The organism is Ohtaekwangia kribbensis, assembly GCF_042676245.1.
GTDB classification, from domain to species: Bacteria; Bacteroidota; Bacteroidia; order Cytophagales; family Cyclobacteriaceae; genus Ohtaekwangia; species Ohtaekwangia kribbensis.
In genome coordinates this window covers 458031-573373 of record NZ_JBHTKA010000003.1, presented here as the reverse complement: position 1 = coordinate 573373, position 115343 = coordinate 458031, and the positions used below count along the sequence as shown (strand labels likewise).

Below are 115343 nucleotides of genomic sequence, written 5' to 3'. Positions count from 1 at the left end.
AAGTATAATTCTTGCTATACTCGGATTCTCTCAGCAACATACCGAAGGCTGCCACCGATGCTGACCAGCGAAAGTTATCGGATGTTTTAGCAAGTGCTATGTTGTTATCTTTTAAAGGATGTACAATGAGTTTGCTAACGTCTTCATTCGGATTCTTATAGCGCAGCTTGATCGTCATCAATTCATCAGACTTTTTAGCTGCCGGATCGATCTTCGTAGTCTGGTATTTCAACTCATCAATCTTGAAGAACTCACTTTCAACACCTACCGGTATAATTTCATACAACGCAGTGACTGTATGTCCGGAACCCAGTTCGCCCGCATCTTTTTTATCGTTGTTGAAGTCTTCACTCTTCAGCATTCGGTTTTCATACCCGATGAGGCGATATGCTTTTACATGTGCAGGATTAAACTCGATCTGCAGTTTTACATCTTTAGCAATCGTAAAGAGTGTTCCGCCAAATTCATTTACCAATACTTTACGGGCTTCGGTAATGTTGTCTATATAGGCATAGTTACCATTGCCTTTATCGGCCAGTGTTTCCATTTTGGAATCTTTATAGTTACCCATGCCATAGCCTAATACGGTTAAGAAAATTCCTTCCTGGCGTTTCGCTTCGATCAAACGTTCCATGGAAGCGTTGCTCGATTCGCCAATGTTGAAGTCGCCATCAGTAGCGAGTATAACACGGTTGTTGCCATCTTTTTTGAAGTGCTCGCGTGCAGTTGCATAAGCTAAATTTATACCGGCACCACCTGCCGTTGATCCACCTGCCTCCAGACGATCAAGCGCCTCAATTATTTTCTTTTTCTCTGCACCTGATGTTGGTTCGAGGACGAGTCCTGCAGCACCGGCATATACTACTATCGCTACATGATCTTGCGGGCGAAGTTCTTCCACTAACATTTTGAAAGAAGACTTTAACAAGGGAAGTTTATTCGGTTCGTCCATAGAGCCTGATACATCAATGAGAAACACAAGGTTGGAAGCCGGTAATTTTTCGGTGGGAATCTTCTTTCCCTGTAAGCCTATATGTACCAGTTTATGTTTTGCATTCCACGGAGCAGATGAAATTTCCGTTACTACAGCAAAAGGATCGTCACGCTTCGGTTGTTCATAGTCGTAATCAAAATAGTTTACCATCTCTTCAATGCGCACGGCATCTTTCGGAGGACGATTGCCATTGTTAATGAACCTGCGGATGTTGCTATAGGATGCTGCATCAACATCGATAGAAAAAGTTGAAAGTGGATTACGTATAGCATCGTGAAATATATTCTCGTGTATAGCATCGTACTCTTCGGTGTTCCATTTTTCCTGCAGCTCAAGGTCAGCATATCCGATCTGGTCATAGGCAACAGATGGCGCGGCTATTGGTTCGGCTGCTGTTGAATAAGCAAAAGACTTTGCCTCTTGTTTGGTTGCATAATCCATAACAACAATTTCCTCCAGTTCTTTGGCATCATCTTCCAATGCAACGTTCAGGGTACCGGTCGTTCCGATCTTTACTTCTTTGGATTTTAATCCTATAAATGAAAACACCAGCGTGCCACCTTTGGCCGGTACTGTAATTTTATAGACACCGGCATGATCGGTTACGGCTGCCGTAGTAGTTCCTTTCAGTATAACCGTTACTCCGGGTAACGGACTTCCATCTTTGGCGTACGTTACTTTGCCGGTGATGACGCGCGACTCAGGTGATACAAATCCTGTACTGAATATTATCAGCGCAGCAACTATCCAGATATATTTTTTCATAACCCGTATATTTTGTTTTGCCTGTGAGATGCAGTCTGTAAAAAGATTCCATAAGCCAGTTGGAATTTTTTTTCTATTTTTCAAACGAACATGTCTTCTTTCAAAGTCCATAAGTCATTAACCGATGCCGACCTCCTGCTGGAATACAGGCGTTATGGTGAGCTTGCTGTGCTGGGAGAACTATACAACCGCTATATGTCGCTGGTATACGGAGTGTGCCTGAAGTACCTGAAAGACAGAGAAGAAAGTCGCGATGCTGTGATGCAGATATTTGAAAAGCTTGTGGTTACGCTGAAGGAACACGAGGTAGCGCACTTTAAAAGCTGGCTTTACGTTACGACCCGGAATCACTGCCTGATGCAGCTCCGGGCAGGCAAAGGAAAAAAATTCGAAGAAATATCGCCTTCCTTTATGGAAAACGACACCGTTTTTCATCTGGATGATGAGCCTGAAATGGAGACAAATCTTAGTAAATTGGAAAAGTGCATGGATACGCTGGTGGTTGAACAGAAACAGTGTGTGCAGTTGTTTTACTTACAGCAGAAGTGCTATAAAGAAATTGTACAGCTTACGGGCTATGACGATAACAAAGTGAAGAGCTATATACAGAATGGTAAACGCAATTTGAAGATCTGCATGGATCAACATGGCTGATTTGCAAAACGATATTGAACGATACCTGAAAGGTGAACTGACACCGGCCGAGATGCACGCCCTGGAGCGGAAGGCATTGAGCGACCCGTTCCTGGCAGAAGCATTGGAAGGTGCCGGAGGTATACCGAACGATGAACTGGAGGCTGATCTTCACGCGCTTCAGGCATCGCTTAGGGAACGTATACAATCACCGCGGGAAAAGGTTATACCGATGTGGGCATGGCCGATGCGTATGGCTGCGGGACTTGCACTACTGGCTGTATCGGGATTTGTTGTCTATAGTTTGTTGCAAAACAATTCTTCGAATGACCTGGCGGTGAATAAAGAAACCGTTGCTCCTGCTGAGAAGACAACCGAAGAGACGAAACCAGAACAAAATATACCTTCGGAGAATAAAGATATACCGGCGGAGCGACCGAAATCACTTGACCAATCAGCGGCAGGTAAAAGTGAGGAAAAGATACCTGAGAAAGTTACTCTCGGTATACAGGAATATACAGCGAAGTCTCCGGTGATAAAACCACAGCCCGTGGAGGAAGCTGTTATAACGGAACAAGTAGAGCAAATGGCATCGGTACCAGCTGACGAACAAGTATCCGACGAAGCAATAGCTGATAAATTTGATGACAAGGAAATTAGCAAAGCGTTGGAAGAGAGGGAACCGGTAGCTGCTACGTCTATACGAAAACGTGAGGCAAGTTTAGAATTGAAGAAAGAGGATGCCGGTTTCAGATACAGTTCATCACAAGCCGACACAACTGTGCAAGGTAATGCGATAAAGTTAGAGCCGGCTATGAACGGCTATATATCCGGCACGCGTATAATTCGAGGACAGGTACGATCTGCTGAGGAAGGTGTAGGATTACCCGGTGTAAACGTAATGGTAAAAGACAGTAATGTAGGAACCGTAACGGATATGCAGGGAAACTATGAATTGACTACAGAGAATACAAAAGATACCGATCTCGTTTTTTCTTTCATCGGTATGCAGAGTAAAGAGGTTGATGCAAATACTGATAAGGTTGATGTAGAACTGGAGCAGGATGTATCGCAGCTTAGTGAAGTGGTAGTGATGGGATATGGTGCAGAAAACATTACTGAAAAGGAGAGACCTACCATCGAATTTGCTACACCAGAGGGAGGAAGAATAGCCTATAAACAATACCTCGAAAAAAATATTAAATATCCGGAGCTTGCACTTCAGAATGAAATAGAAGGTAAGGTAACGATACAATTTACCGTAGAGCCTTCCGGTAAACTTACCGACTTTAAAGTGCTGAAAGGTATAGGGTATGGATGTGATGAAGAAGTAATACGCCTCATTAAGGCTGGTCCGAAGTGGACAGCGACAAAACGCGATGATGAAGTGGTAAAAGACAAAGTGAAGGTGAGGCTGAGGTTCAGGCTGCCGAAGAAGAAATAGTTCTTCCCAGATATATATCTTAAACTAATAGGCCCGCTGGTGCGGGCTTATTAGTTTTTTATAGTGTTGCTGTTGTTGTTAGGATTTAAGTTCTATGCTGCCGTCAAATTCATGGCAGGCTTCTGCGCAGCGTTCGCAGACTTCTGCACAATGTTGGCAATGTTCATGGCTATGTTTACGGCATTCTTCAGCGCACATGCGACAGGCTTCTTCACATACGCGCAAAAAGCTCGGCAGTATTTCAGAGTCGCGTTCCATAAAGCGGGCCGTCTGCACGCAGATCTCGGCACACTCACGACTCAGTTCTATGCAGCGGGTCATAATGTTTACTTCACGTTCCTGCAACGATGCTGTAGCACAGGTTTCACAGGCAATAACACACTCCAGCAGTTCACGAACCATGGGGTTGTTGGATTCTGGTGAGTGTGGACGATAACTCATTTTCTTGTTGTCTTTCATGGTGAATGTATTTTTAATGGGTAATGTTTTTTGTCTGGGACAGTCGAGAGTGAGTAAAAAACTATTCCATAAAAATGATTTTATAGACTGGCATGGAATTTTGTAACGATGCAGGAAAGAAAGATTTGTCAATATGGAAAAGATAAAAAACGGAGATTCTATTGTGTATAGAAACAGAGAGGGGATCGTATACGGTCGCCCGCGTGAAATCAAATCAAGAGGTCTTATTTATACCATCCGTATAGGCGATGAGTATATAAAAGCACTGCCCAGCGAATTGTCGCTGGCAACAAAGCATGGGTAAAGAATATAAAGTCTTCAGTATACCCTGAGGCAGGTGCTTCGCTAAAATGTCAACGGAAATTATAGGAATTGCTGCCGGTATTTGCACAGCTATATCGTTGTTGCCGCAGCTGATAAAAATTATCCGGGAGAAAGAAGCCCGGAATATATCCTTGTTCTACCTGGTAATTCTGCTGGCCGGGCTTTCGCTCTGGATCTGGTACGGCATTCTTCGCGAAGATTTACCGATTATTGCCACTAACATTACTTCCATTGTACTGAATATTGCCATTATCATTCTGGGCATCCGGTATAAACGCAGGGAGCGTTAACTACATCCGAAGATAGTTGTGTGAAGAGAACAGATCAATCGGAGTGATAACCTGTTCTCTTCATGAACAACTATACCAGCGATGCGCTGAGGCTGATGTCTGTATTCAACAGTTTGGAAATAGGACAGTTCTCCTTGGCATCTTTAGCACTTGCATCGAATTTCTCCTGGGATATACCCGGAACTTTCGCCTTGAGTGTAAGTTCAGACTTTGTGATCACGCCATTGTCGAATGTAATGGTGCAGTCGGTAGAAAGTTCGTCAGCAGTAAACCCTGCCTCTTGCAATACGAAGCTGAGTTTCATGGTAAAACATCCGGCATGTGCGGCTGCGATCAGTTCTTCGGGGTTAGTACCAACGCCTTCGGCAAAGCGGGAGTTGAACGAGTATTGTGTTTTGTTTAACACAGTGCTTTGGGTGGAGAGGTGGCCATTGCCATCTTTACCGGAGCCATTCCAAACGGCAGTTGCTTTTCTTTTCATGAGCATTTATAATTTTAAAGTAAAACGAATATAAAGTCGGTGTAACACGCTGCGATATCCCACTGATTAAATTTAGAAATGAAATCGAACTATACCACACGTTATTTTTATACCGGTATAAAGTTTCTTGTTAAGAAAAAAATTTTTGTGATGGTATAGCATGGCGTGACCTCGTGCTTCCGTTCACTTCTAAACCTGTAGGATCATAAAACAAGGTACGATGCGAAACGTCAGGTTTGATTTTATACCTATGATATATACAACAGATGCCTTCATAAATATATGCGGCTCACATTGGTATGCGAAAATCAATTTGGCTATCTTTCATCGTATAGAGTAGCTGTAAAAAATAAACTTTTGCGAAAAGCGTTTACACGGAATGAAATTTCACAAGATGCAGCTCTTCCAAAAATACTCTGTTTCATTTGGCTGTAATACCACCTTTTGTTCTGAAACGAGAAGGCGAGTGTTGAATTTATCTATCTTTGCAACCGTTTTCGAGTGGTTTTTTAAAACATTCGGGTTTAAACATTCATCAACTGATTTCTAAATTTTAATCTATGGCATACATTGAACCGGCCCCGCTTAAGGATAAAGAGAATCCCTTCGAGGCTATGATGTCGCGCTTTAAAGTGGCTTCTGAAATTCTCGGACTGGAAGAAGAGATCTATAACGTTTTGAAGAATCCAGCCCGACAAGTGATCGTATCACTGCCGGTAACTATGGATGATGGAAGCATCCGTGTATTTGAAGGCTACCGTGTTATACACTCCACTATACTTGGTCCTTCGAAAGGAGGAATTCGTTTCGACCCGCATGTAAACCTCGATGAAGTAAAAGCACTTGCTGCATGGATGACCTGGAAGTGTGCTGTAGTAGATATACCTTATGGCGGTGCTAAAGGCGGTGTAACATGTAACCCGCGTGAAATGTCTGCCGGAGAAATTGAACGATTGATGCGCGCCTATACACAAGCAATGGCGGACGTGTTCGGCCCCGACCGCGATATACCGGCACCGGATATGGGAACAGGACCTCGCGAGATGGCGTGGCTCATGGACCAGTTCTCACGTAACCAGGGAATGACTACCCATGCCGTTGTAACCGGTAAACCACTTGTGATGGGTGGCTCTCTTGGAAGAACCGAAGCAACCGGACGTGGTGTGATGGTATCTGCGATGGCTGCCATGGAAAAACTAAAGATCAATCCGTACAAAGCAACCTGTGCTGTGCAAGGCTTTGGTAACGTGGGCTCATGGGCAGCACGACTGCTGCACGAACGCGGTTTGATTGTACAGGCTGTTAGTGATCTTTCGGGTGCATACTATAATGAAAAAGGTATGGACATCGAGAAGGCTGTAAAGTATAGAGATGCCAACAAAGGATCGCTGGAAGGTTTTGATGGCGCAGAAAAAATAAGCAACGAAGCGTTGCTTACCCTGCCGGTTGATCTGCTGGTACCTGCAGCAACAGAAGATGTGATCACCAGTTCAAATGCAACCAACATAAAAGCAAAACTCATTGTTGAAGGTGCTAATGGGCCTACATCATCCCGAGCTGATAGTATCATCAATGAAAAAGGAATTGTTGTAGTGCCGGATATCCTGGCGAATGCCGGCGGTGTTACCGTGTCTTATTTTGAGTGGGTACAAAACCGCCTGGGCTATAAATGGACAGCCGATCGTGTAAACCGCAGAAGTGACCGGATCATGAAAGATGCTTTCAATAATGTGTATAAAACAGCTCAGGAGTATAAAGTGCCAATGCGTATTGCCGCCTATATGGTAGCGATCGATAAGGTTTCGAAGACATACAAGTTCCGCGGAGGATATTAACAGGCTTACGCGAAAGATTCAGAAATACCGAAGCTGTAATTTCTCGCTTTCGTGAATCGCCATCCCGGAAAATCAGACTAAATTTGCACAGCAAGTCTCATCCACTTGCTGTGCTTTTTTTATTTTAACAGAAACTATACGTATTAAACTATAACGATCATGACCATTCACCGCGAGGGCCGCATATTACTGTTCGTATTACTTCTCATTCTTTTTGCATTGAACTGGGCAGTGTTCTATTTCTTTCCTGCCAGTGCATTGGTGCAAAACAGTGTTATCCTCTCCAGTGTTATCTTCTACCTGTTGATCCTTCAGTTTTTCAGAAATCCGATCTTCGCGATAACAAAGAACGAAAAACAAATCCTTGCACCGGCCGATGGAAAGGTGGTAGTGATTGAGGAAACAGAAGAGACCGAGTATCTGAAAGGAAGAAGAAAGCAGATCTCCATTTTCATGTCACCCGTAAACGTACACGTTAACCGTATGCCGATTGGTGGTATCATCAGCTTTTATCGTTACCATGCCGGTAAATATCTGGTAGCGTGGCACCCCAAGTCAAGCACGGAGAATGAACGAACAACGGTTGTTGTTAAGACGAAGAGCGGAGTTGAAATCCTCTTCCGCCAGATCGCTGGGGCGCTTGCACGCCGGATAAAATGCTATGTACAAGAAGGACAAGCGTTGGAACAAGGTGAGGAATTCGGCTTCATCAAGTTCGGTTCACGTGTAGATATATTTCTACCACTCGATACAAAAGTTACCTGCAAGATCGGTGATATCACCAAAGGCGGCAGAACAGTTATTGCTGAATTAAATTAATCATTCTTAAAAAGTTACATGCTGTTGTATAGCGTCCGAATAGGGTGCTATACATTTAGCTGTTTTTAAACAGGAGCTCCCTGCCGTGCCCGCTGTTTTTACTTTAAATAAGGTACATAAAATATAGTTTAACGCTATAAAATACGCAGCCGCTAACACTCGTTACTATTGTAATAATACGTACTTTTAAAAAACGTAATTTTTTTTTCACCACCACCTGAACTAATACCTGTAAATTTTTCCCTGTTTTTTCATGAAGTCAACCACGTCAATCAAGTTTTCATCTTCTCGTAATGATTTCTTTGCTACACTGAATCAACGCGTAAACGAGTACTTCAAAAGCAACAATATATCACGCTATGCAAATTCAGAAATGAAGGTTAAGACAACCTTTATGTTCGTGATATACCTTGTTCCCTACATCCTGATGATAACCGGTGTTGTTACTAACGTATGGCTTATGTTGCTGCTTTGCCTGATTATGGGCTGTGGTGTTGCCGGTATCGGATTGTCGGTTATGCATGATGCCAACCACGGAGCGTACTCCAATAAGAAATGGGTTAATCAATTGTTAGGGTATTCGTTAAACGTAGTGGGCGGTAATGCTTTTAACTGGAAAGTGCAGCACAACGTGTTACACCATACCTATACGAATGTTCATGACGTAGATGAAGATATCAGCCCCCGTGGTATATTAAGAATGACTCCGCACAGCGACTGGAAAGGTATACATAAGTTTCAGCATATATATGCATGGCTGGTATACGGCCTGATGACATTTGTGTGGGTATTTGTAAAGGACTTTGTTCGTATTGTGCGCTATCAAAAAGATGGTCTTGTAAAAAATCAGAAGGCAGACATCCGCACGGAATGGACTATATTAATCGCTACCAAAGTTATTTACCTGTTCTATATATTGGTTATACCCATGTTTATATTCCCGATCGGTGTAACTGGCTGGCAATGGTTTATCGGCTTCTTTGCCATGCATTATGTAGCAGGTTTTATACTGGCTGTAATTTTTCAGCCGGCTCACGTAAATGAAGAAGCTGAGTATCCGCTGCCTAACGAAGAAGGTAGATTGGAGAACAACTGGGCTATACACCAGTTATATACCACGACAAACTTTGCACAAGGCAATAAAATTCTTTCCTGGTATGTAGGTGGATTGAATTACCAGGTAGAACACCACCTGTTCCCGAATATATGCCATGTGCATTATCGCAGCATTTCCAAAATAGTAAAGCAGACTGCAGAAGAATTTGGACTACCATATAAGGCAGAGCCGACATTCATAGGTGCATTAGCCAGTCATGGAAGACTATTGCGAGAGCTGGGAAGAAAACCTCAGCCTGTAACAGAACTAGCTCCGGCACTATAAAAACCGGAGCCCTACTTTTGCTCCCCACCACCATTTACTGTTTATATCGTTGCTGCTGGTGTGCTCTGAAAAGTAATGCGGTTTGTAGTTGGTAAATATATCGGGGTAATTCTGATACGTTGTGTCTGTGATGTAGACGTTCAGCGTAACACCTGCCGTAACAGACATCTTGCGTGCAAATTGGTAATCAACACCAAGATATAGCTTGTTAATCATGTGTACAGCATCGGTCCAACTTCCTTTTACCACCTGATTAGCCGTAAGGTCTACATTGAGATATAGTGTGTTGGAAAGTCGCGGAGCAGTTCCCAATCCATAGCCAAACGTCCATATAGTTTCAGAATCGTTAAATGTTTCGGGCTTGGCACCTGCGGTAAATATGTTATAGAATTTTCGTACGCCTGTACGGAAAGCTACGTTGGTATAGAAGATCTCGTCAGCAGAAATTTCAATTTTATGATAGCCGCCTCTGCTGGCAAAGGTTAAGAAACCAATCGGTACACCTTTTATACTATCGGATATATTCAGAAATCCGAGTTGAAGTCCGTTTACTTTAGTGGCATAGTTAACAACACCCACTTGCGTTCCCGTTACTTTTCCTCCCGCTAAATTCAGCAGTCCAGAAACCTGGGCACCTTGCACATCGTGCGCAGCAAAATTTACCAGACCGCCAACCTGTGCTCCATTGTTCATAGAGCCTGCAGTAAAATTAAGTAAGCCTGCTACCTGTGTGGTGCTCGCATCATGCGTTGAGAAATTAAAAAGTCCGGCTACGCTCGGACCTTCCTGTTTTCCCATCGTGGCATTACCCAAGCCACCGACTCGTGCGCCCTTCGAATCTCGCAAACCAAAATTCAGTAACCCCGCCAATGCTACGGTGTTGGTAGTATCAACATTGAAGTTGAGAAGACCTGCAATTTGTACACCCTTAGTCTTTCCTAAGTTACCATTCACGAGACCGGCAATCTGCACACCGTTTGTTTCACCAGTCACACCGTTGGCAAGGCCTGCAATTTGTACACCGCGTACATCGCCACCTACTGCGTTAAAGTATCCGCCAATCTCAAGTTTTTCAACTCCCTTCGAGTAACCTCCAAACAGGTTTAGCGAGTAATCATTTATAATGTTTCCGCTCAGCTTATGATTGGTGCCAATAAAGGGAACCACTGAAAACTGAAAATGACGATGCAGAGTATCGTCAATGTTTATCATGTTTATAGCTTGTACCGTAGCGTTCTTCGTTAGGAGCCAGAATCGTTTCAGTTTCTTCCCGACACTATCGGCCAGCACGTTGAACTTCTCTTTATCAATTTTTATAGGCACGTTTAGCAGTCCTTTACCCTCGCCTGTTGTTACTACCGTATCGGCATAGTTTAATTTTTTTACAACGAGACTTACTTCTTCATTCGATGGCCTGGGTATTTCGATCTGGAAAAATCCGTAAGCATCGGTAACAGCTGACGATAGTGAGACAGGATCATATATACTTACGTTTTTTAAACGTTCGCCTGTTGCTTCATCAATAATATACCCGCTTACTTTCCTGGTATCCTTGGAGCTATTCTCCGATTTTGTCAGGATAATATGCTTTCTCCGCTCTTTATACTGAATGTTTCCTTTGAAGATATAGTCTAATACTTCGCGAACCGTTTTGTTGGAAGCTTCATAGGAAATAAGGCGGTTGGCATCCAGTATATTTGAGTTATAGGAGAATGTGAAACCTGCCAGTTCACCAATCTTTTTTAACGCAGTGGCCAATGTCTCCTGCTGGAAGTTCACGCTGATAACACGTTCCAACAAGGGAGTCTTCGGATCTTCAACTGCCTTCGCAGAAGTAAATTGCCAGAGTGTAAGAAAGGCGATCAGTAAAAATGTTCTATTGGTTTTCACAACCCTGACCCTCCAAAACAATTTCTTTTCCTGTTTCTGTTACGGTAAGATTTAAGGTCTCGGCAATTACCTGCGCGATCTCGTGTATATCTTCATTGTTGAATGATACCGTGAGGTGGCAGCTCTGCAGGTTTTTAGAGATAACAATTTTTCTGTCGTAAACACCATTCAATGCTTCTACTACAGAAGCAAGGTCAGCATTGCTAAAGCTGAAGAATTTTGTTTTATAAGACAGTGCATTGTTCTCCGGTTGTTCAATAGAGAATTTCCTGGTGTTCTTGTCGTAAACTCCTTTGCCACCGGCCTTCAGATGTATACCGGAATCATTCTCGGTATAGAATTGCACTTCACCTTCTACTACTACCACCTCTACGGTGTTAGACTCCGGGTAGGCTGTTACATTGAAAGATGTACCTATATCCTGAATGAAAACACCTTCGGCGTCTACCAAAAACTTTTTATCATCCTGGTGATTGATGTTGAAGTATGCCTCGCCTTTCAGTTTTACAACATGGCTTTTCTTCTTCTTGTCGTATGAGTAGGTAAGGTTGGTTTTCTTATTCAGAAAAACACCGCTGCCATCCGGAAGGGTATCGCCTTTTGTTTGCTTGTCGGAAATTACCTGTATCGGTTTTGTCTGTGATGTACTTATACCCCGGTATACAAAGAACCCTATACCAAGTATAATAACTATACTCGCAGCAACGCGCAGGTATAAAAAGCGCTTCGGTGTATGCAGCGGAATCTCGCGAGCTTCTTTCGGTGTATGAAGTTTGGAACGAAGTTTACTCCAGGCAGCATCGGTATCAAACTCCTGCCACTCTTTTATAGCGGAAGCTTTTACGAAAATTGTTCTGAACTGATCTATATACTTCCGATTGGCATCGTTTTGCAACTGCCATGACTCTATAAAGGCGTTCTCTTCCGGAGAGGCTTCTCCGGCCAGGTACTTACCGATCAGTTCGTCAATATCGTTCGTGTTGTATTGCAAGGTCGTTAATTAAGAAATCCGTTCATCAGTACAATCAATAATGGAAGATAATCCTTCAGCTGCTCACGCATAATCTTCAGAGCTTTTCCCATTTGGTTCTCCACCGTTTTTACAGAAAGATCAAGTTGTTCTGCGATCTCTGAATATTTCAATTCTTCGAAGCGGCTCAGCTTGAAGATCAGGCGGCATTGCTGCGGCAGTTTCTCCATGGCTTCATATATTCTCGTTTCCAGCTCAGAAGCCATCACCGTACGCGTAACAGATTCAACGCTCTTTTCTGCTACCGCCAATTCTACAGCCGCATGTTGTTGTTTGATCTTTTCGTGTTTTAACACATTGAGACAAGCATTACGCACCATAGCATAGAGATAAGGCTTTACTGCCGTGCGTATCTCCAGGTTCTCACGCTTCTCCCACACCGAAAGAAAAGTTGATTGTACAATCTCTTCAGCCTCGTCACGATTCTGCACGAAGGTGTACGCGTAATTGCAAAGTGGTTGATAGTAGGTTCTGAATAACATTTCAAAAGCAGTTATATCGCCCGTTTTGAGCAACGCTGGTGTTACTTGCTGTTCCGTAAATTCCACTGCTTTTGCGAATTCGTTTAACAGCGAAATTTACGTTTTTAAGGCTTTGAGGTTATGACAATCAGGAAAAGATTTACCCCTATGCTGATAAAAAAATTTCAGAGCGATTCTCCGATCCAGAAAATAATATCTGATTTAATGGTGATCAGGCCATCTGTTGATGCTGTAACAAGTTCATCTTCAGAGGTTAGTCCGGTGAAGGTAAATTTTTGAGAGGGGTCGTTCGGATGAATTATCAACGATGTACCAGCCGGTACCCATTTTTCGAAAGGATGCGCATGAAGCGACCATTTACGGTCGTGATCCATCAACACAATTTGTATCTGCGGAAAATTTTTAGTGAGGTGCAATGTGTCTTTAACAGAACTTGTCATGATGTTGACGGCTGTATTTTTCGAAGCAATTAAAAAATGAAGTCCGTTCTCCAGCGGATCTTCACCGGGTTGATACGAAAGTATTTTTACCGGGGCCTGTTCCATCAATTTGTCTTGCAAAGTATGGATGGCAGTTGCTTTACCCAGTACAACATCAATCTTGATTCCCCAATGCAAAACTTCATCGAGAGCTGCATCGCATACTACTACCAAAGGCGCCCACTCCAGCAACGGCTCTGCAAGTTCAAACGACAATGCTTCGGCAATCAGCAAGGCGGGTTCCTGACCTTCTTTTACAAAATGATGCGATGACATCTACGAATAATTTAATTCGATCTAAAAATAACAGATAACGATTAACCATACTGGCAACGATTTGCAGATAACGGTTAAATTGCGACATTAATTATTTCAATATGCTATCAGCAACGCAATGTTATAAAATATTCGATCAAAGCATTCAGGATTATCACGTGCACGACCATGTCGATACGCCTGTAAAAAATCCATATCCGGCTGGTAGCTTTGAATTTTTATTATACACTAAGAACTGGATCGATACGGTGCAATGGCATCTGGAAGATATAATTCGCCTTCCGGATATTAATCCGACAGAAGGTATACAGATCAAACGCAGAATTGATAAATCGAATCAGGATCGCACCGATATGGTAGAGAAAGTAGATGACTATTTTCTTGAGCAGTTTAAAAATGTAGTGCCTAAGGCCGGTGCGCGCATTAACTCGGAAACACCTGCGTGGCTGCTGGATCGTATGAGCATTCTGCTGCTGAAGATATACCACATGAAGGAGCAGACTGAACGCAAGGATGCCAGTGCTGAACACATTGCTAAAACGCAGGCGAAGCTTGCTGTGTTGATGGAACAGAAAACCGATATGCAGCTTGCGTTTGATGAACTGATGGAAGACATTGGCAATGGGAACAGAAGATTTAAGGTATACCGCCAGATGAAGATGTATAATGATGCATCGCTCAATCCGATGTTATACGGTCAGAAAAAATAGAGGAAGGTTTGAAGAAGAAGATACTCATACTTCGGTTTTCTGCTATGGGCGATGTAGCCTTGCTCGTGCCGGTGGTGCGATCGCTTACGGCTGCTTATCCGGATGTAGAAGTTACCATAGTAACAAGACCAAAATTCGGTCCGATGTTTTTTGACATGGAACGTGTTTCGGTTTTTCCTGCGGATGTAGACTATACGTACACCGGTATATTAGGCATGCGCGATCTGTTTCGCAAGCTGATGCGCAAGGGCCCGTATGATGTGGTGATGGATATGCACGATCACATCCGCACTAAAATTTTGCGGGCACTGTTTAAACTTTTCGGTTCTAAAGTAGTTGTGTTTGAAAAAGGCAGAACCGAGAAAAAAGCATTTAGTCGCAAGGAAAATAAAATAGCAACGCCACTGCCGCATACAGTAGAGCGCTATAGGCTTGCTCTTGAAAAAGCAGGCTTTCCGTTCAAAATACAACCCCCCCCCTACCTGTCGCTGGGTGAGCCTATACAAAATGCATCCGGGTGGTTTGGCTATAAAAAGTCAATGGACTTAACCAAGTGGATTGGTATTGCTCCATTCGCTATGCATAAGTCCAAAATATGGCCCCTTGAAAATTACCCTGCACTGATCGAGTCTATCTTGCAAAAAACGCCTGCAAAATTCTTTCTGTTTGGCGGAGGCGAGAAGGAGATAAAATACTTTGAATCATTGAAAGAAAAATTTCCGGAGCATTGTGAAGTGATTGCCGGTAAACTAAAACTGCGCCAGGAGATTGCCCTTATGCAACACTTGGACCTGATGTTGTGTGTGGACTCGTCTAACATGCACCTCGCTGCTTTATCGGGTATACCGTTGCTTTCTATTTGGGGAGGCACACATCCGGATGTAGGCTTTGGTCCCTATAATTATTCATACGATACCAATATCATTCAGATAAGTCGTGAAGAACTCAGTTGCAGACCTTGCTCAGTATACGGAAGAGAAAAATGTTTTCGGGGAGATTTTGCCTGCCTGAATCGTATCACTCCGGAAATGGTTTCAGACAGAGTAATGCAGCGATTTCAATAGTATATATCTGCTGTAGTTTCAGCTAAAAAAAGACAGCCCTATATTTCATGAAAACTATTAACACGATCATTTTTGACCTGGGTGGCGTATTGATTGACTGGAACCCACGCTACCTCTATCGGAAAATTTTTAAAACCGAAGAGGAAGTAACGTGGTTCCTGGAGAATATATGTACCAGTGAATGGAACGATGCGCAGGATGCCGGCCGTTCGTTTGAAGAGGCAACGCTGGAGTTGATTGCCAAACATCCGGAGTGGGAATTGCCGATCCGCGCGTGGTACGAACGCTGGCAGGAAACTATACCGGGGCCGCTGCATGAAACGGTGGAGATACTTCAGTACTTCAAGCGTAGCGCATCGCACAGGCTATACGCACTTACCAATTGGTCGGCGCAAACTTTCCCGTGGGCACTTGATAATTTTGAATTTCTTCACTGGTTTGAAGGCATTGTTGTATCAGGCGTAGAGAAAACACGAAAGCCTTTCCCGGAATTCTATAACATTTTGTTTGACCGTTATAGTATTGACCCCGCTTCAGCACTTTTTATTGACGATAACATTAAAAATATAGAAGGTGCAAAAGCGGTGGGACTGACTACGATTCATTTTCAAACACCTGCACAGGTAAAGCAGGAACTACAGCGGTTGCAGTTATTACCTGAAAAACTATAGCTGAATTTTAACCACAGGCTTTACGTTACCTTTGCTATATGCAACCGGCAAAATATACTCATCTTATTAAGCAGGTAGCGGCCGAGCTGGGCTTCAGCTTTTGTGGAATTTCCAAAGCAGAATTTCTGAAAGAGGAAGCGCCTCAACTGGAAGCATGGCTAAAGCGTGGCTACCAGGGAAAGATGAGTTACCTCGAAAATCATTTTGACAAGAGGCTTGACCCTACGTTGCTCGTGCAGGGTGCTAAATCGGTAGTGAGTCTTATTTATAATTACTTTCCTGAAAAAGATCTTGCTGTTGAGGGAAATCTCAAAGTTGCCAAGTATGCGTATGGTGAAGATTATCACTTTGTAGTAAAAGATAAACTCAAAATTTTTCTCGAGCGACTTCAGGCCGAAGCCGGAGAAATAAACGGGCGTGCCTTTGTAGACTCCGCCCCGGTTATGGAAAGAGCATGGGCTAAACGCAGTGGTTTGGGTTGGATCGGTAAAAATAGTTTGCTGCTCAATAAACAGATGGGCAGTTTTTTCTTTCTGGCAGAGCTCATCATTGACCTGAAGCTGGAGTATGACGACCCTGTAAAAGATTACTGCGGCACGTGTACAGCCTGCATGGATGCATGTCCTACCGATGCTATAGCACAGCCTTACGTGGTAGATGGGAGCAGATGTATATCGTACTTCACGATTGAATTGAAAGAAGAAATACCCGCTGATGTGAAGGGTAAATTTGAGAACTGGGTTTTCGGTTGTGATATATGCCAGGATGTTTGTCCGTGGAACAGCTTTTCAAAACCACATCGTGAATCACGATTTGAAGCACACACCGATCTTGAAAAAATGTCGACTCAGGATTGGAAAGAAATAACGGATGAAGTTTTTCAAAAGCTCTTCCGTCATTCAGCTGTAAAGCGCACCAAGCTCGAAGGACTGAAAAGAAATATCCGCTTTATCACAGGGGAATAATTTAGTATAGCCCACTCGTTGTAGCCCAACTTTTACTATAAGACAGATGTATTTTTTCTGCGCGTATCCGCGTGCTCTGCGGGAAAATTTCCAAAAAATAACCCCCGACATTTTTATTATCGGGGGTCAGAGGTTTTTGGTTAATGAGTTTTCAATTTAAGCAACCACAAAGCAACGATTCAGAATTGCTTCGTGTTCTGTCCCAAACCTGGTATAGCACCAACGCTTGAGTTCATTTACTTCATCTGCTATCAATAGTTTGATAGCTTTTCGCAGCTCTTTCTCGAACAGAAGAGCATCGAAACTTACTTTTGTCAGAACAGTTTTTGCGTAATGCAGCATGGCAAAATTTGATAGTTAAAAAAATAGGTTTTCCTAACAAGTGTTAAGGTAGAAAATTAATTTCAAAATCCAAAAGAACAACCGTGTTCTTTTACTAAAGCTACCCAAAAGCGCGGTAAATTAAAGCCGTCACAGCTAAAAAAATACACTTTTTGCCGATTAACGGACCCTATTTAGATGCCATTGGGCTATTCAGTATGTTTGTAACGATTAATCAGGATAATGTTTTTGTATGCGTATAGTTTTCTCGATAAAGTCAGTAATAGCCCTTTTAACAGGTATTCTTTTCACGGCAACAAGCTATGCTCAGTCTGCACAGATCACACTCGGTCCCGATGAAATAGGAGAGAACCAGGCATGGACTATAACGATCACCATACAGAATGATCGGTTGAAGAACTATGATAATTTTCCGGATATAAACGGATTCAGAAAACGCGGAACATCTACCCAGTCGAGTACCAATATTATCAACGGGCAGATCTCTTCGTCACAAAGTGTTATCATGACATACCTGCCCACGCGACAGGGTGTTATTACGGTGCCTTCGTTCACATTGAAAGTAAATGATAAGCCGATTAATGTACCCGGAAAAAAAGTAAAGGTAGGTCCCGCAGTACAGCAGCAACGCGATCCGCTTCGTGATTTCTTCGATCGCCCCGATGATTTTTTCGGACGTAATGAAACTGAATTTGTCGATATAAAGGAAGATGCCTTTCTCGCCCTAACCACCAGTAAAGATGAAGTATATGTAGGAGAAGGATTCAACGCAACTATATCTTTCTTTGTAGCTGCCGATAACCGCGCTCCATTACAATTCTATGAACTCGGTAAACAGATTACGGAGATACTCAAGAAAGTAAAACCTTCAAATTGCTGGGAAGAAAATTTTAACATCGAAAATATAGAAGGAGAGAGTGTAACAATTGGCGGTAAAGATTATACGCAGTATAAAATATACCAGGCTACGCTATATCCGCTCAACACAGAGCCGGTAGTATTTCCCGCTTTCGATATGCAGATGATCAAATATAAAGTCGCGAAAAATCCTTCGTTCTTCGGACAGAATCGTAAAGAAGATTTCAAAACTTTTCGCAGCAAGCCCAAGCGGGTAAGTGTAAAGCCGCTGCCGCCTCATCCGTTAAAAGATGTTGTTGCTGTTGGTGATTATCATCTGAACGAGCGCATGCGAAATGTGGATATTGAAACCGGCAATAGCGCATCGTATGAGTTCAATATATATGGCGAAGGAAATATATCAGCCGTAGAAAAACCGATTGTAAAGCGCGATGGAAATTTTGAGTTCTACGAACCCAACGTGCAGCAGAATATTAACCGGCAGAATAACCGCGTAACGGGTACAAAATCATTCAACTACTTTATGATACCGAAGGAGCCCGGGCAGTATAAATTAGGCGATTACTTTCAGTGGGTATTCTTCAATCCTGCCAAGTCAAAATACGATACGTTAAAATCGAAGCTTACCGTATATGTAACGGGTGAGAGTAAAAAGAATGAAGCGATTCAATCCAATGACCTCGGCAGTTTTTACGATAAGCTCGACAATGCCGATAACAAGCTGCGCCCTGTAGCCAATACGCACTGGCAGCAATGGGTGTTTAACGGGTTCATCGTGTTAATGGTGGGTGCCGCTGTCTTCCTGATTTTTAAGAAGCAATAGCCGACAAAAAGGAACCTGCCTGTAAATTAATTTCACATCTTCTTCTATCTTCGACCCCGCATGAGCAATTCGTACGGAACCCTATTTAAGATTTCAACTTTCGGAGAGTCACACGGCCCCGCTATCGGTGTTATTATCGATGGATGTCCGGCCGGTTTACAAATCGATGAAAGTTATATTCAATCCGAACTCGACCGCAGAAAACCAGGTCAGTCCAAAATAACGACACAGCGTAAAGAAGACGATACGTTTAAAATACTCAGTGGTGTGTTCGAAGGTAAATCGACCGGCACACCCATTGCCATTGTTATCGAGAACCAGGATCAGCGCAGCAAAGACTATAGTCATATAGCGGAAACGTTTCGGCCCTCGCACGCAGACTATACCTACGAGAGTAAATACGGTATACGCGACTATCGTGGAGGTGGAAGAAGCTCAGCGCGCGAAACGGCAGCACGTGTTGCCGCAGGTGCTATAGCGAAATTGTTGCTGAAGCAACATGGTATAGATATCAATGCCTATGTATCTGAAGTTGGCGATATAAAAACTCCGCACTATACCGAGCTCGATCTTAGCAAAACCGAAGAGAACATTGTTCGTTGTCCGGATGCCGTTACTGCTGAAAAGATGATTGCTCTCATTGACCAGGTACGTCTGGATCGCGATACAATCGGGGGCATTGTTACCTGCGTAATTAAAAATACTCCGGTAGGATTAGGAGAGCCTGTATTTGATAAACTCCATGCCGAAATCGGCAAGGCTATGTTGAGCATCAACGCTGTAAAAGGTTTTGAATACGGAAGTGGTTTTGAAGGAACACGACTTCGTGGTTCACAGCACAATGATGAATTCTATAACGAAGGCGGAAAAATAAAAACCCGAACAAATTTCTCCGGAGGTATACAAGGCGGCATTTCCAATGGCGAGGATATTTACTTTAACGTAGCCTTCAAACCGGTTGCTACCATTATGCAAGATCAGCCCAGCGTTGACAAGCATGGTAACGAAACTACGGTGAGTGGAAAAGGCAGACACGATCCTTGTGTTGTTCCGCGTGCTGTGCCGATTGTAGAGGCGATGGCAGCCCTCGTGCTTGCAGATTTTCTGTTACGCGCCAAAACATCCAGACTTTAAGATCCAATAAAGTCATTTGTCACAACGTTCTGTCTTGTTATTCTTTGCATCACGCATAAGGTCTTTGCGGGCAGAGTAGCACATATATGAGAAGAAACGCTGTGTAAGACTCACGAACATTCGGAGCAAAATCTTTTTCAAGTATATTGCGCCAGCGTATGACTGTTAGCCTCTATGGCCAAGGTCTTTTACCCAATTCGTTAAGAACTTAATCTATGGCTGAAATTAAACCTGAGAAGAAGAGCAGACTCACCCTATATATAATCATTGCCCTTTTTATTGGTATTACGTTGGGGTTCATTCTGAACAAAACCTATGTTAGCAAAGAGAATGGATTAATACAGGTTGCCGATTTTGAAATCGAAACGCTCAACAGTGAGATAAAGAAAACTTCCGACAGTGTTACGTATCAGGCTCTGGAAAAAAACAAAAAGATAGTTGTTAAAGAACGTAGTGAAGTATTGGCTGCACGTGATAAAAAGATGGAGCCCTTCTCGCTGCTTGCTGATATTTTCCTGCGACTCATCAAGATGATCGTAGCTCCACTTGTATTGTGTACATTGATTGTAGGTGTTGCCAAGCTTGGTGATATTAATTCCGTAGGGCGCATTGGTGGTAAGACGTTGCTGTGGTTTCTCTGTGCTTCATTGCTTAGTCTTTTACTCGGTCTTGTGCTCGTAAATATTTTTAAGCCGGGTATTGCCATGCACTTGCCTCTTCCGGAGAACAACGAAAGTGTTGTGGCACGCGTAGCCTTCTCGCTGAAGGAGTTCTTATATCACATGTTCCCGAGTTCCATCATTGATGCGATGGCTAAAAATGAAATTCTGCAGATCGTAATTTTTGCAGTGTTCTTTGGCGTTGCAACGGCTGCTATAGGCGAACAAGGTAAAATAGTGATCAAAGCTTTTGATGCTGCTGCACATGTTATACTCAAGGTAACAGGTTATGTAATGAACTTTGCCCCAGTGGCTGTTTTTGGCGCGATGACAGCGGTTGTTGCCAAGCAGGGCTTAGGTATACTAAAAACGTATTCGCTTTTTATAGGCGAGTTTTATATAGGCCTGGCGTTGTTGTGGTTCTTGCTGGGACTTGCAGGTTTTTTAGTTATAGGCAAGCGCGTAATTAATTTGATTAAACGTGTTAAGGAACCAGTGTTGCTCGCGTTCAGTACCTCCAGCAGTGAAGCTGCTTTCCCGAAGACGATGGAAGAGTTGCAGAAATTTGGATGCAAGGATAAAATCGTAAGTTTTGTTCTTCCGTTAGGCTACTCATTTAACCTGGATGGCAGCATGATGTATATGACTTTTGCTTCGTTGTTTATAGCGCAGTCGTATAACATCACACTGGCGCTGGGTACACAACTCAGTATGTTATTGGTGTTGATGGTAACGAGTAAAGGAATTGCCGGAGTGCCGCGTGCATCGCTCGTTGTTATTGCCGGTACATTGGCAACTTTTAATATTCCGGAGGCCGGCCTCGCGTTACTGATCGGTATCGACCCTTTGCTTGATATGGGGCGCAGTGCTACAAACGTAATCGGTAACAGCATTGCTACAGCTGTGGTTAGCCGGTGGGAAAATTCGTTGGAAAAAGAGGATCCTGACCGCGCTATTTAGGTTTTTGTCAACCCTGTGCATGGTGAACTAAAATCACTTAATTTTGTTGGCATATATAAATCAGAAATCCATGCTACAGGCCGCTCCTAAAAATGTCCATATTTACCTGGAATCAAATCCAAACCCCAATTCATTAAAGTTTGTGGTGAATGAAATGCTTGTGCCGGAAGCCATGAGCTTTGATTTTCCGGATGCCGAGAGCACCGGTATTTCACCACTGGCTAAGGAGTTATTTTCGTTCCCGTTTGTTGACCGTGTTTTCTTCGCGAGCAACTTTATTACTGTAACCAAGAAAGAAGATGTAGAGTGGCTCGAAATTCAGAGCACACTGAAGGAGTATATTAAAAAATACCTCGAAGCCGGTAAGTTTATTATCGAAGTAAACGAAGAACAATCCGCATCGGCTGAAGAAGAGACCGAAACGATTAAAAAAATTAAAACCATTCTGGATGAATATATCCGTCCTGCCGTTGAGCAGGATGGTGGTGCTATTACCTATCATTCCTTTAACGATGGTGTCGTGAAAGTAAGACTGCAAGGCTCTTGTAGCGGTTGTCCTTCATCTATGGTAACGCTGAAAGCCGGTATTGAAAATCTTTTCACCCGCATGATGCCCGGTGAAGTAAAAGCTGTGGAGGCGTTGGGGTAGTATATATCTCCTCCAGCTATCAGTTATATATAGTATAAATAAAAAAAGGTCGTCTGTTTGGACGACCTTTTTTATTGGATGCTTATGTTTTAGTTTCTTTCCAGCAACTGGTTTACAAATAACTCAGATGAAGGCATTGGCCAGACATAGTTAGGATCCGTTGGATTAACGGCTGAGATGGTAGCTTTACCTGGAATAGGAATGTTTAATCTCATACAGTCAATCGAACGAAGTCCTTCTCCGAGAAACTCAGCTCTTCTTTCCTTCAGAATCGCAGTAACGAATTCATTAAAATCAGCAAAGTCAGCAGCATCGTAAGCTGTACCTTTCGAACGTGTTCTTACAGCGTTAACAAGCTCCAGTGCGCGGGTGTCAACTGATTCTGTTGATCTGGTGATAGCCTCAGCAAGATTCAACAACACTTCCGAATAGCGCATGATCGGAGAGCTGTCGGTATACGGTGAGGCTGAAGAGAACTTAGTCAGATAATATGTACTATCTGTAATAACACCTGAAGAGTTCTTGATATATACTTTGGTAGTTTGTTTTCTGCGATCGTCAGCAACACTTAATGTAGCTGTGTCACCCAGTATACCTTTACGATTCAGATAGTATTCGCCATTACCGGTGTTGGTTGAAGGAGTTCCGGCAGAAGCAGGTAAGTAGTAATACCCTAACTGGTTCTGAGTACCCGGAGCATCCAGTGTAGTGAAAGGCAATGAGAATATACTCTCAGAGCTTTGATACGGAGTAGCCCATATAGCCGCAAACGTAGATGAAAGCTGGTGCGCTACACCGGTAGAAGCTTTGAAAGGAGCAGCTGCAGAAACAATTTTATCCGCTTCTGTAACTACTTTATCCCAATCTTGCATGGCCAGATATACTCTTGTCTTGAAGGCAATCGCTGTATTTCTGTGTGCACGGTTAGGTGCTATAGAGCCTGTTCTTGTAAGTGGTAATTTTTGTTCCGCAAAATCAAGATCGGCCAGTATCTGCGTATATACTTCTGCCACTGTGCTGCGAGCCAGATTATTGTTTTCAAAATTAGTCTCCGCCTGTAAACGAAGTGGAAGACCAAGGTCTGCACCATTTGAATTTACATAGGGGCGTGCATAAAGCTGAAGCAAGCTATAGTACGTAACGGCTCGCAGGAATCGCGCTTCGGCACGGTATTCATCTGCTGTTGCTGCAAAGGTTGCAGGAAATACAGGAGCAACAAATGTAGCAGCGTTGTCATCCATGCCCTTCAGAAATACATTTATCTGATTGATGGCCTGGTATGCAGCGGTCCATAAATTGTTAACCTCGTTAGTCGATTCCACCAACGTGTGGTTATAGGTTTGTAAACCCGTAACACCGTTTGTTAAGCGGTTGATGAATTCCTCGGCACGTATATCATTATAGATAAGATAGCGTGATCCAAGAAAGTTACCGTCCTTAACGAAATCATATAGTCCGTTTACCTGCTGGTCAATACGAACAGGAGTATCGAATACTGCATCGGAAGGGTAGCTTGTTTCAGGAGCCAGATCGAGCAGGTCAGTCTGGCAAGAGAACATACCACTGAGCAATACAGTAAAGAAGCAAAGTATAGATAGTTTATTCTTTTTCATAGTTGTAAAAAATTATGGTTAGAAACCAATGCTTAATCCTACAGTATATGTTCTGGCTTGTCCAACAGAGTTTCTGTCGATACCAGGAGTAAGGTTGGCATTACCATTTGTAGAGATCTCCGGATCGATACCATCATAACCTGTTAACAGGAATGCATTTTGCACTTGTGCATAGATTCTGGCGTTGGCAATCTTGAGTCTGTCAAGTATAGTCTTGCTGAAAGAGTATCCAAGGGAAATATTACGAACGCGGAGGAAATCACCTTTCTCTACGTTTTCAGAGATCGGGAATGAAGATCCGTTCGATACGTTATCGGTATATACTACACGTGGAATTTTTCCATCAGGATTTTCCGGAGTCCAGCGATCCAGTACATCGGTGTGGTTATTCCAGAAACGCATGTCTCTCAAACCTGCTTTGGTTCCGTTATATATATAGTTTCCGCCTGAGAATTGAATGAAGACTCCCAAGTCGAAATTTTTATACTTGAACGTATTGTCGAAACCTCCGTACCAGGTTGGTATAGTTGGTCCGTATACTACACCATCCACGGCTTGGCTAGGCGCGCTCGTTACAGAACCGTCTGTTACTTTCGTCCAGCGTGAAGAAGATGGCGCTGCATGATTATACTGTACTTGTGTGCCGTCCTTTTTAATGAAGATACGCTGGCCGTTAGCCGGGTTAACACCTGCTGTTGGTACAGCCAGAATACTACCGATCGCTTGGCCTACCTGTGTTACGTTTGCTGTTTCAAGACTTGATGTAGCAGATATAATTCTTGATTCATCCGAGTCAAGTGTCAACACTTCGTTTTTCTGTGTAGTAATATTCGCGTTTACAAACCAGCTGAAGTTACCGTTTTGATAAGCGGTTGCTTTCAGACTAAGTTCTATACCTCTGTTCTGCATCGAACCGATGTTTGCAAGCAGTGAGTTTCTGTCGGCAGCCGTAGGGTTCGGTATACCTTTCGATGGAGATTGAGGAACTTTCAGAATCAAACCATCAACAGCATTGTCGTACCATACAAATTCACCTTGAATTCTGTCCTGGAATAAACCGAAGTTAAATCCTATATCTGTCTTCTTGCTGGTTTCCCATGATAGGTTAAGTGCACCTACCTGTGAGTACGTAATAGTATAGGCAGAGCCATATAGAGCAGAGTTATATAAGTCAAGTGAAGCATAATCATCTATACCCTGGTTGTTACCTACAGAGCCATAGCTTGCTTTGATCTTGAAGAAGTTAACCGTTGAAGATAGTGGTGAATCTTTCCAGAATGATTCTTCTGAAAGGTTATAGCTTATAGAACCTCCGTAGAAGTTACCATACTTCTTACCATCAGCAAAAGCAGAGTATCCGTCTCTGCGGAAGTTGAATGTAGCAAAGTATTTTTTCTTATAGTCGTAGTTCAAACGACCAAAGTAAGAGAGCAGGTAATTTTCACTTTGCAGGTTGTTGGTAGGCGTAATGTTTGCAAAGTTACCCTGGAATGTATCGAAGAAGTTGTCCGAAGATGTTGTGCGGTTGCTACCCCAACGATCGATTTGTGTATACTGTTGTTCGCCACCAACAAGCAATGAGAAGAAGTGTGCATCAGCAAAGTCGAAATCATACTGAGCAGTATTCTGCCAGTTCCAGCGCTTGTTTGTGCGATTGGTGTTGGTAGCAGAACCTTTTGGTGTAAATCCATCACCGTTGAGTGGTGACTGATAACTTTTATCTTCAATGGTAAGGCGATCTATACCATAGGTAGTTCGTAAGTTAAGTCCTTTAACTACTTCCCAGTTAGCATATACACTTCCCTGAATCTGACCGCCGTTGGAAATGAAGTAATCATTATCCAGTACAATAACAGGATTATAAAATCCGGATTGTTCCGTGTTACTCATTTTACCAATGTTACCACCGTCTGTGCTATAGGATCCATCATTCAGATAAGGACCAACGTTTGGTGCAGTCACTAAAGGTAAACGACCAAGACCACCAGTATTAAATGCCTGTCCAGGCAGTGACCCTGTATTAGGTGCTTCATTTATACTGTTGGAGTAATTCATATTTACTCCTACACGGAAATTGTCGAATACTTTATGATCTACATTCAGTCGTGTTACAGTTCTTTCGAAGGTGTTGTTCTTGATCATACCTTCCTGTGAAGTATACCCTACCGACATATAGTATGAAGTGAGGTCGGTTCCTCCGGAGAAATTTATATTATGTGAATGCGATACACCAGTTTGGTAAACTACATCATACCAATCGGTATCAATCGGATTTCCATTGACATCGTTCGTAGGGAAGAATGCAGCTGCCTGATTATTGTTAGCTCTTGCTTCATTCTTTATAGTCATATACTGTTCTGCGTTGAGCAGATCAAACAAGCGAACAGGTTTTGACCAACCAACCCAACCTTCGTAATTGATTTTTGATTTGCCTTTAGTGCCTCGTTTGGTAGTGATCAAAATTACACCGGCACTGGCGCGTGAACCATAGATTGCGCTGGCAGATGCATCTTTCAGAATTTCTATACTCTCAATGTCTCCAGGGTTTAAGTTACCAAGCGGGTTGTTGGCTGCAGAGTTTGTAGAGTTATCACCGGTAAAGGTTGGTATACCATCAATAACAATCAGTGGATAAGAACTCAGGTTGATGGAGTTAACACCACGAATGCGTATAACCGGAGCGTTGTTCAACACACCGTTGGGTGTTGTAATATTTACACCGGCAGCCTTACCCTGCAGTGCCTGATCGAAACTTTGAACGGGTGCAGTTGCAATCTCAGATCCGTTGATAGAAGCGATTGATCCGGAGATCTCCTTTCTGGATTGTGTTCCGTAACCCACTACTACAATTTCACTCAATTGCGTAATGTCCATGGCAAGCGGAACATTGATCACGGTCTGTTCTCCGATTTCAATTTCTTTCGTCTCAAGACCAATAAATGTAAAAACTAAAGTACCTCCGGAGCCCGGAATTTGAATTGAATAATTACCGTCAGCATCGGTGGCAACACCAACCGTAGTGCCTTTTAAAATTACGTTTACACCCGGTAGTGAACTCCCATCTTCAGCAGACGTGACTTTCCCTGTAACCGTTCTTCCCTGCGCCATTAACTGCAATGAAATAGCGCATGAGAAGATCAAGAGTACAATCTTCCTCATAAGTTTTAGTTTAGGTTAATATCCCCCAAAATAAGTTAGATACTTATGAAATAAAATAGCGAGGCTTGAACAATGGGGAAATGCTTCAACGGTTTGCAGGTGCTAAATCAAAATTTTGTTCTGAATTAGTGAAGATCTTGCAGGGACTGACTTGAAAAAGTAAGTTTTTACAACGAAATGATGTTTTAAATTTTTTGGATAAACGGTCTAAACTTTGATGTTAGTTCGCGAATTTTTTAACGAATTCGCCCAAAATGGGCTTTAAAACAATCCACAAATGCTACGGAATGATGTGTATAAATATTTATTGAATTAAAATATAGGGAGCAACATCTATTGGAGAGGATAGAAAACAAAAAAGGCATCTCCATGAGATGCCTTTTGATGTCTTGTCAGGAAGCGATTAAGCTTGTGCGATCGGTTCTACCGATACATAAGATTTATCTTCTCTACCTTTTTTGAAAACCACAACACCGTTTGTAAGTGCAAACAATGTGTGATCTTTTCCGATACCAACGTTTTTACCAGGGTGGTGCTTCGTACCACGCTGACGAACGATGATGTTTCCGGAAATTACTTTCTGACCACCGAAGATCTTAATGCCAAGTCGTTTGCTTTCCGATTCGCGGCCGTTCTTTACTTTACCTTCACCTTTTTTATGTGCCATGGTATTTCTGTGTCGTTAAAGTGTTGATGAATTAACCAATGCTTTCGATTTGCACCTTGGTGAACTGCTGACGGTGACCGTTCTTCACCTGGTAGCCTTTTCTTCTTTTCTTTTTGAAGACAATCACCTTGTTGCCTTTTACGTGTTCAAGTATCTTACCTGATACTTTTAAACCACTTACAGTAGGGGCGCCAATTTGAATATCTCCACCGTTATCAACGAGAAGGATTCTGTCGAAGCTTACAGAAGCTCCTACTTCGCCTTCCATCTTTGGGGCATAGATATATTGGTCTTTAGCCACTTTGAACTGTTTACCTGCAATGTCTACAATCGCGTACATAGCTTTTTAAAATTGGATTGCAAAGGTAAAAAAAGAATCGGGATATCAACCTACGCGGTTCAATAAATTTCCGACTTCGATCGAAATCGATTGGTCGAAAATTTTAAAAAAAAATACTTCGCCAATATTAACTCAAACCATACACGAAAATGACGTTCCTAAGCAGTTATTTTACAGGAACTTATCTGTCCACATTGCATCAACAAGTTATCCACATTTGTAGAAATCAGCTTAGAAATGGCGTTTTGTTTTTTAGAATCGTTCTACTTCTTTTGTACACTTGGTGCTGACCAAAGAACAGGTATTCAATCTGTGTCGTAAGCAAAAAGAATTTATTAGAAATTAAGTAACAGGAGTTAGTAATATACTATCGCCTCATTTAGATATTTTAGTTTAACTCTAAAACCCAAATTATGCCATGAGCCAACAGGAAGAGCCCATACTGAAAGAGAACAAAGATCGCTTTGTACTTTTTCCTATTCGACAACATGATATCTGGAGATTCTATAAACAGGCTGAAGCTAGTTTCTGGACTGCAGAAGAAATAGATCTGAGTCAGGACTTGCGTGATTGGGCTAACTTAAATGATGGCGAAAGACATTTTATAACGCACGTGCTCGCATTCTTTGCTGCGAGTGACGGTATTGTAAATGAAAACCTGGCAGAACACTTTGTATCGGAAGTTCAATATACAGAAGCGAAATTCTTCTATGGCTTCCAGATCGCTATTGAGAACATTCACTCCGAAACATATTCTCTTCTGATCGATACTTATGTAAAAGATCCGAAAGAGAAAGATAAACTTTTTCACGCTGTTGAAACGATGGACTGTGTGAAGAAGAAAGCTGATTGGGCACTGCGTTGGATCGACCAGGGTAATTTCCAGGAAAGATTAATTGCCTTTGCTGCCGTTGAAGGTATATTCTTTTCGGGTTCTTTCTGTTCTATCTTCTGGTTGAAGAAGCGCGGACTAATGCCAGGACTCAGCTTCTCTAATGAGTTGATTTCCCGTGATGAAGGTCTGCACTGTGACTTCGCATGCCATATATATACTCAGCACGTAGTGAACAAACTTCCTGAGCAAACCGTTATCGACATCATTAAAGATGCCGTTGAGATTGAAAAGGAATTTGTTACAGACGCATTGCCGGTAAACCTGATTGGTATGAATGCCGAACAGATGCGTCAGTATATAGAATTTGTTGCCGATCGTTTATTGAATGAACTCGTTGGCAAGAAAATTTACAATGCTACTAATCCATTCGACTTTATGGAGATGATTTCGCTTCGCGGAAAAACCAATTTCTTCGAGAAGCGTGTAGCAGAGTACCAGAAGGCCGGAGTAATGAAGAGCACAGAAAAAGAAAGCACTCCGAAGTTTTCCCTTAACGAGGATTTTTAATTACATTCAAACACTTTTTTAACTTCTCCCATTAAAAACAACCCCTAATTCCGCGATGCTTGTACTAAAACGTGACGGACACAGAGAATCAGTTAAGTTCGACAAAATCACCGCTCGTATAGAGAAACTCTGTTACGGATTGGATCCGAAGTTCGTCAATCCTGTAGAAGTGGCCATGAAGGTGATCAATGGCCTCTATGATGGTGTATCTACACAGGAACTTGATAATCTGGCTGCAGAGATTGCTGCTACCCTGACTACCAAACACCCTGACTTTGCCAAGTTGGCCGCGCGTATAGCCGTGTCCAATTTACACAAGGTAACAAGCAAGTCGTTTTCAAATACCATGAAGCGACTGTATACTTATGTTGACCCGAAGACTGGCCAGAATGCTCCTCTCATTTCAAAAGAAACTTATAAAGTAATTAAAGAGCATGCTGCTGAACTGGATGCTGCGATCATTTACGACCGCGACTTCAGTTACGATTACTTCGGCTTTAAAACACTCGAACGTTCTTACCTCATGAAGGTAGAAGGCAAAACTGTGGAACGTCCGCAGCATATGCTGATGCGTGTAGCAGTAGGTATACATGGCGAAGATATAGCGGCTGCCATCGAGACCTATAACTTACTTTCTGAAAAGTGGTTTACACACGCAACACCTACATTATTCAATGCAGGTACACCGAAGCCTCAATTGTCATCATGCTTCCTTCTCACCATGAAGGATGATAGCATCGATGGTATATATGATACATTGAAACAGTGCGCTAAGATTTCTCAGTCCGCAGGGGGTATAGGGCTGAGCGTTCACAACGTACGGGCTAAAGGTTCTTATATTAAAGGAACAGGTGGAACATCAAACGGTATTGTTCCGATGCTCCGTAATTTCGATATGACCGCCCGCTATGTTGATCAGGGTGGTGGTAAACGCAAGGGAAGTTTTGCTATATACCTGGAACCTTGGCATGCTGATGTTTTTGATTTCCTGGATCTGAAAAAGAACCACGGTAAAGAAGAAATGCGCGCGCGCGATCTGTTCTACGCAATGTGGATTCCGGATCTGTTCATGCAGCGCGTGGAGAACAATGAAATGTGGTCTCTCTTCTGCCCGAACGAAGCTCCTGGTTTAGCTGATGTATGGGGTGAAGATTTTGAACGCCTGTACGAGAAGTATGAAAAAGAAGGCAAGTTCCGTAAGCAGATAAAAGCTCAGGATCTCTGGTTCGAAATTCTTGAATCGCAGATTGAGACCGGAACACCCTATATACTCTATAAAGACGCTGCCAATAAGAAATCAAACCAGAAGAATCTGGGTACTATCAAGTCAAGTAACTTATGTACCGAGATCATCGAGTATACTTCACCCGATGAAGTAGCGGTTTGTAACCTGGCTTCTATAGCATTGCCTAAGTTCGTAACCGAAGATGGTAAGTTCGATCATCAGAAACTTTATGAGATCACGAAAGTTGCTACCCGCAACCTCAATAAAGTAATTGATGTTAATTATTACCCGGTAATAGAAGCGAAGAATTCCAACATGCGCCACCGACCAATCGGTTTGGGCGTACAAGGATTGGCGGATGCATTCATCTTGCTGCGTATGCCATTCGATTCTCCGGAAGCACGTGCATTGAATGCTGATATATTTGAGACTATATACTTTGGTGCAATGGAAGCTTCTATGGAGCTTTCAAAAGTTCAAGGTCCGTACGAAACATTCAAAGGTTCACCGGTATCAAAAGGTATATTCCAGTTTGATATGTGGGGAGTAACACCAACCAGCGGTCGCTGGAACTGGGAACAACTGAAACAGGATGTGAAGAAGCACGGTGTACGCAACTCCTTGTTGGTTGCTCCGATGCCTACAGCCTCTACTTCACAGATCCTCGGTAACAACGAGTGCTTCGAGCCGTACACTTCAAACATCTATACCCGAAGAACATTGTCTGGTGAATTCATCATTGCTAACAAGCACCTGATGAAAGACCTGATGAACCTCGGCTTATGGAGCGAAACGATGAGACAAAAACTTATCGCTGCAAACGGATCGGTTCAAAATATACCTGAGATTCCTCAGAATATTAAAGACATCTATAAGACTGTATGGGAAATTTCGCAGAAGGCTATCATCGATATGTCTGCTGACCGCGGAGCCTATATCTGTCAGTCTCAGAGTCTGAATATACACCTTACCAACCCGAACTTCGGCAAGCTCACTTCAATGCACTTCTACGCATGGAAGAAAGGGCTGAAGACCGGTATGTACTACCTGCGTACAAACGCTGCAGCTGATGCTATCAAATTTACCCTTGATAAGTCTGCGCTTCAGCAGCCTGCAGCAACGGAAGCCACTGCCAATGCAGAACAACATGTAACAGTAGCAGAGCCGGTGGCTGTAATAGTAGGACAAACTTCCGATGCACAGCAAACTACGTTACAGTACGAACAGAAAATGTCTGACATGATGTGTTCGCTGGATAACCCGGATGCATGTGAGGCATGCGGAAGTTAATAAACGTGAACGTTTAAACTCTAAATACAAGAGCCCGGTCAAACTGATCGGGCTCTGTTGTTTTATACCAGGCTAAGAAGTTACCAGTTATATATTCTGATTGTTGTCGCTACTGAAATGAATGTACAGTAGCCCAACCGTTATTTTTCCAGGAATGTAAATTCAATTCTTTTATTTAATGCTTTCCCTTCCGGTGTCTTGTTCGGTGCTACCGGTTTGGATGTGCCGTAACCATGGTAGGTAATTCTGTTTTTTGCAATGCCTTTGCCAATAAGATAGGTTGCAATAGCTTTTGCCTGATTGGCAGTGGAAACCTTTGTCGATGGATTGGTGTGTGCTCCAATATCAATTTTAACATGCGGGTTTGCTTCAAGATACGCAGCAAGCCTGTCGAGTTCAGGGAACGATGCTGCGGCCAGCACGGTTTTGCCGGGTTCAAATACTATATTATTCAGTAATACAGATTGACCGCGTTCTACGGGAACAACGATGAGGTCGTGTGTAATGCGTACTTCATTTGTCTCATTTACTACATCGATCGTTTCATATACCGGGTAATAATCTGGTACAACAGCGCTGAGTGTATACCGGTCTTTTAGCGGGAATCGCAATTCATATTCACTTGTTAATGAATCGACAACGGCAGCAACCGATGAAACGCCCTCGACCTTTACATCAGCCCTTGTGCCAGTAGCCAGTACGTTGCCTGTCTTTTTATCAATAATTCTTCCGGTAACAATAGCCATCTTTTCAGCATCGGCTTGAAGATCAAATGTTACCTCTTCATAGCCATCTATACTCTTCAAGTCTACTACATCCGGGAGTGATTCGAAGTGCTGGGCACTAACCTGCACGTAATAAATAGTGCCATGATTTAGTTTGATCGTATAGGTTCCCTTCACCGGGTCGATCACCGCAGAATCAATTTCTTCACCATCTACTATAATTTTTGCTTTCGCAGATGCCGGTATAGTCTGATCGGTATTCTTGATCAGCAGTTTACCTTTTAGCAATACGAATGAGACAGGCTCTTCTTCCAGGTCGATGGTTACTTCGCGATATTCTTTATCGCGGCTGGCATCAATTGTATGGGGCTTTGCCCCGTATTGGTATAGCTCGGCAGCGATAGAATGACTTTTACCAAAAGGAACTTTTATCTCGAATGTTGCTGAATCTTTGTTGATAGCATGTTCAACAGGTTTACCATCCATCACGATCGTGATGTCTTTACCTTTTAGTACACGTTTTGTTTTTGCATTTACAACTTTACCAGTCACTAAAACATACGGACGATCTTCAAACAGTTTTACTTCGAAGATGTCGCCTTTACCGGTTGAGTTTGTGGTTGAAGAGTAGTATCCCCAAGCTCCATTTATATTTGTCTTTAACGCTGATTCATCACCTGCTGTGTTAATGGTATCATTCAAAGCAATTGGTGCAGACCATGCAGTCCACTCAGTGTCCAATCGTTTTATGATAAATATATCTTTGCCTTTGTCTTTACGCTCAGCAGTATAGTATATGGTTTTGTTATCGATGAGCAGGTGTGGTGTCTGAATTTTTCCTTTTATACCTTCAGCAATAACGGCCTCTTTCCAGCTGCCATTGTCATTCTTTTCGAGTATATATAGTTTGCTCCCTTTTCGATATAACAGTGACTTGCCATCTGCACTCAGCGTAGCATCACTGGATGCCTTGATATTCAGTTTTTGCGGAGCAGACCAGGTATCATTTTGTTTGGATGATAATGAGAGGCCTTCGTCTGTATAAAGTAAGAGTGTATTGCCATCGGCTGTGAGCGCGAGTGCATAATTATACTGTCCTAAATTAAGTGAAGCAGCTCGCTCTGCAGTAGACCATGTGCCATCAGCTTGCAACGAGCTGATCCAGATATCGGCACTCTTTTTGGCTCCATATCCGTTTTGGGGGTGATCTTTACGACTGAAAAAAATCGTTTTCCTGTCAGGAGAAATTACAGGGTTCACTTCATCGTACGCTGTGTTTATTCCACTGCCCAGATTTTTGGGAATAAATGTTGATTGGGCCTGCGCAGAAAAAACAAAAAGCAGAGCACAGATAAATGCCGGGAGTTTCATGAAGTGAAAAAATTTAAGGGAAATAATCTATCCGTGTTAAAAATAGACTACCCTGCTCACTCCCGAAAATCTATGTAATAAAATGTCGGCTTTTTACCTGAAAGTGTTAAGACACGGTGCCTATTTATCTTTTTTCTTCCCCTTTGTAGCGGCTACTTTGTTTTTGCCGACCTCACTCATTGCAAAGCTTCGTGTCATGGTTTTGATCTGTTCGGCCTTCCGGAAACGTAAAGCACTCCAGTCTTCGTCAATCGCTACCATTCTGACAGGTTCCCAGCCAAGCTTCCCCAGGTCATTCCAGCCGTTGTCACGATTAAATTCGCATTTGTACTTCTTGGAAGAACCTTTGGGATAGGCAAACCACAACATGCCATCTTCAATCAGTAAAGGCGATATCTTTTTAGCAAGATCATCCACTTCTTTCTGCTTGGTAACAAAGGCCAGAAAAAACTCAACGCTTTTTGCGCCAGCAAGCGATATTTTTATCGCGACAATATCCTGCATCTCTTCTATATCCCTTTTAAAACTATCAGGTGCGTTGATCACATGAATGGCTTTCTGGTTTTTATAGTTAAGTTTTTTGAAGATCGGATTCATGCCGGTAAAGTTTAGATAGTCAAAGTTACACGAGAAAAATAGCTATATTTCACTTCTTAGAGAATTGCAAGATTATAAAATCCGAAGATCGCAAGATTATTTAAAGGCAATCTGTTTTCCTCAATTTTCTAATCTTCCAATTTTTCAATTTCATAACCTATAATAGGTATACCTTGATTTTTTCAGGTAATATTTAGTTTCATGATCTCACTTGATACTTGGATATATGAAAGAAAAACTTCGCAGTCAGGGATGGTTTGGCAAAACGGGTAAAGATGGTTTTATCTATCGTGCATGGATGAAAAATCAGGGTATTCCTGACTATGAATTGCGAGGTAAACCTGTGATCGGTATATGCAATACATGGTCGGAGCTCACACCCTGCAATGCACACTTTCGTGAACTTGCTGAATCGGTAAAGCGAGGTATATCTGAGGCCGGAGGATTTCCGGTAGAGTTTCCTGTGATGTCGCTGGGAGAAACATTGATCAAGCCTACTGCCATGCTATATCGGAACCTGGCCAGTATGGATGTTGAAGAATCTATTCGGGCCAACCCTATAGATGGCGTTGTATTACTATGCGGATGTGATAAGACAACGCCTTCGCTGGTAATGGGTGCGTGTAGTGTTAATATTCCAACACTTGTTGTATCCGGCGGGCCGATGCTTACCGGTAAATATCAGGGACGCGATATCAGCACGAGTGATGTGTGGCGTTTTAATGACGCTGTGCGTGCAGGCGATATGTCGCAGGAAGAGCTGACGGTAGCAGAAGCATGCATGTGTCGAAGCCGCGGACACTGTGCTGTAATGGGTACGGCATCTACCATGGCGTGTATGGTTGAATCGCTTGGCTTGTCGTTACCGGAAAATGCTGCTATACCGGCTGCTGATTCGCGCAGAAAAGTTGTTGCTCAATTGTCGGGTAGCCGTATCGTTGAGATGGTTCGCGAGAACCTTCGGTTGTCGGATATACTCACGCGGCAGGCATTTGAAAACGCTATCATTGTAAATGCTGCCATTGGTGGTTCAACCAATTTTATTATACACCTGTTGGCTATAGCCGGAAGAATTGGTGTAGAGCTTTCGCTGGAAGACTTTGATCGGTTATCGGCAAATGTGCCGCTGTTAGCTAACCTTCAGCCTTCGGGTAATTATTTCATGGAAGACTTTTATTACGCAGGTGGCCTGCCGGCTGTGATGCGCGAATTGGACAGTTATCTTCATCGTGATTGTATTACTGTAAATGGAAAAACACATCAGCAAAATTACCAGCGTGCTGCGTGCTTTGATCCGAAAGTAATTGGTACGGTAGCGGCACCAATCAGTCCATTATCCGGTGTTGCTATTGTAAAAGGAAATTTATGTGAACACGGTGCCGTAATAAAACCTTCTGCGGCAAGTGTAAAACTGATGAAGCATACCGGTAAAGCCGTAGTGTTTGAAGATATAGAAGATTATAAAAATCGAATTGATAATCCGGATCTGGATGTTGACGAAAATAGTATTCTGGTTTTAAAAAATGTAGGACCGATCGGCTACCCGGGCATGCCGGAGGTTGGTAATATGGCTATTCCTAAAAAACTTCTCGAACAGGGTATACATGATATGGTACGTATATCAGACGGACGCATGAGTGGTACCGGATTCGGAACCGTTGTGCTGCATGCATCTCCGGAAGCTGCGCTGGGTAGTAATTTTGCTGTGGTAAAAGACGGAGATATGATTTCGCTGGATGTTGCCAACCGCTCGCTTATACTACATGTATCTGATGAAGAACTTGCTGTGCGAAGAGCTGCCTGGAAACCACGACATAAGAAATATACCCGTGGTTATGTACAGCTATACCAGAACCATGTTGAACAGGCTCACCTGGGTGCTGATATGGATTATCTGCGGGGCGGATCGGGCAGTGAAGTAACACGCGACTCTCACTAATTATATACTTATATGTTTAACAAGCAGGTTGCTATTATAACAGGCGCAGGGCAGGGTATAGGGCTCGCCATTGGTCGTAAGCTTGCGACTGCCGGTGTACGCGTTGTTTTAAACGATAAGGAGGAAGGTCTTGCGCGCGATGCTGCCGCGCAGATTCAGAAAGAGCATGGTATATGTATACCTTTTGCCGGAGATGCTTCGGATGTTACGTTCATAGAAGCGATGGTCGATAAGGCCGTCACTCAATTTGGAAGTATAGATATAGTTATTGCCAATGCTGGCATTACGCTCTTCGGGGAATTTCTCAATTATACTCCTGATGATCTGAATGCAGTTATGAAAGTAAATCTGGCCGGGAGTTTCTTTTTGGCGCAGGCTGCAGCGCGTAAAATGAAAGCACAGCAAACCGGTGGAAGAATTTTATTTATGTCGTCTGTTACAGGACATCAGGCGCATAAAAATCTTGCAGCGTATGGCATGACAAAAGCTGCATTGGAGATGTTGGCTAAAACACTGGTAGTAGAGTTATCGGAATATAGAATTACCGTGAACGCACTGGCGCCCGGTGCTACATTGACAGAACGTACAGTTCATGATGCTACCTATGAGAGTACATGGTCGCGCATAACGCCTACCGGCAGGCCGGCCACGACTGACGATATTGCACACGCTGCTTTGTTTTTGGTGTCTCCACAAGCTGGTCATATCACCGGGCAATCGCTTATTATTGACGGAGGTTGGTCATCGGTGAGCCCTTCACCGTATTGAATGAACAGGAAGTAGATATATAGTTGTGTAAAAAAAGAGAAGACTCCCTTGCAGGAGTCTTCCGTATTCATTTTCATTTTTTCCTTCAGCTTTATCTGTTCAGGTATAAGAATATTAATTTCAGCTTTCGTTGATAATTAGTTATCCTTTGTAATGGAAATGAACTGCTCTATCATGTAAAAAGACTATGCCTGCCGGATCGATGGATTTTCCATCATTTATCCCGTGGAGTGTAGAGTATATAGGTCTGATTTGAGAAACTAATTCCTCCATAGTTTGCCGGTACTCATTTTTCTGAATAGACGTAATCAAAAATTTATAGTTATGAATACGTATTCAAAATCAACAGCAGAATTTCATGAAAATACCTTTGAAACTGTAAATAGAGATGTTAGAGAAGACAGTAACGATAAAAAATATCCTGTTGCTACATCAAAGGCGCATGTAAGAAAAGGAACGGCTGCTACCAGGTTGGCAGCAAGAAAGAAATCGGCTGCGGGAAAAATGCAGCAAAAAGGGCATGCAACGTGATAACAGTATAAAGCCATCAAAAATGATGGCTTTATTATTTGTTATAGCTATTTCTTTTTGAAGCTGAATGCGGTGATATCGCTGTTGAATTTTGAGTTATAAAGTTTAGCCACCGAATTTTTTTCATCGTATCGATAGGTCAAATCACAGAGACGCCACAACAAGTAATAATGACCGCGCTCGTTTGGGTTGAAGTGATCTTTACGCTTCATAAAATGATACGCTACTTCACCGAGTTCTTTGCGTTCAAGATTGTACAGAAAGTTATTCATCAATCGTTGCTCTTCATTATAAGTTCCCGTGTAGGGCGATACTATATTTCTGAATACGTTGTCATCTTTTGCCAGGAGTGAATTCAGCAATGCTATACCAATGCGACTGGTAACAAACGCATTGTCCGGATACTTTTTTAGCATTTGCATGGCATAGTATAGCGTGAGATCAAATTTGCCGGCACGTAAAGAGCTGTGTATAATTTGTAGTTCGGAAATGGCTATACTCACAGAAGAATTCGTTTCGGTGCGCGAAGTATAATTAGCGACTTCATAATTGGCAGCGTTCAGATAAGCTTGTCTTCGTTTTAGATCTGGATGCGTTAATAGTGAATCGTAAGAGAAAACATTTGTACTTCCTTTACGCAATACATTATATACTCCCGGTTTTTCGTTAAGCCAATAGGTTTGAAACGGATATTGCGGACTATCGAACGGAAGAAAGAAATCTATGCCTATTTCATATTTGGGTTTGTCTCCTTCTTTCAGCAACTCCAGTAATTCTAACGCCCCTGTTTTTTGATAACCAGCTTTGCTTAAATATAGCAAGCCAAGTGAGTCTGCCTGTGTTTCGGCACTTCGAGAATGACGCATCACATGGTAAGCAGTGTTTCTGTATTCTTCGAGTTCTTCAAGGTCTATATCATTGTTATAGTCGAATACTTGCTTCGTGAATTTTTTTGATTTTGCCTGAAGTTTTACATTTCTCTCCAATAATATTTTTTCGCGTATATGTCCTAATTCATCGTGTGCTATTTCATGTGCCAACACAAAGGCGAGCTGGTCTTCTTTGTTGATAGCCGCCAGCAGCCCAACGTTGACAATAAATATACCTTTGCCATGACAACTGGCAGATCGGGCTGCATTGTCGGCTATAAATGCGTAGCGCTTCGTTTGTTCACTCAGGCCATTGGCTTGTACAATTCTTTCGATTACAGCCTTTACGAATTGTTGCAGCGTATCATCCTCCAGGAAATATCCTTGTTTTACACTTTTCTTGAGCGCAATGAACCGCTCGATGTTGATAGATTGTACAATGGGGTCACGCTGATAATCTTTGAAATCGGTTTGTTTTTCTGTCTCAAACATATCCTCCAGTCGCTGAATCATTGCTACTGAGTTCGATGACGAGATCTTTCGGATTTTATAGTTGTGCTCATACTGTCCGAGACAGGTAATTGCCAGGAATGTAAACAGGATACTAAGAAAAATGTTACCGCAGTGCATAGGGGAATCAGAAACGTCATCCTAAAGATGTGACTTCCGGGAAACTTCAGCCAGTACTTGGTGATTAATGGAGATTATGTGACTTGAAACGGATGCCATCGGAGTGATGGCTTTTTCCATGTGGGAGCTGAGGGTTTCGAACCCCGACCCTCCCGACTGAGGTCGGGATGCTCTTTAGCCACGCAAGAGCCTATATTTTATTTTTTCTGTTAAAACGGAGCCATCATCTATATACTTACGAACAACTTGCATAATATATAAAACAAAAAGCCATCATTACGATGGCTTTAAGTGTGGGAGCTGAGGGGTTCGAACCCCCGACCCTCTGCTTGTAAGGCATGGAATTCCTGAATTGATATGGTCGCATTTGTTTTAAAATAGCCAAAAAACAGGTTTTATGACTCATTTTGACTATCTTTAAACACGCTTAAATCCAGTGTTTAAGTGCAAATGAAGTGCAAATAAACCCCTGCTCTTATGAATTCCAGTGTCGTTTTAAGCCTTGATACCCGCCGTGAAAAGGCGGATAAAACCTTTCCCGTCATCCTTCGCCTGAGCCATAACGGAAAAACGACCGGCATTTCGACCGGGTATTCTATCCCTGAAGCATCTTGGGATGATGAAAGCCGCCAGATCAGGAGAAGCTATAAGGGGCTTGAGAACGTCACCCGTATTAATAACCTCCTGGCTAAGGAACGCGCCAAGGCTCTGGACATTATAGCCAGATTGCATGATCGGAATGAGCTAGACTACCTCTCCATCACGGAGCTCAAAGGGCTGATTTCAACAAAGGGCAACCAAGCCACTTTTTTCGAATATGTCGAAAAGCAGATCAAGGAGCTTATTAAACTTAATAAGATTGGTAACGCCCGGAACTACAGTAATATCCTTCGGGAGGTAAAGAAGTTCCGGAATGAAGTGGACTTTCCGTTTCGTGAACTGAATTACATGTTCCTGAAAAAGTTTGAAAGCTACTATCTGGAAAAAGGCTTGGGTGAAAACGGTCTGTCCGTTTACATGCGCGGGATACGGGCCATCTTGAATAAAGCCATTGCAGAAAAGTTGGTTGAAAAAGAAGCCTATCCGTTTGAGCAATACACCATACCAAGCAAGCCCACGAAGAAACGTGCGATCAGTCTTGATGCCATTCAGAAGATCGTACAAGTTAAATTCAAGAAAGGTGAAGAGAGCCTTGGCGAAGCTCGGAACATTTTTCTGATGAGCTTTTATATGATGGGCGCACCATTCATTGACCTTGCTTTCCTGACAAAGGCAAACATCATTGACGGACGTGTTCAATATAGAAGACGCAAGACCGGAAAATTTTTTGACATCAAAATCACTGAAAATCTAAGACCCATTCTTGATCATTATCTAAAAGATAAAAAGGAAAAGGAATTCCTTTTGCCAATCATCAAAAGAGAGGCGCTGGTTGATCAATACAAGGATATTCAATGGGCACAAAAGCGCTACAACAAGCGGCTTAAAATCATCGCAGGAAAAGCTGGCATCCAAGAAAAATTAACTTCGTATGTAAGTCGTCATTCCTTTGCTTCAATTGCGAACAACATGGCAATTCCTGTTACGGCGATAAGCGAAATGCTGGGGCATCAAAGATTAACCACTACCCAAGTTTATCTCGCCGGGTTGCAAAAAGATGCTATAGATCGGTATAATGAAACAATTTTGAGTGGCAAGAGTAACTGAGATAACATGTCAACGCTGGATACATATCGGAGAAATGTCGCCCATAAGATGGACGAACTAGCAAAGTTCCAAAAGAATAAAGCAACAGAAAATAGTAAGCTGGCAAGTATATCTTCCAAAATAAATACAGCTTCACGTGCACTTCAACAAACAAGGAATGCTAGCAGTGCAGCCTCCAAGCAAAGAGAAATATCTCGTTATCAACAAGAATATTCGACGGTTGAAAAAAGAGTTGCCGATTGGGATTTAAAAATTGCCCGCAAGCAAAAAGAGTTGAGCGACGAACAGAGAAAGGTTGCCAGAGAAGAAGAAAAAGAACAAAAGAAACGTAACGACGAATTGCAAAGACAATCCAGAAGTCTTGACTATGAAATGAACCGAATAAGTAGCACGATATCTCGGCATGAAGCACTTCATCGAGATACTCAATTACGTCTTGAAAAGCTTCAACAGTTGCCTGAGAAAATTGTTGTTCTGTTCCTGGCCGCCAATCCACAAGACCAGCCCCAACTCCGGCTCGATGAGGAAGCTCGTTCAATTACTGAGATGATACAAAAAGCAAAGCATCGCGATGCGGTTAAATTTGAAACACGTTGGGCTATACGTTCCGCTGATGTTCTTCAGGCAATAAATGAGGTCAATCCCACAGTGGTCCATTTTAGCGGGCATGGCACCGATGACGATCAAATTGTATTTCAAAACCCGGATGGGTCAGCAAAGCTCGTTAGCAAGGAGGCTATTGTTCAAGCGATGAGAACGTCATCGGATAATATCCGTCTGGTGTTCTTTAATACGTGCTATTCTCGCAATCAGGCTGAAGCCGTGACAAAACATATTGAAACCGCGATTGGAATGAACACGAGTATTGGAGATGAAGCAGCCCGAGTATTTGCTTCACAATTCTATTCTTCAATAGGATTCGGGAACTCGATCCAAAAGTCATTTGATCAAGCAAAAGCTTTAGTCATGATGGAAGGAATAGAAGAAGAAAACACACCCGAGCTTTTTGTACAGGACGGTCTTGATCCTAATGATATAATAATTGTTCGGCCTGTTTAAGAGAGCTTAGGTCTAATTATCCTTGATGACGATATAGGACCATCTGTGGTTGTATAAACCAATGGTGTTCCTTGTCGATTCGTAATCTTTACCCAATTCTTAATTTGTTGGCACTGTATTGATTTCCGGATCATAAATGCCCTTTGAACATTCCACTCGGTAGGTAATCTTAAACGAACCTTGTCCAAGGATAGGTCGCACGTGCACATTGTCATGCCTCTCGCAATGTTTCAGTGATATCTAATTTGCAAGCGAGATAGCCATTAGCAATTTTCATACTCAAGGATTTTCTCCTTTCCAAAAATAAAGATATATTAGATGCGAGCCCATCATTTTGCCGACTAGGCAAGTGATGGGCTTTTATCTAAAATTGGTATAGCAAGCCTTAACCCCTCTTACCTATGCGCAGAGTCACGTCATTCTTCTGTATTGCGTTAATCGCATTGCTCCCAGGTTGCAATGCTTGCACTGATCTATCATCGGTCATTACGGTTATCGGCGGGAAAAAAATTCTGGATGATCTTATGACCGACGTAAATATAGCCATCAAAAGTGCCATAACTGGAGGAGATTATTTATTGGAAAAAAATGCGCGAACTATGGATGTCATGGTAAGGAATTATATGATTCAATTTCAAGAGGAAACTAGAACAAATAGGGATTACTTGTCCAAGGAACTGTCTGCTAATTTGACTAGGCTTCAAGAACTTGCTAACAAACTTCAAGGCGGCATTCTGGACTTAGAGGAATTTGTTGCTCTTGATGCGCAAAGCTTAATAAATGAAATTCCATTTAAGGAGGATGTTTATCCACTGCGAAGAATTATCGGGTACAGCCAATATAAATTGGCAACGGGATCGCACCGTTTCACGCTGGTTGGGGGGGCATTTGGACCGGAGTCTACGGTGAGTGTTAAGGTTGATGGTAGGCCTATTGATCCGAATAATATAAAGTCCGATCAAATTTATGTGACAAGTTTTACTTGTCCTTTTTCCTTTTTAGCCTCCAAATTCAAAATAAATGATGTCACTCGAATACCAATTGAAATATCTGTCAATAAGAATGGCAAGCAGATTTTTTCGTATTCGTGGCAAGCTCTGTTGCTACCGATTTATCCAGTTAGATATAGCCTTGTCGAACACGGACAGAAGCAAGTTGCCGATGATGTAATACTGGAAAAATCTTTTGAGTGTTCGCTTGGACCGACAGGGAAGGAAGGACGATGGGAGGCTAGAGAGTGTAAATTTACATTGCAAGATGATGAGGTCTTTATCAGCGCACGAAGTGGAGGAACAGACGGAAGTCATTCTCACGTTGAGTGGATTAAACAAGTGACCGAAAAGGAGGTATTGATGCGAGTTGCTAATCAATGTCACGATTGTTCTCGAACTGGACGTGGCTTTGTAAGTTATAAGAAACTTGTTTGGAGAACTGCCGATTTACCTGCCGTTTTCGAGGGGATGACAAATGGAAAATTAAAGTATGGAACCTACTTCGCTAAATTCTCTGATCGAATGCAATCGTTTACTTTAGAATTAATTTTTTTTAATGGAAAAAAGGAAATCTTTCATCGAGGTAGGCTGAGTTCCGAGGGAGTGAATTTGAGTATTGAAGATTTATCAAATTTCAAACGACTCGCACTTACGATTGATACACCGGCAGGAAACTAATGGAAAAGATTCAACTTAATCCCGGTGAGATCAAAACGATTTATTTCTACATAAATCTTAAGGGCAGAGTATTTGTTAAGGTGAGAAACAAATCGGGCACCAACAAAATAAATTGCTGGTGGGTAAAAGGGCCTTTCGGATCTATTGATAGCGTGGGTGACATTGAGAGCAGTGCTGCTCTTGAGATTAAAGGATTAGTTTGGGGGAAGCTAAAGGCGTCATACGCAGATTCAGAAACGATTATCTATGTAACGGATAAAGCAGACATTGCCAGCAACTTTCCTTCAATTGAATTTAGCTAAACAAAACGGCTCCATGAATGTTATCTGTCTCGAAGAACAGGCGTTCTACGCGCTTATCGAAGAAGTTGTATATCGTCTGAAGGAAAAGAATGGAACTGACCAAGATAAGTGGGTTTCTAATGAAGAAGCTATGCGTCTTCTAAATGTCAAGTCAAAGACAACAATGCAGAAGTTAAGGGACGAAGGAAAGGTGCGTTTTTCTCAACCTCAAAAGAAAATCATTCTTTATAATCGAGAGTCAATTAATATATACCTTGAGCAACACGCACGCGAAACATTTTGACTATGGAAGATGAAACAGTCACTCCCTCGCCTGATTATATCAAAGGTTTTAATGAAGGATATTTACTTACAACACATTCACGCGATCTAGCAGACAAACTTGTATCGGCCAAAGGCGATGGTGAACGTATGCAGGGTTTTCAGGATGGCTACAAACAAGTCTTGCTTGATAAAATTCGTGAGCAACGTCCTAAAAGCATGACCGATCCGGAGTTCCTTAAAACGATTCAGAATAACGATAAAGACCGTGATCTTGATAAGAGCAGATAGTTTCTTTTTTCTCACCAGCAAAAAATTATCTCTCCGGCTCGTTTATCTCTTTTGAGTTCTCTTTAAATTTATCGACTGTTTTTACCTCTTCGGTGATGGGTTCCTTCGCAGATATATATTGAGCAAGTGGTGTTGATTCCATCAGCTTATCGGTAAGTGATTTTTTTGAATCTATGCTGCTTTCCTTTTCGCTTTTATTGGCTTCTTCTCCTTTTGATAAACGACTCAATTCGTATAGCATGAGTGAGTCGATAGATTGTTTTGTATGCGGATCAACTCTCTCTGTAATCTTGCCGATACCCTCTAACAGAAATTCCTGTTTCTCATGAATCATCCTTTCATAGATGATTCTGTTTTCGGCTTGTCTCCACTGTGTATTTATAGGTATATCACCCGGCCCTTTGGGTTGCGGCTCAGGGCCTTTATCCTTTGGTAGAGATTTTAATACCTCGTTGAGGGCACGAATTTCGGATACTGTTTTTTCTACAAGTTCGGTAACCTCAGGGTATTTCTTTTTGATTTCATCAAAACGTTCTTCCTTCATAACAGTTGACATTTGAACCTGTTATGCTAATATACATATTCAGATTATTTGATATTTATAGGGTGTTTTGTGGTTGACCGATTTGTTGATCCGATAAAGGCAAAATCGATACGGGAATATCTGGGACTGGATACGAATATCACAGATATAGACCTGTATAATGCATCTAGAAGTTATCTGCCGGAATACGAGCTTGCCGCTATCAGCATGATAAAACAGCGGTTGGGCTATATCCCGGCCACTAAAAAATACAAATGGCACGAATTATATATCCGCCAGTTGCTTCATATTTATTTCAATAGAGGATTCCAGTCGAACGATGAACTTCACAATGCAGTGGATATTCATATCAAGCATATCCGCAATGCCGATCTTCATGAGGTTGTAAATCCTCCTGTCTATTCTCAAGACGATATGAAGGAATACGACAGCTTTATGCTTGAATATAAAGAACTCTCGCAGCAAAAGATCGCTTCCCTGTTGGGTTATATCCCAGACCCCCGCTATTCGCTGCAAGTAGAACTATTACACCGTGAGTTCCTTTCCACGCTAAAGCCCAGTGAACGCGATAAAATAACACAAGCCGAATACCGCATTATCGGTGCAATAAAGTATCGTGAATACTTTCTAAATCTAGGCCTTGAAGCCGCACAAACCTCTCCGTTAATGGGGCATGCTTGGGATAATCCAATCTTTCATTGAATAGATCTCGTGCTTAGTACATTTATACTATAGATATAGTACAAAACTACCATTTCCCCACACGTCAAAAAGAACGCACAAGTGATTATCTTTAGATATAGGCTGCCTTATATCTAAACCTGCTGCTGTGTGATAACCTTTGATCCCGAAACGCCTCTGCTCACGTTAGGCAATAACCTAAATAATGATATTTGGACAATCCGTCATGCTTTTGAGGGTGTGCAAATTTTCGGAGGTATAGGCTCCGGTAAAACCTCTGGCTCCGGCCGCACGATAGCTTTAAAATTTCTGAAAGCAAAATTCGGCGGCCTTGTCCTTACGGCTAAAGCGGATGAGAAGAAAGACTGGATTGAGTATTGCCGCCTTACAGGCAGGCTAAATGATCTTGTCATCATCGAACCAGGTGGGAAAGAATTTTTCAATTTCCTCGAATATGAATCGGCTCCTCGTGGTGGCGAAACCTCCATTACCGGAAATATAGTCCATGTTCTCAAAACCGTATTAAAGGCCAGTGAAGAAAAGGACAAAGGAAAGTCAGACGATGCCTTTTGGGAGAATGCGGTTGATCTGCTTATCTATAACATTGTTGATCTATGTAGTCTTGCTTATGGTTTTTCGACTATTCAGCATATATATGAGATTGCCCAATCCGTTCCCCGCAGCTTGGATGAACTTAAAAACCCTGATAGTGCCGATAAAGCATTTGTAAAAGCCCTTGTTCTAGCAGACAAGAAAGTAAAAGAGAAACTACGAGAGTGGGAGCGTGGCCTCACCCCTGAACAACTAAGCGAGATGGAACGAAACGGAACGTCCAGCGAAAGGGCGGCCATAGAAGTTCCTGCCTTTCGGTTGATTAGCAATGTCGAAGAATTTTTCAAAGCGAACTATATATCCCTCAATGAAAAGACACGATCTATCATTGAGTTTTCTCTTGTCGGATTTCTGTTTCGCTTTATGCGTGATCCTGTCTTTACTCTGTTCTGTGATAGGACATCAACGATCAAACCGGACGATTGCCTGAACGGAAAAATCATTCTCATAAATCTTCCCGTCAAGTTGTATGACAAGGTTGGCCGTGATGCACAAATCATGTTTAAGTATATCTGGCAACGTGCAATGGAGCGTAGAGATATAAAGGTAAATGACCGCCCTATATTTCTTTTCGCAGATGAAGCCCATATATTCCTACATGAGTATGATGCCGATTATCAGGCAACGGCCAGAAGCAGCCGGATATGTACGGTCTATATCTCTCAAAATCTTCCCAACTATTACGCGAACATGGGAGGTGGAAAAGCCGAATACCGTGTGAAGAGTTTTCTCGGAACACTTAACACGAAGATCTTTCATGCCAATGCCGACATAGAAACCAATAACTATTCATCCTCTTTGATGGGTGATGCGGAATATATACGCACGTCTGTCGCTGATACCGGGCCGAGCTTGTCACGCACGAAAACAATATCGACCAAATCAGAAAGAATTATAAGGTCAGAAGAGTTTGTCAAATTAAAAACGGGTGGCCCTCGGAATGCTTTTGTCGTGGAGTGCTATATCCATAGACAAGGCGATTCATTTTCGAATGAAGAAAATTATATCAAGGCAAAATTCAATCAAAACTTTATACCTACCTAAACTGTATCATCATGAAAAAGAATCTTCTCCTGATTTTATTATTGTTTTGTTCTCTTTCTATCACAAAATCACAAAATTTTACTAAAGCGCGTGACTCCATAGCCGCGGAGTCTGCGCGAACAAATTATTTTGAAGATAGGAATCTAACAACCAGAGGTCTTAATCTTTTCCTTGCAAAAAAATCAATTCGCTATTTAACTGAAGATGGCGATGTCTCTTTATACAAAAGCTTCTTTATAGCCGACATTAGCGATGGCGAATTGACTCTGGGAAGGAACATCGCTTTCAAAAGAACTAAAGACTTCAAGAGCGATGACGGAACTGTGGATCACAATACTGGAAAAGTATGGGGTCTATTGACTCCTTCATTTAAAGCAAAGGCAGAGGATAATTTTTCGGATATTTTTTCAAAAGGAGAGTTTAATGAAGAACTCTCTGTAGGAGTAAAATTCACATGGTTCATAGGCGGGAGTGTTTTTTTTGATCCGCCTTTGGAAGATGAGATGCAACAAGACAAAAGGAAACGTTGGCTGTGTCCACCTGCACAACAGAAATACATGGCTCTCCAAAGAGCAAATAATCTTAAAAAGCTGGAGGCCGATTTCAAAGAAAAGAAATCGGTTTTTGAGGAATCACTTGGGCTCTATAAAGATTCCCTTCAAAACCTGAGCCCCAATGAGAATATAAGTGGAAATGCTGAAATAGATTCACTGATTAAAGAGTTTGAGGACAAGGAAAACGATCAAGCTATCGAAGCTTGGTATGAAGCTGAAGTGGAGTCGTTCGACTCAAAGAAGGCTCACAATGCGGTGTCATCATATTGGATCAGCATTTGGGGAAATTATACATTGGTCGGATCGAGCTTGAATATTAGACCCGCAATATTCGGTGAGAATGAAGAAGTAAATTTCAAAGGTTATGATGCGAATATTCAATACACCTATATGCTTGATGGCCGGAGAGGACTCTTTTACTTGTCTGGTGGTGCCGGACTTCTCTTCCAAAATAGCATTAAGACCAAGCAAGGCATAAAGAAATATGATCTTAATGATTACGTACAAAACCAAAAGCCGGATACGGTGCAACTTGTTTCCGTTGATGACAACGAAATCTATGTTGGCGACTATAAGGAGTTCACATCAACGAAAGTTATGGGACAATTCGTCTGGCTCTTTCCTGAAACTAAAATCTTTAAGAAAACAATTTGGGATAAGAATTTCGGAATAAGTATAAAAGTGGAACAGTGGTTTGGGAATTATGATCCTTTCGATCTGACAGCAGGCTTACCGCTTATGCTTTCAGGAAAAGAGGATGATAAAAAAATCAACTTGGAAATTCAATTTAAATGGACCGACCTCTTCGAGACCATTGAAAGCCTATCAAGTGATGACAGATTCTCAGCAGGTGTAAACCTTGCAATACCTTTCAGTAGTTTGATTTACTAGCATAGTTCTTTTAAATAAAACCCTAAACTCTATCCGTTATGAAAAAAAATCTCTATTACCGTCAAGTTTACAAAAGGACAAACGCCATCTCGGAGTTCGCTGTCCGTGTCTTTCTCACTATGTCTTCGTATCCTCGGCTTTTGCTTGAAGTCTTTATCCGAAAGAACTTTGGTGAACGTTATTTTTCTTTTTCAAAAGCAATTCTGTTGTCCATTATTCTGGTAATTGTGCCGCTTCTGCTTTCAGGCGGCCTTTTCTTTTTCAGTAGGAATAGTCATCTGGTGACAGGAACATTCCTCATGTTTTATGTTACATGGTATATATTTGTGGCTGCGTTTCTATATTTCAGTATCATACGGTGGAAAGAAGTAAAACGAAATCCTTCCGTTTTCGACTTTGAAAAATTCAGTCTTTATACAGGCGACATTGATCCTCGCTTTTATAATTTCAAAATTAAAGGTGTTACGCCAACTCCGCGAACTGTTGAAACGATTTATGAGCCTGCCATCTTTCTAATAGCTGGCATCGTCTGTTTTCTTTTTGCCCAGCCTATAGGACTGCTTCTTATCTCGTGCAGCATCCTTTATCACTTTAGCTATAAAGGCGCTTACCGCCTCGGTGATGAATTCGTAATGGACAAGATGGATGAAATGATATTGAACGAAGAGATGTTTGATTCATTTGTTGAAGGTAAAGATTCAAGTGAAACCCGTGGCGTTCGTTTTTATGGACGTAGGCCAGCCGATGAAAATGTACGAACCAAGATTGTGTCTTCCTTTACCGAAGAGCAAATCGAAGCCGTAGAGGTACATTGACATCCCCTATGCACTGCATAGGGAAGATGTCTGATGCAATTTGTTTTAATATAGGGCTGTGTATAGGTCACACGTTGGGCAATGCAAAGGGCAGAACTTTTTGTTTAGCGTAACGATTTTCATACGACCGTTTTTGAGATGTTGAAGTATAACTTCTCTCTATGATCCGAATGATTCAAAGTAGCTCGGCTGGCCATGCCAAAGCTTACTTTAACGATGCACTTCTTAAATCCGATTATTACCTGGACGATCAGGAACTCGCTGGTCGTTTTCTGGGGCGTCTTGCTACGCGTATAGGAATCGAAGGGACAGTCGATAAGGAAACGTTTTATTCCCTCTGTGATAATATCAATCCCAAGACCAATGAACATTTAACACCACGCACGATCAGTCAGCGAACGGTGGGTTACGATATAAATTTTCATTGTCCTAAATCCGTGTCGATTATTCACGTCTTGTCCAAAGACAATCATATACTCGAAGCGTTCAAGGCATGTGTTCATGATACAATGCTTGATATTGAAGCTGACAGTAAGACACGCATCCGCAAGGCTGGTCAGTATAATGATCGTGAAACGGGAGAATTGGCTTGGGCGGAATTTATTCATCAGACGGCACGGCCTGTTGATGACTCAATGCCAGACATGCACCTTCATGCCCATGCGTATGTTTTCAATGCGACATGGGATGAAAAAGAGAAGCAGATAAAGGCTGGACAGTTCCGCGACATCAAACGCGATATGCCGTATTACCAAGAACGCTTTCATAAGAGGCTTGCGGATCATCTGGTGAAGCTCGGCTATCAAATCAAGCGAACGGATAAAGCATTTGAGATTGAAGGTGTGCCTCAAAAAGTAATTGACCTCTTCTCCAAACGCACCGATGAAATCGGACGGGTGGCAAAAGAGAAAGGGATTACCGATGCAAAAGAGCTTGACGGGCTTGGCGCACGTACGCGCTCGAAAAAACAGAAAGGCCATACGATGACCGAACTTAAAGAGGCTTGGCGAAAGCAGATACGCGAAGCGGGCGGCATGGGTAAAGAAGATGGCGGCAAGGCTATACGTTATGCAAAAGAAAGGCAGCTTGACTATATAGCCCCAGAGCATTGTGTCGATCATGCTTTGAGCTACTGCTTTGAGCGGGCTTCTGTGGCCTCAGGAAGACGCATTCTGGCTGCGGCCTATCGACACGCCATGGGCCGAGAAGTCTCGCTGGCAGGCATTACAGAAGCTTTTGAGAAGGATGCCCGCATCTTTCAGGTGAAAGAGGCTAATAATCGTTTTGTCTGCACAACCAAAGAGGTGCTGGCCGAAGAGAAACGTATGATCGCCCTCGCTAACGCGGGCAAGGGTAAATTGAAACCACTCTATCTTGAAGTTCCCTTTATCGACCTTAAGGGCGAACAGCACGAGGCCGCGCGGCACGTGCTGACGACCCCGGATCGGGTGTCGATTATTAGTGGTCGCGCCGGTGCTGGCAAGACCACGATGATGAAGGAGTTAAACTTCCTGATTTCACAAACACACAAGGAAGCTCTCTATGTTGCCCCGACTTCGGAGGCTTCTCGCGGTGTTCTGAGATATGAAGGCTTTAAGGAAGCCGAGACAGTCGCCAAACTTCTCCTGGACAAAAAGCTTCAGGAAAAATTGCGTAACAATGTCTTGATTGTGGATGAAGCCGGATTGCTCGGTACAAAAGATACAACCTCCCTGCTCGATCTCGTCACAAAGAGAAATGCCCGAATTGTTTTTGTCGGAGATACACGTCAACATACCAGCGTTGTGCGTGGGGATGCGTTACGCATTCTGAATACCGTTGGCGGGATACGCACGGCTGAAGTAAGCCGTATCTTCCGTCAAAAAAATAAAGACTACCGAGAGGCTGTGCAAGACCTTTCCGAAGGCAAAATCAAGGATGCCTTTGAGAAACTGGACAAGCTGCAAGCGATCAAAACGATTGACAAGGAAAAGCCGAATGAGACACTTGTCAATGATTATCTGGCAACTATACAGCAAGGTAAATCCGCTCTCATCATCTCGCCTACACACAAGCAAGGCGATGTTGTTACGCAAGCTATTCGTGAGAAATTGCGCGAAGCAAAATTGATAGGCAAGCGTGAAATCAACGTCACGCGCTTTGTCAATCTTAATCTGACAGAAGCAGAGAAAAATGATAGCCGCAATTACAATGAAGGTCATGTTCTCTGGTTTAATCAGAACGCAAAAGGTGTCAAGCGTGGTACGGCTTGGGCTGTCAATAAAGTCCATGGTGACTTATTAGAAATCAAGAATGACGAAGGTAAAACCACAAACCTTCCGATAGAATACAACAAGAAATTTGAAGTCTATCGAAAAACAGAAATCAGTCTTTCAAAGGGTGACAAGATTCGCATCACGCGCGAAGGGTTTGATGTAAAGAACAGACGCCTGATAAATGGGCAGACACTTGAAGTTCTTTCCGTCTCGAAAAAAGGAAATATCAAGGTGCGCAATAGCGTGAGTAAAAATACCTATACGCTTTCGAAAGATCACGGTCATTTGGCGCATGCGCATTCCATTACCTCGCATGCTTCCCAGGGAAAAACTGTCGATGAAGTTTTTATCTCACAACCTGCGGCCACCTTCCCGGCAACGGATATGAAACAATTCTATGTGTCCGTTTCTCGCGGTAAAGACCGCGTGCATTTATATACCGATAGTAAAGATGAATTGATGGAACATGCTTCTGAAATGGGAGAGAGGAAGTCTGCGATCGAATTGCTCAACACGAGGAAGACAAAGGCCGATGATGTTGACCGCTATATACGGGCCGATTTGCAACGCCAGCCCTCGCCTTCAGACAAAATCAAGACAATAGAGGAATCAGAACCTTCACGAGCGCATTATCATGAACCCGAAATTTAAACAAAAATATGACGAGCTACGCGAAGGTAATCCGTCCAGTAGTTCAGAAGAGAATGCTGCTATAAAATCGGAAACCGACAATCAGTTCTACCAACATCCTGGAAGTATGCGGAGTGTTTGTTTCGCATGGCCGAATGGGAACAAGCATTCATTTAGCTATATTGATCTTGTCTCTAAAAAGCTCGACGTTACTGGAGAGATTAATAGTCTGACGCTATACTTTCGATCTGATACAGTTGTATTGAAAGGATATAATCTAGGTATACTCTTGACACATTTCGACAATCAAACTGCTTATCTGATTAGCCAGCTTGATCCGCGTTACGTGGAAATGCAGGAAGAAAATCAAACAACTGTAATAGATATCACAGTGAATACGGCACCATGATTTTATCACTGTGAAGACTCAAAAGTTAGTCCAACGTTTTTCTTTAGAATATCCTTTTACTTAAATGCACCATTGTGAATATTTCATCAAAGTACGGGATAGAAGGATAATCTGAAATGATAGAGCATGCCTCTATCTCATGGCACTTAGTTGAAATCGCATCAAGGGTTTTTACTATGGGTTTTATAATGTTCATTATATGCCAACATGCAAAATGATTTGCTTTATTAGTAAGGTGCAATTTATAGAAGCGGCTTACGTAGCCGGTATTAAAAGCAATATCGTCAATTTGCAATGCAGGTACTAAGCTTTGCATTGTGATTAATTCTATTTTGTTGCGTAGGGTCTCTGAAAAATCCTTCCTTGCTATTTCGTCAATAATACTTTGCCATTGAATTAGCGGGTCGATACAAGTGGCTGCTGAAATGTTGGAGATGTTATAATATCGACCTGTCGATGCCGCAAAATTGTTCAGAAAAGTTAGGATGCTGTAATCCAGACTACTCTTTGCAATAAAAGGAGTATTTGACCTGAATAATCAAGAGAAATTTGTTCAGATTGTTCATATAGCTTAATAAGATCATGCCCCGTTTTTCTCAATGTGTATCGAAGGCTATATGTAGGCAATCATCAGCCTATGATTATACAATTTTTGATTAGCACTATATAGAGAAGTAGTAAGATCATCAAAGTGATTGAAGTGTAATTGTAGCTAACGCAAACAAAGGTTCTAACTCTACATTTTAAAAATTTCAAGCTGTAGTCGCTTGAGTTCCTTGGGCTTGTTATCTTCGTTTATTTGGTTCAATTCTTTAACAATTTCTTTTTCACGCGTTGTTAAATCCGACTCATCCAAATTGTTGGCAATCATTTTCATCAAGAGACTAGCCTTAGTAGCTAAGACCCACATTTTATCATTGGCTTGTTCTGTCAAGTCCGCTCTCCTCTTTAACCATTTGCCTCCTCGTCTTTTCTTTCGAAGAGGGGCGTATCCAGCAGTTTCCATACTTGTACGTTATAAGCAAATATTTATCAAGAAATATAATAAACCTTTGTAGTCACAGCAAAAAATATTGCGCCAAACAGCCAAAAAACTAGATTTTTCATACGTTTTTGTCTTTTTTCAAGGAGTTTAGCTTTTCCTCTAAAACCCTCATTGATACCGAGTTGGGAGCAATAGTAAACGTTCCTTGCCAACTGAATCCATTCAATTCCCAGATTTCTCTTCCCCTTTTAGATTTTAATAGATCGTGTAGATAAGCCTCTTCACGTCCCAATTGATGCATTCTATCAACGAAAAATGTTTGGTAGGGTTCGTCCATAAGAAAACCATAGCCACCCCAAGTTATATATCCATTTATCTCATGTCTGATTTCAGGTTCGCCAAATGCAAATATTTTTATATGAGTAATTCCAAATCTTTGTGATGCCTTGATTTGTCCCATTAGTAATCGCATACCGATTCTCTTGCTTTTTTTATGGACGTTCAGCACTCGACCTTCAATGATTTTCTGTTCAAAATTTATACGCAGGGAAAGCTGCCTAATGTCTTTCGTGAATTGTACACTAATAAATACAATTCCATCCTCCCAAGTGACTTTAGTAAAATGGTTAATCTCGTATAAGCTAATGGCTTCATAAATTCCTGAAACCTCAATAACTGCGTTATAAGATAAACCTATATATTCCTCACAATTGGAAGGATCAATCTTAATTTCCATGAAGAGAAATTGGCAAGTGTTAAATCTAATTGATTAAATAGCTTTAATCATAGATTCCACTTTGTCGTAGATGTCTGTTGATGCTTTAATTAGTGGAACAAGACTAACTATATTGCTCCATATCATTTGCAACATAGACTTCTTTGGTTTCTCTTTTTCTAATTGCTCTTTGAATTCCTGAAACAACTCTTTTGCTTCATCATTCTTCTCTTGATTGATAATCTCAATTACTTTTTTTAAAACATCTGATGATCCTTCTCCATATCGTTCATTGAACGAATTTGAAATAGAGATGTCTCCCGCTCCGGTTGAAATAATTGTTTTTTCATTCCCGACTGCTACGGGTCCTGAATTGCCAGAAATATTATTTTCCATGAGAGTAATATTTAATGTTTCACAAAGTTTATACAAATAAGCTTGGTTGATTTTGCTGTTCATTACGCTATGCAAAGCAATGTCAACAGGAAATGAGAAGTGCTGCATATGTTCGTCAAAATCAGAAAGAAAATGGATAGCTCCAGTTTTCATTGAATACCTGTAAGCGTAATCTTCGATCCACTCGACTGCAGACTTAAGATTGTTCCCCGCATTATCTGGAGAAAATGATGCATACGTGTAATATTTACTATTTGTTTGCGTATGCTCAGAAAAAAGAGTTGCTATAGAAACGCTAATATTTATAGGTTCCAGTTTTTTTAATTTAATACTATCTACCGATATTATATATCTTGGAATTTTATTTTTGTATTCAATTAATGACCTCGCCTTTGATAAGAACTCAATTGTGCCAACTATATCTGCAATGATATATCCTTCTTCCTTTATGATATCGATATATGCACTATATAAATCTCTGGATAGCATTAATGGAATACCTTGATGACTTATTCCAGTAGAGGAGGCTCCGAGGTAATAATTATTATTACTGTCTGGCGAAAGTCTGACTGAGCCTATTCCACCTTCTATCATCCGTAGTTTACCCGTTGGCACATACTCCCCTAAAAACCAATCCATCATTTGTTCAGCTTCTGTCCTTGATTGACTAGCCTTATGAGTAAAGTACAAGCCAGGAGAAACGGGCAGCCATTCCATTATACAAAAGTTAGTAAGCTTCACAGTTTTTGTTAGGCTAAGCTTATAGTTAAGTATATCATGCCATAGGTCACAATTCTCATTATACAGTTTAAAGTTTTTTATCGGGGCATTTTCTGACACTATATTGTTATATCGCTCCGCATCAAGAAAGTCAGCCAGAAACTTGATGACGCTTTCATTGCTCACACTTGAAGGACCTCCAGGTTTAATAGATTTAATGATTTCCTCGAACGTCACTTGCGATTTACTTAAAGTTAGAAGCTGATGAATTACTATTTACTCGGCTGGCAATAGGTTGCGATGCCAGCAAAGCCTTATTAAAATTAACCATGTAGGAATCCAAGTGGGCTACGATCGGATAGGATCAGGTGAGTCGAGGAAATCCTTCCTTGAATTAAAGTAATTCCTATCAACTTTCCAAGTATACTTAATTTATACTAGGTATACTTTACATTCATAGTACACTTTTTCGGCCACTCGTATCACGATTCGAGGGAAGCTCAAATCCTCAATAGATCGAAAATGGGAGGCTATGCAAAGAAGCACGCCAGGCCTTGACAGGGATAGAAGTGGAAAGCCCACAGTGAGGCACGAGCGAGGACTTGCAGAGTATAGCCCGGCTGTCACCAACACTATTACATTTAGTCTTCTGTACCGCCATGCGTTCGAACTATTATCGTTAAAAATAATATCTTATATGTATACATCGTACAAGGATATTATTTTTTAATGTTGTAACTGTAATTTGTCTTCAAAAAGTACATCATCACGTTTAGTACTTTTTTACTATATCCAATAGTAAAAAAGTACTAGGCAATGCCTTTCGGCAACGTTCTCTGAAATCTTTTTGAAGATCAAAATATTTTATTTTACTGAAGTTCATACGTGCCTTGGAAATCATCCTAGGTTGTGAGGTTGTGTCTTATTCTACACTTTCGCATTACCTACATGTCCAAGCCAATGTGTATATGAGAAACCTATACTACCTTTTCCTACTAGCATTTGTCGTTCCATTTACTGCCGTTGCTCAAAACTTAAAAGCCAGCCAAGCCCCTGCTCAAAGTTCCTTTAGCTTAAATCCGGATGGATTTCAGGCGCTTCAAAAACAGTGTGAATATGCTGACTGGCCAAGTAGCGTTTCCAATGAATCTGGTGTCGCTAAGTGGAAGGGGTGGGCTGAACATTTCAGTCGGGATACAGTATAATTCGGGGGGTATAAAAAATCAGGTTGATCGGAATAGTGAGTATAGTCCGACTGGTATACTCGGGCTTGGCTGGTCGATGGATATACCACGCATCGTAGCAGACTTTAAACAAACGGGTACGCGACATGATGATGTATTCTACTTAATTGAGAATGATATTTCAAATCAACTGGTTTGCACTAACTATTACAGCACGACGAGAAGTTTTTCCCCTAAAACCTTTTCACCATGGAAGATACTTTACTATCCTAATGAGGAGAAATGGATAGTTACGCGTGAGAATGGATTTAAATATACCTATAGCGCGGTGCAGTGGGTTGTAAAATGGGGCAACTGGATTGGCAACAGTGCACAAACACAAAATCAAAGCAGGCTTGCCTATGTATGGGCCTTGACGGAAGTGGAAAACCTATATGGGGATAAACTGACCTTTCAATATAATTCCGTTGAGGAGGCTGTAGGATCGGGAGGACAAACACATACAAAGGCTTTTTACCTTTCAAAAGTGATTGATTCAGCCGGGCAATCGGCTGAATTTATCTATCAATCCAAACAATCGACTGAGTATTTCGACCCCCATGTAGAGCAAGCCGAACCGGATGCCTATCAGGAGAAATTTGAGACGCAGTACTTAAGCACGATCAATGTTCGATCTATCAAGAATTTGATTTTGTACTCGGTTGATTTCAGCTATACCCTTAGAGGTGAAGGCTCACTTGTCAAACGTTACCTGACATCTGTAATCAAAAGATTTCCTTCAGGCGAAACTCAGCCGGCAATGCAATTCGAATACTTTGCTGAAGGTGAATCTAATGGCTATATAAAGCGGGTATTTAATAGTCTCGGTGCTCACGTGGATTATTACTATTCGCAAGCGCAAGTAGATAATGCAAATCGCAATTACAATATCGCTGCTCCGACAGACGGAACGGCCGGTGGTTACGGCCAACCCAAAATATATACCGTTGGAAGTTATGTCGTTGTAGCATGGCGAAAGCTCAAGAGCGATGGCAGTATTGATGGCGGTCAACGCCCGGTGAAAGTATTGGCTTATCATTGGGATGGCCAATGGAATGTGGACTTTCTGTGGGATATACCAGCGATTACAAATTCAGATTACGAGCAGCTCGATATTGAAGTTGCAGCCACACATTTTGTACTTCGATTTTTTCAATCTCAAAACAATCTTCAATTAATATATGCGGCTCATAAAAAGAAATATACAGCCGGAACAACTATTGAAGCCAACGGGAATAGCTGGGAGAAGAAACAACTTCAATATTTTAAAGTTGGGGGTGGCAGTGGTCATGTGACGGGCAATATATTCTGCGGTGATGAATTCGTAGGGTTCTTAAATCGCTTTTCAAAGGATCTGCATATACTGACTTGGAAGGGCGAGAAATGGGTTGAAGAAACGATTTCCAATACCGATGAGTCTCAATGGGAAAATTTCGTAACGGCTACCGGTAACTATATATTTGTTCACAATGACAATGGTGGAAATCGTGACGAGCTACATCTATACTTTTTAGATGGAGAAAAGGAATGGCAACACCGTGCCTTACCAACCGATATTGAATTCGGAACAGATGGCGGAAGTGATCCTGATTCGCAATGGCACTCGTCTAATTCGATACTCCTTGGAATGGCAAATCAAAATCCTGAGTATATTTTCATGTGGGATGAGAATTACCAGAATTTTGTACAGGCAAACATACTAGGGCGATTACAGGATGCAGCGTTAGTTTATATATCGAGTGATGGACAAATTGGTATAAGTCAAACGGATAAAGGAAATGGCGTTGTCGCCCGCTATGATGGTAAGAACTGGTATACTAAAGGCTTTAACTATATAGATTACAAGGAGACAAGTTATGGCGATGACTTTTTAATGTGGTCTGCCGCAAGTTCCTTCTCACCAATATGCAAGCGGATGTTCTTTAACCCGAACACGCTGACGTGGTCCAACGATACGGATTATGGGCTGGGTAGTCTTACCTATGATCGTTTGAATGATCAGTATGGAAATGCAATTCAAGCCGGAATTGGATTTTCAATTAAAAATGGCACGCTGCACCGCCGACTTCCATCCGGTGATTGGGCTCTTATTGATAATATGCCATTAGGCACAAATCATTACCTGATTGGAAGAACGGCCACGGTGCTGTCGCCAAACTATATCGCCTATGAATATAGTGAAACAAAGTCCGGAAAGGCTGCTGGGATATATATACTATATATTAAAAATAATGAAGTGGTGGATTATACGGTTCAATCACAGTTCTCCTTGGGAGATAAGAAAACTCAAGCTGGTTTCTTTGTCCTGGCATCGGCCTCTACAAATTCTTTGAATCTTTGCAGAGTAGTAGATGAAAAGATATTTGGGATTCAGACACCGTTGATTGTAGACCGCGTAGGTTGGACGGATGGCAATAGAGTGTTTGAGACAAACTATGAATATTTTAAAGGTCGAATAAACGAACAAGGCATTCCGCAATTCAACAGGGCAACCGTCATTCCCGGCGGAGATTATGCGAACAAGCCGTTCGGACTGACAGAGTACTATTTTTATAATGGACTTAACGAGTCGAATTTGACTCTTGCCCCAGCTACGACAAACTTGGGCAAAGAACTTCATTTGCTGGGCGCACCATATCAGGTTCTGGTTAAGAACAGTAACAATAGCTTTAATCAGGAGGTCGCGCGTTCACAGGATTATTATCGAGTTTTTTCGAAGCCAATTCGAAATGCACAATCCCATGTTATTGATTCTGCGTATTATGTCAGAATTATTAAAACAGATCAGCGTCAGGAAGGTATCAACGGCTTAAATACAGCTGTTGAGAATACATATGATGACAAGACGGGATTGCTTAAATCCAAAAAGCAAATCAATTCCATTGGCGCAAACTACACAGAAGTCGCAACATCGGATTATAAATATTGGTGGGAGGCTTATGATACAGACAGATCACGGAATATACTGTCCTATATTATTCAGAGTAAGGTAACGAACACGAAAACCGGTAGTCCAACTTTTACTTCCTGCTCCGCAACCAAGTGGATCGCCGATAATATTTCTGATCCGGAGACGAGTAAGTATTACCCGCAATATAATTATACGTGGCTGCATGATGGTAATTCCGATTTTGCGGCATGGAGTAACTCGGCAGTTCCCGATGGAAATTGGTTGCTGACACAGGAGGTAAAGAACTTCGATCCAGGTGATGGAATCGTATTAGAAACCGAAACTCAGGGTGGGACAACGAACGCCTATATTTATGATGATACACATACCCGTTTATTTGCGAGCGCACGTTTTGCATCAAATTCGCAAATAGCTTTTACAAGCTTTGAAGATAACACTAAAGGAAATTGGTCATACAACAATGCCTTTGTGGTGGCAGGTGATGGTATAACGGGAAATAAGCACTTAAAGGCACAAACAACGGATGCCTATATCTCAAAACAAGTTTCCAGTGATCGGTATGAAGTGTCCTATTGGAGTAAGGGAATGGCTCCGGTTATCGAATTGCAAAATGGTTTAATTATAGCAAGCTCGAATGAAGATGTGAAGAATGGTTGGACGCTTCATCGAGTTATAGTCAGTATAGCTGCAAGTACAGGTACGGTTAGCATTAAAGTACCAAATGGTGGAAGCATCGATGAAGTACGTATAAGGCCCGTTGGGTCTGAGATCACAACCTACGTGTATAGTGATGAGGGAAATATACTCTCACAGTGTGATACGAATTTGTTTCAAACAAGCTTCGAGTATGACAACCAGTATCGTCCGGTGATTATACGAAATCACCAAGGCAACATCACGAAGAAATTCTCATACCATTATCGCGATCAACAATAAATAAAAGCATTCATGAGCAGAAATTTCTGTTGTAATTCCCTACGTTCCGCTGTAGTGGTTTTGTTAGGAATCTTAGCATTCAGTATCAATGCATTGGCACAGGAAGGGCCTGGCGATCCATCGTCAGATGGTACTGAACTAATATCATCGCTCAGTGCGAAATCAACTTCACGATTAGCGTCAGCTACCACTACAAGCACAACTATGTCTTTATCTGCGGAACTGACAGCGGATTCCCTCGCTTTGGTTGCGCTATATGATTCTACCAATGGCCCGTCATGGACAACGAAGACGAATTGGAAAACCGGTAACCTCAGCACGTGGTATGGTGTAACGATAACAAATGGCAGGGTTACGCGTCTTCAGTTAATCAAGAATAATCTTAATGGAATTATACCAGAATCGATTGGTAATCTTACAGGTATCACGATACTCAACTTAAGCGATAACAAACTTCAAGGGGAGATACCTGAGTCACTCGGTAATCTTGTATTGCTGACACAGCTTCAACTTCAGTTTAATGAACTTACGGGATCAATTCCAGCCAGTCTTGGAAATCTTACTCTGGCCACTCACTTCTATGTATACAGGAATAAACTATCGGGAGATTTACCTCCCTCACTCGGTAACTTAAAGAAGCTGCAATATTTGGGGTTTCATGTGAATGACCTGACGGGTAATTTTGACTGGATTGGAAATCTAACTGAACTTCTTCAATTTTATTTTTACGGCAACCCTAATCTTTCCTGTACTATACCTCCGTCCATTGGCAACTTGACAAAAATGACCCGCCTGTGCGGTGGTGGTTGGTTGGACGAAGGGTTTGTTCATACGAGGGTTACAGGTGTTTTGCCTGCTTCACTTAATAAATGTATCAAGCTTCAGTGGATATATCTTGATAATAGTGAGTTTTATGGTGAGATACCTGTATTGACAAGCCTGACAAGCCTAAACTCATTTAACGTCTTCAATAATGAAAACTTAGCTGGAAATATTGGCACTTCTCTTTCGGGTTTAGTGAAATTGAACAACGTTCGTATTTACAATACTCAGATCGGGGGAACACCTCCGACCTCAATCATGAACAGCACGCTTCAGTATTTACAAATCGCCAATTCAAAAATCAGAACATTACCTGCCAATATAACGAGTGCTACAAATCTTACCACACTATACCTGGATTCGTTGCAACTTGCTCAAGTTCCTAATTGGTCTGCCAATTTTTCAAAACTAAATTATCTCAGTGTTAACTATAACGATCTCACAAGTATACCCTCGTTTACTGCTCATGCTAATAAGGCCAACCTGCAATATATAGTCAGCAGAAATAAACTGGACTTTGGCGATCTTGAACCAAACTTTACGGCTGCAAATACTCATCCTTATCAATCCTTTACCTATTCTCCACAGGAAGAGTTGGGCGAAGAACAAACATTATACTGGATATCCGGTAATGCAGATACATTGAGAGTTGTTACCCCGGGCAGTTATAATCTTTATCAGTGGCAGAAGAAAAACAATATGGATGTATGGACTGATTTACCCGGTGCGACATCATTCGAACTTATTTTTCCAAGTGTTGCTATAGCCGATAGCGGCCAATACCGACTGAAGGTTACAAACCAATGGGTCACAGGTCTTGAACTTTATTCCAAACCTATATCAATCAAGGTGACGGAAGGAACGCTTCCACCAGAAGCTACAGATGTAAAGATATGCGCCCAGCACTCAGCTACATTATCTGCCACGGGGAACGGAACAATTCAGTGGTATGATATGGAAACAGATGGAACTCAACTTGGCACAGGCACATCCTTCACCACACCTGTTCTTGACACGACAACGGTATTTTATGTTTCTCAAACAATCGGAGGATTGGAAAGCATCAGGAGACCGGTTAAGGTCACGGTTGATTCATTGCCAACAGTTATTTCGAATGCAGATCTCTCTATTTGCGCGGGCAAGAGTGATATCATTAGTGTTTCTGGTAACGCCTTGCAATATGCTTGGGATAATGGTCTAGGAAGTGCATTAACCTATACCGTAAGTCCATCGTCTACCACGACCTATATTGTTACAGGTACAGGGGGCAATGGATGTCAGGGAACGGATTTCGTCATTGTCACCGTAAATCCGTTACCGACTGCGTCCATCGCACCTGCCTCCCCTACGATATGCCTAGGATCTTCAGCTATACTTACAGCTTCAGGTGGGGCGTCCTATCAATGGTCGACGGGACAAGCTGGAAGAGTAATCACCGTTCGCCCCGCTGCTACAACGACCTATACTGTTACCGTAACCAACAGCAAGGGATGTACCAATACATCATCAGCGACAGTAACCGTAAGCACTACATGTCCGGCTCCACCAGAAGAATTACGCGCAGTAGCGGTGTCCTCGAAAGAAATTCTTTTGACCTGGACCAATGTAGCTGTCAATCAGACCGGCTTTAAGGTTGAACGAAAAACCGGTACAGGCAATTTTACTGCGGTCGCGACCTTGGGCGCAACAGTAGCGAGCTATAGCGATGCAAACTTGCAACCATCAACTATATATACCTACCGAATTCGTGCACTTCAGAATACTTTGGAATCGGAACCTTCCAATGAGGTGTCAGAGCAAACCTTTTCTACCGATCAACATTATCAACGTGAAACCACTGTACTTGTAAATGGAATAACTGATCCTAACGCGGTATCGACACTTGCAGTTGGCGAGCGCATTCATACATGGAATTACCTTGATGGCGAAGGTCGCCCGATACAAAATGTGATTCAGGAATTCTCGACGGCAGAAAATGATATGGTGCAGCCAATTCAATATGATGCATTGGGAAGACAGGCTCAGCAATATTTACCGTATACAATTTCTTCTTCATCACCGGGAGAATTGCGGACAAATGCGATCGGCACCAATGGTGAACAGAAGCTATTCTATGATGGTACAACGACACCTCCAAATATACCAGTGGAGTCTTTAAACCCTTTCAGTGAGCGTGTCTTTGAGCCCTCGCCTCTTAGTCGCGTAAAGGAGTTAAGTTCACCCGGTAGTACCTGGAATATTACCAACGGTAAAACTGGCAAGATGGGCTATAGTTTGAATGCAGAGAATGAAGTTCTCATCTGGCAAGTGGACGGAACATCTTTGATTGCCAATGGGTACTTTAATGCTTCGGAATTATACCGATCCATTCAGGAAGATGCCGAGCATGATACGGTAATTTTATATACGGACAAATTTGGTCGTACGATTCTTCAGAAAAACCGAAAAGGCAGTGGATGGATTTCTACCTATTCGGTTTACGATGCGGCCGGTAATCTTACGCATCAGATTACGCCACTAGCGGTTGCCAAAGCAGAAGCGCAAAGTGGCTTCCCTAAACAGCTTGATGCAACCATCCTGAATAAACTCTGCTATGTTAACAGTTATGATAGTCGGCAGAGATTGGTTTCACAGAAAACTCCCGGTGCCGAACCGATCTATTATATATATGATAAATGGTATAGGGTTGCTTTGTCTCAGGATGGAAGACAGCGCCTGTTCAATCAATGGACGTGTTCGAAGTATGACCGATTCAATCGTGTAGTTTTGAAAGGTGTCATTACGGATAGTCGAACATTGAATGAAATACAGGTTGCATTTGATAATGCAACGGTTCGGTACGACTCACGTAGTTCTGAAGCCGGTAATTTTCATGGCTATACAAATATGTCATTGCCAACACAAATTGATACGGTGTTATCAGTATCCTATTATGATGACTACACATTTCTCCAGGATCAAAACCCGGACGTAAATTATAGTTATAAAAGCTCTTCCCTGGCTGGGCTTCCTTCTAATTTTCTAAAACGAATCGATGGGATGTTTACCGGTAACAAGATGTTTATTCTTGGTACAAATGAATATATGTGGTCGGTAAGTTACTATGATGATGAATATCATATCATACAGACTGTAGGTACAAATCACCTTGGCGGCATCGACCGACAATCCCAGCTATATAATTTTGCAGACTGGAAAACAGCAGAAATGATTACCTATTTTGAAGGCGATGCCGGTCGCGAAAAGAAAATTTCAAAACGTTATGAATATGATCACGTTGGAAGATTGCTCAGGACGTTTCACAAAGTAGATCAAAACAATGAAGTTCAATTGAATGAGTTCGCCTATAACGAGCTTGGTCAGTTGATCAATAAAGATTTACATGTTTCCGGAGGAACGCCGCTTCAATCTATCGATTATAGATATACTATAAATGGCAGTCTGTCCGGCATAAACGCCGATGTCTCTGGAGCGGGTGAACCAGTAGACTATTTTTCAGAGGAACTTGCTTATGAAAATGAATTATCATCGGGAAATACACCTCGTTATGATGGTCTGATATCTGCGATAAAATGGCGAACAGACTTAAGTGGGAATAAACAGGAAGTATATAGCTATACTTATGATGCTTTAAAGCGCCTCACAAGCGGAGTATACAAAGCTGACAGTAGCGGTACTATTAAGGATGTGGACGCATTTTCTGAGAAAGGCATATCCTATGATCTTAATGGAAACATAAAAACACTTTCTCGCTATTCACATCCTTCTGCGATAGAAGAAACGGACAACCTTTCTTATACTTATGACCAGGATAGTAACCATTTACTTGGTGTCACCGATAATTCTACAAGCGAACGCGATTCTATCGGTTTTCATGATAAAAATAAAATGACTCCGGATTACGCCTATGATGCAAATGGAAGTGTGATTAAAGATCTGAATAAAGGAATTACTTCAATCAAGTATAATATTCTAAATCTTCCGTCAGTAGTGCTGTTTAATGATGACTCGTACATTGTGTATAAATATGATGCACTCGGAATCAAACTTTCTGAAACTTCCTACTACAGTGATAGTACAGTCATTAAAAAAACTGATTTCGTTGGTGGCTTAACCTATGAAAATGACGCATTGACAATGATTCATCACGATGAAGGTATATACTTGCCATCCAAAGGATATCAATATTTCTTAAGCGATCATCTGGGGAGCACAGGTGTTATACTTGGGACAGTTACGGATGAATACGGTAGTCTTGCCACGCTTGAAACATCAAGCGCTCCTGATGAGCAAAGTAAATTCCTGTACTATGACGAGGCGGTTAAAATTGATTTTGACCTGTTCAATCATACGCAAGGAACTTCAAAAAAATACTCGGCACGCTTAAACGGTACAGAAGCGGAACGAACAGGACTTGCAAAGAGCTTAAGCGTAATGCCGGGTGATACGGTGCGCATGGATGTATGGGCCAAGTATCTTGATCCTGATCATGACAATTGGACCGCTGCATTGAATACTTTCATGACTTCAATTTATGAAGGGACAGCATCGCCTTCGGCATTTATCGATGGGGGAGCGGTAGGAAGTACTGGAGGAATCGTTGATCCGTATGCTGCGCTTTTAACAAAAGATGATGACTCCGAGATTGGACCAAAAGCATATCTGAATTACCTCGTATTTGATCGTAATTTCAAGTTGCTGGATGCCGGATATGAGCGCATGAGTGATATTGCCAAAGAGGATGGAACAGATGTTGATCACGAACATCTGGAAAAAGAATTGGTGATTAAAGAGCCAGGCTATGTATATATATACATTTCGAATGAAAATGAAACTCCGCTGGAAGTATATTTTGATGATTTCAATGTGGACCATATCGAGGGACCGGTTGTCCAGGTGAACGCATACTATCCTTATGGAATGACTTCGTACGCTTGGGTAAGAGAAAATGAATCGTTCACATCATATTTATTCCAAGGGAAGAAATATGATAGCCTAACACAATGGCATGACTTCCATGCAAGGCAGTACGATGCTGCATTGGGAAGATGGTTTGCTATAGATCCGGAGAATCAATTTTCGTCCCCGTATTTAGCAATGGGTAATAGTCCATCAGCTTCAATAGATCCGGACGGACGGTTCGTTTTTGTGCCAATCATTATCGGTGCCTTTGTGGGGGCTACTGTTGGAATGCTAACCGATCATTTCAGTGGAAGCCAATCAATGGACGGATTTTGGAAGGGCGCTCTAATTGGTGCTGCAGGCGGAGCTGCGGGGATATTTGCTCCGGCGGGGATATTACCTGGTGCTGCGTATGGGGCAGGAACAGGTGCTGGAATAGGGGCTGCAAACGCTGCCTTAAGCGGTTCAAATGTAGGACGAGGTGCTGTTACTGGGGCAATTGTGGGTGGAGTGTTAGGAGGGATTTCTGGTGGGCTTACTGCAAGTAGGGCTGGCGGGAATGTTTGGACAGGAGAACTCTATGATGACTTCCAAGTACAAAATTACAGAGGAGCAACTGAACCCGGTAAACCAGTTGAATTCAATCAGGAAACTTTACATCGTTTTAGAGACAAACATTTCCCGAATGAAAAAAAGGGCTGGTTGACAATGAAGCATAGACCATCAGATTACACAGAAGCTGCAGATGGGACATGGGCGAATGCAAAAACTGGTAAAAGCGGAGTTTTGGGTGTAGCAAAACCTTCAATTTGGGGGGGATACAAAATGAAGGTTAATATTTATATATCAAGAGCAGCTTTCAAATCAGAGCAAGATCTGTTTATAACATTGGGCCATGAATTTACACATCGCCAGCATTACCTTGATGGGCTATATCAGATATACAATGAAAAGGCAATTTCGTATAATTACGATGATTTCAGCGGTATGACTGAACGCGGGGCGTGGGAGTATGTTCAAAATGCCGCTTGGGAAAATAAATGGAATGGCTGGTATAATGGTGCAATTGATGTGCTTCGGAATCAATATGGATTTGTCGTTCCTGATGAATTTAAAAGTCGAGTAAACTTAATCTTTGTAAAATGAACGTTGTTAAATTAATTCCACTAATCTGTATAGTAGTTTGTTGCTCCACAAAGAATGATTTCTCACTACAGGGAAGCTGGACTCGGAAGAGCTTTCTCAGTGTTACTGATAAAATAAAAACCGAAGGGCTTACCAAGTATACTTTCTATGACAATGGAAAGTATGTATATAAAACCATTGGTGATGATATTGTTCTAACCGTTGAAGGACACTACAAATTAATTTCTCACAATGACTCTACGAGTCACCAACTGTTGCTCTTAATACCCCCAGCAATGGTCAACTCTTTGAATGATACTATTAGAGAATTTAAGGTTTTTGAAGTTTTGAAATTGAATGAAGATGAAATGGTTTTGCTTCACCAAACGCAACTAATTAGTAATGATTCTGTACGATCAAAATTTTATAATAAGAAGGAGTTATTTGTGCGTGAGTAGAACAACGTGCCGATGAAGCAAATTTTTGAACAGATGTCGAGGCGACAAGCATTGTCCAACCCGATGCAATGGTGGACTTCGCTCAAGTCGGACGAGAGGATAAGCCTCGCTAAAAACTTAAAGATTGACAGACAACTCAGACAGGAGAGAGGAATAAAGCTTAATTATTCTTTCGGACTTGATGAGATATTTGAAACATATTGGGATAGCCCGCAAGTTTCCGAAAACCTGAACTCTGAACAAATACTTGCCATTCTAAATCTTAAATATTTATCCGTGGCGAAAACTAATCTTGCGGATATTAGCTTCATTCAGCCGTTGGCTGATGTTCAGTTCCTCTACCTTAATGAAACGCATATTGATGACATCGGTGTTTTAAAGTACACTTATAAGCTTAAAATGCTGGATTGTTCAACGACACAAATCAGGAATTTTTCTCCCCTCACTTACCTGAAGAAACTTGTTGAGCTTGATTTGTCATTAACTGATTTTGAAAATGCGACCTATCTCAAGTTCTGTGTTGCTTTAAAAAAGCTTCGTTTATATAAAACGTCTTTGCAATATACTTACGGATTTGAAGAGCTAGTTGGTTTACAAGAACTACATCTGGATTGGAGCCCTGTTAAAAACCTTTGGGGGCTTAAAGGCTTAGAAAAGCTTAAAATTATTTCATGTGACCATACGCAAATAGAAGATTTATATCCTATTTCAACGTTGACGAGTTTAAAGGCTATATACTGTAGTCATACAAAACTGAGAAGTTTGGAATCGGCATATGGACATCCTAAAATTCAGTTCATCCAATGCGATAATACCTTTGTAACAGAGAGGGAAGTTAGCAACTGCCGATATCATGTTAAGTATGTTAGTATTGATGAACCGAATTTTGATCTACTCAATAATCAGGAAGCAAAGGACTATGTTGAAAAAATAAATCAGATCGAAATTGAAAAAATCCGAAGAGATATAAAAAATACAGACATCGATTAGATTAATCGTGAAAACTATCAAATTACTTTCTGTTTTTTACTTCCTTTTTTTGCAATGAAGAAAAGAATTCCTCTGCCGTCATCTTGTGAATCGATAGCAGCTTAACCAACGTCCGTAGCGTCAGGTTTGTTCTTCCTTTCTCTATACGCCAATACTGCATTCTCGGGATTTCAAACTCGTGGGCAAAATCCTCGTGGCTGGTATAGCCTTTCTGTTTTCTCAGTTCAGTAATCTTTTGCCCTATACGTTCCTGTAGGGACTTTAGAATCTCGTCTTCTTTCACGGAGGCAAAGTCGAGACGTTTTTCTTTAAATATTACGCATTATAAGTATACATCTTATAAGTATATTTTTTAAATTGCCTTCGTTCAATTAAGGACGAAATTATTTTTAACTAAAACCTCTCACTCACATGAAGACCACTGTAATTCTCAGGGGCGTTTGCCTCCTGTTTTTTGTGCTATATGTTCACAATGTTTCTGCTCAATTAAGCCTGCGACCTGCATCTGTTCATCCGAACGCGATTGTTATAAATGGAAAGTCAAGCTCTGTTATACTAAATGAATTCAAGGAAGGCGTTGCTGTTATCATTGATGGAAGTACCGCCGGGCTTATCGATGCAACCGGAAAATTTATTATACCCTTTGGTAAGTACAATACCATTGGAAGTTACCAAAACGGTTTTGCAATTGTCACTGACAAGACCAATCATAATGCCGTAATTGATAAGTCTGGCAACATTGTTCTTCGTGGAATAGCAAATCCTGCCTTTGATAAGTCTGGCTATTTTCTGATGGATACCTATACAATCATAAACCTGAAAGGCCAAACGTTCAAACTAAATTACGCTGAAGACGGACATAGTATATATTACCAAAATTTCAGCGAAGGACTTTGTTCATTTCTCTCTGGAAAAGCAAGTAAGCATGGTTATATAGACAGGACGGGCAAAGTTGTAATATCTCCCCAGTTTACACGTGTTACCGATTTTTCGGAGGGCCTTGCCGCTGTAGCCAAGGAAAATGAAGTTGGCGAAGAACGTTGGGGGTATATCGACCAAACCGGGAAAGTCGTTATCCCTTTACAATATAAAAATCAACCAGGCCCCTTCTCGAATGGCCTTGCACATTTAATTTCCAGCACTTTTGGCGAACATGCATGGATTGATAAATCTGGTCAGGTTAAAATAAAACTTAATCCTTCCGATAATTACTATATCGAGAATAAAAAGGATTTCGATTTCACAATACCAGTAATTTTTCTGAAAGGAAAATCCAAAAGTCGGGCGTTGCTTGATGTTAACGGAAATATCAAACCCATCACTATTAGTTATGATGTCGTGAATTACAATCGGACGTCTTCACAAAAGAACAGCGGAGAGTTCGAATGTATCGGTCGTAAAGACAATCAGATTATGATTCAGTCGCATAATGGCTTTGGATTAATAGATGAGCAAGGAAAACTGTTAGTGGCACCAATCTTTGACGAACTTTCCTTTTTAGACCCTATAGCAAAATTGGCTAAGGCACGTTTCTATGATGGAAAGAAACATATTGAAGGCTATATCAACGATCAGGGTGTATTCGTAATCCTTAAGGGCGAAGTATCGAGGTATTAGAAACGGATAGAGATATTAAAATGACATTTGATAAAAGACAAAACGGCTAAGGGCACAAACTATATATCCCTTTATATAGACTATTGTTTAATGTTTCGGTCTACCGAAACTATATATAGGCTATGTGGGATGTTGGGCTGGATAGGTATTTTCTTGTTTGGAAGCGTCCTTTTTATCTTCTTGCTAATACTTGAATATCCGTAGTTACATTAAAATACTTCGTGTAGGAGCCCAGTGAAGTTGGGGAGCGGCCATTGCTAAATGATGCAATGGCCGACCCTTACTTGTCTTTAGGGCATCATCCCTTCATCAGCGAAAGAATGATATCGATGTCGATTTATAACAAGGTGATCCAATACTTGTATATCAAGAAACTTCCCTGCCCCGCTTAACTTGCGTGTCAAATCTATATCGGCCTGACTAGGATCAAGATTTCCTGACGGATGGTTATGTACAAGAATCATTCCGCAGGCTCCGGCTTTAAGAGCCGTGCCATAGACAATTCTAGGGTCAGCTGTACAGCCATCTATACCTCCTGTTGAAATTTCAGATATACCTATAACACGATTGCCGCGATTCAAAAGCATGATCTTGAATTGCTCAATCAACTCAATCCGGTTTTCATCCCAGGTTGCACGAAGGACTTTATATGCTTCATTTGAAGATGTGATCTTCGGACGTTCATGTACGGGAACCTTATTTCGGTAGATAATCTGAATCTCGGCTGCCTTAAACATTGTCTTTGTATCGTGTTCCATGCGACTACTCCATCATTGGAAGAGAAAGAGAATGCATGTGCCATTCATTGACATCTTTATGCGGCATGTATTGATCATTCATCGGCCGATGAACAAGATTTTCCTGAGTCTTAAAATATTCGTCTAGATTTTTTGTGGCTTTAATTCCGGCACTGTCATTATCCATCCAGGTGCATACCGTTTTATAACCGTACTGATAGAAAAAGGCTGAAGCTTTATCCATACATGACAAAGAGTTTAGGATGAATGTATCTTCTTCAAACTTCTTACCGTCACGTTGCGCCATGATTGATAAATAGTCCGGCCATCCTTCAAACATTTGGACGCCGATAGCTTTGGTTTTTGTGCCACGAATTACAGTGATATTCTTTCGGCCAGCAGTTCCCTTAAAGAATGAATTACGAAGTTCATAGCCCCCATCTTCATTCTTAAGTCCGAGTGCATGGATTGTCTTTCCAGTATTGAGGTTTCTGACATGAATTTCGTTTAGGTATTCCGAAGCAATAGCCAACGGAATACCTCGCTTCTCCAAATATCGAATAAGAGCTAGTCGTTCGATGGGTTGAACTTGAAGAATCTTTAGCTTGGGTTCTTCAGTGTTTGTTTCAGGCAGAGCAATGGGTTTAATGGATGGCGTTAATCCAGTCATGTTTCGTAGCCAGCGCAAAGCATCGGATATCGTATGCCCAACATTTTGACGTTTTAAATAAACGCATACAAAACCGATAACATCACCGCCTAATTCTTCACCGAAGTCATACCAGATATTCTTAATGGTATGCACATGAAAACTCGGTGTTTTTTCATTTCTTAACGGAGAGCTATACCAGTAATCATGGCCTGTTTGTTTTTTGGGTGTGAAACCAAGCTTGTCTAAAATATCAATAATGGCTATAGTTTTGGCCTGTTCAATGTTCATTACGATCCTCGAAGATTTTATATGATTGTTGAATGGAGGGAGAGGAAGTTGTTGACGCAACTTTCTCTCCTGTTTTTTTAGAATATTAAATCATGCGCTTTGGCTCCTTCTCTAAGAAACGGTCAAGTTCGGACTGCCAGTAGTAGACGCGTCCGCCTTCTTTAAATGACTTCAAGTGACGTTGTTTACATCGCCAAACCGCTAATGTGCTGAAGGAACGTTTGATATAGTCTGCGGATTGCTTTGATGTCAGTTTCTTGTCTGTCTTTTTGTTTTTCATCTTATCTCCTTTGTTGACGCAAAAGATGATTGATTTCCTGAATCGGTAATTTTTCAGGAGACAGGTGTATAGAATCGATTGAGAGAGTGATTCAACTAGAATCGGATAGATTAATAATAAACTTATGATATGAATTAAATAAATAGAGGTGAGTCATTATTGTATTTTATGCCTCCAATTGACTGACGCTTACAACATATATGAATATAGGTACTCATAGTTGTTAATGTGTTAACACAGAGGACTGCAATAAGAAATCTCCACAAGCCTTGATTTGCCTTGTAGCCACAATATTTTTTTGCTCCCACTATTTAAACTGCCATCATCTGCACTGCTGGATGCTATAGGCTGTTGATGGCAGCAAGAGTATATATCGGTATCATTGTGAAAAACCCAGAGCCTTTATGTTTTTTCGCTCCTTCTTGGTTTCATTTCGTATCGTGTTGCTATCACAATACCATTGAATAAACTCATCCAATTCAGGATATAAATTATCCCGTAAGTCCAGTATATAGTTCTTCCTGATCCATTCATGAAACTGCGCAATTGTTTTCTGCGGATCACTCGCGTAGGGCATAATATAGTCTCCAACCTCTTGAATGATGGCTGTACTGATACGTTGGCGTAATTGCCTGCCGTACTCAGTTCAAAGGGCTTTGCCTGTCCCTTTTGATCCATGCTTGATGCGTATTTCCTCATCCTTTGCCAGCGCTTCTTTACAGTAGCGTGTCGTAATATCAAAAATCATTCGCTGAATTTCTGCTTCGCTCATGTCATTTCCTTCATGAATAGATGTATGCCTTCAAACCTATAAAAGAATCTCGCCCTATAGGGCGAGATCAAGTGGAGCGAATATCAAGATGGTTTCAAGGCTTGTTGAAGATGCTGGCGGTTGACGGTGATAGCCTGCTCTCGTCTCGCGGCCCGCGCATAGACACTGATTGGATATTCACCAATGAAATTCAGGTCATTTGTTACTTGATAGGCGAATTGAAGTGTGATGAGTTCATGAAGATCAACATAGCCAAGCTCGGGAAACCCCAGACCCAGGTCACACAATCCGAATGCTCTGTTTTCATCTTCGGGGTCAAGTTCAGTCAATAGCCAGGTGCATCTTGTTCCCGGAAGAAATAACTTTACGACAGGGCAATGATCTTTATCTCTATTTTCAGGACTCCCGTTTTCACGAAGTTTATCGGCTTGTTCATCTGTAAACAAGTTCATGCGATTCCTTTCTAGCTAGGTATTGCAACTGATTTTATAGGCGCTCATGACATCTATATTTAACAAGGGAGCTGCTATAGCTGGGAATCGTAAGGCGAGGTGAAAAATCTTGTCAGGTTAATAGTTTTTTACAACTCACCTGATTCTATTTTAAAGAATTATCTAGGCCGTTATTATAGTAGAAACTTTACCGATGAACTCGGTACTTCTGATGCTACTGTGAAGTATACCAAGTTATATATTCATCAAAGATTTCATTTACTAGCAGCGATAATGTTTCCGGGGCTGGTAATTTTTCGATGTCTATATATTGATCTGGATTTTGAAGGATGCTATTTTTTGTCGTCTTAATAAAATTTAGCCAAGCCTGTTTTCTTGATGGATCGTAGCGATCAGAAAGCATTTCTTTTAACGGCTGAATATCTTTACTTATTCTCTGCTTCAAAGCCTTCATCCTTCATATTTATATCAATTCGATAATCATGCATAGATAGCTCTTTAATGATTTTTCTTATACATTCTGTTCAATATAAAATTGTTATGCGCAAAAGAAATCTATGCTATCTTTTTTAAGATTGCGCAGCCCGGTGAGTAAACTCGTCCAGCTACATATTTTCTAATAGTTACTGTGTTGATCTTATCCAAATATAAGTATGCCTCGTATAGCTCTCTCATATCAATCTTCCAGCGTTGCTTCGTATTGTTCCGGGTGAAATGAAGAAAATCGCCTTCTCTTTTAAAATCGCTATAAGATGCTTTACCCGTTATGCTGGTAACAGATTTCAGTTCGCTTATTGACTCTAGAAATTCGGTGTATGATTTCATTAATGAAGTAGTAGGAATATTAACAAGATATGATTTTCTACACTCGAATCAATTTGTGATGTACCAAACATACTCCACTGGATAAAGTAGGAGTACGGATTTGGATATTTGTAATTCACAAGAAAAGAACGATGATCTAATTGAATTGGGATTTATGCGACTACCGGAAATTCTAAAGATATTCCCAGTAAGTAAATCAATGTGGTGGGAAGGAGTAAGGATACAGAGATATCCTAAGTCAATAAAGCTTGGGCCGCGGTTCACAGTGTGGCGAAGAAGCGATATTCGCAAACTTCTTGAAAATCCAGAAAATAGCGCATTTAAGTAAAAAAAGTAGTGCCGGGTTGATTTACAATCCGGCATCTGTTTTGGCTATAATATTTCTAGACCTTATATGTAGTTTATGGCATTCTATCGGTTGAGAATGTTGGACAACATAGTCTAAGGAAATCCAATTGGAGCAAGGGCAAGATTTAGGGCAAGCACTTAATTGAACTTTATATAGTCAATTAAGATCAAGTACTTAAGGCACTAAATACAAATCCCTTCGCCCGCTCCATTGCTTTATCCTCCTTAGTCCATACTTGTCCTCATGAATGTGTATAAAATACACATTTTCATGCACTTATCCGCTATGGTGCGTTCTCTTGAAACCAGGTTTGTCCGACACGATCAAAGTCGTATCCGGGCAAGATTCAGGGCAAGGCGCAACTGGGTTTTTGCCTTGCCCTGAAGATGCAACCAACATCTTGAACAGGAACGAGAAAATGACACTCACTGCACTACAATGTCAGAACGCAAAACCAAAAGAAAAAGCTTATAAACTTCATGATGTTAACGGGCTATATTTGGAAATATACCCACATGGAAAGCGCCACTGGCGATTCCGATATACTATTCACGGTAAGGAAAAGCGTATCTCGCTTGGCCCCTTCCCGGAAATACCTCTTAGTGAAGCGCGAGAGAAAGTATTTCAACAGCGCAAGCTTGTTGTGTCGGGAACAGACCCTTCTCTGCTGCGTCAGGAAAGCAAGCGGCAAGCTGATTATCAAGCGAGTCAGACATTTGAACTCGTGGCGAGAGAATGGCATGCCTTGAAGTATGATAGTTGGAGCGAAGGCCATGCACGCAATATCATGCATCGTTTTGAAGCGGATATATTTCCTGTGATTGGAAATATACCGGTTAAAGATATTAAGGCTCCTGATATTATCGTATGCTTGCGAAAGCTTGAAGATCGTAATGCTCATGAAATGGCGCGCAAAGCCCTGCAAAATATAGGTCAAGTTTTAAGATACTCGGTTCAGACTGGGCGTGTGGAGAGAAGCTTTATTCATGATCTAAAAGGCGTGTTGAAAGGTAAGCAGTCAACTCCTTTTGCTTGTATTGAGCCTGATGAAATTCCGGAGTTGCTTAAAGCAATTCAAATGAATAAAGCCCGTCTATTCCAGCAAACAATTAACGGTATGCTATTGCTGCTTTTAACGTTTGTGCGCACTAGCGAGCTTGTTGAAGCTAAATGGGGTGAGATGGACTTGGAAAAAGGGGAATGGATTATACCCGCAGCGCGTATGAAAATGAAACGGGACCATGTTGTGCCTCTATCAAAGCAAGTGGTATATATCTTAAAACAACAAAAGGCACTTCGTGGTAAAAATGAATTTGTTTTTCCAGGTATATCTAAACCTCGGCAACCGATGGGTAAAACAACAATCCTAAAAGGTTTGGAACGCGTAGGGTATAAAGGAAAAATGACAGGTCATGGTTTTCGAGCTTTAGCTATGACGACTCTTAAAGAAAAACTTGGATATCGTCATGAAGTAGTTGATAGGCAACTTGCACATTTCCCAACTAATAAAGTTGACCGCGCCTATGATCGAACGCAATTTTTAAGTGAACGAAAAGAAATGATGCAAAAATGGGGCGATTATATAGAGACCTTGATATAGTATAATTTACATCCTGTGCTCTTCACTTAGTGAAGAGCACAGAGCTTTAATAAAACGAATATTGGACCTGGCTGCACATTTCTAAAAGCCTTCGTGAATAAGATTTCTCAAGTTGTCAATTTCCTTTTTTATTTGACTACTAAAGTGATTTGGAAAGTGATCTACAATCCCAACAGTGCTGGCAGCCAAATACTTTCTTCCGAACATTGTGCACAGTAAGCAATAGCCGATTTCACCAACGCTACCTAATCCTCTTCCATGATCGTTGCTAATTTGCTCTATATACAGAGGCAATGGATGTACCAAATTTGATAACTGTCTGTAGTTTGCAATTAGCCCCTTACAAAAAGGGATTTCCGCTTCAAACTCTTGCCTTGTTTTATACATTTCAGCGCCGTTTAGAATTCTTTTTTTCTGCGCTTCAGTTAATGTTTTAAAAAATAAATGATTCTTAATCCTATCTGTTTCTATAGGTATGCCGTTTTTAAAATCTTCCAATTCACTACTAGGTATATTATATGCCTTACGTATATTATATAACTCAATATTCCGATGGCGTTGCGCAATGAAAAATCTTAGCTCGGCCTCTTCATCTGAAATTTTTTCAAGCCCAAAATAATAGAGGCTCAGAAAGCCTTCGATTAAATTTCTTGAAAGAGATGCAACTGAACCTACATCCCACAGCAGATCGTGCGGACTGCTGTGAGAAAGTAGTTTTAATAAACTTAAGCCAGAAAGAACTTGTCTAGTAAATATTCGACTACTTCTTATTCCTCGGCCATCGGTTGATACACCGCCCTGATTTTGTGATACTAGCGTTGCTGTTTCTACTACATTAATGTATTTGTTTAGCTCAGCATTAAAATCGGCCTCAATAGCTATTAAGGAGGATTTTACACCCTGAGCATTATGATCGTGTGTTTTCATAACTAAATATAGACGGTTATTTATATCGATGATAGCGGCACTTTTATTTTACTAGGAGAGATTTTCTCAATTATTATTAATCAGATATTTACTATCATCAATTTTTAAATTCGAGTACATTTAGTTCGATTAGCCTTCTCGTTACAGGGTGAAAAACAGATGAATGTTTTACTGGAAATCCTTGATTGGTCGCAAGATCGACCTGTCTGGCAACGTGACGCACTACGCCGTTTAATCGCAAGTGGTAACTTGTCTGAGCGTGACATTATTGATCTTGCAAATATTTGTAAAGGCACCAGGGGGCTCCTTGATCAACAGACCTCAACGCCACTTGGTAAAGAACATATACCGGACCGAACCTCCTTGCCACTAAACAACAAGTCAATAATTTTCAATGTGATAATCGATTAATCGCCGTTACAAGATTTTTCGGTGCTACCGTGGTGCTACCATAGGAGATAATTAGGGATAATGCAATGTCCCCTCATAACCTGAAGGCTGCAGGTTCAAATCCTGCCCCCGCAGCCAATTATGTCAATGACTTAATTCATATTTCACAAACGTGCACGCTATAAGTGCCCCAACGGTCCCCATGCCCAGTTAATCAAGTTGTGCAGATCGTCCATAGTTTTTGAACGCGGCTTAGACTTCGGGACCAATTACATCGAGCTTAACAAGGGTGAAGTATTTCCAAATGCGATAGCAATGCCTTTTGACGTTATGAAATGAATCGTAATGCTTATCTTTTTATCTTGTTATACTTCTGTTGTCGGATGTTATCGGCAGTTTCTGCAACGGCCTCAATAAGAGCTATAGCAAAAAATGAATCATATTTAAGAGTAACGCTTTCATGCGCGTAACGCCACTTCTCAAAGCCATCACTTATCGCCTTCATTTGATCAACAAATCTGTCATTCAAACTACATGTACGATTAAAGTACTCTGGTGAAAGAATATCACCCCTAGTCATAAACGGATTTTCACTAATTGATTTATGGGTAAAGATTTCTTGCTTAACTGATACAGGTAATTTTTCGAACAGTTTGTAGATGTTGTGAATTCGGGGTGCTTTGCCTGTTAGGATAACGTGAAGATCTTTAAGATAAAGCTCAACCGCGAAAGCTAAACATACAATACTTGGGCCCATTACAGCAAGCGTGGCGGCATTGTAGTTTTTCTCCAATACCTGATACGCCCTTAAAAAGTCATCGGCTTGCATTCGTAATTGAAAAGACATCGTTTCACTTAAATGATTATGTGAACTACTATTCCAGTTGTAGCTTTTTGAAGAATATTTTATTTCTCAAGTTGGCATCATTAAGAAGCTTTTTAAAGCTTATCAACTCAACATACATTTTGTACCCAACGTGAAATGAAAAATATCCTTCTTGATCTGGGCTAGGTGTTAATGAATGTTGTTTTGCAAACGCTTTAATTTTGTCGTTAATGTCACAAACAACAAACGCATACACAGGAGTGTAGTCGTTTACCTTAATTTTCTCAAGGCCTTCAGGCATGTCATATTTTCCTGCTCTAATTTCATCTAAGTATTCACCAATTTGCTTGATGGGATCTTCATCTGCTTTGTAATTGTCCCGTTTGGGGCGTTTAAATTCAAAAATAGTCAACGGGTTGCTAAACTCGTTTTCGCCACTTCTAAAAGATCGTTTTTTATCAAATACAACCAAATCTGGTTCACCCAGCGCTTTATCGTTGTCAGTTGAACCTTTCTTTTTTCGCTTGGTTGAAATTTTCCTATCAGAGGCTACATACTCCGAAAAGACCAGTCTCTCATCAAGAAGCCACAGATTGTGATCGCGATATGCCGTCGTTTCTGAATCAGTTCTCATTGGGAAAATCAAATTGTGAATCTGCTCCTCAAGTTCACCTTTGCCATCCTCACGTCTTTTTAACAGTTCCGTGAAAGTCTCAAGCACAATCTTCCTGTTAAAAACGTAATGAGCCAGATCACTCTTTCCAATTTCAGAAATCTTTGAAATTGCCTCGCCTATATTAGAAGAGAACTCAGCGTCAGACGCATTCATCAAACGCTTCAAGTCCGCGACGGTAGATTGTTCCTTCTTAAATTTTGCATTTTGCAGTTGTAGCTCGATTTCGTTGTCAGGTAGGTTGTACGGCATCTTGGATAAATCCAGATCCTTGAGATACGGTTTATGCCATGGTGCGTTAGAGTTAACGTATTCCCTAACCTTCTGCACTTTCCGCTCCGAACGTACTTTTACATCCTCATTAAATGCATCTTTTGTTACTTCAGCTGCTCGATTCTCGATATCGGCTTGTGACAAAGGAAAGAAAGCGTCTCGATTCTCTTTGGGAAAATTGAATGTTTCCCGCTCAAGGGAAACATTGCTGTCTAGATATTTTCCGAGCACATAGGTTTTTATAATGAAATTCTTTTTTGATCCTGGGTCGCTTCCGCTATCAAAAAATTCATCCTCAAATTCAGGAATAAAACGATGAAGGTAAGAGTCCGTCACTTCACGATTGTGTCCCACGAGACTTACCTTGCTAGTCTGGTTTGCGGGGTAGTATATTTTGAAAATCTTTGCTTTAAAGTTATGAACAGATGAGTTTGTCCCTTTCACTTCAAAATCCACATCTTTAAATAGCTGTATCTCTTTTTTACTTTTCAAGTATTCATTGAGCACAATGACATTTGATCCATCGGCTTCTTTCACTGAAATAACTGGGCACGCAAATTCATCGTTAATAAAATAGATTAATATGCGCTCTAATATTCGCTTGGAGATTGTTTCAATTTGTTTTTCAAATCGATGATTTTCTCGCAGATCGCTTAATGTAATCTTTGTGTAATTGTTGCTATCAGGCGCCTCTCCAATAGTCTCATCCACGATAATTTCGTCCACGCTGCCAAACTTGAATGCACGCTTTTTAAGTTTGTCTTCCTCAGACCTGAAGACACTTTCAACAAACGTGTTTTGAAAGTATTTCGGATAGAGAAAGCGACCAAATCCTTTGCCGCCAATTTCCTTTTTTAATTCGCTGTAGAATGTATCGAATGAGTCTCGATTCTTTGTGTTAAATCCAATACCGTTGTCAATTATCTCAATCGTTTTAACATCAGGAATACTATCGCTAAGTTCTAATTGGCCTTTTCGGTGAAGAACGATTTCAATCTTTCCATCGGTAATCGTCTTGTCTTCTATCGCTTGTATTGCATTAACAATCGCTTCGATAACCGGCGTATAAACACTGGATCTACTTTGAATGTTTTCAACGATGCCACTGATGTTTAGTTTACTCATTACCGATTAGCTCCTGATTTAGATACTATGCTTTATCTATATTTCTTCTGTGTTGATGTCGTAAATTTCTTTTGACTTTGAAGTTTCTCCGTAGTGATATCTTTATGCATTTGTGATTACGCCATACTGTCTCGCAAGCCCTGCCAGTGTCATGTTTTCAGAGACCATATCATGCGGTACTACCAGATAAACCCAAGTTTTTCCACCATAACTCTTTGCATGGTCTGACGCTTGGTGACACCATTGAGTGGCGGCAATTTTTTTTGCGACTACATCAGGCGCTTCTAATTGATTCCTCGATTTTGCCTCAAACATGTAGATATGCTCGTCTGATTCAGCAACAAAGTCCGGCTGATATTCTTGTTCTCCAGCCGCGGCACGATAATAAATTTGGAATTGTCCACGTGCGGGCTTGAACCACTTAGTCGCATCACGATCGAGAATTATCGCAAGTTGGCGTTCTGTATCAGAATCAAATTTCTGCAATGGATAAAGGCATTTGCTAAAACCCCCAAAAATCAGCTTTGATATATTTGCTTTGTTAGCAATAGGCTTCCGAAAATCTTGCGGATCTTGTCCTGCCAATGCAGTATAGGCACTTTCTCGTAGTGGCGAGAACCCAGAACTTACTACAACGTCATAGCCAACTGCTTCTTCCCAATAGTGATCTACCATTTGAGCATGAACAAAACGTGCAATTTCACGTTGATGAAATCGTAATACTTTTCCAATTTGTTCTTGAGATAAGTATGATTGTAGATGAGTAATTACCTGTTTAGCGAGATCATACAAAATATCGGCATTGTCATCGTATGAGACATCATCAAAATCTATGAGACCTGCAACCACGTAATTTTCTAGTCTGTCCTCTTCTATACCACCTTCGCCAAGTCCTAATTCAGTACTTTTCCCAGTGCGCAAGTATTGAACCCAAAGGGTCTCTTCTGGTGGCTGGAATTGCAGTCCTTCAAGTTTAAGTATGAATTGTTTAAAGCCAGATTTTATTTCTCCTTTGGGAACAACTGAAATGCGAGGTATATCTATTGTTTGTTGAATAACGAGTGATGCAGTCTTTGAGATAATCGCTGCGATATCAGGAGCATTTACAATTCCTTCCAACTCCAATTGCTGAGGTCTGTATTCAACTTCAACTTCACGAAACAACTGCTCCTTTATCTCCTCATTTTGAAGAAATGTAGTGCTTGGCAGAAGCTTGGCGTCACGCGACAATTTCTCAATAATTTTATGAGTGATTTGGGCTATCTTTTGTTCTTCTGGCGATTGAAATTCAGAAGGCTTTTGATCAATACCGTGTATTGAATCAACGTTACGCTTTGACGAATCACCCAGCATTTGAGCCAGATTTGACTGAGAGACAATTGTGGCTGTTCTTTGCTTCAGATCGGTATCACTAAGTATTACCTGTTTTAATCGTATAGCAGAGTCTTGTCTATTCGCTTCGTCTATAATCTCTTGGAATTTGTCATGGGCAACAATGCTCAAACGATCAACAGCTTCGACACCAGTACGTTTTCCATACGGGAGACGCAACCCTCTCCCAATTGATTGTTCAATCAAGATGCGAGCGTTTGCAGCTCGTAATGGAACAATTGTGTAGAGGTTGGTAACATCCCAACCTTCTTTTAACATATTAACGTGAATGACAATTTCTGTCGGCTCTTCAGGATTCTCAACTGAAAGGAGCCTTTGAATCATCTCGTCTTCTTTTTCTCCGCTTTGACTGGAATCGACTTGAATAACTTTGTCTTTATATCGACCATCAAAAAAACCCTCTGACTTGATTAAATTTTGTAGCTGACCAGCATGGGAAGTGTCTCGGGCGATAACGAGTAAGAACGGTTTAACAATCTTCTTATCTGTTTCTCGTGCATACGTCTCTAGTTCAACTTTTGTAGCTTCATGTAGGCGAATACCATCCTCTAATTTGAGGCGTTCGATATCCTCAGAGCTCATTCCTGAAGGACTAAAATCTTTGCGAGTAACTACTGCAGGTTCTTTCACATAACCATCATCCATTGCTTTGCCCAAAGCATAATCATAGATAATATTTTTAAAAGGAACGGGGCCTCTAGCGGTTTCAATTAATGGGGTGGCAGTAAGCTCAAGTCCGATTATTGGTTTGAGTTCATTGATAGCACGCACCCCAGCTGAAGCGCGATATCTATGAGACTCGTCCATCAATAGAACTAAATCCGGTAGGCTTGCGAGATAATCGAAATAACTTTGACCAATATACTCAGCAAGGCGTTTTATTTTTGGCAGTTTACCACCGCGCACCTCGGAGTTAATTTTAGAAATATTAAAGATGTTTATTTTACATCTTAGAAGCTGATCAAAGAGGTTACCAGCAAGATCTTGATAATCGTCACCTGTAATTATCGCAGGCGGATTGATTGAGAATTCCGAAATGCCTTTAAATACATACTTAGGCGACGCAGGCTGAAAATCAGAAATGAGTTTATTGTAGATCGTCAGGTTCGGAGCCAAAACGAAAAAATTGTTTATCCCGTGCGCTACGTGTAAGTAAGTTATGAAAGCGCCCATCAGTCTCGTTTTGCCAACGCCAGTCGCAAGTGCGAAACACAGTGATGGAAACTCTCGCTCGAAATCTTCTACTGACGGATATTCAGCTTGAATAGCTTTTAATGCGGCTTGTAGATCTACAACTTTACTTGGAGTGGCGATTTCACAAATCCTTGCTAAGATATCTAAGCTGTGTCGTTGCGGATCGCGTAACGACAGGCGGCCTGAAATTGAATTTACAAATCTATTCATGATTTCTTTATCCCGTCGAACAGACTGGGTTGCATTAAGTTTTTTGATTTCACCCCATCTTCGTCATGCTCTGCCATAGGAAGGTTTTGTACGTTCAAGGAATAATCATCATGCCCCCACTCACATTTAGTCAACACGGCTCGTGGAATTTTCTTGACGGTTAAACTTGGGAATCGATCTACATTCCCTTTGAACGCAGAACAAAGCACCAAGAGCGTGCGTTCCGATCCAACATCTTCATTCAAAACCTGCAATTGTTCTGCAGTCAAGTTTTGGGTTGTGACGTAAATAAAATCTTGTTCAGTTGAGTATCCTTGCTGCCAGTAGATTGTATCGGAAGGCGCGTAGGTAAAGCCCTCTAATTTGCACAGAGCTTGTGAAAGTTGCGCTGAATTATACTCCTTTGATATAATCCAGTTACCCCATTTATCTTTTTCGAGAAGTGAAGGCGCAAGAGAATAATAACGAAAGCCACCACCACCTTCCCAGTTCGTAATTTCAGTAATGCCCCCTTTATCTTCACCATCTATGACCTTTTTAAGCCGAGGAATTATGTGTGTATGGCAGTGCTCACCTAATTCTACCATTATCCATCGTCTGCCCATTTTATGTGCAACGGCACCTGTTGTACCTGAGCCAGCAAAAGAATCTAAAACAAGGTCATTCGGATTGCTAGCGATTTCCAATATTCGTTTGATCAGACTTTCAGGTTTTGGAGTATCGAATGCTTTTTCAGCAAGGTTAAGTGCTTTAATCTCTGCTTTTGAAGTCCTATTCGTGCCAACCTCATCATGAAACCATATTGTCTCAGGTGGCCTTCCCTGAATGTTGTCAGCATAAATCCTGTAGTAGGGTGTCCATCCATTTCTTCCATTAACCCAGTCAATACGATCCTTCTCCTGCTCCACTTTTTCTTTTTTCCATCGCCAGGCACCATCTGTTCCATCTTGCTTCTTTGGAAATACTTCGGTGCCGTCTGGCGCTATGATTGGATAGTAAAGCGTAGGGCGCGCTTCTCTTGTTTCACCTTGCCCACCCATTGCTCGCAAAGGCTTTGTGTAATACAGTCTCCCCTGTTCATCAGTTCTATTGTAGTGGGCGGGAACATCATTAGATGTTAGTTTTTTGAAAAGAACATTCTTAATATTTTTCGCATAGGCAAAAACATTATCATGTCGGTATGAAAAGAACACCGCATCCATTCTTGGACTATCGGACTTCTCCCAAGCGGCTGCCCCAATAAAGTTGCTCCGACCGAAAATTTCATCACACATTACTTTAAGATAATGCGCTTCATTATCATCAATGGTAATCCATAGTGATCCATCTTCCGAAAGAAGATTGCGTATAATTTCAAGTCGATCGCGCATCAATCCGAGCCAAATAGAATGCTCGATACCATCATCATAGTACTGAAATGCACTGCCAGTGTTGTATGGAGGATCAATGAATACGCATTTAACTTTCCCTGCGAACTCATGTTCGAGAGCTTTGAGGGCTAAAAGATTATCACCAAAGATTAGCGTATTGTCAAAGATGTCTCCTGGACTTATGCGATATTTTGCATGATACGATTTAGTGAAATCCTCGATCAAGATACGTGGCTCCAACTTAGGTCTTTGCTCTTTTCCAATCCACGTAAGTTCTAATTTCTGTCTTTTACTCATATCTAATTCCCTGTTGCAGCTGCGGGCGCCTGTGGCGTGCCAGCTGCTAGTTTTGCCATTGTTGCATTATAAAGTCGTTCACAATCCGCAGGACTGCTGAATACTGATCTGGCATGGGGCGCTCCAGATCCAAAGCCTTGCTCCTCATACGCCTGCCATAGCGCAGTGCTAATTTCCAATACTTTTGTGACAACGCCTGTCTTTACGGGACTGGGTAGGGCTAATTCATCGCCACGTTCTGGGTGCATTTTCACAAACAGAATTTTTAGAATAAGCCACCGTCCATTTTCAAAAAATGCCTTACGAACGCCTGAAGCCGTTCTGCCTTCTGCTCTCATTCTTTCTAGGACAATCTGATAGGCTTGTACAGCTCTCCAAATGGTTCGACTTGAACGACTGGGTTGAAAAATTTTCTCATACCGAGTTCTCCACAAATCGGTTGCAGGATAAACTTCTTCAAACGACCAAAGTGATTTTCTATCTGAAATCAGACGAGCACACAGTTGAAAATCTGATTCAAGGCACGCCAATGCGATTGTCGCATCGTCTAAATTAAAGTTGCTTTCATCCGAGTCTGGAGTTTCATCCCCGTACTTATAGTGATATTGAATACCATCGACCTGAAGTTGAGCTGCTATCCTTTCTTGTTGTTCATCTAAGGCTGCAAAATCCCGAACATTTATCTGATTCTGATAGTTGGTGCTCTCAGTTATTCTGCGAGCAAACTCACGATCATCCTCGCGACCACTAAGTGAAATAATTTTGATTGATACATAGCCATCTACAACAGTTCCTGCGATCGGATAGGCCTTCAATAAAGTCCCCAAGGTCTGCGCACCGTTGACAACTGATAAACCATATGCCGTCACCCGTTTTTGTCTCGGATTTGCTCGATCCTGAGTATGTACTTCAAGACGATCACAATAACTGGTTAGTCCATTATTTAAATAGAATAGACTTTGTGGTTCCTCAACCGCCGTTTTTAGAATTCTGTCATTTACATCAGTGCTCCCCTTATATCTTCTGATATTTGCAGCAATAAGTTTCGCGCCGTGTTGACGATAAAGATTAACGATGTGATCAATCTTAACTCTACCAAGAACGGTTTCATACGGAGTCCGAAACCAGCCCGCATCAAGAACTTCGATTTCAATTCTATCGACCCCAGGGCTTTCGTCTATGCCCGTAATCCATCCATGAATGCTAGTCAACCCATACGGGGCAAAATCTAAAAACTCATCTTCATTGTTGAAGCGATTTCGCAAATCTTCGAATATTCTTATTCGATCATCAGCAACGACGCTGATACCGGTATATACCATTACAGCTTTTACTTGAAGAGCGGGTGCTTTCAACCATCCCTGTACCTGAGGAATTAGGCCTTGCCATTTCGTGTTTCCGTTAAATGCATCGAAGTTACCTTGCAAAAGTGCCTCTATACCATTCTTGAATTTGCTGGCATCTCCAAGTGCTGGCTGTCCTCGCCCATCATCAATGTATTTAGATTGGACAAGCCATAGAGTGTTGTTTGCAGGTGAAAAATAGATTGCATCGATCCCGCCATCGCCTCCACCATCCACAATAGCGTTCGCGGCTTCCGCAGTAGTGCAGCCTGTTAACTTCAACAACGAATATGCTGCTAAGGCACGAGTCAAGAAGTTACGCTCTTTCTCTTCTGATGTTCCAGATGGAGCGGCGGGAACATGTGCTAAGAATTCAGCTTTTAAGGCTGGCGCAATATGACTCATCTCATATGGACGTTCATTCGTCATTCCAAGATCCATTTTACTGAAAGAATCGTTTGGATAGATGCCACTTGCTCCAGCTTCCCTTCTATATCAGCGATTAGTTTGTCACGATTACGATCTATCTCATCATGAGCATCAAAAAGTTTTTTTCTTTTTTCGCTTCGTTGGCTTTCCAATGCCTTTACTTGTTTTTGTCCAGCTAACTTTTCCTCAAGCGAGCTTGCAACAGCTGCTGCGCGTTTAGCTTCCTTTATCGCGCGATCCATTTCCTTGATCTCACGCTCCATCGTAATCTTCAAATCCTCAGCCCAACTATCAAGTTTCTCGGCTTCAGCTGAAAAGAAGAGAGCATTTCGAGCGGAAATATCACCCTGAATTTTTGCTTGTTCTTGTTGAATTAATGAATCGAGAACCGCTGCATTAGTATTCGAGTGTGGCTGCATAGTAGAGATCGGCAATGTCGTAAGTCGTTTCGCCAAATCAGGTTCCAAAATGTCGCCATCATCAGTGCGCGCGGTGAAAATCAAATAATCTTCGATTTGATCTAATGCTTCAATTGTTAGAAGGGTTAAAGCGAGGTCGCCTGTCTTACCTACGTAAGGTTCAAGCGCACTAACTTTTGGTTGTGCTTTGGACACGTTAAAAACAACTTCAACGTTACTGATCGTCTCTGATTTTACCTTTGCAAGGATTCTCTGGGCTAGCGGATGACCAAGGCGATATAGGTGTGCCTCGCCTGATCTGCGCGGTAACTCATACAGTCCTAATGGTATATCCTTATCAAGATTTTCAAAAGGAGATTTAATAAGATTGAAGCTATCCCTATTCTCATCTCTAAATGTTGCATAGCCTTGCAATGCATGATGAGTTACTTCCATCAACATTCGCTCATAACGGTTCAGGCTTGCTTGGCTTTCTTGTTGATGCACCTTTAATTTTTCAATTACCTCCGCATCAAAATTTTCGAGCAACTGCCTGCGGGTTTGAGTAATTGTATCATTTATCTGAGCATTCAATTCAGACTGCAATTGGTCAAAGTTGGACCGAATTTCTTCAGGCGTTCGACATTTTTGATAGATCTCCGCTATTCGACGCTCGAAGTCCACACCAGATTCAATTGCTCCGAGTACTTCATCGCTTGCTCCGAAGACGCCTTCGAATAACTGAAATTTTTCGGATAATAACTGAAAGACACGTTGATCTGCTTCATTTTTTAAGTTTACAAAGTTTACAACAACAACATCATGAAGCTGGCCATATCGATGGCAACGTCCGATTCTCTGCTCAACTCGCTGAGGATTCCAGGGCAAATCGTAATTGACAACTAGAGAACAAAACTGAAGGTTGATACCTTCAGACCCTGCCTCAGTGGCTATCATAATTTGTCCCTCCTCTCGGAAGTAGTCAACTAATGCTGAACGCATATCCGCTGTTCTTGAGCCAGTAACTTTATCGGTTCCGCGGTGTCTTTCTACCCAGGCTGCATAGATGGCTCTAGATTTTTCATCGGTATTCGAACCATTAAACAGAACAATACCTTCGTTATAGGGACTATCTGCGAGCAAACGCATTAGATAGTCCTGTGTCTTTTTAGATTCTGTAAATATAATTGCTTTTCGAGGCCGAGTGGGATTAGCAAATGCCTTCTCAAGCGCAGTTAAAAGCGCTTTGCCCTTTGCATTGTATTGAATTGAAACAGCAAGGTCTCGAAAGGACCTCAAATCTTTTATCTCGGTTTCAAGCGCTCTTAGATCATAGTCGGAAAGAGGCTCTTCTTCGTTCTCGTCTTGCCATTCTTCGGCTGTCTCATTTAGCGTTTCATAGTCTTGCTCGAATTCATCTCCAAGGTCAGCTGCAGGACTTTGCTTTGCCAATTTCTTTTCAAGGCGAGCGGCAAGTGTATCAAGCGCACCGGCGATGGCAAAAGTGGAAGACGCAAGTAATTTTCGAAGAACTAATGTCATCAGTGAACGCTGACTATTCGGCAGCGCTTGAAGATTATCTCTCCGCAAATACTCCGACACTAAAGAATAAAGTCGATCTTCGCTTTCGTCTGGCGTAAATTGCTCCACCATTGGTAAGCGTCTAGTATAAGACACCGATTTTACTTGTCGGCGAAGTGTTCTGTGACAGATAGGTTTTAAACGTGCCTTGAGAGTATGAAAAACTTGATCTTCATTCAAGTAAAGAAATTGCTCACGAAAACTTTTTAAATCGCCAAATGCTTGTTCATCGACGATGCTAACGAGGCCAAATAACTCTAAAAGCGAATTTTGAAGCGGAGTTGCTGTTAGCAATATCTTTGGGGCATGCTTCAAAGCATTTTTCAGAGTGTTCGCTATGATATTTGATGTCTTATATACATTTCTTAAACGATGCGCCTCATCAATTACAACTAAATCCCAGTGGATCCTTTGGAGATCTGACGCTTTATTCTTTGCAAATTGATAGGAGCAGATAACGATCTTATCTCTTGTATCGAATGGTTGTAGATTGCCAGACTTAATGGCATGGTTGTACGACTTCGTTTCAAGAATCATACAGGGAAGAAAAAATTTCTCCTGCATCTCTTGATGCCACTGTTTACGAAGATTCGAAGGCGTGATAATCAAAATGTGTCGTTTGCGCTCAGCCCATTTCTGGGCTAGCACTAACCCCGCTTCAATAGTTTTTCCAAGACCAACTTCGTCTGCTAACAATGCACCTTTAGACAGAGGAGATCTGAAAGCAAACAGAGCTGCATCAACTTGGTGCGGATTTAAGTCAACCTGCGCATCAACCAATGCTCCGGCAAGCTTTTCTCTACTATCCGATGGAAATCGCCTAGTAAGCTCGTGTGCAAAGTATTTTGACTGGAAAAGGGAAATCATATCAATCTTCTTTGCGTCTGCTGAATGTTGAAGTACGAAACTGCAACATGGCGAGAGTGCTGGTGCCGATCTCGCGCAATCATTGTCATATTGAAATGCATTCTAGCCATGCCGTATTTTGAATTTGTCACGTGAGTTTAACGATCACACATGATAACGATTGAATGATTTTTTGTTAACCCTCAATCTAGCTATATTTTACAAATACTTAGAGGTATGTCCCCAAAAGTAAGTCATTGATGTAATTGCTATCCCAAACAGTGTCGATAAGGCCGACACCATAGTTAAGGCCATTTGTTAATTGGCTCAACTCTTCAAATGAAAGGAACACATGCCTCAGAAAAAATGACTGACGAATTTACAAACTAAAGTGCAAATCACGTGCAAATGAAAAAGCCACTCACAGGTTTTACCCGTAAGTGGCTGTCTTTCAGTGTGGGAGCTGAGGGGTTCGAACCCCCGACCCTCTGCTTGTAAGGCAGATGCTCTGAACCAGCTGAGCTAAGCTCCCGTTTGGGATTGCAAATGTAGTAGAGTTTTCTATTTCTGCAAAAAAAAGATTGAACAGCGCAAATATTTTTTTAGAATTTCCGCAGGCATCATCCTACTATGGCATATCAACTCGTTGATTGATAATGATTCATGCAAAAAATCTATGAGACAATAGTCTGATTTTTAGAATTAATTATCTTGCACATAAGTCCTAAACCTATGAATAAGCCCGTTTGGCTCCGTTGCCTCGTTATTATTTTTATGTTGCAGTCATGCTTTCCATACAAGTCTCCGGCTCCGGAAAAGCAACAGGAATCTCCCGGTTATCATGTAAAAAAGATATACTATCAGAATGGCGCCTTGCATAAGGAAATCGCCTATGCGTATGGCTCACAGCAGGGTATGGCGAAAGAATATTATAAGTCCGGTAAGATTTTTCAGGAGGTGATGTACGAGAACAATTTTCGGGAAGGTGTTGCGCGAAGATATTTTGAGTCAGGAGTTGTTAGCCAGGAAACTCCATATCATCTTAACCAGATGCATGGCGTTCAAAAACGTTACAGAAGGAGCGGTGATCTGATGGCTGAAGTACCTTATTATGAAGGGCACCTTTGTACCGGTCTGAAAGAATATACCATTGATGGTAAGTTGAAACAACGTTACCCTATTATTGAAGTAACTACGGTTGATCAGATCAAAGACAGCGCAACCTATACTATCAGGTTGAGGATGTCGGATGACAGCAAGGGGGTTGAATATTTTGTGGGCGATCTGTCTGAGGGTAAATATATAAGCATGGAGGCATCCCGTGTTACAGATGTGAAAAACGGTGTGGGTGAAATAAATATTTCTTTACCCCGCGGTTCCTACGTAAACGAGAAAGTAAATATAATTGCCAAGGTAAAAACCTCCCAAAGCAATTACTACATCACCCAAAGCGAACTACATGTAGCGATCGAGAATCGATAATGATGGTGGTTGGTACCGAAAGTATATATACAATAAATCCCGAAGCAATACTTCGGGATTTATATTTATACCAGTTGGTAATTTTGTTTATGGCGTAGGGGCCTTCTCGATGCGTAGCGAGTTGATCCACGCTGCAATCTTTAATGCTTCTGCTTTGGGTACCTGTGGCATAGGAGCCATTGGTGTTTCGTGCTCCGGCCAGTTTTTAGGTTCAGGATTATAGATAAGTTGCACGATGCGATCATTGCTATACTTGCGTTTCGCTATATCTGCAAAAGCAGGTCCTACCTGGCGCTTGTTTACAGCATGGCAGGCAGTACATGTATTCTTCACTAGTAAAGGTTCGATCTCTGCGTACGTTGGTGCTTTCTTGCTGCTGGTAGCTGTTGTTGTAGTTGTTTTGGCTGGAGCAGCTTTTGTTGTAGCCGTTGTTGATTTTTTAGTACTCAACTCGCTGGCTGGTAATTTTACTCCTTCCGGAATGTTGTTCAATGTATAGTATGCGGAAGCATGTAGCACCGGCAGGTTGCTGTCTTTCGAACGTATACCCGGTACGGTGATTTCGTGCAGGTAATACTGACGGAGGTTATCGATCACGAGGCGAACTTTTGTACCGTCTTCTGAAACTTTTACTCCTTTGATATTCAGCTTCTCTTCGTTGATGGTAGGGCTTCCATATACCGAGTGATATTTATATATATAGCTTCTGCCTACATACGATGAAAGATCTTCCGCTTTACCCTTATCTACGGGCAGAGTAAATTCAATTTCAAAACCATCCGGCATGGCGCGAACGGTCTTCATTTCCATAGGTACTTTACCCATCCAGAGCAGTCGTTGCAAACCGGAGTTTGTTGTTCCGGCAGAACCCCAGCCGCGGTTCGTTTCACCTACATACATGGAGCCATCGTGTCCCCAGTTCATGCGGAGTACGCCAGATTGAAATCCGGAACGGAAATCAAATGCAACACCTTGAAACTCTCCCTTTACTTTCTCCATCACCACACGCATTACTTTACTTTGTCCCTGATCGCCAACAAAGATCTGTCCTGCGAACGGACCAAATTTACCGGCTGTCTCATCGCGGATAATTTCCGAGTTTGATATACCCAGCACACCGTGTGGCAACCACACTGCCGGTATACGTGTTTCCGGAAACTTCTCCTTGAACTTGTAGAGTAAATTTGGATTCTTTTCGTCTGCTATATTTTCAGGTTTTATATGTTGACCATTCTTTTTTATTCTACGCTCATCGATGCTGGCAAAGAATTGTTCGGATGTAAGCTTAACAGGAGAGTTCGGTAAATTTGTCCAGCGTAAACCAGCAGGGTGGCCGGTGAAGCTTCCTTTCGTTACGTGAAATATACCACCGGAGCCCATAAAGTCTCCCTGGTTATCGTCATAGAAAAATTCGCCATCAATCATACCCAGTCCGCAAGGAGAACGCATACCGGTAGCCCAGGGCTCTAATGTACCATCCGGATGTATCTTCATCGTCCAGCCTCTCCACGGTCTGCGACTTTCACCACGCCACCATTCTTCATCACCGAATGCAACGTTACCTGTTACAAAGAAACTTCCATCCGGGGCGATCTTCGGTCCGAAGGAATACTCGTGATAGTGACCGGATATAGGCCATGCATATATAGTCTCATATACATCTGCTTTACCATCGCCATTGGTATCTACCAGTTTGGTAAGTTCACCACGTTGCGCGGCATAAAGTGCCTGATCTTTATAGGCGAGTCCTAAAGGTTCATGCAAACCGGATGCAAACAATGTATAGGTAGGCGATCCCCCCTCGGCCAGTGCTGCATTTTCAATGACCCATACATCACCTCTGCGGGTTGATACGGCAATTCTTCCATCGGGTAAGGTTGCTACACCTCCCACTTCGAGCAATACACCTTCGGGTGCCGGTATCGTGATGATCTTGTAGTAATCATCTTCCGTAGGAATTCGTTGTGCCTCTGCATATAGCGTGCTTACCAGTAAAGCAACTGCTATGAAATATATCTTTATAAAGTTCTTCATGTCAATTCAATGCTTTATCGGTTACCAGATGATTGTATATTTTACATTGCTTCCATCCACCGCTACCACTAATTCTTTTTTACCATTCACATCGCGTACAGTAGCCGGGGCAGAAGTTTGTATATAGTATTGCTTATCATCAATTGCATACGATCCGTTTGGATTTTTTGTAATGCTCGAGCCTTCTGCCAGTTTATAGTACAGACCGGTTTTTGTGCCGCGGTTTTTTATAGCAACTTCATGTGTAATGCTTCTTGCATTGTCTTCCGGATATACTTTATCCTCTACATCCAGTCCCTGATAAGTATATTTAAATATAGGTCTGCGGGTTTCTTCTTCGATGGTATATCCTTTAGAGCGGTACTCACCATCTTTACCTGTAGTCGGGAAGGCCTCGTTTGCATTTGCCAGGAACGCGAGGGGTTGTCCTATAAATAAATACTGTACAGCTCCCAGCGGACGAAATGATCCATCACCGCGATCGTGCCACATCGGTGTAGCATTTACAAATTCACCACGCCATACGCAGGCCAGATTGCCCGAGCCGAGATCATATACGTAGTTGATCTTCGCAGGCTCGCCTACACCAATAGTGTGCGTAAGTCGCTGGCTTCTGTCTCTTTTAAAGTCTATAAATGCGCGCAGTAACCTGGGTTCAGCACCCGCTGTAATAATGATAGGCGATGTAGGATCGTCATCCGGAGGGAATGAATTATAGGCATTCAATACTACCGGGTACGTGTTGGCCGTTTGCGCAGTGAGGCCCAGTCGCGGAGGCATCCATGAAGCCGTTTTGAAATTGGCAATCTCGAACGGATATGTACCGGCTTTGAGTGCAAGTGTAGCGCGGTTTCTTCCGCCACCATCCGGACGTTGTTCATCGATCAGTCGCTGATTGTTGATCGAGAATGTTATACCCCCGGTATAGCTGATGTCAAAGTAATACGTTTCATCTTCAGGTACATTTATCTTGCCGGTATAGATGATGCCATACATATTTTCATCATCGAGTACTTCTGCTGATAACTCAGGTGTTGCCCCGGCCTTTACAGGCTTTAGTGTAGCGAAGTCATCCACTTCACTGAAGGTTCCTTTGAATGCTTTATAGCTTATATCGCTCAGTGAAACTTTTGTTTCTTTCATAAGCTTGTAACGAACGTTGCGGAATGCAACGGGACCATGGTCGCCCTGTATCATCAGTGGGCCGGTAGCCTTCTCGTTGTTTTCAATCGGGCCACCGGTTGGCAGGGGTACTTCAACGTTGTCGTGAATCTTTACTCCATTCAGTTCAACCGAAACAAACCTTGCGTTGGCAATTTTCTTTCCGGAAGCATCAAACTTGGGAGCGCGAAAAGATATACTCATCTTTTGCCAGAGTCCCGGTGCTTTTGCAGGGTTACTCAGCGGAGCTTTGCCCATGTATATTTTAGAAGGTTCGCTTTCCCAGTTCCGGTATATACCGCCTATATCGGAGAACGATGGACTCTTTACGCCCCAGCTATCGAGTAGCTGAACTTCGTAACGACCTTGCAGGTAAATGCCGGAGTTGGATCCTTTCGGCAACATCACTTCAAGTTCCAGTTCTATATCGCCATGTTCGAATGCAGATACGAGGTTATCTTTTTTCGATTCATCATTCATGTTCAGCAGCACTCCGGTGCCTGCCGTAAAGGTTACGGCTTGTGGAGTTTTAGGAGCGGTCTCTTCTTTTGATTTCTTTTTTTTCTTTCCGGTTTCAACAGGAGCTTTTTCGGGTTCATGGTGAATGTCGATCGTTGGGTCGATCGTAACATCACCTACAATCTGCCAGTTGCCCGCTTGTGGCTTGAAGGCGGACATGTCTTGCAGGATCAGTTTTTTCATAGGCGTATCCTGGGCATACGCTGCGGATACACTGATCATAGCTATAACAGCCATGAGGATTTTTCTATGCATTTGCATCTGGATTATTATGGGTTAAAGAAGAATTCGAATTTCAAAGTAATCATTGGTTTCACAAAGTTCTTTTACAAGAACTATGTGGGTTATGGTTGCACCGGTTTTTTCAGGTAATGAAGACACACTCCCAGTAAGCCACCCTTAACCTTACCCTAAAGTTTTTCAATATTTTTAATTCATACCGTGGCTTTCGTGTATTTTTTTCAATCTGCCGAAGTAGCTTTACTTTTGAGTTTATAAACGTGTGTTATGAGTCTTTTGGAAAAAATAAAATCACTTTCGCAGGCATACAGTGGTCAGGTGGTGGAGTATCGCAGGTATCTGCATGCAAATCCTGAATTGTCTTATCAGGAATTCAATACGGTGAAGTATGTTGATGATAAGCTCCGGTCATTCGGAATACATAAAATTGAAAATCTCGCAACCACCGGACTGGTTGCCGAGGTGAAAGGTAAAAATCCGGATAAGAAAACCATCGCGCTTCGTGCCGATATGGATGCGCTTCCCATCGTGGAAGCAAACAATGTTCCCTATAAATCGAAGAACGAAGGTGTGATGCATGCCTGCGGACATGATGTACACACATCATCATTGCTAGGCACTGCCAAGATTCTTCATGATCTGCGCGATCAATTTGAAGGCACAGTACGTTTTCTGTTCCAACCCGGTGAAGAAAAAAATCCCGGTGGTGCATCGTATATGATTCGCGATGGCGCATTGGAAAATCCGCGACCAGCCGGCATTATAGGGCAACATGTATTTCCATTGCTACCTGCTGGTAAGATTGGTTTTCGTGAAGGCATGTATATGGCCAGTGCCGATGAAATTTACCTGCGCGTAATTGGTAAAGGTGGTCACGGTGCTGCACCCGATCTGGCGATTGACCCGATCGTAATCGCATCGCATATCATTATAGCTCTGCAACAGATCATCAGTCGCAATGCGAGTCCGAAGCAGCCAACGGTATTAACCTTTGGAAATATTATTGGTAAAGGTGCTACGAATATTATACCGGATGAGGTAAATATAGCGGGAACATTCCGCGCCATGAATGAAGTATGGCGTGAGTCAGGCCTGGAGAAAATAAAGAAGATGGCCGAAAGTATAGCCGAAGGTATGGGCGGCCGCTGCGAAGTAGATATATCGCGCGGATATCCTTATCTTGAAAATAATCCGGAGTTAACCCGAAGACTCAAGCTGGCGGCAGAAGAGTATGTGGGTAAGGAAAATGTATACGATATTGACATAACGCTGGGCGCTGAAGATTTTGCTTACTACTCGCAGATTATACCGGCATCGTTTTATCGTTTAGGTACCAGTAATGTGGAGAAAGGAATCAAGTCGTATGTGCATACACCTACATTTGATATCGATGAAGATGCTTTGAAGATAGGTCCGGGACTGATGGCCTGGATGGCGGTAAAGGAGCTGGAGCTGGTATAGTATATAGTTTAGTGTAACCTCTTTACTATTTATACTTAACTATTTATACTTATGGAACTGCTAACTCCCAGTATAGGATTTATTGTATGGTTTATCATCTTTTTGATATTGTTGATTGTTGTTGTGCTTCGCATGATGAGAGGCAAGCCGCGGCTCAACAAAAGCATAATGTTACTGGCGGTTTGTGTGGTCTATATTCTGGTAGTTATAGTATATTTTTTTATATAGGTAGATTTTAGACGGGCTTCTATGTTAAGCCTGTGTTAAAAATATTATAGAACTATTCTTGTTACATAACCTGGTTTATCTTTACGCTCATAGTTGACATTTGGAAACGGCACCACTCACTGATCAGAATCAAAACAAGAAAATCTGGAGCAACCTCCGGATTATACTCTACATACTGGGAGCACTGCTACTGTTTTTACTAGCGCTCGACCTGCTGGTGTCGTCATCGCAGCACTTGGGTGGAAGCGTGGCGGAAACCATTCTGCTGGCTACCTCCAATCCTTTTGCCGGTTTGTTCATCGGCTTGCTAATCACAGCCATGTTGCAAAGCAGCTCAACAACAACATCGCTGGTGGTTGCCTTTGTCGCATCAGGTGCCATTACACTGGAGAGTGCTATACCGATTATTATGGGCGCCAATGTTGGTACTACCATTACCGGTATGATTGTGTCGTTGGGTTTTATCAGTCGCAAGAAAGAATTTCGAAGAGCGGTAGCAGCCGGATCGTATCATGTGTTCTTCAACCTGCTTACTGTTTTTGTACTGTTTCCGCTGGAGTATTACTATAGCTTTCTTTCATCGATATCATTTCGCATAGCGCAGGTATTTTTTAAACCTTCAGCAGCAGTTATACCGCAGGAAACAACGCATTCGTGGAGCGGCATCTCGCACATTACCGATCTATTGCAACATATTATACCCAACGCATTTATACTGGTAGTGCTGGCGCTGGTCATGTTGTTCGGATCGATCCTGATGTTCAGAAGATTGATTTCAGATCTGCTCAAAGCAAAGTCTCCGGAAGTTTTCAGTCGCTTCTTTTTTAAGAACCAGATCAAATCTTTTTCGTGGGGATTACTTACCACAGCCGCTATACGCTCCAGTACCATTACTACATCTGTTGTTGTGCCGATTGTTGCCAAGCGCATCACCAGTCTTAAGCAAGCGGCACCTTTTATTATGGGTGCGAATGTTGGTACTACCATTACAGCATTTATAGCAGCAACACTCAACGCCAATACTGCGAGTGCTATCAGTATAGCCATCGCTCACTTTCTGTTCAACCTCATTGGGGTGATTCTTTTCTTCCCTATACCCGTACTGCGCAGGTTGCCGATTGAACTCGCCAGTGGGTTGGGTAAACTTACACTTCAATACAGGCTCATCGGATTTTTATTTCTGCTGCTTACCTATTTCTTCATTCCTTTCTCGCTGATTTATTTCAACCAGGATTCTATCCAAACCTATCGCCTCACGTATGAGAACCGAAATGTTGAAGAAGTGAATCATTATCGCATTGTGGCGCGCATTAACAAGCGCAAACAAAGTGGCGAGTGGTCGCAGTTTCAGGGAGAGGAACCCGTAACGAACGAGGAGCCTTTGCTGATCTACCCGGTATCGGTAAAGAATACCACGTTGTTTGTTGGCGATAAAATGTTTTTGCTGGACCGCCCCGGGTTCTGCTGGGATGGTGCCGATGAACAAGGTCGGTATGAAGCATGTATTGATCAGATAGTGAAGAAGATGGAGTTTGCTTCCCACACGTTCGACTCGGTATATGTGTGTCATGTAAAGTATCAGGAATCCGCAGACTCCACTACACTCCGTTACTATATCAGCGCCCCGCTGAAGTTGATGCTGCAACGCGAAACCGTAAAACACGATACGGTGCTTGTAAACACCGAAAAGCTCGTGAAGTTCGAAGAACAGTAGCCACCTAAAGTCCGATCTTCTGTCTATATTGCGTGGACTCATTTTTTACGCTAAAGGAATATGATTAAGGACTCGGTGTTAAAGTTTTTGAAACTCGATAACCTGATTCAGAATCTCACAGGCTTTGTGGAGACGAAGGTTGAGTTGATGAAGCTTGAGATAAAGGAAGACTTGGCGAAGGGCCTCTCGCGGGTAGCTGTATTCATTGTAGTAGCATTTACCTTTGTATTGTTTATTGTTTTCTTCAGTGTTGCCCTCGCCTTTAAACTGGGCGAATCGATGGGTACATTCGGAGGCTTCGCTGTGGTTGCAGCATTCTATCTGCTGTTGGCAATTGTTACGTTCTTGTCGCGCGAAACAATTTTCAACAAACTGGAAAAAGAGCTTGGTGAAATAATGACAAAAAAGAAAAAGTAACTATGGAATTACTGGAGACCAATGATATGAAGAGCGAGTTGCTGAAAAAATCAGCAAAGCATCGTCAGCAAATTGAAGACGAAGTAAAGTTAATTTCGGAGCGTACAGAGAAGGTACTTACCAATGCATTGATCATAGGGGGTTCGCTTGCAGCCACGTATTTTCTGGTGCGTGCCATAGCGGGCGGAAGTTCCAAGTCAAAGAAGTCGAAACGTAAAGTGAAAATTGTACATGCTGCCGCGGCTACGCCCGAGCGTGTAGTAGAAGCTCAAGTTGTTGCTGAACCTTCAACACCTGGTATAGTATCGCAGATCGGTACCGTACTGGCAAGTCAGGCAGTAACGCTTTTACTGGGTGTTGCCAAAGAAAAATTAGCGGAGTACCTGCAGGAAAAAGCTGAAGAGAAGACCGAAAGCAAAGCATGAGTATTATACAGTCACTGCGCACCAGCAAGCAATCGGGTAAGAAATCCATTGCTATACTGATTGATCCGGATAAAGTTGAGGAACCTGCCAACCTCAATCAACTGATCAACCTGGCCAGTGAGAATTGTGTGGATTATTTCCTGGTAGGAGGAAGCCTGGTAACGACTACAAACTTATCGGATGTAGTAAAGCAGATCAAGCAGAATGTTACCATACCGGTTATACTCTTCCCCGGTAACTCGATGCAGATCGATTCATCGGCTGATGGTTTATTATTCCTCTCGCTGATCTCCGGAAGAAATCCGGAATTGCTGATCGGGCAACATGTTATTGCTGCCCCGGTAATTCGCAATACAAAACTGGAAGTTATACCCACAGGCTATATGCTGATCAATTCAGGCCGCACTACATCGGTAGCCTATATCAGCAACACCATGCCTATACCGGATGATAAATATTCGCTGGCGGCCTGCACCGCTATGGCCGGTGAAATGCTTGGACTACAAGCTATATATCTGGATGCCGGCAGTGGTGCTGAAAAAGAAATCAGTGCACGCATGATTGCCGCTGTTCGTAAAGCCGTTAATGTGCCGCTCATTGTAGGCGGTGGTATCAACACAACACAAAAAGCATTGAAAGCACTGGAGGCCGGTGCTGATATGATCGTAATCGGAAATGCCCTGGAGAAAGATCCTGAACTGCTCATTGAAATTGCCGACAAGGTATACGAGTGGAACCAGAGCGCTGCCGGTAAATAAACGTAAATAAAAAAGGTGCTCCGTTTCGTGAAGCACCTTCTTCTTACTATATATAGTTATTACGATACCAGGTCTACACTTCGTTTGATGAAGTTGGTAAGGTCTGCACCGGTTAACATGTTCTGAGAGAGAAGAGCAAGATCATACGCCTGCTTGGCAAGTTTAGATTTTGCATCATCGCTTTCCGCTTTCAGAATTTTTTGTGTGATCGGGTGATTGCCGTTCACTGCTACATTATAGTTATCAGGCATTGCACCCATAAATGCATAACCACCACCGCCACCGGTCTTCGCCATGTCTTTCATTCTGCGCATAAACTCGCTCATGGTAACAACCACCGGCAAATCGCCTGGTGACATTGGTTCAACCGATACGGTAAAGTTCTTGTTGTTGATTGCTTTCTCGAAAACAGTTTTTACCTGTTCTACTTCTTCTGTACTTAATACACTTTCAATCTTCTCGTCTTTATCAATAAGTTTGTCGGCCGTTTCACTGTCAACACGTTTCAGTTGTACTTTCTCCAGTTTCTGCTCGAGTGTATTGATGAAGTGACTGTCGAGTACACCATCCAGCAACAGAACATCGTAAGCTTTGTTTTTGGCTCCTTCTATAAAGCTGTCTTGCTTGCCAGCATCAGAAGCATATATATATACCAGGTTACCGTCTTTATCGGTCTGGTTAGGCTTCACCTTTTCTTTATATTCTTCAAAGGTGAAATACTGCTTGTCTATATTTTTGAACAATGCGAAGTCTTTTGCTTTCTCGTAAAACTTCTCATCGCTGATCATACCATACTTCACGAAGATGTTGATGTCATCCCATTTCTTCTCAAAATCAGCACGATCTTTTTTGAATATCTCCTGGAGTTTATCGGCAACTTTCTTCGTAATGTGCTGGCTGATCTTCTTCACGTTGGCATCGCTCTGCAGATAACTACGCGATACGTTGAGCGGTATATCCGGTGAATCCAACACACCGTGCAGCAACATCAGGAAGTCAGGCACTACATCTTTAACCTCGTCCGTAATAAATACCTGGCGAGAGTATAGTTGAATTTTGTTACGCTGTAATTCGAAGTCGTTCTTTACTTTCGGGAAATATAGCACACCGGTTAAGCTGAACGGGTAATCAACGTTCAAGTGTATCCAGAAAAGAGGCTCTTCCGAGAACGGGTAAAGTTCTTTATAGAACTTCAGGTAGTCCTCGTCCTTTAAATCGCTTGGTGATTTTGCCCAGAGTGGAGCCGGGTTGTTAATGATCCGATCAGTAGTAACCGTTTTATATTGTGGTTTACCTTCTGCATCCGTACCATCTTCTACATTTTCGTTTTTGGTTCCGAACTTGATCTCAACCGGGAGGAACTTGCAATATTTTTCAAGTATACTGTTCAGTCTCCACTCATCCAGAAACTCTTCCGAGTCGCTATTTATATATAGTATAATATCCGTACCACGATCTTTCTTCGTAGTAGTGCTTAGTTCAAACTCGGTTGAGCCATCGCACTCCCAACGGGCTGCTTCATTTTCTCCTGCCTTGTACGAACGGGAAATGATTTCCACTTTATCAGCCACCATAAAGGCCGAGTAAAAACCAAGACCGAATTTTCCGATGATGTCTTTCGCATCACCTTTGTCTTTGAATTTTTCTACAAACTCGGTTGCCCCGGAGAAAGCGATCTGGTTGATATACTTTTTGATCTCATCACCCGTCATACCGATACCCCGGTCGCTCACAGTGATGGTCTTTTTATCTTTATCGAAACTTACTTCAACACGCAGCTCGCCAAGTTCGCCATTGAACTCACCGATAGAAGAAAGCTTTTTTAATTTCTGAGTTGCGTCTACTGCATTGGATACCAGTTCGCGCAGGAATATCTCATGGTCTGAATAAAGAAATTTTTTAATGATTGGAAAGATATTCTCCGTGTGAATGGAAATGGTACCTTTTTCACGCGCATCTACTGTTTCTGCCATTGTTGTCAGGTTTTAAACGGTTCTTAAAATAAAAAATCCTCGAAGCCGAGGATTTCAAAAGTTATTCCAGAAGAATGATTGTGTCAGGATGGCAGCATTACCGGAGTCTGTCGGAGTCGCGCACCATTCTTTCATCACGCTTAATGAAACGAATGGCAGCCCAGTTGCACACCACGGCTACAGCAGGCAGCCATAGTCCGAGGCCATACGTACCTCCCTGAAATGTTTTAATCATGGTGGTGCCAAAGTAAACACCGGCACACATGGCAATAGCTATAAACAAAGAGTTAAGGGCTCCGAGTTTAATCTGCGTAATGCGGTCTTTGAATTTTCTGATTTCCATAAACGCCAGTGTAGCAGATGCTACCAGCAGAATGGCCGTGACGGAATACGGGAAGTATGTTGTAGTGCGGGCTCCGTTGTCTACGATCGTATAATGTAAAGCGTATAGCTCATGCGATTTGCCGGAAGGATCCTGAAAGACCCAGATAGGCAGGAAGATCGCTGCTATTAAAGTAATGATGGCGAGTGCCAGAAATACAGTTTGAATTCTTTGCCACATGTGGGGGTTGCGTTAACTTGCTTACTTAGTTATAAGCCTGGCAAAAGTAAAAAGAAAATTTAAACCACCCGGCTTCCGTTGAAGATGTATAGCTGTTTCCGCTGGTGATTTTGTACTTTCATAATCACTGTGAAAAAATCATCTACATTAAAACACATCTATGAGACCTGTATATATTGTTGATATTGTGCGCACACCGATCGGAAAGTTTGGTGGTACCCTGGCAACGGTACGCCCGGATGATCTGGCAGCCCACGCGATACGCGAACTACTCAAACGCAATCTATCAGTAGATGTAAAGATGATTGAAGATGTCATCTTCGGTGCAGCCAACCAGGCCGGTGAAGACAACCGAAACGTAGCACGCATGGCGTTGCTGCTGGCAGGCTTACCGGTTGAAGTAGGCGGTGTGACTGTAAATCGATTATGCGCTTCCGGGCTGCAAGCCATTATGCAGGCAGCGCAAGGTATAATGACAGGCAATGGTGATGTTTATATAGCCGGTGGTGTAGAGAGTATGAGTCGCGCTCCGTTTGTGATGGCAAAAGCTGAAGAACCCTTTGCACGTAAGCAGGAGGTGTTTGATACTACAATGGGCTGGCGGTTTATCAATTCAAAACTATCAAAGCTATACCATCCCTATTCGATGGGCGAGACGGCTGAAAATGTAGCCGCTAAATGGAAAATTACCCGCGAAGATCAGGATGCATTTGCGTATCAATCACAAACACGATATCAGCAGGCTTATACACAGGGAAAATTTAAAGATGAAATTGTAGCCGTACCCGTTCCGAAATCAAAAGACGAATTTTTCCTTTTTGAAAAAGACGAACATCCTCGTGCTACGACACTTGAAAAACTGGCAACACTTAAAGCTGCCTTCCAGGAGAACGGAACAGTAACAGCCGGAAATTCTTCTGGTATAAATGATGGTGCTGCCGCTTGTCTCTTAGTAACAGAAGATATACTGAAGCAATATAACCTGACACCACTTGCGCGCATTGTCTCAACAGCAGTAGCGGGAGTTGATCCAGCCTATATGGGTATAGGCCCGGTACCGGCAACACAAAAAGCACTGAAGCGTGCCGGACTAAAACTATCCGATATAGGTCTTACCGAACTCAACGAAGCCTTCGCAGCACAATCTATAGCCTGTATCCGCGATCTTGATCTCGATCCGGAAACCGTCAACGTCAACGGAGGGGCTATTGCTTTAGGGCACCCACTCGGCTGCAGTGGCGTACGCATCAGCGCAACCCTCCTCCATGAGATGAAGAGAAGAAATGTAAAATACGGCCTGGCGACTATGTGCATTGGTGTAGGGCAGGGAGCGGCTGTTGTTTTTGAGAAAGCTTAGCTTTTATGTGTTTACGTGTTTACGTTTGCACGTGTTTACGTAAACACTTACACACGTAAACACCTAAACACATCGACAATGCGGTTTTTTTTCGAGATCTCTTACAACGGTACCAACTATAGCGGGTGGCAAAGTCAGAATAATGCTACGGGTGTGCAGACTGTTGTGGAGGATGCGCTTTCGAAATTGCTGCGTGAGGAAATTAGTATTGTAGGAAGCGGTCGCACGGATACGGGCGTTCACTGTGAGCAGCAGTTCTTCCATGTCGATATTCAAAACGAGTTTGATCAGGAAAAATTGGTTTTGAAGCTTAATTCATTTTTGCCGAAAGATATAGCTATACCGTCTATCCATCGTGTGAAAGACGAAGCGCATGCTCGTTATGATGCCACCGAGCGAAGCTATATATACAGAATTACGACCAAGAAGAATCCATTTCTCGAAGGACTTGCGTTGCATTACTTTAAAGCACTCGATATACCACGCATGAATGAAGCAGCTGCGTTGGTGATCGGCAAGCACGATTTTGAGAGCCTCAGCAAAGTAAAAACCGATGTGAATAATTTCATGTGTGATGTAAAGAAAGCGGAGTGGAGACAACATGATGCGTCACTTGAATTTCACATCACCGCGAATCGTTTTTTAAGAGGTATGGTACGTGCTACGGTTGGTACCTTGCTCGATGTAGGTACCGGGAAAACTTCATTAAAGGAATTTCAAAGTATATTAGAGAGTCGCGATCGCAGAGAGGCTGGTGCCAATGTTCCACCTCACGCCCTATATTTGGTTGAAGTAAAATATCCGGAGAGTATATTTTTAAAGTAATTTCTTTGTGCAACTTTGCGCAGTTCCTTTGTGCCATGGATAAAAAAAATCACTGAAGAATGAAGATACGAGTAGGAATGGGTTTCGATGTACACGAGCTTGAAGAAGGCCGCGACTTTTGGTTAGGTGGTATAAAACTGCCGGCTACGAAAGGTGCCGTTGGCCACTCGGATGCCGATGTGCTGATACACGCTATATGCGATGCCCTATTGGGCGCTGCAAACCTCCGCGATATAGGCTACCACTTTGCCAATACTGACAATCGCTGGAAAGGTATGGACAGTAAATTCTTTCTGAAAGAAGTAACGGCCATGCTGCACGAACGCGGATGGAGAGTAGGCAACGTAGATTGCACCGTTTGTCTTGAGAAACCGAAAGTAAATCCTCATATCGATGCGATGAAAAAAGTATTGGCCCCGTTGATGAATATCACAGAAGAAGATGTCTCGATCAAAGCAACAACCAACGAGAAACTTGGATACGTAGGCAGAGAGGAAGGCGTGAATGCTTCAGCCGTAGCACTTATCATGAAAGACTAACGGACTATATCTGTATTCATCTGCGAAAAATCTGCGGGAAAGTAAACTATGAATATCGAGATTATCACGACATCAGACGGTTCACATTCTTTGCTCAACACAGCACTTAATGAAACGTATCATTCCAAGCATGGAGCACTGCAAGAGTCTGTTCATGTTTTTATAAAAGAAGGTCTCGATCATTTTCTTGCCGGTAAATCTCAAAAAGATATTTCCATTCTTGAAGTTGGTTTTGGTACCGGCCTCAATGCGTTGCTTACAATACAACGCGCACTTGAACTTCCTAACAACATCATCCACTATACATCTCTGGAAACATACCCGGTTCCGGAAGAAATCTGGTCTAGGTTAAACTATATAGATTCCGTTGGACTAAAAGAAAAATTCAATCAGCTCCATCAAGCAAAATGGAATGAAGCAGTTCCCATCACTTCGAATTTCAATCTGTGCAAGCTTCAAACATCGTTACTACAAATCGATTTCTCTTCCGAGTTTGACTTAGTATACTTCGATGCCTTTGCTCCCAACAAACAGCCTGAGATGTGGGAAATCGATGTGTTGAAACAAGTGGTGAACGCCATGCGGGTTGACGGTATATTTGTTACCTACTGCGCCAAAGGTCAATTGAAGCGCGACTTGAAATCACTTGGTTTGGAGGTTGAAACACTGCCTGGTCCTCCCGGAAAAAAAGAGATGGTGCGAGGTGTCAAAAAAAATTAATAGAACGATAAAAATCAGTTCATTTTTGTCTGAGGTCATTGAAGAATCCTCAACCGTTTTCGGTAATTATTAAAATTTTCAAAATCAGCTATGGTGCAATCGTGTTCGTTTTCTAGTTTTTAAAATGTTTGGAATTAAATCTGAAAAGATTCCAAAAATTCTGGCGGTTTAGTTTTATCCAAAAATATCTTCTGTTTTATCCATAATTTTATAGACTCCGTTTTGCCCTAAACGGATGACACACACCCTTTTTTACAACCAGACAAACTAACCAGAAAGAAAGATGAAAGAAACAACCAGCCGTGGTTTGTACACCCCAGAACTGGAACATGATGCCTGTGGTATCGGCTTTGTTGCCAACATCAATGGTACAAAGACGAACCAAAACCTGCTCGATGCGCTTACCATGCTTGAAAACATGGAGCACCGTGGCGGCAAAGGCAGCAGTCCTAAAACCGGAGATGGCGCGGGTGTATTGATTCAAATCCCCTATGACTTTTTTGCAGATGAAGCGAAACGCCTTGGCTTCGAGCTCCCAGCTCCCGGTAAGTATGGCGTTGGTATGGTCTTCTTCCCTCGCGACAAAAAAGTAAGCAATGCATGCCGTGAGGTATTGCGTAAAAACATTAAAGAACTTGGTTTAGAGTTAATCGGCTTTCGCGTAGTACCGGTCGATCACAGCGTACCCGGCCCAGGTGCTGCTGAAGTTGAGCCGGTTATCGAGCAGGTATTTGTTAAACCTATAGATGAAGCGGTTACTGGTGATGCATTTGAGAGAAAGCTTTTCGTGTTGCGTAACTATTCATTGCATACAGTTGCCAATAGTGTAAAAGGCAACAATAAAGAATTTTATATCACCAGCTTCTCTGCACGTACCATTGTTTACAAAGGACAACTTCGTACTGAACAGCTAAGAATATATTTCAACGATCTGCAGGATTCGCGTTTGAAAACAGCGATGGCGCTTGTTCACTCACGCTTCTCTACCAATACATTTCCAAATTGGAAACTGGCGCAGCCTTTCCGATACATAGCACACAACGGTGAAATCAACACCATTCGTGGTAACGTAAACAAAATGAAGTCGAAAGAAGCACTCTTCAAATCGACATTGTTTACCGAAGACGAATTGAAAAAACTGTTGCCGATTACAAGTCCGGATGGATCAGACTCTGCCAACCTTGATGCGTTGGTTGAGATGCTCGTGTTATCCGGCAGAACTATACCACACGTAATGATGATGCTGGTGCCGGAAGCTTGGCAGGATAACAAGCTGATGGATCCGCACCGTAAAGCATTTTATAAATATCACGCTTCCATGATGGAGCCGTGGGATGGTCCTGCAGCGTTGGTGTTTACCGATGGTATGCGTATAGGGGCTACGTTGGATCGTAACGGACTTCGCCCGCTTCGCTATTGCGTTACACGTTCTGGTCGTGTGATCGCAGCATCCGAAGCAGGTGCACTTACAATCGATCCGAAAGATGTACTCGAGAAAGGTCGCATCACACCGGGCAAAATGCTCATGATCGATACCGAGAAAGGTAAGGTTCTCGATGATGAGAAAGTGAAGCGCTCGGTATATGAAGGTAAATCATACTATAACTGGATCATTCAGAATCGCCTCAAGCTTCGTCTGGAGCCGGAGGTAGAATGGGTTGAGACAAGCTTTGATGAGAAGACACTTGTTCAACGTCAGAATGCATACGGATATACTTCTGAAGATATCAAGACCATCATTCTGCCAATGGCAGAAAAAGGATATGAAGCGATTGGCTCGATGGGAGATGATACTCCACTCGCAGTACTTTCGAAAGAGAGTCGCCACATCTCCAACTATTTCAAACAACACTTTGCGCAGGTAAGTAATCCTCCGATCGATCCGATCCGCGAGCGCCTGGTAATGTCACTCTTCACGCGCGTAGGAGCAAGTCTCAACGTGTTGGATGAGACACCTGAGCATACACGTCAGATACACATCTCACAACCGGTGTTGTTGAATGATGATCTGGAAAAACTCAAGCACCTGCAAGACCAGGGTTTTGAATATGCAGTAATACAATGTGTATTTAAGGCAGATGGTGAACCGGGCAGACTTGAAGAAAGCATCACACGTATATGTTGTGAAGCCGAGAAAGCAGTTCGTGCCGGCAAGAAAATTCTGATCCTGTCCGATAGAAAAATCAGCGATGAGTATGCTCCTATACCTTCATTGTTATCGGTAGGTTCTGTTCATCAGTACCTCGTAGAGAAACGCATTCGTACACAGGCTGGTCTTGTTGTAGAAGCAGGCGATGCATGGGAAGTGCAGCACTTTGCAACCATCATTGGTTATGGTGCAAGTGCGGTGAACCCCTATATAGCACTTGAAAGTATACATTCGATGAACAAGCACGGCATGTTCTACAAGCCGCTTGCTGATGAAGAAGCTTATGCAAACTTCCAGAAAGCGATTGGTAACGGCTTGCTGAAAGTTATGTCGAAGATGGGTATCAGTACACTGCAGTCATATCAGTCGTCACAGATCTTTGAAGCCGTTGGACTCGGCAGCGATGTTATGGAAAAATGTTTCCGTGGCACCATCAGCCGCATTGAAGGTTTGTCATTTGATGATGTAGCAAGCGAAGTACTGGTTCGTCATAAACTTGCATTTGCTACGGATAGCAAAGAGCTGCAGGTAGGAGGTATATATCAGTGGAAACGCAGAGGCGAGAAGCACATGTTCAGCCCTGAAGTTATACACTTGCTGCAACATTCTACGAAAACAAACAACTACGATCTATACAGAAAGTACGCACAGAAAATAAACGATCAGACGCGTGATCAACTCACGATCCGCGGATTGTTCGAATTCAAGAAGCGTAACTCTATACCGCTGAGTGAAGTTGAACCTGTTGAAGAGATCTTCAAACGCTTTGCTACAGGTGCCATGTCATTCGGATCGATATCATTTGAAGCACATACTACACTCGCTATCGCAATGAACCGTATAGGCGGTAAGAGCAACAGCGGTGAAGGTGGAGAAGACGAGATCCGCTATGAGAAAAAGGAAAATGGTGACTGGGAACGTTCGGCTATCAAGCAGGTTGCTTCCGGACGCTTCGGTGTAACAAGCTACTACCTGTCGAATGCAGATGAACTGCAAATCAAGATGGCGCAAGGTGCTAAACCTGGCGAAGGTGGTCAGTTACCAGGTCATAAAGTAGATGAATGGATCGGACGTGTTCGTCACTCAACACCGGGTGTTGGTTTGATATCACCTCCTCCTCACCACGATATATATTCTATTGAAGATCTTGCCCAGTTGATCTTTGATTTGAAGAATGCTAACCGTCAGGCACGTATTAACGTGAAGCTTGTATCACAGGCTGGTGTTGGTACTGTTGCCGCCGGTGTAGCAAAAGCAAAAGCAGATGCTATATTAATTTCCGGTGCTGATGGGGGAACGGGCGCATCACCGATCAGCTCCATGCGTCACGCAGGTTTACCTTGGGAGCTTGGTCTTGCTGAGGCACATCAGACACTTGTAAAAAATAATCTGAGAAGTCGCGTTACACTTCAAACCGATGGTCAGATTCGTACGGGTAAAGATATAGCGGTAGCCGCTATGCTGGGTGCCGAAGAGTGGGGTGTTGCAACGGCAGCCCTGGTGGTTGAAGGATGTATCATGATGCGCAAGTGTCACCTGAATACATGCCCGGTAGGTATCGCTACACAAGATCCGGATCTGCGCAAGTTATTTACTGGTGATCCTGATCACGTAGTAAACTTCTTCCGCTTCCTTGCTCAGGATCTTCGTGAGAATATGGCAGAGCTTGGTTTCCGCACCGTGAATGAAATGATCGGCCGTAGTGATATGCTGCGCGTTCGTCAGGATATCGATCACTGGAAAGTGAAGAAACTTGATCTCTCCCCTATACTTCACCAGGAAACTGCTTACGATGGTGTAGGGCTATACAAACAGATAGAACAGGATTTCGAACTTGAGAAAGTACTCGACTGGAAACTTGTTGAAGCAGCGCGTCCTGCACTGGATGATGCAGAAGCAGTACAAGAGAAGTTCATCATTCATAATATAGATCGTTCCGTAGGAGCATTGCTCTCAAACGAGATCTCGAAGAAGTATAAAGGCAAAGGTCTGCCGGAAGATACGATACACTTCCAGTTCAAAGGTTCGGCTGGTCAGAGCTTCGCGGTGTTCGGTGCTCCCGGTTTAACATTCGAACTTGAAGGTGAAGCGAACGATTACTTCGGAAAAGGTTTATCAGGTGCCAAGCTTATTATATACCCTGATAAAGAAGCAACGTTCAAACCAGAAGATAACATCATCATTGGTAACGTGGCGTTCTATGGTGCTACCTCCGGTGAGGCCTATATCCGCGGTCAGGCGGGTGAACGTTTCTGTGTTCGTAACTCCGGTGTAACAACCGTTGTCGAAGGTGTAGGTGATCACGCGTGTGAGTATATGACGGGTGGTCGTGTAGTTGTACTGGGTAAGACTGGTAAAAACTTTGCAGCCGGTATGAGCGGCGGTATAGCGTATGTCTTCGATCCTGAAAATGCGCTCGAGCGTCTGTGCAACCGCGAGATGGTTGATCTTGAAACACTGGAAGAGGAAGACAAGGCAGAAGTAAAAGCCATGATTGAAAAGCATCACAAATATACCGGCAGTGATCCGGCAGAGTGGGTGCTTGAAAACTGGGAAACTGCCTGCGAACTTTTTGTAAAAGTTATGCCGCGTGATTACAAGGCAGTACTGCAAAAACAAAAAGCGCAACAGCGCTCTGCTTCAAACGGTAAAGCAGTGGAAGCACCAGTCCTTGTTAAAAAATAATCAACTACAACCGAAGCAACCAGACACATGGGACAGATAGATGGATTTATGAAGTTTGATCGCGAGATGCCCAAGTCGCGCGATCCGAAAGAACGTATAAAAGATTACAAAGAAGTATATAACCCACTCGACAAAGAAAAGGTAAAGCAGCAGGCCGCCCGTTGTATGGACTGTGGCGTTCCGTTTTGCCACAACGGTTGTCCGCTGGGCAACAATATACCTGACTTCAACGATGCGGTATATAATGGCAAGTGGGAAGAAGCGATCAAGATTCTGAGCAGCACCAATAATTTTCCTGAATTTACCGGAAGAATTTGCCCGGCTCCTTGTGAAGCGAGCTGTGTACTCAGCATCAATAACAAGCCTGTTACGATCGAGTATATCGAGAAGACTATAGCAGAGCAGGCATTCGAAAAAGGTTATCTTAAACCTACACCTCCGAAGCAAAGAACCGGTAAACGTGTTGCTGTAGTAGGATCAGGTCCGGCAGGACTTGCCGCTGCTGCACAGTTAAATAAAGCAGGGCACTGGGTAACAGTGTTCGAGCGCAGTGACCGGATCGGTGGACTTCTTCGCTATGGTATACCTGACTTCAAACTGGAGAAGCATGTTATTGACAGAAGACTTCGTTTGATGGAGCAGGAAGGTGTAGTATTCCGCACCAACGCACACGTAGGTGTAAACATCAGCGCGAAACATTTACAGGATGAATTCGATGCTATAGTAATGTGTGGAGGTGCTTCTGCACCGCGCGATCTCCCTATACCTGGAAGAAATCTGAAAGGTGTACACTTCGCGATGGAGTTCTTGTCTCAACAGAACAAGCGTGTAGCAGGCGATAACATTTTTGCTGAAGAAATTCTGGCGACTGATAAAAATGTATTGGTGATTGGTGGCGGTGATACAGGTTCCGACTGCGTTGGTACATCAAACCGTCATAAAGCAAAATCAGTAACACAGATTGAATTACTTGCCAAGCCTCCGTTAAAGCGTAACGATGATACAAATCCATGGCCGCTATGGCCGATGATCCTCAACACATCATCATCACACGAAGAGGGAGCTGATCGTCAGTGGGCAATTCTTACCAAAGAATTTGTCGGTGATGCCAGCGGTCGTCTTACAGGCATGAAGATCGTGGAGATCAAGTGGGGATTGAACGCTCAGGGTAAAATGGGCTTTGAGGAAATAGCCGGAACTGAAAAAGTTATTCCTTGTGAGTTGGCATTGCTTGCGATAGGTTTCGTAGGTGCAGAAAAAGGTGGTCTTGTTGACGAGCTGAAACTTGACCTCGATGAGCGCGGCAACATCAAAACCACAAACTATATGTCGTCACAGGAAGGCGTGTTCTCTGCAGGTGATGTTCGCAGAGGCCAGTCGCTCGTAGTGTGGGCTATCTCTGAAGGACGCGAAGCTGCTCGTGCTGTTGATACCTGGCTGATGGGCACTTCAAACCTGGAAGCAAAAGACGAATCGTTCGTTCACATCGAAACAGAAGCATAACAAGTCTCTGATTCGTTTAAAATGCAAATTCAAACCCTCTGAACTTTTTCAGAGGGTTTTCTTTTTATGCATATCGGGAAGCAAAGTCTTAATTTTCGTAAGACGAATTACTTCCTAATTTTGTAGCGTTTTAAAAAATATAAAACCGAGAAACAGACGTGAGTAAAAAAGTGAAAGTTGGAACCGTGCAGATGTCATGCACGAAAGATCCTCAGGAGAACCTGACAAAAGCCATTGAAAAGATTCGCGAGGCTGCAGCTAAAGGAGCGCAGATTGTTTGTCTGCAAGAGCTTTTTCGTTCGCTTTACTTCTGCGATGTTGAGGATTACGAAAACTTTAAACTGGCTGAAGCTATTCCCGGACCTTCAACGGATGCGCTATCGGCTGTAGCAAAGGAGACAGGTGTAGTGATCATCGCGTCACTTTTTGAAAAACGTACGGAAGGTTTGTATCACAACACTACTGCTGTGATTGATGCCGATGGTACCTATCTGGGCAAGTATAGGAAGATGCACATTCCGGATGATCCGGCTTACTACGAAAAATTTTACTTCACGCCTGGTGATCTGGGCTATAAAGTATTCAAGACAAAGTTTGCAACGATTGGTGTACTCATCTGCTGGGATCAATGGTATCCGGAAGCAGCCCGCATTACATCACTGATGGGAGCAGAGATTTTATTCTACCCGACTGCTATAGGTTGGGCTACATCGCAGGATGAAGCTACCAACTCGGAGCAGTATAATGCATGGCAGACTATTCAGCGTAGTCACGCAGTAGCGAATGGCTTGCACGTTGTTAGTGTGAACCGCGTTGGGTTTGAGCAGAATGGTGCTATGAAATTCTGGGGAGGCTCATTTATAGCAAACCCATTCGGAAGATTGATATACCTGGCATCGCATGATAAGGAAGAAGTACATGTAGAAGAAATCGACTTCGGTCAAACCGATCGCTACAGAACCCACTGGCCCTTCCTGCGCGACAGAAGAATTGATTCGTATCAGCCGATTACGAAACGGTATATTGATGGAGATTAAATAAGTCCGAAAGCCAAGGAGACGGAAAGTCCGGAAGTCGTATCCTGTTGTTAAAAATGTTGTTGTAAAGACCCGTTAGCTTTTTTTATAAATTATTATGGCTTTTAAATTTGAGAAACTGATTGTGTGGCAGAAGGCGGCTGATCTTTCTGAGAGAGTGAACGATTTGGTCAAGTAGTTCCCCAAGGATGAGATGTATATATTGACTTCTCAATTCAAGCGGGCTGCAGATTCTATTTCGTTGAATATAGCGGAAGGATCTACAGGACAATCTAATGCCGAGTTTAGCCGATTTTTAGGGTATGCACTTCGCTCGAATGTTGAAGTAGTAGGATGTCTCCATCTGGCAATACGAAGGAACTATATTTCTCAAGGAGACTTTAAGGAACTATATGCATATTGTGAAGAGCTGTTGGTTATGATCAACAGCCTTCGAAACAGACTTAAATAAGTGAAGAAAAACGAATAATGAACGGCAACGCTAACTTCCCGACTTCCGGACTTCCGGACTCTAAAACTCCAAAGGAGCTCGGCTATTCCTTCCCTGCAGAATTTGCCAAACACGATGCCACCTGGCTCAGCTGGCCGCACAAGGAAGCGTCATGGCCTGGAAAGATCTCAACTATATATCCGGTATATGCACAGTTTATCAAGCTGGTAGCAGAAGGAGAGAAGGTAAATGTTAACGTGGTTGATGAAGCCATGAAGCAGAAGGCACTGCGCTATGTGCAGGAAGCCGGTGCTGATCTTAATAATGTTCAGTTCTTTATACATCCCACCAACGATGCATGGTGCCGCGATCATGGACCTGCATTCTTGTTAAACCCGAATGCAGAACATAAGAAAATTATAGTAGACTGGGGCTACAATGCCTGGGGTGGTAAATATCCTCCGTTCGATCTGGATGATAATATACCTACACTCATCGCGAAGCATTATAATATACCGGTAGTATATCCGGGTATAGTAATGGAAGGTGGTTCGGTAGAATTCAACGGTAAAGGAACGTTGCTGACTACTACGTCATGTTTATTGAATGAAAACCGTAATCCACATCTCAACCAAAAACAGGTTGAAGAGTTTTTACATAACTACTACGGAGTAGAGAATATACTTTGGCTGGGCGATGGTATACTCGGCGATGACACCGATGGACACATCGATGATCTGACACGCTTTGTAAATGAAGATACCGTTGTTACGGTTGTTGAGACCAATCGTGCTGATGAGAACTACGTGCCGTTGCGCGACAATTTA

The 115343-nt window shown here is 42.2% G+C and carries 90 protein-coding genes, 1 tRNA gene and 1 pseudogene (2 of these 92 cut by a window edge); 54 read left to right on the top strand and 38 right to left on the bottom strand.

All coding sequences use genetic code 11. From position 1 onward, the window contains the following. A protein-coding gene (locus ACFQ21_RS13080; RefSeq protein ID WP_377579646.1) for a YfbK domain-containing protein crosses the window boundary here: on the bottom strand, window positions 1-1759 show its 5' portion. 110 nt of this gene lie to the left of the window's left edge; 1759 of the gene's 1869 nt are visible here — the first part of the coding sequence; its start codon is at window positions 1757-1759; its stop codon lies beyond the left edge, outside the window. Between the two features lie 90 nt (window positions 1760-1849). Here ACFQ21_RS13080 and ACFQ21_RS13075 point away from each other — a divergent pair, with 90 nt between their 5' ends. Both ACFQ21_RS13075 and ACFQ21_RS13070 read left to right on the top strand, forming a co-directional pair. Beyond that, a complete protein-coding gene (locus ACFQ21_RS13075) occupies window positions 1850-2413 on the top strand; it encodes an RNA polymerase sigma factor (RefSeq protein ID WP_377579645.1) in 564 nt (187 codons plus the stop codon). Continuing rightward, window positions 2406-3836 carry a TonB family protein gene (locus ACFQ21_RS13070; RefSeq protein WP_377579644.1) on the top strand — a complete coding sequence of 477 codons (1431 nt, stop codon included), beginning with the start codon at window positions 2406-2408 and terminating at the stop codon, window positions 3834-3836. The genes ACFQ21_RS13075 and ACFQ21_RS13070 overlap by 8 nt, the downstream gene beginning before the upstream one ends. A gap of 78 nt (window positions 3837-3914) precedes the next feature. Here ACFQ21_RS13070 and ACFQ21_RS13065 read toward each other — a convergent pair whose 3' ends face one another. Then, window positions 3915-4295 (bottom strand): four-helix bundle copper-binding protein, encoded by a 381-nt coding sequence (locus ACFQ21_RS13065; protein WP_377579643.1) that lies wholly within the window; start codon window positions 4293-4295, stop codon window positions 3915-3917. A gap of 133 nt (window positions 4296-4428) precedes the next feature. Between ACFQ21_RS13065 and ACFQ21_RS13060 the strand changes: the two genes are divergently transcribed. Together ACFQ21_RS13060 and ACFQ21_RS13055 are read left to right on the top strand one after the other, a co-directional pair. Then, window positions 4429-4599 (top strand): hypothetical protein, encoded by a 171-nt coding sequence (locus ACFQ21_RS13060; RefSeq protein WP_377579642.1) that lies wholly within the window; start codon window positions 4429-4431, stop codon window positions 4597-4599. Between the two features lie 46 nt (window positions 4600-4645). Beyond that, window positions 4646-4909: a SemiSWEET family sugar transporter gene (locus tag ACFQ21_RS13055; protein ID WP_377579641.1), complete on the top strand. Its 264-nt coding sequence runs from the start codon at window positions 4646-4648 to the stop codon at window positions 4907-4909. A 70-nt stretch (window positions 4910-4979) separates the two neighbouring features. Here ACFQ21_RS13055 and ACFQ21_RS13050 read toward each other — a convergent pair whose 3' ends face one another. Next, a complete protein-coding gene (locus ACFQ21_RS13050; RefSeq protein ID WP_377579640.1) occupies window positions 4980-5390 on the bottom strand; it encodes an OsmC family protein in 411 nt (136 codons plus the stop codon). Window positions 5391-5950: 560 nt separating this feature from the next. Here ACFQ21_RS13050 and ACFQ21_RS13045 point away from each other — a divergent pair. The 3 genes from ACFQ21_RS13045 (at window position 5951) to ACFQ21_RS13035 (ending at window position 9425) form a co-directional block, all read left to right on the top strand. Continuing rightward, window positions 5951-7225, top strand: a complete 1275-nt coding sequence (locus ACFQ21_RS13045; RefSeq protein ID WP_377579639.1) for a Glu/Leu/Phe/Val family dehydrogenase — start codon at window positions 5951-5953, stop codon at window positions 7223-7225. Between the two features lie 159 nt (window positions 7226-7384). Beyond that, window positions 7385-8044 carry a phosphatidylserine decarboxylase family protein gene (locus ACFQ21_RS13040; RefSeq protein WP_377579638.1) on the top strand — a complete coding sequence of 220 codons (660 nt, stop codon included), beginning with the start codon at window positions 7385-7387 and terminating at the stop codon, window positions 8042-8044. 253 nt (window positions 8045-8297) lie between these two features. Further along, the gene (locus tag ACFQ21_RS13035; RefSeq protein ID WP_377579637.1) at window positions 8298-9425 is read left to right on the top strand and encodes a fatty acid desaturase family protein; all 1128 of its coding nucleotides are present in this window, start codon (window positions 8298-8300) and stop codon (window positions 9423-9425) included. On the opposite strand, the gene ACFQ21_RS13030 is transcribed toward ACFQ21_RS13035, so the two are convergent. The 4 genes from ACFQ21_RS13030 to ACFQ21_RS13015 form a co-directional block, all read right to left on the bottom strand. Further along, window positions 9420-11315, bottom strand: coding sequence for an STN domain-containing protein (locus ACFQ21_RS13030; RefSeq protein ID WP_377579636.1), 1896 nt, complete (start codon window positions 11313-11315; stop codon window positions 9420-9422). The genes ACFQ21_RS13035 and ACFQ21_RS13030 overlap by 6 nt on opposite strands. Next, on the bottom strand, window positions 11302-12306 hold the full coding sequence (locus ACFQ21_RS13025) for a FecR family protein (RefSeq protein ID WP_377579635.1): 1005 nt from the start codon (window positions 12304-12306) through the stop codon (window positions 11302-11304). The genes ACFQ21_RS13030 and ACFQ21_RS13025 overlap by 14 nt, the downstream gene beginning before the upstream one ends. 5 nt (window positions 12307-12311) lie before the next feature. Continuing rightward, window positions 12312-12893, bottom strand: coding sequence for an RNA polymerase sigma-70 factor (locus tag ACFQ21_RS13020; RefSeq protein WP_377579634.1), 582 nt, complete (start codon window positions 12891-12893; stop codon window positions 12312-12314). A gap of 98 nt (window positions 12894-12991) precedes the next feature. Further along, window positions 12992-13582, bottom strand: coding sequence for a thiamine pyrophosphokinase (locus tag ACFQ21_RS13015; RefSeq protein ID WP_377579633.1), 591 nt, complete (start codon window positions 13580-13582; stop codon window positions 12992-12994). Window positions 13583-13683: 101 nt separating this feature from the next. Here ACFQ21_RS13015 and ACFQ21_RS13010 point away from each other — a divergent pair, with 101 nt between their 5' ends. From ACFQ21_RS13010 to queG, 4 genes are read left to right on the top strand one after another with little or no spacing between them, the layout of a single operon-like run. Then, window positions 13684-14292 (top strand): DUF4254 domain-containing protein, encoded by a 609-nt coding sequence (locus ACFQ21_RS13010; protein ID WP_377579632.1) that lies wholly within the window; start codon window positions 13684-13686, stop codon window positions 14290-14292. Window positions 14293-14300: 8 nt separating this feature from the next. Further along, window positions 14301-15356: a glycosyltransferase family 9 protein gene (locus tag ACFQ21_RS13005; RefSeq protein WP_377579631.1), complete on the top strand. Its 1056-nt coding sequence runs from the start codon at window positions 14301-14303 to the stop codon at window positions 15354-15356. Between the two features lie 47 nt (window positions 15357-15403). After that, window positions 15404-16027, top strand: a complete 624-nt coding sequence (locus tag ACFQ21_RS13000) for an HAD family hydrolase (RefSeq protein ID WP_377579630.1) — start codon at window positions 15404-15406, stop codon at window positions 16025-16027. 38 nt (window positions 16028-16065) lie between these two features. Beyond that, window positions 16066-16992 (top strand): tRNA epoxyqueuosine(34) reductase QueG, encoded by a 927-nt coding sequence (gene queG / locus ACFQ21_RS12995; RefSeq protein WP_377579629.1) that lies wholly within the window; start codon window positions 16066-16068, stop codon window positions 16990-16992. 156 nt (window positions 16993-17148) lie between these two features. Here queG and ACFQ21_RS12990 read toward each other — a convergent pair whose 3' ends face one another. Beyond that, complete coding sequence (locus tag ACFQ21_RS12990) at window positions 17149-17334, bottom strand: hypothetical protein (RefSeq protein WP_377579628.1); 186 nt, start codon at window positions 17332-17334, stop codon at window positions 17149-17151. 232 nt (window positions 17335-17566) lie between these two features. Here ACFQ21_RS12990 and ACFQ21_RS12985 point away from each other — a divergent pair, with 232 nt between their 5' ends. The 4 genes from ACFQ21_RS12985 to ACFQ21_RS12970 all read left to right on the top strand — a co-directional run bounded on the left by ACFQ21_RS12985 (window position 17567) and on the right by ACFQ21_RS12970 (window position 22417). After that, complete coding sequence (locus tag ACFQ21_RS12985) at window positions 17567-19015, top strand: BatD family protein (protein WP_377579627.1); 1449 nt, start codon at window positions 17567-17569, stop codon at window positions 19013-19015. Between the two features lie 60 nt (window positions 19016-19075). Next, complete coding sequence (aroC, locus tag ACFQ21_RS12980; RefSeq protein WP_377579626.1) at window positions 19076-20149, top strand: chorismate synthase; 1074 nt, start codon at window positions 19076-19078, stop codon at window positions 20147-20149. Between the two features lie 215 nt (window positions 20150-20364). Beyond that, on the top strand, window positions 20365-21768 hold the full coding sequence (locus tag ACFQ21_RS12975) for a dicarboxylate/amino acid:cation symporter (protein ID WP_377579625.1): 1404 nt from the start codon (window positions 20365-20367) through the stop codon (window positions 21766-21768). Between the two features lie 70 nt (window positions 21769-21838). Beyond that, on the top strand, window positions 21839-22417 hold the full coding sequence (locus tag ACFQ21_RS12970) for a NifU family protein (protein WP_377579624.1): 579 nt from the start codon (window positions 21839-21841) through the stop codon (window positions 22415-22417). Between the two features lie 89 nt (window positions 22418-22506). On the opposite strand, the gene ACFQ21_RS12965 is transcribed toward ACFQ21_RS12970, so the two are convergent. The 4 genes from ACFQ21_RS12965 to rplU all read right to left on the bottom strand — a co-directional run bounded on the left by ACFQ21_RS12965 (window position 22507) and on the right by rplU (window position 28196). Beyond that, on the bottom strand, window positions 22507-24030 hold the full coding sequence (locus ACFQ21_RS12965; RefSeq protein ID WP_377579622.1) for a RagB/SusD family nutrient uptake outer membrane protein: 1524 nt from the start codon (window positions 24028-24030) through the stop codon (window positions 22507-22509). Between the two features lie 18 nt (window positions 24031-24048). Continuing rightward, the gene (locus tag ACFQ21_RS12960) at window positions 24049-27189 is read right to left on the bottom strand and encodes a SusC/RagA family TonB-linked outer membrane protein (RefSeq protein ID WP_377579621.1); all 3141 of its coding nucleotides are present in this window, start codon (window positions 27187-27189) and stop codon (window positions 24049-24051) included. A 403-nt stretch (window positions 27190-27592) separates the two neighbouring features. After that, window positions 27593-27856 (bottom strand): 50S ribosomal protein L27, encoded by a 264-nt coding sequence (rpmA, locus tag ACFQ21_RS12955; RefSeq protein ID WP_377579620.1) that lies wholly within the window; start codon window positions 27854-27856, stop codon window positions 27593-27595. A 31-nt stretch (window positions 27857-27887) separates the two neighbouring features. Further along, window positions 27888-28196: a 50S ribosomal protein L21 gene (gene rplU / locus ACFQ21_RS12950; RefSeq protein WP_377579619.1), complete on the bottom strand. Its 309-nt coding sequence runs from the start codon at window positions 28194-28196 to the stop codon at window positions 27888-27890. Window positions 28197-28614: 418 nt separating this feature from the next. On the opposite strand from rplU, the gene ACFQ21_RS12945 reads away from it, so the two are divergent. After that, window positions 28615-29598, top strand: coding sequence for a ribonucleotide-diphosphate reductase subunit beta (locus tag ACFQ21_RS12945; RefSeq protein ID WP_377579618.1), 984 nt, complete (start codon window positions 28615-28617; stop codon window positions 29596-29598). Window positions 29599-29653: 55 nt separating this feature from the next. After that, window positions 29654-32113 carry a ribonucleoside-diphosphate reductase subunit alpha gene (locus tag ACFQ21_RS12940; RefSeq protein WP_377579617.1) on the top strand — a complete coding sequence of 820 codons (2460 nt, stop codon included), beginning with the start codon at window positions 29654-29656 and terminating at the stop codon, window positions 32111-32113. A gap of 140 nt (window positions 32114-32253) precedes the next feature. Here ACFQ21_RS12940 and ACFQ21_RS12935 read toward each other — a convergent pair whose 3' ends face one another. After that, window positions 32254-34209 carry an OmpA family protein gene (locus tag ACFQ21_RS12935; protein ID WP_377579616.1) on the bottom strand — a complete coding sequence of 652 codons (1956 nt, stop codon included), beginning with the start codon at window positions 34207-34209 and terminating at the stop codon, window positions 32254-32256. 120 nt (window positions 34210-34329) lie between these two features. Then, window positions 34330-34806: a hypothetical protein gene (locus ACFQ21_RS12930; RefSeq protein WP_377579615.1), complete on the bottom strand. Its 477-nt coding sequence runs from the start codon at window positions 34804-34806 to the stop codon at window positions 34330-34332. Between the two features lie 226 nt (window positions 34807-35032). Between ACFQ21_RS12930 and ACFQ21_RS12925 the strand changes: the two genes are divergently transcribed. The 3 genes from ACFQ21_RS12925 to ACFQ21_RS12915 all read left to right on the top strand — a co-directional run bounded on the left by ACFQ21_RS12925 (window position 35033) and on the right by ACFQ21_RS12915 (window position 38044). After that, window positions 35033-36745: an IlvD/Edd family dehydratase gene (locus ACFQ21_RS12925; RefSeq protein ID WP_377579614.1), complete on the top strand. Its 1713-nt coding sequence runs from the start codon at window positions 35033-35035 to the stop codon at window positions 36743-36745. 12 nt (window positions 36746-36757) lie between these two features. After that, complete coding sequence (locus tag ACFQ21_RS12920; protein WP_377579613.1) at window positions 36758-37513, top strand: SDR family NAD(P)-dependent oxidoreductase; 756 nt, start codon at window positions 36758-36760, stop codon at window positions 37511-37513. A gap of 324 nt (window positions 37514-37837) precedes the next feature. Further along, window positions 37838-38044 carry a hypothetical protein gene (locus ACFQ21_RS12915; RefSeq protein WP_377579612.1) on the top strand — a complete coding sequence of 69 codons (207 nt, stop codon included), beginning with the start codon at window positions 37838-37840 and terminating at the stop codon, window positions 38042-38044. Between the two features lie 47 nt (window positions 38045-38091). Here the strand turns inward: ACFQ21_RS12915 and ACFQ21_RS12910 are convergent, their stop codons facing one another. Further along, window positions 38092-39543 carry a M48 family metalloprotease gene (locus tag ACFQ21_RS12910; RefSeq protein ID WP_377579611.1) on the bottom strand — a complete coding sequence of 484 codons (1452 nt, stop codon included), beginning with the start codon at window positions 39541-39543 and terminating at the stop codon, window positions 38092-38094. 477 nt (window positions 39544-40020) lie between these two features. On the opposite strand from ACFQ21_RS12910, the gene ACFQ21_RS12905 reads away from it, so the two are divergent. From ACFQ21_RS12905 to ACFQ21_RS12880, 6 genes are all read left to right on the top strand, one after another. Continuing rightward, window positions 40021-41250 carry a phage integrase SAM-like domain-containing protein gene (locus tag ACFQ21_RS12905; RefSeq protein WP_377579610.1) on the top strand — a complete coding sequence of 410 codons (1230 nt, stop codon included), beginning with the start codon at window positions 40021-40023 and terminating at the stop codon, window positions 41248-41250. Between the two features lie 6 nt (window positions 41251-41256). Then, window positions 41257-42309: a CHAT domain-containing protein gene (locus tag ACFQ21_RS12900; RefSeq protein WP_377579609.1), complete on the top strand. Its 1053-nt coding sequence runs from the start codon at window positions 41257-41259 to the stop codon at window positions 42307-42309. 401 nt (window positions 42310-42710) lie between these two features. Beyond that, window positions 42711-43979 (top strand): hypothetical protein, encoded by a 1269-nt coding sequence (locus ACFQ21_RS12895; protein ID WP_377579608.1) that lies wholly within the window; start codon window positions 42711-42713, stop codon window positions 43977-43979. Next, window positions 43979-44281, top strand: a complete 303-nt coding sequence (locus tag ACFQ21_RS12890; protein WP_377579607.1) for a hypothetical protein — start codon at window positions 43979-43981, stop codon at window positions 44279-44281. The genes ACFQ21_RS12895 and ACFQ21_RS12890 overlap by 1 nt, the downstream gene beginning before the upstream one ends. Window positions 44282-44294: 13 nt before the next feature. Then, window positions 44295-44564 carry a helix-turn-helix domain-containing protein gene (locus tag ACFQ21_RS12885; RefSeq protein ID WP_377579606.1) on the top strand — a complete coding sequence of 90 codons (270 nt, stop codon included), beginning with the start codon at window positions 44295-44297 and terminating at the stop codon, window positions 44562-44564. 2 nt (window positions 44565-44566) lie between these two features. Continuing rightward, entirely contained in the window at window positions 44567-44833 is a 267-nt protein-coding gene (locus ACFQ21_RS12880; RefSeq protein ID WP_377579605.1) for a hypothetical protein, read from the top strand. A gap of 25 nt (window positions 44834-44858) precedes the next feature. Here the strand turns inward: ACFQ21_RS12880 and ACFQ21_RS12875 are convergent, their stop codons facing one another. Further along, on the bottom strand, window positions 44859-45377 hold the full coding sequence (locus tag ACFQ21_RS12875) for a hypothetical protein (RefSeq protein WP_377579604.1): 519 nt from the start codon (window positions 45375-45377) through the stop codon (window positions 44859-44861). A 69-nt stretch (window positions 45378-45446) separates the two neighbouring features. On the opposite strand from ACFQ21_RS12875, the gene ACFQ21_RS12870 reads away from it, so the two are divergent. The 6 genes from ACFQ21_RS12870 to ACFQ21_RS12845 all read left to right on the top strand — a co-directional run bounded on the left by ACFQ21_RS12870 (window position 45447) and on the right by ACFQ21_RS12845 (window position 53268). Then, window positions 45447-46079: a hypothetical protein gene (locus ACFQ21_RS12870; protein ID WP_377579603.1), complete on the top strand. Its 633-nt coding sequence runs from the start codon at window positions 45447-45449 to the stop codon at window positions 46077-46079. A 129-nt stretch (window positions 46080-46208) separates the two neighbouring features. Beyond that, window positions 46209-47714: a type IV secretory system conjugative DNA transfer family protein gene (locus ACFQ21_RS12865; protein ID WP_377579602.1), complete on the top strand. Its 1506-nt coding sequence runs from the start codon at window positions 46209-46211 to the stop codon at window positions 47712-47714. 11 nt (window positions 47715-47725) lie between these two features. Then, window positions 47726-49159, top strand: a complete 1434-nt coding sequence (locus ACFQ21_RS12860; RefSeq protein ID WP_377579601.1) for a hypothetical protein — start codon at window positions 47726-47728, stop codon at window positions 49157-49159. 119 nt (window positions 49160-49278) lie between these two features. Further along, window positions 49279-49974, top strand: coding sequence for a hypothetical protein (locus ACFQ21_RS12855; protein WP_377579600.1), 696 nt, complete (start codon window positions 49279-49281; stop codon window positions 49972-49974). A 161-nt stretch (window positions 49975-50135) separates the two neighbouring features. Beyond that, on the top strand, window positions 50136-52880 hold the full coding sequence (gene mobF, locus ACFQ21_RS12850; RefSeq protein ID WP_377579599.1) for a MobF family relaxase: 2745 nt from the start codon (window positions 50136-50138) through the stop codon (window positions 52878-52880). Next, window positions 52864-53268: a hypothetical protein gene (locus tag ACFQ21_RS12845; protein ID WP_377579598.1), complete on the top strand. Its 405-nt coding sequence runs from the start codon at window positions 52864-52866 to the stop codon at window positions 53266-53268. Before mobF ends, ACFQ21_RS12845 begins: the two co-directional genes overlap by 17 nt. A 736-nt stretch (window positions 53269-54004) precedes the next feature. Here ACFQ21_RS12845 and ACFQ21_RS12840 read toward each other — a convergent pair. From ACFQ21_RS12840 to ACFQ21_RS12830, 3 genes are all read right to left on the bottom strand, one after another. Further along, on the bottom strand, window positions 54005-54274 hold the full coding sequence (locus tag ACFQ21_RS12840) for a hypothetical protein (RefSeq protein ID WP_377579597.1): 270 nt from the start codon (window positions 54272-54274) through the stop codon (window positions 54005-54007). Between the two features lie 97 nt (window positions 54275-54371). Then, window positions 54372-54989 carry a hypothetical protein gene (locus tag ACFQ21_RS12835; RefSeq protein ID WP_377579596.1) on the bottom strand — a complete coding sequence of 206 codons (618 nt, stop codon included), beginning with the start codon at window positions 54987-54989 and terminating at the stop codon, window positions 54372-54374. A 33-nt stretch (window positions 54990-55022) separates the two neighbouring features. Beyond that, window positions 55023-56321 (bottom strand): hypothetical protein, encoded by a 1299-nt coding sequence (locus tag ACFQ21_RS12830; RefSeq protein WP_377579595.1) that lies wholly within the window; start codon window positions 56319-56321, stop codon window positions 55023-55025. Between the two features lie 879 nt (window positions 56322-57200). Between ACFQ21_RS12830 and ACFQ21_RS12825 the strand changes: the two genes are divergently transcribed. Genes ACFQ21_RS12825 through ACFQ21_RS12810 form a run of 4 tightly spaced genes read left to right on the top strand, consistent with a single transcriptional unit; the run spans window position 57201 to window position 69451 of the window. Continuing rightward, window positions 57201-61154 carry a hypothetical protein gene (locus tag ACFQ21_RS12825; RefSeq protein ID WP_377579594.1) on the top strand — a complete coding sequence of 1318 codons (3954 nt, stop codon included), beginning with the start codon at window positions 57201-57203 and terminating at the stop codon, window positions 61152-61154. A 12-nt stretch (window positions 61155-61166) separates the two neighbouring features. After that, on the top strand, window positions 61167-68024 hold the full coding sequence (locus tag ACFQ21_RS12820; RefSeq protein ID WP_377579593.1) for a DUF6443 domain-containing protein: 6858 nt from the start codon (window positions 61167-61169) through the stop codon (window positions 68022-68024). Further along, window positions 68021-68461, top strand: coding sequence for a hypothetical protein (locus tag ACFQ21_RS12815; RefSeq protein ID WP_377579592.1), 441 nt, complete (start codon window positions 68021-68023; stop codon window positions 68459-68461). The genes ACFQ21_RS12820 and ACFQ21_RS12815 overlap by 4 nt, the downstream gene beginning before the upstream one ends. Window positions 68462-68473: 12 nt before the next feature. Next, window positions 68474-69451: a leucine-rich repeat domain-containing protein gene (locus ACFQ21_RS12810; protein WP_377579591.1), complete on the top strand. Its 978-nt coding sequence runs from the start codon at window positions 68474-68476 to the stop codon at window positions 69449-69451. Window positions 69452-69473: 22 nt separating this feature from the next. Here the strand turns inward: ACFQ21_RS12810 and ACFQ21_RS12805 are convergent, their stop codons facing one another. Beyond that, the gene (locus tag ACFQ21_RS12805) at window positions 69474-69734 is read right to left on the bottom strand and encodes a helix-turn-helix domain-containing protein (protein ID WP_377579590.1); all 261 of its coding nucleotides are present in this window, start codon (window positions 69732-69734) and stop codon (window positions 69474-69476) included. A 128-nt stretch (window positions 69735-69862) separates the two neighbouring features. On the opposite strand from ACFQ21_RS12805, the gene ACFQ21_RS12800 reads away from it, so the two are divergent. Then, window positions 69863-71068 carry a WG repeat-containing protein gene (locus tag ACFQ21_RS12800; protein WP_377579589.1) on the top strand — a complete coding sequence of 402 codons (1206 nt, stop codon included), beginning with the start codon at window positions 69863-69865 and terminating at the stop codon, window positions 71066-71068. Window positions 71069-71358: 290 nt separating this feature from the next. On the opposite strand, the gene ACFQ21_RS12795 is transcribed toward ACFQ21_RS12800, so the two are convergent. From ACFQ21_RS12795 to ACFQ21_RS12770, 6 genes are all read right to left on the bottom strand, one after another. Beyond that, on the bottom strand, window positions 71359-71826 hold the full coding sequence (locus tag ACFQ21_RS12795) for a JAB domain-containing protein (RefSeq protein ID WP_377579588.1): 468 nt from the start codon (window positions 71824-71826) through the stop codon (window positions 71359-71361). A gap of 4 nt (window positions 71827-71830) precedes the next feature. After that, a complete protein-coding gene (locus ACFQ21_RS12790; protein WP_377579587.1) occupies window positions 71831-72745 on the bottom strand; it encodes a CHC2 zinc finger domain-containing protein in 915 nt (304 codons plus the stop codon). Between the two features lie 659 nt (window positions 72746-73404). After that, window positions 73405-73602 (bottom strand): hypothetical protein, encoded by a 198-nt coding sequence (locus ACFQ21_RS12785; RefSeq protein WP_377579586.1) that lies wholly within the window; start codon window positions 73600-73602, stop codon window positions 73405-73407. Window positions 73603-73671: 69 nt separating this feature from the next. Further along, complete coding sequence (locus ACFQ21_RS12780; protein WP_377579585.1) at window positions 73672-73797, bottom strand: hypothetical protein; 126 nt, start codon at window positions 73795-73797, stop codon at window positions 73672-73674. Between the two features lie 83 nt (window positions 73798-73880). After that, the gene (locus ACFQ21_RS12775; protein WP_377579584.1) at window positions 73881-74249 is read right to left on the bottom strand and encodes a DUF2958 domain-containing protein; all 369 of its coding nucleotides are present in this window, start codon (window positions 74247-74249) and stop codon (window positions 73881-73883) included. A gap of 214 nt (window positions 74250-74463) precedes the next feature. After that, complete coding sequence (locus tag ACFQ21_RS12770; RefSeq protein WP_377579583.1) at window positions 74464-74703, bottom strand: hypothetical protein; 240 nt, start codon at window positions 74701-74703, stop codon at window positions 74464-74466. A gap of 525 nt (window positions 74704-75228) precedes the next feature. Between ACFQ21_RS12770 and ACFQ21_RS12765 the strand changes: the two genes are divergently transcribed. Together ACFQ21_RS12765 and ACFQ21_RS12760 are read left to right on the top strand one after the other, a co-directional pair. Next, window positions 75229-75402: a helix-turn-helix transcriptional regulator gene (locus ACFQ21_RS12765; RefSeq protein ID WP_377579582.1), complete on the top strand. Its 174-nt coding sequence runs from the start codon at window positions 75229-75231 to the stop codon at window positions 75400-75402. Window positions 75403-75733: 331 nt separating this feature from the next. Continuing rightward, the gene (locus ACFQ21_RS12760; RefSeq protein ID WP_377579581.1) at window positions 75734-77023 is read left to right on the top strand and encodes a tyrosine-type recombinase/integrase; all 1290 of its coding nucleotides are present in this window, start codon (window positions 75734-75736) and stop codon (window positions 77021-77023) included. An 81-nt stretch (window positions 77024-77104) separates the two neighbouring features. Here ACFQ21_RS12760 and ACFQ21_RS12755 read toward each other — a convergent pair whose 3' ends face one another. The 8 genes from ACFQ21_RS12755 to ACFQ21_RS12720 form a co-directional block, all read right to left on the bottom strand. Then, on the bottom strand, window positions 77105-77950 hold the full coding sequence (locus ACFQ21_RS12755; protein WP_377579580.1) for a hypothetical protein: 846 nt from the start codon (window positions 77948-77950) through the stop codon (window positions 77105-77107). Window positions 77951-78689: 739 nt separating this feature from the next. After that, on the bottom strand, window positions 78690-79187 hold the full coding sequence (locus ACFQ21_RS12750) for a hypothetical protein (protein WP_377579579.1): 498 nt from the start codon (window positions 79185-79187) through the stop codon (window positions 78690-78692). A 28-nt stretch (window positions 79188-79215) separates the two neighbouring features. After that, window positions 79216-81237, bottom strand: a complete 2022-nt coding sequence (locus ACFQ21_RS12745; RefSeq protein WP_377579578.1) for an ATP-binding protein — start codon at window positions 81235-81237, stop codon at window positions 79216-79218. A 102-nt stretch (window positions 81238-81339) separates the two neighbouring features. Then, window positions 81340-84033, bottom strand: a complete 2694-nt coding sequence (locus tag ACFQ21_RS12740) for a DEAD/DEAH box helicase (RefSeq protein WP_377579576.1) — start codon at window positions 84031-84033, stop codon at window positions 81340-81342. After that, entirely contained in the window at window positions 84030-85700 is a 1671-nt protein-coding gene (locus ACFQ21_RS12735; RefSeq protein WP_377579575.1) for a site-specific DNA-methyltransferase, read from the bottom strand. The genes ACFQ21_RS12740 and ACFQ21_RS12735 overlap by 4 nt, the downstream gene beginning before the upstream one ends. A gap of 2 nt (window positions 85701-85702) precedes the next feature. Next, window positions 85703-87472: an AIPR family protein gene (locus ACFQ21_RS12730; RefSeq protein ID WP_377579573.1), complete on the bottom strand. Its 1770-nt coding sequence runs from the start codon at window positions 87470-87472 to the stop codon at window positions 85703-85705. Next, a complete protein-coding gene (locus ACFQ21_RS12725) occupies window positions 87469-90318 on the bottom strand; it encodes an SNF2-related protein (RefSeq protein ID WP_377579571.1) in 2850 nt (949 codons plus the stop codon). The genes ACFQ21_RS12730 and ACFQ21_RS12725 overlap by 4 nt, the downstream gene beginning before the upstream one ends. A 436-nt stretch (window positions 90319-90754) precedes the next feature. Next, window positions 90755-90829 (bottom strand) — tRNA-Val (locus tag ACFQ21_RS12720). 200 nt (window positions 90830-91029) lie between these two features. On the opposite strand from ACFQ21_RS12720, the gene ACFQ21_RS12715 reads away from it, so the two are divergent. Further along, window positions 91030-91779 (top strand): toxin-antitoxin system YwqK family antitoxin, encoded by a 750-nt coding sequence (locus ACFQ21_RS12715; RefSeq protein ID WP_377579569.1) that lies wholly within the window; start codon window positions 91030-91032, stop codon window positions 91777-91779. A gap of 87 nt (window positions 91780-91866) precedes the next feature. Here the strand turns inward: ACFQ21_RS12715 and ACFQ21_RS12710 are convergent, their stop codons facing one another. Both ACFQ21_RS12710 and ACFQ21_RS12705 read right to left on the bottom strand, forming a co-directional pair. After that, entirely contained in the window at window positions 91867-93813 is a 1947-nt protein-coding gene (locus tag ACFQ21_RS12710) for a c-type cytochrome (protein ID WP_377579567.1), read from the bottom strand. 21 nt (window positions 93814-93834) lie between these two features. Further along, window positions 93835-95748, bottom strand: coding sequence for a family 16 glycoside hydrolase (locus tag ACFQ21_RS12705; RefSeq protein WP_377579565.1), 1914 nt, complete (start codon window positions 95746-95748; stop codon window positions 93835-93837). A gap of 252 nt (window positions 95749-96000) precedes the next feature. On the opposite strand from ACFQ21_RS12705, the gene ACFQ21_RS12700 reads away from it, so the two are divergent. The 5 genes from ACFQ21_RS12700 to ACFQ21_RS12680 all read left to right on the top strand — a co-directional run bounded on the left by ACFQ21_RS12700 (window position 96001) and on the right by ACFQ21_RS12680 (window position 100736). Beyond that, a complete protein-coding gene (locus ACFQ21_RS12700) occupies window positions 96001-97194 on the top strand; it encodes a M20 metallopeptidase family protein (protein WP_377579563.1) in 1194 nt (397 codons plus the stop codon). A gap of 328 nt (window positions 97195-97522) precedes the next feature. Further along, on the top strand, window positions 97523-99136 hold the full coding sequence (locus ACFQ21_RS12695) for a Na/Pi symporter (protein WP_377579561.1): 1614 nt from the start codon (window positions 97523-97525) through the stop codon (window positions 99134-99136). Window positions 99137-99196: 60 nt separating this feature from the next. Beyond that, complete coding sequence (locus ACFQ21_RS12690) at window positions 99197-99553, top strand: phage holin family protein (protein ID WP_377579559.1); 357 nt, start codon at window positions 99197-99199, stop codon at window positions 99551-99553. A 2-nt stretch (window positions 99554-99555) separates the two neighbouring features. Next, window positions 99556-99978 (top strand): hypothetical protein, encoded by a 423-nt coding sequence (locus tag ACFQ21_RS12685; protein WP_377579557.1) that lies wholly within the window; start codon window positions 99556-99558, stop codon window positions 99976-99978. Continuing rightward, the gene (locus ACFQ21_RS12680) at window positions 99975-100736 is read left to right on the top strand and encodes a geranylgeranylglyceryl/heptaprenylglyceryl phosphate synthase (protein ID WP_377579555.1); all 762 of its coding nucleotides are present in this window, start codon (window positions 99975-99977) and stop codon (window positions 100734-100736) included. Before ACFQ21_RS12685 ends, ACFQ21_RS12680 begins: the two co-directional genes overlap by 4 nt. A 59-nt stretch (window positions 100737-100795) precedes the next feature. Here ACFQ21_RS12680 and htpG read toward each other — a convergent pair whose 3' ends face one another. Then, the gene (gene htpG, locus ACFQ21_RS12675) at window positions 100796-102709 is read right to left on the bottom strand and encodes a molecular chaperone HtpG (protein WP_377579553.1); all 1914 of its coding nucleotides are present in this window, start codon (window positions 102707-102709) and stop codon (window positions 100796-100798) included. 97 nt (window positions 102710-102806) lie between these two features. Then, window positions 102807-103271, bottom strand: a complete 465-nt coding sequence (locus ACFQ21_RS12670) for a DUF4293 domain-containing protein (protein WP_377579551.1) — start codon at window positions 103269-103271, stop codon at window positions 102807-102809. Window positions 103272-103431: 160 nt separating this feature from the next. On the opposite strand from ACFQ21_RS12670, the gene ACFQ21_RS12665 reads away from it, so the two are divergent. From ACFQ21_RS12665 to ACFQ21_RS12625, 9 genes and pseudogenes are all read left to right on the top strand, one after another. After that, window positions 103432-104628 carry a thiolase family protein gene (locus tag ACFQ21_RS12665; protein WP_377579549.1) on the top strand — a complete coding sequence of 399 codons (1197 nt, stop codon included), beginning with the start codon at window positions 103432-103434 and terminating at the stop codon, window positions 104626-104628. 78 nt (window positions 104629-104706) lie between these two features. Beyond that, window positions 104707-105453, top strand: a complete 747-nt coding sequence (truA, locus tag ACFQ21_RS12660) for a tRNA pseudouridine(38-40) synthase TruA (RefSeq protein ID WP_377579547.1) — start codon at window positions 104707-104709, stop codon at window positions 105451-105453. Window positions 105454-105512: 59 nt separating this feature from the next. Beyond that, window positions 105513-105992 carry a 2-C-methyl-D-erythritol 2,4-cyclodiphosphate synthase gene (gene ispF / locus ACFQ21_RS12655; RefSeq protein ID WP_377579545.1) on the top strand — a complete coding sequence of 160 codons (480 nt, stop codon included), beginning with the start codon at window positions 105513-105515 and terminating at the stop codon, window positions 105990-105992. Window positions 105993-106040: 48 nt separating this feature from the next. Beyond that, on the top strand, window positions 106041-106712 hold the full coding sequence (gene mnmD, locus ACFQ21_RS12650) for a tRNA (5-methylaminomethyl-2-thiouridine)(34)-methyltransferase MnmD (RefSeq protein ID WP_377579543.1): 672 nt from the start codon (window positions 106041-106043) through the stop codon (window positions 106710-106712). A 283-nt stretch (window positions 106713-106995) separates the two neighbouring features. Then, window positions 106996-111546, top strand: coding sequence for a glutamate synthase large subunit (gene gltB / locus ACFQ21_RS12645; protein WP_377579541.1), 4551 nt, complete (start codon window positions 106996-106998; stop codon window positions 111544-111546). Window positions 111547-111573: 27 nt separating this feature from the next. After that, window positions 111574-113049, top strand: a complete 1476-nt coding sequence (locus tag ACFQ21_RS12640; RefSeq protein WP_377579539.1) for a glutamate synthase subunit beta — start codon at window positions 111574-111576, stop codon at window positions 113047-113049. 158 nt (window positions 113050-113207) lie between these two features. Further along, entirely contained in the window at window positions 113208-114086 is an 879-nt protein-coding gene (locus ACFQ21_RS12635) for a carbon-nitrogen hydrolase (protein ID WP_377579537.1), read from the top strand. Window positions 114087-114276: 190 nt separating this feature from the next. Next, a pseudogene (locus ACFQ21_RS12630) lies at window positions 114277-114537 on the top strand (four helix bundle protein); the annotation flags it as partial. 17 nt (window positions 114538-114554) lie between these two features. After that, on the top strand, window positions 114555-115343 hold the 5' portion of the coding sequence (locus ACFQ21_RS12625) for an agmatine deiminase family protein (RefSeq protein ID WP_377579535.1). 294 nt of this gene lie beyond the right edge of the window; the window shows 789 of its 1083 coding nt (coding positions 1-789); it begins with the start codon at window positions 114555-114557; its stop codon lies off the right edge, out of view.

Excerpts from the sequence above, each read along its gene's own strand:
- ACFQ21_RS13075 (WP_377579645.1), top strand. The coding sequence starts at position 1,850 with ATGTCTTCTTTCAAAGTCCATAAGTCATTAACCGATGCCGACCTCCTG.
- ACFQ21_RS13070 (WP_377579644.1), top strand. The coding sequence starts at position 2,406 with ATGGCTGATTTGCAAAACGATATTGAACGATACCTGAAAGGTGAACTG.
- ACFQ21_RS13065 (WP_377579643.1), bottom strand. The coding sequence starts at position 4,295 with ATGAAAGACAACAAGAAAATGAGTTATCGTCCACACTCACCAGAATCC.
- ACFQ21_RS13060 (WP_377579642.1), top strand. The coding sequence starts at position 4,429 with ATGGAAAAGATAAAAAACGGAGATTCTATTGTGTATAGAAACAGAGAG.
- ACFQ21_RS13055 (WP_377579641.1), top strand. The coding sequence starts at position 4,646 with ATGTCAACGGAAATTATAGGAATTGCTGCCGGTATTTGCACAGCTATA.
- ACFQ21_RS13050 (WP_377579640.1), bottom strand. The coding sequence starts at position 5,390 with ATGAAAAGAAAAGCAACTGCCGTTTGGAATGGCTCCGGTAAAGATGGC.
- ACFQ21_RS13045 (WP_377579639.1), top strand. The coding sequence starts at position 5,951 with ATGGCATACATTGAACCGGCCCCGCTTAAGGATAAAGAGAATCCCTTC.
- ACFQ21_RS13040 (WP_377579638.1), top strand. The coding sequence starts at position 7,385 with ATGACCATTCACCGCGAGGGCCGCATATTACTGTTCGTATTACTTCTC.
- ACFQ21_RS13035 (WP_377579637.1), top strand. The coding sequence starts at position 8,298 with ATGAAGTCAACCACGTCAATCAAGTTTTCATCTTCTCGTAATGATTTC.
- ACFQ21_RS13015 (WP_377579633.1), bottom strand. The coding sequence starts at position 13,582 with ATGTCATCGCATCATTTTGTAAAAGAAGGTCAGGAACCCGCCTTGCTG.
- ACFQ21_RS13010 (WP_377579632.1), top strand. The coding sequence starts at position 13,684 with ATGCTATCAGCAACGCAATGTTATAAAATATTCGATCAAAGCATTCAG.
- ACFQ21_RS13000 (WP_377579630.1), top strand. The coding sequence starts at position 15,404 with ATGAAAACTATTAACACGATCATTTTTGACCTGGGTGGCGTATTGATT.
- queG (WP_377579629.1), top strand. The coding sequence starts at position 16,066 with ATGCAACCGGCAAAATATACTCATCTTATTAAGCAGGTAGCGGCCGAG.
- ACFQ21_RS12990 (WP_377579628.1), bottom strand. The coding sequence starts at position 17,334 with ATGCTGCATTACGCAAAAACTGTTCTGACAAAAGTAAGTTTCGATGCT.
- ACFQ21_RS12985 (WP_377579627.1), top strand. The coding sequence starts at position 17,567 with ATGCGTATAGTTTTCTCGATAAAGTCAGTAATAGCCCTTTTAACAGGT.
- aroC (WP_377579626.1), top strand. The coding sequence starts at position 19,076 with ATGAGCAATTCGTACGGAACCCTATTTAAGATTTCAACTTTCGGAGAG.
- ACFQ21_RS12975 (WP_377579625.1), top strand. The coding sequence starts at position 20,365 with ATGGCTGAAATTAAACCTGAGAAGAAGAGCAGACTCACCCTATATATA.
- ACFQ21_RS12970 (WP_377579624.1), top strand. The coding sequence starts at position 21,839 with ATGCTACAGGCCGCTCCTAAAAATGTCCATATTTACCTGGAATCAAAT.
- ACFQ21_RS12965 (WP_377579622.1), bottom strand. The coding sequence starts at position 24,030 with ATGAAAAAGAATAAACTATCTATACTTTGCTTCTTTACTGTATTGCTC.
- ACFQ21_RS12960 (WP_377579621.1), bottom strand. The coding sequence starts at position 27,189 with ATGAGGAAGATTGTACTCTTGATCTTCTCATGCGCTATTTCATTGCAG.
- rpmA (WP_377579620.1), bottom strand. The coding sequence starts at position 27,856 with ATGGCACATAAAAAAGGTGAAGGTAAAGTAAAGAACGGCCGCGAATCG.
- rplU (WP_377579619.1), bottom strand. The coding sequence starts at position 28,196 with ATGTACGCGATTGTAGACATTGCAGGTAAACAGTTCAAAGTGGCTAAA.
- ACFQ21_RS12945 (WP_377579618.1), top strand. The coding sequence starts at position 28,615 with ATGAGCCAACAGGAAGAGCCCATACTGAAAGAGAACAAAGATCGCTTT.
- ACFQ21_RS12940 (WP_377579617.1), top strand. The coding sequence starts at position 29,654 with ATGCTTGTACTAAAACGTGACGGACACAGAGAATCAGTTAAGTTCGAC.
- ACFQ21_RS12935 (WP_377579616.1), bottom strand. The coding sequence starts at position 34,209 with ATGAAACTCCCGGCATTTATCTGTGCTCTGCTTTTTGTTTTTTCTGCG.
- ACFQ21_RS12930 (WP_377579615.1), bottom strand. The coding sequence starts at position 34,806 with ATGAATCCGATCTTCAAAAAACTTAACTATAAAAACCAGAAAGCCATT.
- ACFQ21_RS12925 (WP_377579614.1), top strand. The coding sequence starts at position 35,033 with ATGAAAGAAAAACTTCGCAGTCAGGGATGGTTTGGCAAAACGGGTAAA.
- ACFQ21_RS12920 (WP_377579613.1), top strand. The coding sequence starts at position 36,758 with ATGTTTAACAAGCAGGTTGCTATTATAACAGGCGCAGGGCAGGGTATA.
- ACFQ21_RS12915 (WP_377579612.1), top strand. The coding sequence starts at position 37,838 with ATGAATACGTATTCAAAATCAACAGCAGAATTTCATGAAAATACCTTT.
- ACFQ21_RS12910 (WP_377579611.1), bottom strand. The coding sequence starts at position 39,543 with ATGCACTGCGGTAACATTTTTCTTAGTATCCTGTTTACATTCCTGGCA.
- ACFQ21_RS12905 (WP_377579610.1), top strand. The coding sequence starts at position 40,021 with ATGAATTCCAGTGTCGTTTTAAGCCTTGATACCCGCCGTGAAAAGGCG.
- ACFQ21_RS12900 (WP_377579609.1), top strand. The coding sequence starts at position 41,257 with ATGTCAACGCTGGATACATATCGGAGAAATGTCGCCCATAAGATGGAC.
- ACFQ21_RS12895 (WP_377579608.1), top strand. The coding sequence starts at position 42,711 with ATGCGCAGAGTCACGTCATTCTTCTGTATTGCGTTAATCGCATTGCTC.
- ACFQ21_RS12890 (WP_377579607.1), top strand. The coding sequence starts at position 43,979 with ATGGAAAAGATTCAACTTAATCCCGGTGAGATCAAAACGATTTATTTC.
- ACFQ21_RS12885 (WP_377579606.1), top strand. The coding sequence starts at position 44,295 with ATGAATGTTATCTGTCTCGAAGAACAGGCGTTCTACGCGCTTATCGAA.
- ACFQ21_RS12880 (WP_377579605.1), top strand. The coding sequence starts at position 44,567 with ATGGAAGATGAAACAGTCACTCCCTCGCCTGATTATATCAAAGGTTTT.
- ACFQ21_RS12875 (WP_377579604.1), bottom strand. The coding sequence starts at position 45,377 with ATGAAGGAAGAACGTTTTGATGAAATCAAAAAGAAATACCCTGAGGTT.
- ACFQ21_RS12860 (WP_377579601.1), top strand. The coding sequence starts at position 47,726 with ATGAAAAAGAATCTTCTCCTGATTTTATTATTGTTTTGTTCTCTTTCT.
- ACFQ21_RS12855 (WP_377579600.1), top strand. The coding sequence starts at position 49,279 with ATGTCTTCGTATCCTCGGCTTTTGCTTGAAGTCTTTATCCGAAAGAAC.
- mobF (WP_377579599.1), top strand. The coding sequence starts at position 50,136 with ATGATCCGAATGATTCAAAGTAGCTCGGCTGGCCATGCCAAAGCTTAC.
- ACFQ21_RS12845 (WP_377579598.1), top strand. The coding sequence starts at position 52,864 with ATGAACCCGAAATTTAAACAAAAATATGACGAGCTACGCGAAGGTAAT.
- ACFQ21_RS12840 (WP_377579597.1), bottom strand. The coding sequence starts at position 54,274 with ATGGAAACTGCTGGATACGCCCCTCTTCGAAAGAAAAGACGAGGAGGC.
- ACFQ21_RS12835 (WP_377579596.1), bottom strand. The coding sequence starts at position 54,989 with ATGGAAATTAAGATTGATCCTTCCAATTGTGAGGAATATATAGGTTTA.
- ACFQ21_RS12825 (WP_377579594.1), top strand. The coding sequence starts at position 57,201 with ATGCTGACTGGCCAAGTAGCGTTTCCAATGAATCTGGTGTCGCTAAGT.
- ACFQ21_RS12820 (WP_377579593.1), top strand. The coding sequence starts at position 61,167 with ATGAGCAGAAATTTCTGTTGTAATTCCCTACGTTCCGCTGTAGTGGTT.
- ACFQ21_RS12815 (WP_377579592.1), top strand. The coding sequence starts at position 68,021 with ATGAACGTTGTTAAATTAATTCCACTAATCTGTATAGTAGTTTGTTGC.
- ACFQ21_RS12810 (WP_377579591.1), top strand. The coding sequence starts at position 68,474 with ATGAAGCAAATTTTTGAACAGATGTCGAGGCGACAAGCATTGTCCAAC.
- ACFQ21_RS12800 (WP_377579589.1), top strand. The coding sequence starts at position 69,863 with ATGAAGACCACTGTAATTCTCAGGGGCGTTTGCCTCCTGTTTTTTGTG.
- ACFQ21_RS12795 (WP_377579588.1), bottom strand. The coding sequence starts at position 71,826 with ATGGAACACGATACAAAGACAATGTTTAAGGCAGCCGAGATTCAGATT.
- ACFQ21_RS12790 (WP_377579587.1), bottom strand. The coding sequence starts at position 72,745 with ATGAACATTGAACAGGCCAAAACTATAGCCATTATTGATATTTTAGAC.
- ACFQ21_RS12785 (WP_377579586.1), bottom strand. The coding sequence starts at position 73,602 with ATGCCCTACGCGAGTGATCCGCAGAAAACAATTGCGCAGTTTCATGAA.
- ACFQ21_RS12780 (WP_377579585.1), bottom strand. The coding sequence starts at position 73,797 with ATGAGCGAAGCAGAAATTCAGCGAATGATTTTTGATATTACGACACGC.
- ACFQ21_RS12775 (WP_377579584.1), bottom strand. The coding sequence starts at position 74,249 with ATGAACTTGTTTACAGATGAACAAGCCGATAAACTTCGTGAAAACGGG.
- ACFQ21_RS12770 (WP_377579583.1), bottom strand. The coding sequence starts at position 74,703 with ATGAAGGCTTTGAAGCAGAGAATAAGTAAAGATATTCAGCCGTTAAAA.
- ACFQ21_RS12765 (WP_377579582.1), top strand. The coding sequence starts at position 75,229 with ATGCGACTACCGGAAATTCTAAAGATATTCCCAGTAAGTAAATCAATG.
- ACFQ21_RS12755 (WP_377579580.1), bottom strand. The coding sequence starts at position 77,950 with ATGAAAACACACGATCATAATGCTCAGGGTGTAAAATCCTCCTTAATA.
- ACFQ21_RS12750 (WP_377579579.1), bottom strand. The coding sequence starts at position 79,187 with ATGTCTTTTCAATTACGAATGCAAGCCGATGACTTTTTAAGGGCGTAT.
- ACFQ21_RS12745 (WP_377579578.1), bottom strand. The coding sequence starts at position 81,237 with ATGAGTAAACTAAACATCAGTGGCATCGTTGAAAACATTCAAAGTAGA.
- ACFQ21_RS12740 (WP_377579576.1), bottom strand. The coding sequence starts at position 84,033 with ATGAATAGATTTGTAAATTCAATTTCAGGCCGCCTGTCGTTACGCGAT.
- ACFQ21_RS12735 (WP_377579575.1), bottom strand. The coding sequence starts at position 85,700 with ATGAGTAAAAGACAGAAATTAGAACTTACGTGGATTGGAAAAGAGCAA.
- ACFQ21_RS12730 (WP_377579573.1), bottom strand. The coding sequence starts at position 87,472 with ATGACGAATGAACGTCCATATGAGATGAGTCATATTGCGCCAGCCTTA.
- ACFQ21_RS12725 (WP_377579571.1), bottom strand. The coding sequence starts at position 90,318 with ATGATTTCCCTTTTCCAGTCAAAATACTTTGCACACGAGCTTACTAGG.
- ACFQ21_RS12715 (WP_377579569.1), top strand. The coding sequence starts at position 91,030 with ATGAATAAGCCCGTTTGGCTCCGTTGCCTCGTTATTATTTTTATGTTG.
- ACFQ21_RS12710 (WP_377579567.1), bottom strand. The coding sequence starts at position 93,813 with ATGAAGAACTTTATAAAGATATATTTCATAGCAGTTGCTTTACTGGTA.
- ACFQ21_RS12705 (WP_377579565.1), bottom strand. The coding sequence starts at position 95,748 with ATGCATAGAAAAATCCTCATGGCTGTTATAGCTATGATCAGTGTATCC.
- ACFQ21_RS12700 (WP_377579563.1), top strand. The coding sequence starts at position 96,001 with ATGAGTCTTTTGGAAAAAATAAAATCACTTTCGCAGGCATACAGTGGT.
- ACFQ21_RS12690 (WP_377579559.1), top strand. The coding sequence starts at position 99,197 with ATGATTAAGGACTCGGTGTTAAAGTTTTTGAAACTCGATAACCTGATT.
- ACFQ21_RS12685 (WP_377579557.1), top strand. The coding sequence starts at position 99,556 with ATGGAATTACTGGAGACCAATGATATGAAGAGCGAGTTGCTGAAAAAA.
- ACFQ21_RS12680 (WP_377579555.1), top strand. The coding sequence starts at position 99,975 with ATGAGTATTATACAGTCACTGCGCACCAGCAAGCAATCGGGTAAGAAA.
- htpG (WP_377579553.1), bottom strand. The coding sequence starts at position 102,709 with ATGGCAGAAACAGTAGATGCGCGTGAAAAAGGTACCATTTCCATTCAC.
- ACFQ21_RS12670 (WP_377579551.1), bottom strand. The coding sequence starts at position 103,271 with ATGTGGCAAAGAATTCAAACTGTATTTCTGGCACTCGCCATCATTACT.
- ACFQ21_RS12665 (WP_377579549.1), top strand. The coding sequence starts at position 103,432 with ATGAGACCTGTATATATTGTTGATATTGTGCGCACACCGATCGGAAAG.
- truA (WP_377579547.1), top strand. The coding sequence starts at position 104,707 with ATGCGGTTTTTTTTCGAGATCTCTTACAACGGTACCAACTATAGCGGG.
- ispF (WP_377579545.1), top strand. The coding sequence starts at position 105,513 with ATGAAGATACGAGTAGGAATGGGTTTCGATGTACACGAGCTTGAAGAA.
- mnmD (WP_377579543.1), top strand. The coding sequence starts at position 106,041 with ATGAATATCGAGATTATCACGACATCAGACGGTTCACATTCTTTGCTC.
- gltB (WP_377579541.1), top strand. The coding sequence starts at position 106,996 with ATGAAAGAAACAACCAGCCGTGGTTTGTACACCCCAGAACTGGAACAT.
- ACFQ21_RS12640 (WP_377579539.1), top strand. The coding sequence starts at position 111,574 with ATGGGACAGATAGATGGATTTATGAAGTTTGATCGCGAGATGCCCAAG.